The sequence below is a fragment of the Escherichia sp. E2586 genome (genome assembly GCF_005781105.1).
Taxonomy (GTDB): Bacteria; Pseudomonadota; Gammaproteobacteria; order Enterobacterales; family Enterobacteriaceae; genus Escherichia.
Genome location: NZ_VATN01000015.1, coordinates 1 through 115,343, shown reverse-complemented (window position 1 = coordinate 115,343; position 115,343 = coordinate 1). Strand labels below are relative to the sequence as shown.

Here is a 115,343-nt window from a genome sequence, read left to right as displayed (position 1 = left end):
CGTTTAAGCGCAAATGGCGTCAGTTTTACCGGTACACTCAACAGAGATGGCCCCAAATGCACAATGCGGGAACGCAGTTTATCCAACACGAGTTTTACTCCCTGCTTCAACAATCATCCTATTTTGCCATATTGGAAAAATAACATGGCGGTATAAATCAACAATTCCATATGAAATTGCTGCTACCACCAATACAACTTTAACTGCCTTAAATCAAAAATTGTCGCAGCAGGGTTAACTAAAATCCCAGTTCGTTAACATTTTTGCGCTTTGACTGCGCAACCTTCAGGAAAAATTATGGAGCTGCTCTGCCCTGCCGGAAATCTCCCGGCGCTTAAGGCGGCCATCGAAAACGGCGCAGATGCTGTTTATATCGGGCTAAAAGATGATACTAATGCCCGTCACTTCGCCGGCCTTAACTTTACCGAGAAAAAATTGCAGGAAGCGGTGAGTTTTGTTCATCAACATCACCGCAAACTTCACATCGCAATTAACACTTTTGCGCATCCGGACGGTTACGCCCGTTGGCAGCGCGCCGTGGATATGGCGGCGCAGCTGGGTGCCGACGCGCTGATCCTCGCCGACCTCGCCATGCTGGAGTACGCCGCCGAGCGATACCCGCATATTGAGCGTCATGTGTCAGTGCAGGCTTCGGCAACCAATGAAGAGGCGATTAACTTCTATCATCGCCATTTTGACGTTGCCCGCGTGGTGCTACCGCGCGTGTTGTCGATTCATCAGGTGAAACAACTGGCGCGGGTTACCCCTGTACCGCTGGAAGTGTTCGCTTTCGGCAGCCTGTGCATTATGTCGGAAGGGCGTTGCTACCTGTCGTCGTATCTGACGGGGGAATCGCCCAACACCGTGGGCGCGTGTTCTCCGGCCCGCTTCGTGCGCTGGCAACAAACGCCGCAGGGGCTGGAATCCCGCCTGAACGAAGTGCTGATCGACCGTTATCAGGACGGCGAAAACGCAGGTTATCCGACGCTGTGTAAAGGGCGTTATCTGGTGGACGGCGAGCGTTATCACGCGCTTGAAGAACCAACCAGTCTCAATACCCTGGAACTGCTGCCGGAGTTAATGGCGGCAAATATTGCTTCGGTGAAAATTGAAGGCCGCCAGCGTAGCCCGGCGTATGTCAGCCAGGTGGCGAAAGTCTGGCGTCAGGCTATCGACCGTTGTAAGGCCGATCCGCAAAACTTCATACCGCAAAGCGCGTGGATGGAGACGCTCGGGTCGATGTCCGAAGGCACGCAGACCACCCTTGGCGCGTATCACCGTAAATGGCAGTGAGAAAAGCAATGAAATATTCCTTAGGGCCGGTGCTGTGGTACTGGCCAAAAGAGACGCTGGAAGAATTTTATCAGCAGGCCGCAGCCAGCAGCGCCGACGTGATTTATCTTGGTGAAGCGGTATGCAGCAAGCGCCGGGCAACCAAAGTTGGCGACTGGCTGGAGATGGCAAAATCGCTCGCCGGAAGTGGCAAGCAGATTGTGCTCTCCACGCTGGCGCTGGTGCAGGCATCCTCCGAACTGGGCGAACTGAAACGCTATGTTGAGAACGGTGAGTTTCTGATTGAAGCCAGCGATCTCGGCGTGGTGAATATGTGCGCTGAGCGCAAACTGCCGTTCGTCGCCGGGCATGCGCTGAACTGCTACAACGCGGTGACGCTGAAAATATTGCTTAAACAGGGCATGGTGCGCTGGTGTATGCCGGTGGAACTTTCCCGCGACTGGCTGGTGAATCTGCTTAATCAGTGCGATGAACTGGGCATTCGCAACCAGTTTGAAGTGGAAGTCTTGAGCTACGGTCATCTGCCACTGGCCTACTCCGCCCGCTGCTTTACCGCGCGTTCGGAAGACCGCCCGAAAGATGAGTGTGAAACCTGCTGCATTAAGTATCCGAACGGGCGCAACGTGCTGTCGCAGGAAAACCAACAAGTGTTTGTACTCAACGGCATTCAGACCATGAGCGGCTACGTTTACAACCTCGGTAACGAGCTGGCATCCATGCAGGGATTGGTTGATGTGGTCCGCCTGTCACCGCAGGGTACTGACACTTTCGCGATGCTCGACGCCTTCCGCGCCAATGAAAATGGCGCTGCGCCACTGCCGTTGACGGCAAACAGCGACTGTAACGGCTACTGGAGACGGCTGGCCGGGCTGGAGCTGCAAGCGTAAGTAAATAGCTCACTTTGTTAACAAGTTTAACTACTCTTTAATGCAGTATTAAAGATTAATCGGTAACAAAGTGAGCTGTTATGACTGATAAAACCATTCCGTTTTCGCTACTCGATCTGGCCCCCATCCCCAAAGGTTCTTCAGCACGAGAAGCGTTCTCCCACTCTCTCGACCTCGCTCGTCTGGCTGAAAAGCGCGGCTATCATCGCTACTGGCTGGCGGAACACCACAATATGACCGGCATTGCCAGTGCTGCAACGTCGGTATTGATTGGCTATCTGGCGGCGAATACCACCACGCTGCATCTGGGTTCCGGCGGCGTGATGTTGCCTAACCACTCACCGTTGGTCATTGCCGAACAGTTCGGCACGCTTAATACACTCTATCCGGGGCGAATCGATTTAGGGCTGGGACGTGCTCCAGGTAGCGATCAGCGGACAATGATGGCGCTACGTCGTCATATGAGCGGCGATATTGATAATTTCCCCCGCGATGTCGCAGAACTGGTGGACTGGTTTGACGCCCGCGATCCCAATCCGCATGTGCGCCCGGTACCGGGCTATGGTGAGAAAATCCCGGTGTGGTTGCTAGGCTCCAGCCTTTACAGTGCGCAACTGGCAGCGCAGCTTGGTCTGCCGTTCGCGTTTGCCTCACACTTCGCGCCGGATATGCTGTTCCAGGCGCTGCATCTTTATCGCAGCAACTTCAAACCATCGGCACGGCTGGAAAAACCGTACGCGATGGTGTGCATCAATATTATCGCCGCCGACAGCAACCGCGATGCCGAATTCCTGTTTACCTCGATGCAGCAAGCCTTTGTGAAGCTGCGCCGCGGCGAAACCGGGCAACTGCCGCCGCCGATTCAAAATATGGATCAGTTCTGGTCGCCGTCCGAGCAGTATGGCGTGCAGCAGGCACTGAGTATGTCGCTGGTGGGCGATAAAGCGAAAGTGCGTCATGGTTTGCAGTCGATCCTGCGCGAAACCGACGCCGATGAGATTATGGTTAACGGGCAGATTTTCGACCACCAGGCGCGCCTGCATTCGTTTGAGCTGGCGATGGACGTTAAGGAAGAGTTGTTGGGATAGTGTGTTTTAACGCGGGAAGCCTTATCCGAGCTGGCAACGCTGTCCTACGTAGGCCTGATAAGCGAAGCACATCAGGCATTGTGTAGGCAGCAGACATGTCGGATAAGGCACCGCTGATTACTGATACACCGGCAGCAAATTAAAGCTCGATAAAATATGGAGCAATGCGTTACCAACGCCAAACACCAGAATCAGCACAATCATCGGTTTGCCGCCCCAGACGCGGAATTTCGGGCTGCCAAAGCGTTTACGCGATGCGCGGGCCAACAGCGCCGGAACAATTGCCGCCCAGATGGTAGCCGCTAAACCGGCATAACCAATGGCGTACAGGAATCCGTTCGGGAACAGCAGACCACCCACGACAGGCGGGGCAAAGGTCAGCAATGCTGTTTTCAAACGGCCCATAGCCGAGTCGTCGAAACCAAACAGATCTGCCAGATAGTCAAACAAACCCAGCGTTACGCCAAGGAACGAACTCGCTACCGCAAAGTTTGAGAACACGACCAGCAGAAGGTCCAGGCTACGGCTGTTCAGCACGCCGCTTAATGCCTGTACCAGCACATCAATATTGCCGCCCTTCTCGGCGATGCCGATAAACTCCGGACGAGGGATGTTACCCATCGTCGCCAACAACCAGATGGTATACAGCGCCAGCGCCATCAGCGTACCGTACACCAGGCATTTCACGATGGTTTTCGGATCTTTGCCGTAATACTTCATCAGGCTTGGCACGTTTCCGTGATAACCAAATGACGCCAGGCAGAACGGCAGGGTCATCAGCAAATACGGCGCATAAGACGCATTGCTTTCGGCGACGTTGAACAATGTCGCAGGCTGCACATGCCCCAGCAGGCTACCGAAGGTGAGGAAGAAGGTAATGACTTTCGCCCCCAGCACAATCGCCGTCATCCGGCTGACCGCTTTGGTGCTCAACCACACCACAAACGCCACCAACAGTGCAAAACCAAAACCCGCCGCGCGTGCCGGGACGTTCAGCGACATCTCCGCGAAGGTGTGATGCAGAATCGAACCACTGGCAGAAATATAGGCATAAGTCAGGATATAGAGCACAAAGGCAATGGAAATGCCGTTGACCACGTTCCAGCCTTTGCCCAGCAAATCTTTGGTGATGGTGTCAAAACTCGAACCGATTCGGTAATTCAGGTTAGCTTCCAGAATCATCAAGCCGGAATGCAGCATACAGAACCAGGTGAAGATCAGCGCCGCCATTGACCAGAAGAACCACGCACCGGACATGACCACTGGCAGAGAAAACATCCCTGCGCCAATAATGGTGCCGCCGATAATCACCACGCCGCCAAGCAGCGACGGTGACGTTTGGGTGGTGGTTAGTGTTGCCATGTGGTCTTCTCTCCAGTGAAAAATAGTGCGACTGCGTTGTTATGCATTGCACTGTACCAGTACACGAGTACAAAAGACAGAAAAAAAGCCCCGATTGTTAAAATCGGGGCTGTATATATTATTTTACAGATTATGTTCGCTGTTCAGCGATGATTACGCATCACCACCGAAACGACGGCGACCGGTAGAGTCATCACGACGCGGTGCGCGGCCTTCACGACGTTCGCCGCTAAAACGACGACCATCACCACGACCACCTTCACGGCGTTCACCGCTGAAGTTACGACCGCCTTCACGACCACCTTCACGACGCTCACCACTGAAACCACGACCACCGCCACGACGCTCACCGCCAGTATGCGGCTGTGCATCGCCCAGTAACTGCATGTTCATCGGCTTGTTGAGAATGCGAGTGCGCGTAAAGTGTTGCAGCACTTCACCCGGCATACCTTTCGGCAGTTCGATGGTGGAGTGAGAAGCAAACAGCTTGATGTTACCGATGTAACGGCTGCTGATGTCGCCTTCGTTAGCAATCGCGCCAACGATATGACGAACTTCAACACCATCATCACGGCCCACTTCAATGCGGTACAGCTGCATATCGCCAACGTCACGACGTTCACGACGCGGACGATCTTCACGGTCGCCGCGCGGGCCACGGTCGTTACGATCGCGCGGACCACGATCATCACGGTCACGGAATTCACGTTTCGGACGCATCGGCGCATCTGGCGGAACAATCAGAGTACGTTCACCCTGTGCCATTTTCAGCAGTGCGGCTGCCAGAGTTTCGAGATCCAGCTCTTCACCTTCTGCAGTCGGCTGAATTTTGCTCAGCAGTGCGCGGTATTGATCCAGATCGCTGCTTTCCAGCTGCTGCTGTACTTTAGCGGCGAATTTTTCCAGACGGCGTTTGCCCAGCAGTTCTGCGTTCGGCAGTTCTACTTCCGGAATAGTCAGCTTCATAGTACGTTCAATGTTGCGCAGCAGGCGACGCTCGCGGTTCTCAACGAACAGCAGCGCGCGGCCAGCACGCCCCGCACGACCGGTACGACCGATACGGTGAACGTAAGACTCAGAATCCATCGGGATATCGTAGTTAACCACCAGGCTGATACGCTCAACGTCCAGGCCACGGGCCGCAACGTCGGTCGCAATCAGGATGTCCAGACGACCATCTTTCAGGCGTTCCAGTGTCTGCTCACGCAGCGCCTGGTTCATGTCACCGTTCAGCGCGGCGCTGTTGTAGCCGTTACGCTCAAGAGCTTCAGCCACTTCCAGAGTCGCGTTTTTGGTACGAACGAAGATAATCGCCGCATCAAAATCTTCCGCTTCCAGGAAACGTACCAGTGCTTCGTTTTTACGCATGCCCCAGACAGTCCAGTAGCTCTGGCTGATGTCAGGACGGGTCGTTACGCTGGACTGAATGCGCACTTCCTGCGGCTCTTTCATAAAGCGGCGGGTAATGCGACGAATCGCTTCCGGCATGGTTGCAGAGAACAGAGCGGTCTGATGACCTTCCGGGATCTGCGCCATAATGGTTTCAACGTCTTCGATGAAGCCCATGCGCAGCATTTCGTCAGCTTCATCCAGAACCAGACCGCTCAGTTTAGAGAGGTCCAGAGTGCCACGTTTCAGGTGGTCCAGCAGACGGCCCGGAGTACCGACAACGATCTGCGGCCCCTGACGCAGGGCGCGTAATTGCACGTCATAACGCTGGCCGCCGTACAGGGCAACCACGTTTACGCCGCGCATGTGTTTAGAGAAATCCGTCATTGCTTCAGCAACCTGTACCGCCAGTTCGCGGGTCGGTGCCAGCACCAGAATCTGTGGTGCTTTCAGCTCAGGATCAAGATTCTGCAGCAGAGGTAAAGAGAATGCTGCAGTTTTTCCGCTCCCCGTCTGGGCCATACCCAGAACGTCGCGGCCATTCAGCAGATGTGGAATACACTCTGCCTGAATTGGAGATGGTTTTTCGTAACCCAGATCGTTAAGGGCTTCAAGGATAGGAGCCTTCAGGCCCAGATCTGCAAAAGTGGTTTCGAATTCAGCCATGTAGTACGTGTGCCTCAAAATTAATGGCGGCCAGTCTACATAACTCATCATGAAATTGATCAGCAATTTTCATTGAAAAGTGTGAACCGGCTCAAAGTAGGTGTATTAACGAACAACAACGCCCTCACCCGTTAAGGTGATGGCAATCAAATAAGATTACGGGCTGATGTGTACGTCAGCTATTGCTGGTCCGATTCTGCCAGGTCATCTTGGTCCTGGCCCAGGAGCGATAATTCCAACAATGCGTATCGGTGCTCAACAAAGTTATGAACGTTGTTGGCAACCGCCAGTTTGAACAGTGCCGTGGCGCTGTCCAAATCCCCCAGACTTAGGTAGTACTTACCTAAATAGAAGTTGGTTTCACTGAGATGCTCAGCGAGCGAGGTGTTATCCGTTGCGTCCGCCTTGAGCCTTTCCATTAACGTTTGTTCGCTAATGTTGCCCAGGTAGAACTCGACAATGTTCCATCCCCACTGTTCCTTGTCCGATTTTTCGAAGTGCTGTTTCAACACTTCTTTAGCCTGCTTCTCATCGAGCTTCTGCTCGGCGAGATAAAGCCACAGACTACGGAAAGGATCATTGGGATCGTCTTGATAAAACGCCAGCAGATCATCTTGCGCTAACTTGTCACGACCGCCGTAATATAATGCGATCCCGCGATTCAAGTGCGCGTAGTTGTAAGTTGGATCAAGCTCAAGTACAGAATCAAACGCTTCATAGGCAGCATCAAAATTGCCTGCCTGCGTTAAATATATGCCTAAGTAATTGAATACTTCAGGCATATCCGGTCGGATTGCCAGCGCTTGCGAAAAATCGTTACGCGCTAATGCCCTCAGACCGAGACTATCATACAACACTCCGCGCTCATATAAAAGCTGTGCGCGTTCGTCATCGGTTAAAGCCCGACTGGCAAGGATTTGTTCCATACGTGCCAGAATCACTTCCTGCTGTAAAGTCGGTTGCAATGGTACCGCGAGGACTTCACTTTTACGCCAGGAAGTATTACTGCATCCTGCAAGCGTAAGTGCTGTCGCAACGAAACACCAGCGCAAAAAAGGCTTCATTTCCCACTCCCGAAGACCACGGTTGAATGAACGTCCTGTTCCCGGTTGCTAACAAGGCGTCCTGCCCGGTTAAAAGCCCCCCGCCGCAGCGGAGGGCAAATGGCAACCTTACTCGCCCTGTTCAGCAGCCGGAGCTTCCGGTGCTGCAGCAGGTTGAGACTGCTCAGTCGCTTCTTTAATGCTCAGACGGATACGGCCCTGGCGATCAACTTCCAGAACTTTCACCGGTACTTCCTGACCCATCTGCAGGTAATCGGTCACTTTCTCAACGCGTTTGTCAGCGATTTGAGAGATGTGTACCAGACCTTCTTTACCGCCGCCGATGGCAACAAATGCGCCAAAGTCAACGATACGGGTCACTTTACCATTGTAGACGCGGCCCACTTCGATTTCTGCAGTGATCTCTTCGATACGACGAATAGCGTGTTTCGCTTTCTCGCCGTCGGTCGCTGCGATCTTCACAGTACCGTCATCTTCAATTTCGATGGTGGTGCCGGTTTCTTCGGTCAGAGCACGGATTACAGAACCGCCTTTACCGATAACATCTTTGATCTTGTCCGGGTTGATCTTGATGGTATGGATACGCGGTGCGAACTCAGAGATATCGCCACGCGGCGCGTTGATCGCCTGTTCCATTACACCCAGGATGTGCAGACGCGCACCTTTAGCCTGGTTCAGCGCAACCTGCATGATCTCTTTGGTGATACCTTCAATTTTGATATCCATCTGCAATGCAGAGATACCGTCGCGGGAACCCGCAACTTTGAAGTCCATATCGCCCAGGTGATCTTCGTCACCCAAAATGTCAGACAGTACAACGTAGTTGTCGCCTTCTTTCACCAGACCCATCGCGATACCCGCAACGGCAGCTTTGATCGGCACACCTGCGTCCATCAGCGCCAGAGACGCGCCGCACACGGAAGCCATAGAAGAGGAACCGTTGGATTCGGTGATTTCAGACACAACACGTACGGTGTACGGGAATTTGTCCATATCCGGCATTACTGCCAGCACGCCGCGCTTCGCCAGACGACCGTGACCAATTTCACGACGCTTCGGAGAACCGACCATGCCGGTTTCACCTACGGAGTACGGAGGGAAGTTGTAGTGGAACAGGAAGGTGTCAGTACGTTCGCCCATCAGTTCATCAAGAACTTGCGCGTCACGTGCAGTACCCAGCGTTGCGGTAACCAGCGCCTGCGTTTCACCACGGGTGAACAGCGCAGAACCGTGAGTACGCGGCAGCACGCCAGTACGCACATCCAGACCACGGATCATATCTTTTTCACGACCGTCGATACGCGGTTCGCCTGCCAGTACGCGGCTACGAACAACATTTTTCTCGATAGCGTGCAGAATTTCACCTAGTTCGTTTTCGTCCAGAGTTTCATCTTCAGCAAGCAGCGTCGCGATGGTTTCAGATTTGATGACGTCAACCTGCGCATAACGCTCTTGTTTGTCGGTGATGCGGTAAGCATCGCTCAGACGAGCTTCAGCCAGTGCAGCAACGCGCGCGTTCAGCGCTTCGTTTACCGGCTCCGGCTGCCAGTCCCAACGCGGTTTACCGGCTTCTTTCACCAGTTCATTGATGTTCTGAATAACAACCTGCTGTTGTTCATGACCGAACACTACTGCGCCCAGCATCTGGTCTTCGCTCAGCAGTTCAGCTTCAGATTCAACCATCAGCACAGCAGCTTCCGTACCGGCAACAACCAGGTCCAGTTTGCTCTCTTTCAGCTCGTCCTGAGTCGGGTTCAGTACGTACTGGTCATTGATGTAACCTACGCGGGCAGCACCAATCGGACCATTGAACGGAATACCAGACAGAGACAGTGCTGCGGAAGCACCAATCATCGCGACGATATCCGGGTTAACCTGCGGGTTAACAGAAACCACGGTGGCGATAACCTGAACTTCGTTGACGAAGCCTTCCGGGAACAGCGGGCGAATCGGGCGGTCAATCAGACGCGCGATCAGGGTTTCGCCTTCGCTTGGGCGGCCTTCACGACGGAAGAAGCTACCCGGGATACGACCAGCAGCGTAGGTACGCTCCTGATAGTTAACGGTCAGTGGGAAGAAGTCCTGACCTGGTTTGGCTTTTTTCTGGCCGACAACGGTAACAAATACCGCGGTGTCATCCATGCTAACCATAACAGCGGCAGTGGCTTGACGCGCCATCATGCCGGTTTCCAGAGTCACGGTGTGTTGGCCGTACTGGAATTTACGAACGATCGGATTAAGCAATGTAATACCCTTTTCTTTCTTAGACAGCACCTTACGGTACTGGTGTTAATACCCGATCTTCTGCGCATCCTCGCGACTAATGACAACCCTAACCCAGCCAAATGTGGGTAAAGCCTCTCATTAGCCGCGCGAACCTCTGCAACGGAAGATCATTCATAGCAACAATACATTAGTTTCCAGTGAATTGCTGCCGTCAGTTTGAAAAAAGGGGCCACTCAGGCCCCTTTTCTGAAACTCGCAAGAATTAGCGACGCAGACCCAGGCGCTCGATGAGCTGGGTGTAACGTGCTACGTCTTTACGTTTCAGGTAGTCGAGCAGTTTACGACGCTGAGAAACCATGCGCAGCAGACCACGACGGCTGTGGTGATCTTTTTTGTGCTCTGCAAAGTGGCCCTGCAGGTGGTTGATCTGTGCAGTCAGCAGTGCTACCTGAACTTCAGTAGAACCGGTGTCGTTTTCACCACGACCAAACTCAGAAACGATTTTAGCTGTTGCTTCAGTACTTAGAGACATTTTAAAACTCCAAAGTATATAGAATGAAAGGACGCCGATCTCTAATTCAGCGATCCCAGTGTACGTTACGCAAAGTGTTAAACATTTTACGCGACGTTAAGCGGCAGTATTCTACTCGTAGCGACCTGTTATCGCAAGACGGTTAACATTACGCCGGATATTCAACCACCAGGCGACGAGGCGCTACGCGGCCTTCATCGTCAATTTCACCCATACCGATAAACTTGCCATTCTCACCTTCTGTAACACGAACCGGTCCTTCCAGCGGCGCACCAGATGTACGAACCGGGTTACCATTTTTGAAGTAAACAGAAGACGTTAACGGAAGATTCACCACCGGATAGTCCGAAGCTGGACTGTCCATTGGCATCAGTAATGGATCAAGTAACTCCGCAGCCGGAATATTCTGCTGTTCAGCTTGCTCAACAAGTTCACGCAGGTGCTCCAGGGTCACCATCCGTTCAACCGGATATTTACTTACCGCCAGACGGCGCAGGTAAATAACATGCGCGCCACAGCCGAGTTTTTCCCCCAGGTCGTCAATGATAGTGCGGATATAAGTGCCTTTTGAGCAGTGAATTTCCAGCTCCAGCTCATTGCCTTCATGGCGAATAAACAGCAATTCATAAACGGTAATCGGGCGCGCTTCACGTGGAACTTCAATGCCCTGACGCGCGTATTCGTACAGTTTTTTGCCCTGATATTTCAGTGCGGAATACATCGAAGGGATCTGTTCGATATCGCCGCGGAAAGTATCCAGCGCCGCCGCCAGCTGCTCTGCACTAAAGGTTACCGGACGTTCTTCAACGATTTGTCCATCGGCGTCGGAAGTATCGGTACGCTGTCCAAGACGCGCAATCACCCGATAGCGTTTGTCGGAGTCCAGCAGATACTGGGAAAACTTCGTCGCTTCCCCGAGGCAAATCGGCAACATGCCAGTTGCCAGCGGGTCCAGCGCACCGGTGTGTCCGGCACGGTTGGCGTTATATATACGTTTCACTTTTTGCAGCGCATCGTTGCTGGACATCCCCTGCGGTTTATCCAGCAACAAAACGCCGTTAATGTCGCGACCGCGACGACGAGGACGACTCATTAGTCCTCCTTGCTGTCGTCCGGGTTAACACGACGTTCTTCGTCATGTTTGACCACGCTGGTCACCAGATTTGACATACGCATCCCTTCAACCAGTGAGTTGTCGTAGAAGAAGGTCAGTTCCGGCACGATACGCAGACGCATCGCTTTACCCAGCAGGCTGCGGATGAAACCAGAAGCTTCCTGCAACGCTTTGATGCCCGCTTTAACCGCGTCTTCATCTTTGTCGTTGAGGAACGTCACATATACTTTGGCATACGCCAGGTCACGAGACATTTCGACACCGGAAACGGTGGTCATCATGCCCAGACGAGGATCTTTAATTTCACGCTGCAGGATGAGAGCGATCTCTTTTTGCATTTCCTGCGCTACGCGCTGCGGGCGACCAAATTCTTTCGCCATAATAAATTCTCCTGACAAAAAAGGGGCTGTTAGCCCCTTTTTAAAATTAATTTCAGGTGGAAGGGCTGTTCACATAGGCCTGATAAGACGCGCCAGCGTCGCATCAGGCAATCCATGCCGGATGCGGCGTAAACGCCTTATCCCGCATGGAACCCTAAAAACCTTAAGCGATGGTACGTTGGATCTCGATGATTTCGAATACTTCGATCACATCGCCAGTGCGGACGTCGTTGTAGTTCTTAACGCCGATACCACATTCCATACCGTTACGGACTTCGTTAACGTCATCTTTGAAGCGGCGCAGGGACTCCAGCTCGCCTTCGTAGATAACAACGTTGTCGCGCAGAACGCGGATCGGGTTGTGACGTTTAACCACACCTTCGGTAACCATACAGCCTGCGATGGCACCAAATTTCGGCGATTTGAACACGTCACGAACTTCCGCCAGACCGATAATCTGCTGTTTCAGTTCAGGAGACAGCATACCGCTCATCGCCGCTTTCACTTCGTCGATCAGGTTATAGATGACGGAGTAGTAACGCAGATCCAGGCTTTCCGCTTCAATCACTTTACGTGCAGAGGCATCAGCACGAACGTTAAAGCCAACCAGGATGGCGTTGGACGCCGCAGCCAGGGTGGCGTCGGTTTCGGTGATACCACCTACACCAGAACCGATGATCTTCACTTTAACTTCGTCAGTAGACAGTTTCAGCAAGGAGTCGGAGATCGCTTCCACAGAACCCTGTACGTCTGCCTTCAGGACGATATTCACTTCGTGAACTTCGCCTTCGGTCATGTTGGCGAACATGTTCTCGAGTTTAGATTTCTGCTGACGAGCCAGTTTAACTTCGCGGAATTTGCCCTGACGGTACAGTGCAACTTCACGTGCTTTCTTCTCGTCACGTACAACGGTAACTTCATCACCCGCAGCCGGAACACCGGACAAGCCGAGGATTTCCACCGGAATGGACGGACCCGCTTCCAGCACTTCCTGACCCAGTTCGTTACGCATCGCACGAACACGCCCGTATTCGAAGCCACACAGAACGATATCGCCCTTATGCAGAGTACCTTCGCGTACCAGTACAGTAGCAACCGGACCACGACCTTTATCGAGGAAGGATTCGATAACCGCACCGCTCGCCATCCCGTTACGTACGGCTTTCAGTTCCAGGACTTCAGCCTGCAGCAGGATAGCATCCAGCAGTTCATCAATACCGGTACCCGCTTTTGCAGATACGTGTACGAACTGGCTTTCGCCGCCCCACTCTTCTGGCAGGATGCCGTACTGAGAGAGTTCGTTCTTAACGCGATCCGGATCGGCTTCTGGTTTATCGATTTTGTTCACAGCAACCACTACCGGAACACCCGCCGCTTTCGCGTGCTGGATAGCTTCGATGGTCTGCGGCATTACGCCGTCGTCTGCAGCAACAACCAGGACTACGATGTCCGTTGCCTGCGCACCACGTGCACGCATTGAAGTAAACGCGGCGTGCCCCGGGGTGTCCAGGAAGGTGATCATGCCGTTTTCAGTTTCAACGTGGTATGCACCAATGTGCTGGGTAATGCCGCCCGCTTCGCCAGAGGCCACTTTCGTTGAACGAATGTAGTCCAGCAGAGAGGTTTTACCGTGGTCAACGTGACCCATGATGGTCACAACCGGCGCGCGCGGTTCAGCCGCAGCACCCGTGTCACGGTCGCTCATTACCGCCTCTTCCAGCTCGTTTTCACGACGCAGGATAACTTTGTGGCCCATCTCTTCAGCAACCAGCTGTGCGGTTTCCTGATCGATAACCTGGTTGATGGTTGCCATTGCGCCCAGTTTCATCATCGCTTTGATGACCTGAGAGCCTTTAACCGCCATCTTGTTAGCCAGTTCGCCAACGGTGATGGTTTCGCCGATCACAACGTCACGGTTAACGGCCTGAGCAGGCTTCTGGAAGCCCTGCTGCAGCGAAGAACCTTTACGTTTTCCGCCTTTACCGCCACGTACCGCTGCACGCGCTTCTTCGCGATCAGCTTTTGATTCAGCGTGTTTGTTGCCTTTCTTCGGACGCGCTGCTTTCGCGTTACGACCACGGCCACGGCCGCCTTCGACTTCACGATCGCTTTCGTCTTCTGCCTGACGGGCATGTTGAGAGGTAGTAACGTGATAATCGCTGGAATCTTCAGTTGGTTCCGCGTTATCAGTCCATTTATTTTCTTCCGCCATACGACGTGCTTCTTCAGCAACGCGACGTGCTTCTTCTTCGAGTTTACGACGCGCTTCTTCTTCAGCTTTACGCTTGAGCTCTGCAGCTTCCTGCTCACGGCGGGCTTTTTCAGCCTGGGCGGTTTTAGTCATATCGTCTTGTTGATTGCTCACTTTGTCTTTTTCCGCAGCTTCACGTTTCGCTTGTTCAGCGGCTTCACGTTTAGCTTGTTCTGCGGCCTCACGTTCAGCTTTTTGTTGCGCCTCGCGTTTGGCCGATTCTTCTGCCTCACGACGGGCTTGCTCTTCCGCTTCACGCTGCGCTTGCTCTTCCGCCGCAAGGCGCTCGGCCTCTTGCGGGTCACGTTTCACAAAGGTGCGTTTCTTGCGGACTTCGATTTGTACCGATTTGCTTTTTCCACCGGTACCAGGAATGTTAAGGGTGCTGCGTGTTTTACGCTGCAGCGTTAATTTGTCCGGACCTGAATTTTTCTGGTTCAGGTGGTCAATTAAAGCCTGTTTCTCTTGTGCGGACACAGAGTCGTCAGCAGACTTCCGGATACCTGCATCAGCAAATTGCTGTACCAGGCGTTCCACGGAGGTCTGTCGCTCTGCGGCCAGCGTTTTAATCGTTACATCTGTCATGCTGTTCCTTCCTGCTACAGTTTATTACGCTTCGTCACCGAACCAGCAAATATTACGGGCAGCCATAATCAGTGCTCCGGCTTTTTCGTCGGTCAACCCTTCGATATCAGCCAGATCATCAATGCCCTGTTCGGCGAGATCTTCCAGCGTACAAACGCCACGGGCGGCCAGTTTGAATGCCAAATCACGATCTATCCCTTCAAGGTTCAGCAGATCGTCAGCCGGCTTGTTATCACCGAGGCTTTCTTCCTGGGCCTGTGCAATGGTGGCCAGTGCATTTTTAGCACGCTCACGCAGTGCTTCAACGGTCGGCTCATCAAGGCCTTCGATTTCCAACAGCTCTTTCATCGGCACATAGGCCAGTTCTTCCAGCGTTGAGAAACCTTCTTCTACCAGGACAGTCGCGAAGTCTTCGTCAATGTCGAGATAACGGGTGAAGGTGTCAATCGCTGCATGCGCTTCCGCCTGATGCTTAGCCTGCAGGTCGTCAACGGTCATCACGTTGAGTTCCCAACCGCTGAGCTGCGAAGCCAGACGCACGTTCTGACCGTTACGGCCAATCGCCTGCGCCAGGTTACCGGCTTCAACGGCGATATCCATGGTGTGTTTATCTTCATCCACCACGATAGAAGCAACGTCTGCCGGTGCCATCGCATTAATCACGAACTGCGCCGGGTTATCATCCCACAGGACGATATCGATACGCTCGCCGCCCAGTTCAGTAGAAACCGCCTGAACACGCGCGCCACGCATACCTACGCAAGCACCTACCGGATCGATACGTTTATCGTTGGTTTTCACCGCGATTTTCGCACGAGAACCCGGGTCGCGAGCCGCTGCTTTAATTTCAATCACTTCTTCGCCGATTTCTGGCACTTCAATGCGGAACAGTTCGATCAGCATTTCCGGCTTGGAACGGGTAACGAACAGTTGCGCGCCACGCGCTTCCGGGCGAACGGAATAAAGCACGCCACGAACGCGGTCGCCAGGGCGGAAGTTTTCACGCGGAAGCATATCTTCGCGCAGGATCACGGCTTCAGCGTTGTTGCCCAGATCCAGAGAGATGTTGTCGCGGTTTACTTTTTTCACCACGCCGGTGATGATTTCACCTTCGTGTTCACGGAACTGATCAACCACCATCGCACGTTCGGCTTCACGCACTTTCTGCACGATAACCTGTTTTGCCGTCTGGGTGGTGATACGGTCAAAGGTAACAGACTCAATCTGATCTTCAACGTAATCGCCCAGGTTCAGGCTTTCATCTTCATAACGTGCGGCTTCAAGGGTGATTTCCTTGGTCGGCTGGGTGACTTCATCAACAACTAACCAGCGACGGAAGGTGTCAAAATCACCGCTTTTGCGATCGATCTGTACGCGGACGTCGATCTCTTGTTCATATTTTTTCTTTGTTGCTGTCGCCAGCGCGCTTTCCAATGCTTCGAAAATCTTCTCGCGAGGTAGCGCCTTTTCATTGGATACGGCTTCAACTACAGCCAAAATTTCTTTGTTCATCGCGGGCTTTTCACCTCATCCAGACTATTAAAAGTGGGGAACCAGGTTCGCCTTCTGGATATTACTCAGCGCGAACACTTCATCTTTACCTTCGACGGTAACTGTGATCATTTCACCGTCTACCGCTTTGATAACGCCCTGCCATTTACGACGGTTTTGTACCGCCATACGGAGAACCAGAGTCACCTCTTCTCCGACAAAACGGGCGTAGTGTTCAGCCGTGAACAGTGGGCGATCGAGACCCGGTGAGGAGACTTCCAGGTTATAAGCAACGGTGATGGGATCTTCAACATCCAGCACAGCACTTACCTGGTGGCTCACATCAGCACAATCATCAACATTGATGCCATCTTCACTATCAATATAGATGCGCAGTGTGGATGTGCGACTGCGAATAAACTCGATGCCAACCAGCTCAAAACCCAGGGCCTCAACTGGCGCAGTAATCATCTCTGTTAATTTTTGCTCTAATGTGGACAAGCCCACCCCCAAGACATAAAAAAAGGGCCTAAAGCCCAGTTATTCTGTAGTCAGATAACAAAAAACCCCGATAAATCGGGGCTTTATATAACTGAACCCTATAACCGCAACTGCGGTCTGGAGCACTTTCCAGAAGGATTTTTTCAAATCCCACTACGAAGGCCAAAGTCTTCACAGTATATTTGAAAAAGAACTCTAAGGGAAAGTGGTTGCGGGGGCCGGATTTGAACCGACGACCTTCGGGTTATGAGCCCGACGAGCTACCAGGCTGCTCCACCCCGCGCCTGAAACGTGGCAAATTCTACTCGTTTTGGGTAAAAAATGCAAATACTGCTGGGATTTGGTGTACCGAGACGGGACGTAAAATCTGCAGGCATTATAGTGATCCATGCCACATTTTGTCAACATTTATTGCTAATCACATGAATGAATATCCAGTTCACTTTCATTTGTTGAATACTTTTGTCTTCTCCTGCTCTCCCTTAAGCGCATTATTTTACAAAAAACACACTAAACTCTTCCTGTCTCGGATAAAAGATGATTAAATGAAAACTCATTTATTTTGCATAAAAATTCAGTTAGAGCGAAAATCCAGGCTCATCATCAGTTAATTAAGCAGGGTGTTATTTTATGACGACGATTCTCAAGCATCTCCCGGTAGGTCAACGTATTGGCATCGCTTTTTCTGGCGGTCTGGACACCAGTGCCGCACTGCTGTGGATGCGAAAAAAGGGAGCGGTTCCTTATGCATATACTGCAAACCTGGGCCAGCCAGACGAAGAGGATTACGATGCGATCCCTCGTCGTGCCATGGAATACGGCGCGGAGAACGCACGTCTGATCGACTGCCGCAAACAGTTGGTCGCCGAAGGTATTGCCGCTATTCAGTGTGGCGCTTTCCATAACACTACTGGCGGCCTGACCTATTTCAACACGACGCCGCTGGGCCGCGCCGTGACCGGCACCATGCTGGTTGCTGCCATGAAAGAAGATGGCGTGAATATCTGGGGTGACGGCAGCACCTATAAAGGAAACGATATCGAACGTTTCTATCGTTACGGTCTGCTGACCAATGCTGAACTGCAGATTTACAAACCGTGGCTTGATACTGACTTTATTGATGAACTGGGCGGCCGTCATGAAATGTCTGAATTTATGATTGCCTGCGGTTTCGACTACAAAATGTCTGTCGAAAAAGCCTACTCCACGGACTCCAACATGCTTGGTGCAACGCATGAAGCGAAGGATCTGGAATACCTCAACTCCAGCGTCAAAATCGTCAACCCGATTATGGGCGTGAAGTTCTGGGATGAGAGCGTGAAGATCCCGGCAGAAGAAGTCACAGTACGCTTTGAGCAAGGTCATCCAGTGGCGCTGAACGGTAAAACCTTTAGCGACGACGTAGAAATGATGCTGGAAGCTAACCGCATCGGCGGTCGTCACGGGCTGGGCATGAGCGACCAGATTGAAAACCGTATCATCGAAGCGAAAAGCCGGGGTATTTACGAAGCTCCGGGGATGGCACTGCTGCACATTGCGTATGAACGTCTGCTGACCGGTATTCACAACGAAGACACCATTGAGCAGTATCATGCACATGGTCGTCAATTGGGCCGTCTGCTGTACCAGGGGCGTTGGTTTGACTCCCAGGCGCTGATGCTGCGTGACTCTCTGCAACGCTGGGTTGCCAGCCAGATAACAGGTGAAGTGACGCTGGAACTGCGTCGCGGGAACGACTACTCGATCCTCAATACCGTCTCTGACAACCTGACCTATAAAGCAGAGCGTTTGACCATGGAGAAAGGCGACTCTATGTTTACGGCTGAAGATCGTATTGGTCAACTGACCATGCGTAACCTGGATATTACCGATACCCGCGAGAAGCTGTTCGGTTATGCCAAAACTGGACTGCTCTCCTCCTCCGCCTCTTCGGGCGTGCCGCAGGTGGAGAATCTGGAAAATAAAGTTAAGTAATCTCAGAGCTTTCATGCTAAAGGCCGCCAATGCGGCCTTTTTTACGACCAATATAATGTGATCGCGCATAACGATTTAGATGTCTGTTCCAGCAAAGCTGGCCAATGTCATGAGTTGATTAATATCGCTTGTCGCATGCAAAACTGAAGCTGAACGAACTATTGCGCCGATTTGTTTGACGTTCGAAAGACTACGGAAATTGGTCAAGTTGATGACATTCAGGACGGGTCATTAAAACGAAAAAAGACGCTTTTCAGCGTCTCTTTTCTGGAATTTGGTACCGAGGACGGGACTTGAACCCGTAAGCCCTATTGGGCACTACCACCTCAAGGTAGCGTGTCTACCAATTCCACCACCTCGGCACGGATACTACTTTTTAGTTCGGGATATCGCTGGTCGGCTTAGCCGGAGCAGCTGGCTGAGTTTGTTCGGTTTTCGCCGGCGCACTCAGGTTTTCCCATTCGCTACCTTTATTGGTTTTGTTGCTGTTGATGTTACCCAGCACCAGACTGATGATGAAGAATAACGTTGCCAGCAGCGCCGTCATGCGGGTCATGAAGTTACCAGAACCACTTGAACCAAACAGCGTAGCGGAAGCGCCTGCTCCGAAGGAGGCTCCCATATCAGCGCCTTTACCTTGCTGCAGCATGATCAGACCTACAAGGCCAATTGCTACAATAAGGAAAACTACTAAAAGAGCTTCGTACATAATCAACCTGTTCCTTGCGGAGTTGCCGCGTACCAATGCTTCAACCAATAAAGCGGGAGTTTTTAATCTTTCCCACTGAAGCGGGTGTGAATACTAACCAAAGCGAATGACCTTCGCAAGGGCAATTTTATTGCATTGTATCAACTGCGGAAAAAAACAGCAAAACCGATGTACTTAAGAAGAACAAAGGCGACAATCGCCGTCTTTTTAGCCAGTTAGCTATCGAATTAAACGGCTTTTACCGCGTCAGCGATGCGATGCGCAAATTCGGTTACCTGCGCTTCGTCTTCACCTTCTACCATCACGCGAATTAACGGTTCGGTGCCGGATTTACGCAACAGCACACGTCCACGGCTACCCAGCGCCGCTTCAACTTCTGCGGTCACAGCTTTGACTGATTCATGCTCCAGCGGATCGCCGCTACCTGCGGTGTAACGCACGTTAACCAGAATCTGCGGGAACATTTTCATACCACTGCAAAGGTCGTGCAGACTCATATGGTTACGCGCCATCGCCGCCAGCACCTGCAAACCTGCAACAATGCCATCACCGGTGGTGGTTTTATCCAGCAGGATCACATGACCGGAGTTCTCGGCACCGATGCGCCAGCCTTTCTCCTGCATTTTTTCCAGTACGTAGCGGTCGCCCACTTTCGCACGAGCAAATGGAATACCTAACTGTTTCAGCGCCAGTTCCAGCCCCATGTTGCTCATCAATGTACCCACCGCGCCACCACGCAGCTGGCCCTGACGAAGACCTTCACGCGCGATGATATACATGATCTGATCGCCATCGACTTTATTGCCTTCATGGTCAACCATAATCACGCGGTCGCCGTCACCGTCAAAGGCGATACCGAGATCTGCTTTTTCAGCCAGTACGCGCGCCTGTAACGCACGAACATCAGTTGCGCCCACTTCGGCATTGATGTTTACGCCGTTCGGCTCACAACCGATAGCGATAACATTCGCTCCCAGCTCGCGCAGCACGTTCGGCGCAATGTGATAAGTCGCGCCGTTGGCGCAATCCACCACAATTTTCAGTTCGCTCAAACTAAGTTCATTCGGGAACGTGGCTTTACAAAATTCGATATAGCGCCCCGCTGCGTCAACGATACGGCTGGCTTTACCCAGTTCTGCCGAATCAACGCAGCTAATCTCTTTTTCCATTTCAGCTTCAATGGCTTCTTCAACTGCATCCGGCAGCTTGGTGCCGTCAATAGAAAAGAATTTGATCCCGTTATCATAGAATGGGTTATGTGATGCAGAAATTACAATCCCAGCTTCGGCGCGGAAGGTACGCGTCAGATAAGCCACGGCCGGTGTTGGCATCGGGCCAGTGAAGAGTGCGGAAAGACCGGCAGCCGCCAGACCCGCCTCCAGCGCCGACTCCAGCATATAGCCAGAAATACGGGTGTCTTTACCGATAATAATCTTGCGGGAACCATGACGTGCCAGCACTTTACCCGCAGCCCACCCCAGCTTAAGCACAAAATCAGGCGTGATCGGCGCATCCCCAACACGACCACGAATCCCATCGGTACCGAAATATTTACGATTACTCATAGCGTTTGTTTTCCTTTGCAGACAGAGTGGCTTCCACCACTCGCATCGCTTCTACGGTTTCTTTGACGTCATGAACACGAATAATGTGCGCGCCTTGCATTGCGGCAATGACCGCACAGGCCAGACTACCGCTCAGGCGCTCGGACGGCCCCACGTTCAACAGCTGTCCAATCATCGATTTTCGTGACATACCCACCAACAGCGGCAGGTTGAAATGATGAAATTCAGCCAGACGCGCCAGTAATGCATAGTTGTGATGGAGATTTTTACCGAAACCGAATCCGGGGTCGAGCAACAATTTCTCTTTTGCGATACCAGCCTGTTCGCAGCGTGCTATTTGCTCAACAAAGTAGCGATTTACCTCGGCAAAGACATCGTCATACTTTGGTGCTTCCTGCATGGTCTTTGGGTTTCCCTGCATATGCATCAGGCAAACTGGCAAACCAGTTTCAGCGGCAGCTTCCAGGGCGCCGGGTTCGGAAAGGGAGCGGATATCATTAATGATGTGAGCGCCTGCTTTCGCTGACTCACGGATCACTTCCGGTTTGGATGTATCTACCGAGATCCAAACTTCAAATCGTTGCGCAATTGCCTCAACGACTGGAATAACACGCTGCAACTCTTCTTCAACGCTCACTTCCGCAGCCCCTGGACGTGTGGACTCGCCGCCAACGTCAATGATCGTTGCGCCAGCATTGATCATCAGATTCGCATGTTTCACCGCATCAATCAGCGAATTATGCGTGCCGCCATCGGAGAAAGAATCAGGCGTGACGTTGAGGATCCCCATTACGTGAGGATGGCTAAGGTCCAGTGAAGAGCCCTGGGCAAAGAGTTTCATGGTGTTATCCCTGGTATGAATTGATAAGAAAAAACCCCGGAGCACGCCCCGGGGTTTTCGGTACAAATACAGTCATCTGATGCGGGAACTTACTTGTCGCCTAACTGCTCTGACATGGTGTTACCCGGGTTCGGCGTACGCGGTTCATCAACCGGACGAGGAGCCTTTGGACTACCATTGTCGCCAGAATTGTTAGAAGCGCCTGGTTCTTCCCAGCCCGCTGGCGGGCGTACATCGCGACGTGCCATCAGGTCATCAATCTGCGGTGCATCGATGGTTTCATATTTCATGAGCGCATCTTTCATTGCATGCAGAATATCCAGGTTGTCGTTCAACAACTGACGCGCACGATTGTAGTTACGCTCAATCAGTAACTTCACTTCCTGGTCGATGATACGCGCAGTTTCATCGGACATATGTTTCGCTTTCGCCACGCTACGACCGAGGAACACTTCACCCTCTTCTTCCGCGTACAGTAGCGGACCAAGTTTTTCGGAGAAGCCCCACTGAGTCACCATGTTACGTGCCAGGTTGGTCGCAACTTTAATATCGTTGGACGCACCGGTAGAAACATGTTCCGGCCCGTAGATGATCTCTTCTGCCAGACGGCCACCGTACAGCGTAGAAATCTGGCTTTCCAATTTCTGACGGCTGGCGCTGATTGCGTCGCCCTCAGGCAAGAAGAAAGTCACACCCAACGCACGTCCGCGCGGGATAATCGTCACTTTGTGCACCGGATCGTGTTCCGGCACAAGGCGACCGATAATCGCATGGCCTGCTTCGTGGTATGCAGTCGATTCTTTCTGCGCTTCCGTCATCACCATGGAGCGACGTTCCGCACCCATCATGATTTTGTCTTTCGCTTTTTCGAACTCAACCATCGACACAACGCGTTTGTTGCCACGAGCAGCGAACAGTGCCGCTTCATTCACCAGGTTCGCCAGGTCTGCACCGGAGAAACCAGGAGTACCACGGGCAATGATTGCCGCGTCAATATCTGGTGCCAATGGTACGCGACGCATGTGAACTTTCAGGATCTGTTCACGACCGCGAACATCTGGCAAGCCAACCACAACCTGACGGTCGAAACGGCCAGGACGCAGCAGCGCCGGGTCCAGAACGTCCGGACGGTTAGTCGCGGCGATAACGATGATACCTTCGTTACCTTCGAAGCCATCCATCTCAACCAGCATCTGGTTCAGAGTCTGTTCACGTTCATCGTGACCACCGCCCAGACCTGCGCCACGTTGGCGGCCGACGGCGTCGATTTCATCGATAAAGATGATACACGGTGCCGCTTTCTTCGCCTGTTCGAACATGTCACGAACACGGGATGCACCCACACCGACGAACATTTCTACGAAGTCAGAACCGGAGATAGTAAAGAACGGAACTTTCGCTTCGCCTGCAATCGCTTTTGCCAGCAGCGTTTTACCGGTACCCGGAGGACCGACCATCAGGACGCCTTTCGGGATCTTACCGCCGAGTTTCTGGAAGCGGCTTGGCTCGCGCAGATACTCAACCAGTTCAGCAACTTCTTCTTTTGCTTCGTCGCAGCCCGCAACGTCAGCAAAGGTCGTTTTGATCTGATCTTCCGTCAGCATGCGCGCTTTGCTCTTACCGAACGACATGGCACCTTTACCACCGCCGCCCTGCATTTGACGCATGAAGAAGATCCAGACACCAATCAGCAACAGCATCGGGAACCAGGAGATGAAGATAGAAGCCAGCAGGCTTGGCTCTTCAGGCGGTTCACCGACAACCTTGACGTTCTTGGTCAGCAGGTTATCCAGTAACTTCGGATCCTGAACCGGAATGTAAGTGGTATAACGGTTACTATCTTTCTTGGTAACGTTGATTTCACGTCCGTTGATACGCGCTTCACGAACCTGGTCGTTATTGACCTCTTGTAGGAAGGTAGAGTAATCCACCTTACGTCCATTAGACTCGCTGGGCCCAAAGCTCTGGAATACTGACATCAGCACAACGGCAATGACCAGCCAGAGTATTAGGTTTTTCGCCATGTCACTCAAGGGATTAACCTCTTATTACAACTGTGTTAAAAACAGCGTCAGGATACTCTATATCCAGCATCTTTCAAACTTTCGTCTGAAATCTCCCGGTTAGGGTTTACGCCCGGTCGCTACAATATACACTTCCCGCGAACGTGCACGAGAAGAGTCCGGCTTACGAACTTTGACCTTCGTAAACAGGGAGCGAATTTCCCTTAGATACTCATCGAAACCTTCGCCCTGGAACACCTTCACTACAAAACTGCCACCTGGCGCTAATACATCACGACACATTTCTAGCGCCAGTTCCACCAGATACATGGCACGGGGGATATCCACCGCCGGTGTTCCGCTCATGTTTGGTGCCATATCGGACATGACAACCTGGACTTTGCTGTCGCCTACGCGCTCCAGCAGTGCTTTCATCACCAGTTCATCACGAAAATCGCCCTGAAGAAAGTCCACACCAACGATAGGATCCATAGGTAAAAGATCGCAAGCGATGATACGGCCTTTGCCGCCAATTTGGGTGACCACATATTGTGACCAACCACCTGGCGCAGCACCAAGGTCGACAACCGTCATTCCCGGTTTAAAGAGTTTGTCACTTTGCTGTATTTCATCAAGTTTAAACCAGGCACGGGAACGTAACCCCTTTTTCTGTGCCTGTTGAACATATTTATCGCTAAAGTGTTCCTGAAGCCAGCGACTGGAGCTGGCAGAACGCTTCTTACCTGTCATTTAACTTTCCCATTGGGATAACTCATCGTAACCAATTGCGTAAATTTTTACGCGCCTATTTGGCGATATATGGGAGATGGCGGTAGAATGACCCGTTTTCAATCCCAACGTAAGCAAAAAAATACGATGAATCTGAGTACTAAACAAAAACAGCACCTGAAAGGTCTGGCACATCCGCTCAAGCCAGTTGTTCTGCTTGGCAGTAATGGTTTGACCGAAGGGGTGCTGGCCGAGATTGAACAAGCGTTAGAGCACCATGAACTCATCAAGGTGAAAATCGCCACTGAAGATCGCGAAACTAAAACCTTGATCGTGGAAGCTATCGTGCGCGAAACCGGCGCCTGTAATGTACAGGTCATCGGTAAAACGCTGGTGCTTTATCGTCCAACTAAAGAACGTAAAATCTCGCTGCCACGCTAAGATTATCCTAAAGTTACACACATTTGCTGTGTAAAACGAGGGATTTTCCGCAAGCAGGAGAGCAAAATGCCACGCTCTGTTCGTTGATAAAAGGCCGCATAGCGGCCTTTTTCCTTTCTTTACAATACATCAACATTTTGAGTATTGGGTAATTCTTACAGGTATTCCACCTTAATTACTTCAAATTCTACATCGCCGCCCGGCGTTTTGATGACCACTACATCATCTTCTTCTTTGCCAATCAGTCCACGAGCGATAGGCGAGTTTACAGAAATCAGGTTCTGTTTAAAGTCAGCTTCGTCATCGCCTACGATGCGATAGGTCTGTTCTTCATCAGAATCCAGATTCAAAACCGTCACGGTAGCGCCAAAAATCACGCGACCATTGTTTGGCATTTTGGTGACATCAATTACCTGCGCGTTCGACAGCTTGGCTTCGATATCTTTGATACGGCCTTCGCAAAAACCCTGCTGCTCACGCGCAGCGTGGTATTCGGCGTTTTCTTTCAGGTCGCCATGCTCACGCGCTTCCGCGATAGCAGCAATGATTTCAGGACGGCGCACAGATTTCAGAAAATCCAGCTCTTCGCGTAATTTTTCAGCGCCGCGTAAGGTCATCGGAATAGCTTGCATTTGTTATACCTCTTGAATATTCCTGATGGGGAGAGTCTCCACTCGCCCCGGCTGTTCGGCATGCCCGGCACAACTCCTCGTCGGGGCCAGAAGCAAAAAAATACCGACCCGGGAACAGGTCCCAGGCCAGCAATAATTCACATTTTGATAGTCATTTTACCCTGAAGTTCCCGAAGGGTCATCGTTTACTTTATAGGGCGTTGCGCCGTAGTATGACGACTCGATTCCAGGTTGTTAGCGCGAGATTATGCGATTTTCCAGATTTATCATCGGATTGACCAGCTGTATAGCGTTCAGTGTTCAGGCCGCGAATGTTGATGAGTACATTACTCAACTCCCCGCTGGCGCCAACCTTGCCCTGATGGTGCAAAAAGTCGGCGCGTCTGCCCCCGCTATTGATTACCATAGTCAGCAAATGGCGCTGCCCGCCAGTACGCAGAAGGTGATCACTGCGCTGGCGGCGTTGATTCAACTTGGCCCCGATTTTCGTTTCACCACTACACTTGAAACCAAAGGCAATGTGGAGAACGGCGTACTCAAGGGTGACTTAGTGGCGCGATTTGGTGCCGATCCGACGCTAAAACGTCAGGATATTCGTAATATGGTGGCGACCCTGAAAAAATCAGGCGTCTCCCAAATCGATGGCAATGTGTTCATAGACACGTCCATTTTTGCCAGTCACGATAAAGCCCCCGGCTGGCCCTGGAACGATATGACACAATGCTTTAGCGCCCCGCCTGCCGCCGCCATTGTTGACCGCAATTGCTTTTCCGTCTCGCTCTACAGTGCCCAAAAACCCGGTGATATGGCCTTTGTTCGCGTGGCCTCTTATTACCCTGTGACTATGTTCAGCCAGGTACGCACTCTCCCCCGAGGTTCAGCCGAAGCGCAATATTGCGAGCTGGATGTGGTGCCAGGCGACCTTAACCGCTTTACGTTAACCGGATGCCTACCACAACGTTCAGAGTCGCTACCGTTGGCTTTTGCCGTACAGGATGGCGCCAGCTACGCCGGAGCGATTCTGAAAGATGAGTTAAAACAGGCAGGCATTACCTATTCCGGCACGCTACTGCGACAAACGCAGGTTAACGACCCAGGAACGGTGGTTGCCAGTAAACAGTCGGCCCCTTTGCACGATCTGCTTAAGATTATGCTGAAAAAGTCCGACAACATGATCGCCGATACCGTCTTTCGCATGATTGGTCATGCGCGCTTTAATGTCCCGGGGACATGGCGTGCCGGGTCGGACGCCGTGCGTCAGATCCTGCGTAAGCAGGCGGGTGTGGATATTGGCAACACGATTATTGCAGATGGTTCGGGGCTTTCACGGCATAACCTGATTGCACCAGCCACCATGATGCAGGTGCTGCAATACATTGCCCAACACGACAATGAGCTTAACTTTATCTCAATGCTACCTTTAGCAGGCTACGATGGTTCGTTGCAGTACCGTGCAGGTCTGCATCAAGCGGGCGTAGATGGTAAAGTTTCAGCGAAAACAGGTTCGTTGCAGGGCGTGTATAACCTGGCAGGATTCATCACCACAGCAAGTGGGCAACGAATGGCGTTCGTACAATATCTTTCTGGTTATGCAGTAGAACCCGCAGATCAGCGTAATCGCCGTATTCCGTTGGTACGTTTTGAAAGCCGTTTGTATAAAGATATTTACCAGAACAATTAGTCAAAAAGAAACCCCGGCACATGGCCGGGGTTTCAGATTATTGACAAAGTGCGCTTTGTTTATGCCGGATGCGCCGTGAACGCCTTATCCGCCCTACAAAATCTTTCAAATTCAATATATTGCAATCATCTTGTAGGCCTGATAAGTGTAGCGCATCAGGCTTATTTGGCATTGGTCATCAGTGATTAACGCTTGTAAATGAACTCAACGCCTTCTTCGTCGTCTTCGTCCCAGTCGTCATCCCAGTCTTCATCATCCTCTTCAGCAATCTCTTCAAGCTGCTGACGATGATAATCATCCCACATGAATTCGACTTTCTCAGGCTGTTTCGCTTCTTCTGCCTGCACGACCGGGTTTTCAATGATAAAGGTCATCACATCCCAGCAGAGATCTTTCACGCCCAGTCCGCTCGCCGCAGAGATCAGATAATATTTATCTTCCCAGCCCAGCGCCTCAGCGATCGCTTTCGCTTTCTCTTCAGCTTCTGCTTTATCCAGCAGGTCGATCTTGTTGAAGACTAACCAGCGTGGTTTCGCCGCCAGATCCTGGCTGTATTTTTCCAGCTCGCTGATAATAATACGCGCGTTTTCAACTGGATCGGTGCCGTCAATCGGATCGATATCGATGAGGTGCAACAGGACGCGGCAACGTTCCAGGTGCTTCAGGAAGCGAATACCCAGACCTGCGCCTTCCGCAGCGCCTTCAATCAACCCCGGGATATCAGCAACAACGAAGCTCTTCTCGTTGTCCATACGTACCACGCCCAGGCTTGGTACGAGCGTAGTAAACGGATAGTCCGCTACTTTCGGTTTAGCCGCCGAGACAGCGCGGATAAATGTCGATTTACCGGCATTTGGCATCCCCAGCATACCGACATCAGCCAGCAGCATCAGCTCCAGCAGCAGCTCGCGCTTATCGCCCGGCGTACCGTTGGTTTTCTGCCGTGGTGTACGGTTAACGGACGATTTGAAACGGGTATTGCCCAGACCGTGCCAGCCGCCCTTGGCAACCAGCAGACGCTGACCGTGTTTGGTCATATCGCCCATGGTTTCACCGGTACCCTGGTCGATTACACGCGTACCTACCGGCACTTTAATCGTCACGTCTTTACCGCGCTTACCGGTACAATCGCGGCTTGCGCCGTTCTGACCGCGCTCTGCACGGAAAGATTTTTCAAAACGATAATCGATAAGCGTGTTCAGGTTCTCGTCGGCTTCCATCCATACGTCACCACCGTCACCGCCGTCGCCGCCATCCGGGCCGCCTTTCGGAATATATTTTTCGCGGCGGAAGCTCACGCAACCATTACCGCCATCACCTGCAACGACCAGAATCGATGCTTCATCAACAAACTTCATTTTATTCTCCGTAAATCATTCGCCTGCGCGGGGTTGCGATACCACCGTTGTATGCTTACGTAATCCGCCCCAAATACGATGACCAATGGCGGAATACATCGCGCCCGCAACCACGACAAACGCACCGAGATAACCTAAAAGGTTTAACATCGGTCTGGCGAAGAAATCGGGCCAGGCCAGTTATAAAAGATCTGAAAAAAACAGCGTAAACAGTGGGGTGAGCGTGATGATCGCACTCACCTGCGCTGCCTGCCAGCGAGCCATCGCTTCCGCCAGGGCGCCATATCCTACCAAGGTATTCAGTCCGCAAAAAATTAAACATGCGAGCTGCCAGTGGCTAAGCTGCGCTATCACCCCTGGCTTTGCCAGAGGGAAGAGCGCAATTGTACATAAAGTGTACAGTAAAAACAGAATCTGCGGTGAGGCCAGCCGACGCAATAAAACCTTTTGCGCCACGCCATAACTCACCCAGACCGTCGCCGCACCGACCCCAAAGATAACTCCCCAGGTATAATCGGTGAGCTTTGTAAATATCTCGACCAGACTGGTATTAAAAAACATGACCAGGCCGCTCAGGAGCATCAATGCCCCTACAACCTGAGTGCTGCGCATTTTCTCTTTCAGGATAAATACGCTGGCAACCATCATGCCAACCGGCGAGAGTTGCCCAATCACCTGCGAAGCGGTCGGGCTCAGGTATTGCAAGGATGAACTGAACAGGATGAAGTTCCCAAACAGCCCAGCGGTCGCCACTGCCAACAAAATCAACCAGCGTGGCTTACGAAACACGCGTAATGGCGGCAACCTCTTCTTCAGTGCAAGAATGGCACCAAGACCAATACTCGCCATCAAGAAACGGTAAAACACGATTGTCGGAGGCTCCATCACCTCCAGCACCTGCTTCATTGCGATTGGCAACGCACCCCAGCAAATTGCGGTAGTGAGCGCCAAAAGAATACCAATGCCTGCCTGCTGCTTCATACCGTATTCCCTGCAAAGCGCATTTGCGGATTAACGCCGCACCATGCGCATTTTACCGGTTATCGAATGTAAAAAGCCCCGCAACGTGTTGCGGGGCTTTCATCCGTTACCGGGACGCGAAAAACTTATTCAGCTTCGATGCTGATAAATTTACGGTTTTTCGGGCCTTTAACTTCGAATTTCACTTTACCGTCTGCTTTAGCAAACAGAGTGTGGTCACGACCGCAACCTACGTTAGCGCCAGCGTGGAATTTGGTACCACGTTGACGAACGATGATGCTACCCGCCAGAACGGATTCGCCACCGAAACGCTTAACGCCCAGGCGTTTAGCTTCTGAATCGCGACCGTTACGTGTGGAGCCGCCAGCCTTTTTATGTGCCATTTGAAATCTCTCCTCAGGTCTTAGGCGCTGATGCCAGTAATTTTCACATCAGTGAACCACTGACGATGGCCCTGCTGCTTACGATAGTGTTTACGACGGCGAAACTTAACGATTTTAACTTTCTCGCCACGACCGTGAGCAACAACTTCAGCTTTGATTACGCCGCCATCAACGAAAGGAACGCCGATTTTGACTTCTTCACCGTTTGCGATCATCAGCACTTCAGCGAACTCAACAGTTTCGCCAGTTGCGATGTCCAGCTTTTCCAGGCGAACGGTCTGACCTTCGCTTACTCGGTGTTGTTTACCACCACTTTGGAAAACCGCGTACATATAAAACTCCGCTTCCGCGCACACCTTTTCAATGATTCAGAGTGCGCTATAAATATTCACAATAGGGCGCGAATATTACGCAAAACGCACGCCTTTGACAAGTGCTACAGTCAATACACGAAGAAAAAAAACACAACTTGTACGGTAACGTTTATCTGTGCCATTTTTTCAGTACAATCACTCTATATTCCTAACCATAAACCCTAAGTTGCCTCTGTTCACAGTAAGGTAATCGGGGCGAAAAGCCCGGCTTTTGCGATGAATTTAGAAAAAATCAATGAGTTAACCGCGCAAGATATGGCGGGTGTTAATGCAGCAATTCTCGAGCAGCTTAATTCCGACGTCCAACTGATCAATCAGTTAGGCTATTACATCGTCAGCGGCGGCGGTAAACGTATTCGTCCGATGATTGCTGTACTGGCTGCACGAGCTGTTGGCTATGAGGGGAATGCACATGTCACCATTGCTGCCCTAATTGAGTTTATCCACACGGCGACCCTGCTACACGACGACGTTGTGGATGAATCAGATATGCGCCGAGGTAAAGCTACCGCCAACGCCGCTTTTGGTAACGCTGCCAGCGTGCTGGTAGGCGATTTTATTTATACCCGTGCGTTCCAGATGATGACCAGCCTCGGCTCGCTCAAAGTTCTGAAAGTGATGTCAGAGGCTGTAAACGTCATCGCGGAAGGTGAAGTTTTGCAACTGATGAACGTTAATGATCCAGACATCACCGAAGAGAACTACATGCGTGTTATTTACAGCAAAACCGCACGTCTGTTCGAGGCTGCAGCTCAGTGTTCCGGTATTCTGGCAGGCTGTACGCCGGAAGAGGAAAAAGGCCTGCAAGATTATGGTCGTTACCTCGGCACGGCTTTCCAGCTGATCGACGATTTGCTCGATTACAATGCCGATGGCGAACAGTTGGGCAAAAATGTCGGTGATGATCTGAACGAAGGTAAACCGACGCTGCCGCTGCTGCATGCGATGCATCATGGCACACCAGAACAGGCACAGATGATCCGTTCCGCCATCGAACAAGGGAACGGTCGACATCTTCTGGAACCGGTTCTGGAAGCAATGAACGCTTGCGGCTCTCTGGAATGGACACGTCAGCGTGCGGAAGAAGAAGCAGACAAAGCCATTGCTGCATTGCAAGTGTTGCCGGATACCCCATGGCGAGAGGCGTTAATCGGCCTCGCACACATCGCTGTTCAACGCGATCGTTAATCCCTTCCTGTTATCCCGCGTACTGCGCGGGATAGTTCTAATAAACTCCAAAAAACCCTCAATCAATCGCAAAATTGTCTAAAATACAGATAACTTATCTTAATATATTCTGAATATTCACACTCCTTACAGGAACTTTTTAGAACAATGCGCCATCAGGAGTATAGTGGCGTTACCCGGAGTGCATGTTCTGAAAGTAAGCGACTAACTTAAGGAGTGAGGAAAGATGGAAAATAATTTTATTGACTGGCATCCCGCCGATATCATTGCGGGTTTGCGGAAAAGAGGAACGTCAATGGCGGCGGAATCTCGCAGAAATGGTTTGAGTTCCTCGACACTGGCGAATGCATTATCGCGTCCCTGGCCGAAAGGAGAGATGATTATTGCAAAAGCATTAGGAACTGATCCCTGGGTTATCTGGCCATCACGCTATCATGACCCGCTGACCCATGAGTTTATCGACAGATCGCAGTTGATGCGCAGCTACACCAAACCGCAAAAATGAGTAGCCTGGCGGTAGCCCCGCGAACGGGGCTGCCAGCTATCAGACGATTACTCGCCTTTCACACGCTCAATGTTAGCACCAAGCGCGCGAAGTTTGTCTTCAATGCGTTCGTAGCCACGATCGATGTGATAAATACGATCAACAACCGTAGTACCTTCTGCAATGCAGCCAGCCAGCACCAGACTTGCTGAAGCACGCAGATCGGTTGCCATTACCTGTGCGCCGGAAAGTTTTTCAACACCGTGACAAATAACGGTATTGCTTTCAATTTCGGCATGCGCGCCCATACGGCTCAGCTCAGGTACGTGCATAAAGCGGTTTTCAAAGACCGTTTCGGTGATGAATCCCGTTCCTTCTGCCACCAGGTTCAGCAGCGTGAACTGGGCCTGCATATCGGTCGGGAACGCCGGATGCGGCGCAGTACGTACGTTAACGGCCTTCGGACGTTTGCCGTGCATATCCAGGCTAATCCAGTCTTCGCCTACTTCGATGTCCGCCCCAGCGTCACGCAGTTTCGCCAGCACAGCGTCAAGGGTATCTGGCTGGGCGTTACGGCAGATGATTTTGCCGCGAGAGATCGCCGCCGCCACCAGGAAGGTGCCGGTTTCGATGCGGTCAGGAAGCACACGATAGACACCGCCCCCCAAGCGCTCCACACCTTCGATGACAATACGATCGGTACCCTGGCCGCTAATTTTCGCGCCCAGCGTAACCAGGAAGTTCGCGGTATCGACGATTTCCGGTTCACGTGCCGCGTTTTCAATAATCGTGGTGCCTTCCGCCAAGGTTGCAGCACACATAATGGTCACGGTTGCACCAACACTGACTTTATCCATCACGATGTGCGCGCCTTTCAGACGGCCATCGACGGAAGCTTTAACGTAACCTTCTTCCAGTTTGATGGTCGCGCCTAATTGCTCAAGGCCGGAAATATGTAAATCAACCGGACGAGCGCCAATCGTACAACCACCAGGCAAAGAAACCTGCCCCTGACCAAAACGAGCCACCAGCGGCCCAAGCGCCCAGATAGAGGCACGCATGGTTTTAACCAGATCGTAAGGCGCGCAGAAGACATTAACGTCACGGGCATCGATACGCACAGAACCATTACGTTCTACTTTGGCGCCAAGCTGGCTAAGCAGCTTCATTGATGTATCGACGTCTTTCAGTTTCGGGACGTTCTGGATCTCCACCGGTTCTTCCGCCAGCAGTGCAGCGAAAAGGATAGGCAGAGCAGCATTTTTAGCGCCGGAAATTGTGACTTCGCCCTGGAGCTTCGTTGGCCCCTGAACACGAAATTTATCCATTTAGTATGTTCTCAGTTAACAATTCATATCCGCTACCGGCGTATCGCCCATAGCTCAAAAGCCGTTCAGTTTGCGATCACGCGCCCACTCCGCAGGGGTATACGCTTTGATCGACACAGCATGAATGCGGTTATCCGCAATATATTCCATCAGCGGACCGTAAACCGTCTGCTGTTTTTTAACCCGGCTCATGCCATCAAACATCTCACCCACGGCAATAACCTGAAAGTGGCTGCCATCGCCGGAAACGTGGACTTCCTGGAGGGAAAGAGCGTTCATCAGCACGCTCTGAATTTCATTATTTTCCATGGGATCTTCATTCATCAGTTAATAAACCAGCGAAACATCTTAGAGCAAAGTTGCGCTGTCATAAATAAGCAAAAAGCCTTGCTGATTAATCAGACAAGGCTCGACTTACTGGTAGGTTTGCCGGACTGGCGGGTAACGCCTTATCCAGCCTGAAAAAAATTAACGAGGCAGAACATCAGACGGCAAATTATACAATTTTGCCAGGGTATACACCTTGTCGTTTACCCCCTGAAGCGTCACGCTGTTGCCTTGCTTTTTCGCCAGATCGATCAGATGGAGCAGCAACGCCAGTCCACCCGTATCAACGCGGGACACTCGACTAAGATCGATGCGGGTAATCCCCCTCACCGCTTCGTCACGCATTTCCCAAAGCGGCAGCAGAACGTCCTGATCCAGCTCTCCGGTCAATACCAGGGTGTCACCCGTCTGCATCCAGCTCAGTGACTCGCTCATTATTTTTTCTCTTCCAGGGTGATTTTCTGTTGAGAAATAGACTTCAGTTGTGCGGTCAGACCATCGATGCCTTTCGTGCGCAGTAAAGTCCCCCACTCATTTTGTTTCGTGGTGATCATGCTGACGCCTTCGGCAATCATGTCATAAGCCTGCCACTTGCCAGTCTGAGAGTTTTTACGCCACTGGAAATCGAGACGTACCGGTGGACGGCCATTCGGGTCAATAATGGTGACGCGGATAGGCACAATGGTTTTATCACCCAACGGCTGTTCTGGCGCAATCTGATAGGTCTGACCGTGATACATCGCCAGCGCCTGACCGTAAGCCTGCTTCAGATACTCATGGAAAGCGGCAAAGTAGGCTTCACGCTGGGCTGGGGTCGCGCTTTTGTAGTACTGACCCAGTACCAGCGCACCGGCGTATTTTATCTGTACGTACGGAAGCAGTTCCTGATCGACGATGGTACGCAGGTAATCAGGATTAGCCCGAATTTGCGATTGTTCATTCTTCAGGCGATCGAACGTTTTCTGTGCCGCCTCGTCCATCAGCTTATACGGATTGGTCTGATCTGCCGCGGTTGCCGCACTCAGCGGTGCAATCATTAGCAAAGCGACCATCATTAAACGTTTAAACATGCGTCGGTTCTCCTGAAATTATTTCGTTGTACCCACAGGTTCAGTGGTTTCATTATTACCTGGCGCAGCGGCTGGCGCATCGCCACTATTCTTATTGTCATCGCCTTTACTGCCGTAAAGGAACTGACCAATGAGATCTTCCAGAACCATCGCAGATTTGGTGTCCTGAATCGTATCCCCCTCTTTCAGAATAGCAGTCCCCAGTTCCGGGTCTTCAAAACCGACGTTTAATGCCAGATATTGTTCCCCAAGCAAACCGGAAGTACGAATGCTCAACGAACTGGTATCAGGAATGTGGTTATAACGTTGTTCAATTTCCAGCGTCACGCGCGGTAGATAGGTTTTCGGGTCCAGCGTAATATCTGCAACCCGGCCGACGACAACACCACCAATACTGACCGGAGAGCGCGCTTTCAGCCCGCCGATATTATCGAACGTCGCATAAAGCGTGTAGGTCGGTTCAGTTCGCATTGACGTCACGTTTGCCGCTTTCAGGCAAACAAACAGCGCCGCCAGCAGTGCTGCTAATAAAAAGATACCCACCCAAATTTCATTTTTTTTCGTTTGCATGAACTCAATTCCCAAACATCAATGCGGTCAGCACAAAATCCAGCCCCAGTACGGCCAGAGACGAGTGGACAACGGTACGAGTGGTTGCCCGGCTAATCCCGGCAGAGGTCGGGATGGCGTCATAACCGTTAAACAGCGAAATCCACGTCACCGTAATAGCGAACACCACGCTCTTAATCAGACAGTTGACCAGATCCATACGCCAGTCGACGGCGTTTTGCATTGCCGACCAGAAGAACCCACTATCAATGCCTTTCCAACTGACGCCAACCAGCGATCCGCCCCAGATCCCCACGGCGACGAAAATTATCGTCAGCAGCGGTAGTGAAATTACCCCAGCCCAGAAACGTGGGGAAATGACGCGGCGCAGTGGATCCACGGCCATCATCTCCATGCTGGAGAGCTGCTCTGTGGCGCGCATCAAACCGATTTCCGCAGTTAACGCCGAACCGGCACGTCCGGCAAACAGCAGTGCTGCGACCACCGGCCCCAGTTCGCGCAGCAGCGACAAGGCCACCAGCATCCCCAGACTGGTTTCCGCACTATAAGTGGTCAGCACCAGATAACCTTGCAGACCCAGCACCATTCCGATGAACACGCCAGAAACCACAATAATCAGCATCGACAGGACGCCGACATTATAGAGCTGACGCACCAACAGCGGCGCATGTTTGCGAAATTCCGGTTTGCCGACCAGCGCATTGAATAACATTAACCCGGCCCGCCCGAACGTTCTCAGGGTTTTAATCCCTTTATGTCCGAGCGACGCCAGCGCATTTAACAGCATGAGTGGCTTAACTCCCTGGTAAAAGATCAGCGTGATAATCGCCGGCAGGATAGCGGAACGGAACTGGTCCGTCAGCAATCCCGTCCAGAAACTGACGTACGCGAGGATCAGGATTCGCCTGCAACGCCTGGGCGCTACCGTGAGCGACAATCTTTTTGTCTGCCAGGATCCAGGCGTGATCAGCAATACTTAAGACTTCCGGCACATCGTGAGAAACCACCACACAGGTTACGCCCAGCGCGCTGTTCAGCTCGGAAATCAGCTTCACCAGGACGCCCATAGTGATGGGATCTTGCCCAACAAACGGCTCATCAAACATGATGAGATCCGGCTCCAGCGCAATTGCACGCGCCAGCGCCGCACGACGCGCCATCCCGCCTGAAAGCTCCGATGGCATAAGTTTGGCCGCTCCGCGCAGCCCCACGGCTTCCAGCTTCATCATCACCGTGCTATGCAGCAACGGCACGGGAAGGTGGGTATGCTCGCGCAGTGGGTAGGCGACGTTGTCAAAAACGTTCATATCGGTGAACAACGCGCCGGACTGAAACAACATGCTCATCCGTTTACGCACGGTATACAGGCGCGAACGAGACATCGCCGGAATATTCTCACCATCAAAAAGGATCTCACCGTGATCTGGCGCGATTTGCCCACCAATCAGACGGAGTAGCGTCGTTTTACCGATGCCTGATGGCCCCATAATCGCCGTGATCTTCCCTCGCGGCACGGTCAGGGAAATATTATCGAAGATGCAGCGATTGCCACGCGTAAAACTGACATCGCGCATATCGACTAAATTCGCCACAGACTGCTCCATAATTCACCCTTTGTCTTGCGTTGATTTTCTAAGCATGGCGCTCAATTTAACCTTGAACCCAACATATTTACAGAATATTACCCGCCGCGGTTAGCGAAAGCTGGCATTTGTTTTACTTTTTAGCCGCATAAAGTCAAAATTAAGAATTCATTACGGCTTTCTGAAAATCTTCAGCGGACCGGCGAGTATACCTGAAGAAAGGACGTTAGATGCTTTTAGCTACGGCACTGTTAATTGTTGGTTTACTTTTGGTCGTTTACAGTGCCGACCGTCTGGTATTTGCCGCCTCAATTCTTTGCCGCACTTTTGGCATCCCACCGCTGATCATCGGCATGACCGTAGTCAGTATTGGTACGTCACTTCCAGAAATAATCGTTTCGCTTGCCGCGTCGCTGCATGAACAACGAGATTTAGCCGTCGGCACAGCACTCGGCTCAAACATAATCAATATTTTACTGATCCTCGGTCTGGCTGCGCTGGTGCGCCCTTTTACCGTACATTCCGATGTTCTGCGCCGTGAATTACCATTAATGTTATTAGTCAGTGTGGTGGCCGGTTCCGTACTCTATGACGGACAACTTGGTCGCAGCGATGGTATCTTTCTCCTCTTTCTGGCTGTGCTATGGCTGCTGTTCATTGTTAAACTTGCACGTCAGGCAGAACGTCAGGGGACTGACAGCCTGACCAGAGAACAGCTTGCAGAGCTACCGCGCGAAGGCGGTTTACCTGTCGCGTTTTTATGGCTCGGCATTGCATTGATTATCATGCCGGTAGCAACGCGGATGGTGATTGACAACGCCACCGTACTGGCGAATTACTTTGCCATCAGCGAGTTGACTATTGGTCTGACGGCAATCGCTATCGGCACTAGTCTGCCGGAACTGGCAACCGCGATAGCAGGTTTTCGCAAAGGTGAAAACGACATTGCTGTCGGTAATATCATTGGCGCAAACATTTTTAATATTGTCATCGTGCTGGGTTTACCCGCGCTGATAACGCCCGGGGAGGTTAACCCACTGGCGTACAGCCGTGACTGCAGCGTGATGCTGTTGGTCAGTATTATTTTTGCGTTGCTATGCTGGCGACGCTCCCGGCAATCTGGCCGTGGCATTGGGGTATTATTAACAGGCGGATTTGTCGTATGGCTGGCGATGTTGTACTGGTTATCGCCAATACTCGTTGAATAACTGGAAACGCATTATGTCGCACGTAGAGTTGCAACCGGGTTTTGACTTTCAGCAAGCAGGTAAAGAAGTCCTGGCGATTGAACGTGAATGCCTGGCAGAGCTTGATCAATACATCAATCAGAATTTCACGCTCGCCTGTGAAAAGATGTTCTGGTGTAAAGGTAAAGTCGTGGTCATGGGAATGGGTAAATCGGGACACATTGGGCGCAAAATGGCAGCAACCTTTGCAAGCACCGGTACTCCGTCATTTTTCGTCCATCCCGGTGAGGCCGCACATGGCGATTTAGGCATGGTCACCCCGCAGGACGTGGTCATTGCGATTTCTAACTCAGGTGAATCCAGCGAAATCACGGCCTTAATCCCGGTACTCAAACGCCTGCATGTACCGTTAATTTGCATCACCGGTCGTCCGGAGAGCAGCATGGCACGCGCAGCAGACGTGCATCTGTGTGTTAAAGTAGCGAAAGAAGCCTGTCCGTTAGGGCTGGCACCAACCAGCAGTACTACCGCGACGCTGGTCATGGGAGATGCGCTCGCCGTCGCCTTGTTGAAAGCGCGCGGCTTTACCGCCGAAGATTTTGCACTTTCGCATCCAGGCGGCGCACTTGGTCGTAAACTTCTGCTTCGCGTCAGCGATATTATGCATACGGGCGACGAGATCCCGCATGTCAAGAAAACAGCCAGCCTGCGCGATGCGCTGCTGGAAGTCACCCGCAAAAATCTTGGTATGACCGTCATTTGCGATGACAATATGATGATTGAAGGCATCTTTACCGACGGTGATTTACGCCGTGTCTTCGATATGGGCGTGGATGTCCGTCAGTTAGGTATTGCCGATGTGATGACGCCAGGGGGAATTCGTGTACGTCCTGGCATTCTGGCCGTTGAGGCGCTGAACTTAATGCAGTCCCGCCATATCACTTCCGTAATGGTTGCCGATGGCGACCACTTACTCGGTGTGTTACATATGCACGATTTATTGCGTGCTGGCGTAGTGTAAAGATTCAAGGATAAACAACAATGAGTAAAGCAGGTGCGTCGCTTGCGACCTGTTACGGCCCTGTTAGCGCCAATGTGATGGCAAAAGCAGAGAACATTCGTCTGCTGATCCTCGACGTTGATGGCGTATTGTCAGATGGTCTGATTTATATGGGTAACAATGGCGAAGAGCTGAAAGCGTTCAATGTTCGTGACGGTTACGGTATCCGCTGTGCGCTCACCTCTGATATTGAAGTCGCCATCATTACTGGACGAAAGGCTAAACTGGTAGAAGATCGGTGTGCAACGTTAGGGATCACCCATCTGTATCAGGGGCAATCAAACAAGCTTATCGCCTTTGGCGATCTGCTGGAAAAACTGGCGATTGCGCCAGAAAACGTGGCTTACGTTGGTGATGATCTTATCGACTGGCCAGTGATGGAAAAAGTGGGCTTAAGCGTGGCCGTAGCCGATGCGCATCCGCTATTGATTCCGCGCGCTGATTACGTGACGCGCATTGCTGGCGGTCGTGGCGCGGTTCGTGAAGTTTGCGACTTATTACTTCTGGCGCAGGGCAAACTGGATGAAGCCAAAGGGCAATCGATATGAGTAAAGCCAGACGTTGGGTTATCATTGTGCTATCACTGGCGGTTCTGGTGATGATCGGCGTTAACATGACCGAGAAAGACGATACCGCCCAGGTGGTCGTCAACAACAATGATCCCACCTATAAAAGCGAGCATACGGACACGCTCGTCTATAACCCAGAAGGAGCCCTAAGCTATCGATTGATTGCTCAACACGTTGAATATTATTCCGATCAGGCCGTTTCGTGGTTTACGCAACCCGTACTTACCACGTTTGATAAGGATAAAATCCCGACATGGTCGGTTAAAGCAGATAAAGCCAAGCTAACCAATGACCGGATGCTCTATTTATATGGACACGTTGAAGTCAACGCACTCGTGCCGGACTCTCAACTTCGCAGAATCACGACGGATAACGCGCAGATCAATCTGGTGACGCAGGATGTTACCTCTGAAGACCTCGTCACGTTATACGGAACAACATTTAACTCCAGCGGTCTGAAAATGCGCGGCAACTTACGCAGCAAGAATGCCGAGCTGATTGAAAAGGTTAGAACATCCTATGAAATTCAAAACAAACAAACTCAGCCTTAATCTTGTGCTTGCCAGCTCACTTCTGGCCGCCAGCATTCCGGCATTTGCCGTTACCGGAGATACTGACCAACCGATCCACATTGAGTCGGACCAGCAATCTCTTGATATGCAAGGCAACGTGGTTACCTTTACCGGTAATGTCGTTGTGACTCAAGGCACCATTAAAATTAATGCCGATAAAGTGGTCGTCACCCGTCCGGGTGGTGAACAAGGCAAGGAAGTGATCGACGGTTACGGTAACCCGGCCACCTTCTATCAAATGCAGGATAACGGTAAGCCAGTCGAAGGCCATGCTTCCCAGATGCATTACGAACTGGCAAAAGATTTTGTCGTTCTGACGGGTAATGCTTATCTGCAGCAGGTCGATAGCAATATTAAGGGCGATAAAATCACTTACCTGGTGAAAGAGCAGAAAATGCAGGCTTTCAGTGACAAAGGTAAGCGTGTGACCACCGTTCTGGTGCCGTCACAGTTGCAGGACAAAAACAACAAAGGCCAGACCCCGGCGCAGAAGAAGGGTAATTAATTCGTTATGGCAACTTTAACTGCAAAGAACCTTGCAAAAGCCTATAAAGGCCGCCGCGTGGTGGAAGACGTCAGCCTGACCGTCAACTCCGGGGAGATTGTCGGTCTGCTGGGGCCTAACGGTGCCGGTAAGACGACCACTTTCTACATGGTCGTTGGCATTGTGCCGCGCGATGCGGGCAACATTATTATTGATGACGACGATATCAGCCTTCTGCCGCTGCATGCGCGTGCGCGTCGCGGTATCGGCTATTTGCCGCAGGAAGCCTCTATTTTCCGTCGCCTCAGCGTTTACGATAACCTGATGGCGGTACTGCAAATTCGTGACGACTTATCCGCTGAACAGCGTGAAGATCGCGCGAACGAGCTGATGGAAGAGTTCCACATTGAGCATTTACGCGACAGCATGGGGCAATCGCTCTCCGGTGGTGAACGCCGTCGTGTAGAAATTGCGCGCGCACTGGCTGCGAATCCGAAATTTATCCTCCTCGATGAACCATTTGCCGGGGTTGACCCGATCTCGGTTATCGACATCAAACGTATCATTGAACACCTGCGCGACAGCGGCCTGGGCGTGCTTATCACCGACCATAACGTGCGTGAAACGCTGGCTGTTTGTGAACGCGCTTATATCGTCAGCCAGGGGCATTTAATCGCTCATGGCACGCCGACAGAAATCTTACAAGATGAACATGTTAAGCGTGTATACCTTGGGGAAGACTTCAGACTCTGATAGGGTAGAAGTTTGCGACGTTTTAGCAGGAGAGTACGATTCTGAACATGAAGCAAGGTTTGCAACTCAGGCTTAGCCAACAACTGGCGATGACGCCTCAGCTACAACAGGCGATTCGTCTGTTGCAGTTGTCCACGCTGGAGCTTCAGCAGGAGCTACAGCAGGCGCTGGAAAGTAATCCATTGCTTGAGCAAATCGACACTCATGATGAAATCGACACTCACGAAACTCCAGACAGCGAAACGCTGGATACCGCTGACGCACTCGAACAAAAAGAGATGCCGGAAGAGCTGCCGCTCGATGCCAGTTGGGATACCATCTACACCGCCGGTACGCCATCAGGCACCAGCGGTGACTACATCGACGATGAGCTGCCGGTCTATCAGGGCGAAACGACGCAGACCTTGCAGGATTATCTGATGTGGCAGGTCGAGCTGACACCGTTTTCCGACACTGACCGCGCTATCGCCACCTCCATAGTCGATGCCGTTGATGACACCGGTTATCTGACCGTCCCGCTGGAAGATATTCTCGAAAGTATGGGCGATGAAGAGATCGACATCGATGAAGTTGAAGCAGTCCTGAAACGCATCCAGCGTTTTGATCCGGTCGGTGTGGCGGCGAAAGATCTGCGTGACTGTCTGCTGATCCAACTTTCCCAATTCGATAAAACCACGCCGTGGCTGGAAGAAGCTCGACTGATCATTAGCGATCATCTCGATCTGCTGGCCAATCACGACTTTCGCTCATTAATGCGCGTCACGCGTCTGAAAGAAGATGTGCTGAAAGAAGCCGTCAATCTGATCCAGTCACTCGATCCACGCCCCGGCCAGTCGATCCAGACCGGTGAACCGGAATATGTCATCCCTGATGTGCTGGTGCGTAAGCATAACGGCCAGTGGACGGTTGAACTGAACAGCGACAGTATTCCACGTCTGCAAATCAACCAGCATTACGCCTCAATGTGCAATAACGCACGTAACGATGGCGACAGTCAGTTTATCCGCAGCAATCTGCAGGATGCTAAATGGTTGATTAAGAGCCTGGAAAGCCGTAACGATACGCTGCTGCGCGTCAGTCGCTGTATTGTTGAACAACAGCAAGCCTTCTTTGAGCAAGGCGAAGAATATATGAAACCGATGGTGCTGGCTGATATCGCCCAAGCCGTCGAGATGCATGAATCGACGATATCTCGCGTGACCACGCAAAAGTACCTGCATAGTCCACGAGGCATTTTTGAACTGAAGTATTTCTTTTCCAGTCACGTCAATACCGAAGGGGGTGGCGAGGCCTCTTCCACGGCGATTCGTGCACTGGTGAAGAAATTAATCGCGGCGGAAAACCCAGCGAAACCGTTGAGCGACAGCAAGTTAACCTCTTTGTTGTCAGAACAAGGTATCATGGTGGCACGCCGTACTGTTGCGAAGTACCGAGAGTCTTTATCCATTCCGCCGTCAAACCAGCGTAAACAGCTCGTTTGACCCAACCGATAAGGAAGACACTATGCAGCTCAACATTACCGGAAATAACGTCGAGATCACCGAGGCCCTGCGCGAATTTGTCACCTCAAAGTTTGCCAAACTTGAGCAATATTTTGACCGAATCAACCAGGTTTATGTTGTTCTGAAAGTGGAGAAAGTCACCCACACCTCAGATGCAACACTGCATGTTAACGGTGGCGAAATTCATGCCAGCGCGGAAGGTCAGGACATGTACGCCGCCATTGATGGCTTAATTGATAAGTTGGCACGTCAGCTAACCAAGCATAAAGATAAATTGAAACAACACTAATTGTCCGGGCAATTAGCAAGTGCATGGCGGCCTGTTGTATGGCACAACAGGCCATTTGTACGGTTAATGCTCCGAATCTGCCCCACTGTTTGAGTGGGCAGATTCTTAGGTGAAATTATGACAAATAATGATACAACTCTACAGCTTAGCAGTGTTCTTAACAGGGAATGTACGCGAAGCCGCGTCCACTGTCAGAGCAAAAAACGCGCCCTGGAAATCATCAGCGAACTGGCGGCAAAACAACTTAGCCTGCCACCGCAGGTGGTTTTTGAAGCTATTCTGACGCGGGAAAAAATGGGCAGTACCGGTATTGGTAATGGCATTGCCATTCCGCACGGCAAACTGGAAGAAGATACCCTACGCGCGGTTGGCGTTTTCGTTCAGCTAGAAACACCCATTGCTTTTGATGCCATCGATAACCAGCCGGTAGACTTACTTTTTGCCCTGTTGGTACCCGCAGACCAAACCAAAACGCACCTGCACACTCTTTCGCTGGTCGCGAAACGTCTGGCGGACAAAACTATCTGCCGCCGTTTACGTGCAGCCCAGAGCGATGAAGAGCTGTATCAAATCATTACGGATACCGAAGGTACTCCGGATGAAACGTAGTTATTCTGTAATGTCTCTTTTAGACGTTGTGAGGAGAAACAGTACATGGTACTGATGATCGTCAGCGGACGTTCAGGGTCAGGCAAATCTGTCGCCCTGCGGGCGCTGGAAGATATGGGTTTTTACTGCGTGGATAACCTTCCCGTAGTGCTGTTACCCGATCTGGCTCGGACTCTGGCCGATCGCGAGATTTCTGCCGCCGTCAGCATTGATGTCCGCAATATGCCAGAGTCGCCAGAAATATTCGAACAGGCGATGAGCAATCTGCCTGATGCTTTCTCACCGCAACTCCTGTTTCTCGATGCCGATCGTAACACGCTGATTCGTCGTTACAGCGATACGCGCCGCCTGCATCCGCTTTCCAGCAAAAATCTGTCGCTGGAAAGTGCTATCGACAAAGAAAGCGATCTGCTGGAACCGCTGCGTTCACGGGCGGATCTGATTGTCGATACGTCTGAAATGTCCGTTCATGAACTGGCAGAAATGCTGCGTACCCGCCTGCTGGGTAAACGCGAGCGTGAACTGACAATGGTCTTTGAATCCTTCGGCTTCAAACACGGTATTCCTATCGACGCGGATTACGTCTTTGACGTACGTTTCCTGCCGAACCCACACTGGGATCCGAAACTGCGTCCGATGACGGGCCTTGATAAACCTGTCGCCGCATTCCTCGATAGGCACACAGAAGTACACAATTTTATCTACCAGACGCGTAGCTATCTTGAGCTATGGTTACCTATGCTGGAAACCAACAACCGTAGCTACCTGACGGTCGCCATTGGTTGTACTGGCGGGAAACACCGTTCGGTGTATATTGCAGAACAGTTGGCTGACTACTTCCGCTCACGCGGTAAAAACGTCCAGTCACGCCATCGCACGCTGGAAAAACGTAAACCATGACCGTCAAACAAACTGTCGAAATCACTAACAAGCTGGGCATGCATGCCCGGCCTGCTATGAAACTGTTTGAATTAATGCAGGGTTTTGACGCCGAAGTGCTTTTACGTAATGACGAAGGCACCGAGGCTGAAGCCAACAGCGTTATTGCGCTGTTGATGCTGGATTCTGCCAAAGGACGACAGATTGAAGTCGAAGCGACCGGTCCGCAGGAAGTTGAGGCGCTGGCCGCCGTCATCGCCCTCTTTAACTCAGGTTTTGACGAAGATTAATCTTCGTCATTCTGACGCTTAATTCCCCCGGGCACGCCCCTTCCGCCCTAACGTACGAAAAAAGCACAAACCCCAAATATCCCCATTTCTCGCAAATTGTACATTTCGTGCGCTTTTCTGTAAGTATAAAACCTTAAGAAAACCTTAAAAAAGCTTGTTTAGGTTTTGTTTAAGTTAAGCCCTCATACTGGAGACGGTCAGAAAATACCTCCAGGAGATGGCATGATTCGCTTATCTGAACAAAGTCCCCTGGGCACCGGAAGACATCGAAAATGTTATGCGCATCCGGAAGATGCCCAACGCTGTATTAAAATTGTCTACCACCGTGGCGACGGTGGTGATAAAGAGATCCGCCGTGAGTTAAAGTACTATGCACATCTTGGTCGTCGTTTGAAAGACTGGAGCGGTATTCCGCGCTATCACGGTACGGTTGAGACTGATTGCGGAACCGGTTATGTCTACGATGTGATTGCCGATTTTGATGGCAAACCGTCTATTACACTGAGCGAATTTGCTAAACAATGCCATTACGAAGAAGATATCGCGCAACTGCGTCAGTTATTGAAACAGTTAAAGCGTTATTTGCAGAATAACCACATCGTGACGATGTCGCTGAAGCCGCAGAATATTCTCTGCCACCGCATCAGTGAGTCAGAAATTATCCCTGTCGTCTGTGACAACATTGGTGAAAGCACGTTGATTCCATTGGCGACCTGGTCGAAGTGGTGTTGTCTGCGTAAGCAAGAGCGGTTGTGGCGACGTTTTATCACTCAACCAGCGTTAGCTGTTGCTCTGCAAAAAGAGGCGCAACCGAGTGAAAGCAAAAAGCTCTCCCTCACCTCGCGCGAAGCCTAATACAGCTGGTGTTGTTGCAAAAACGACTCACCGCCTAACTGATGCATTTGCTGCAAAATCCACGCCTGACGGCTACGCACGTAGCCCGAAGGTGCAGTAACTTTGAAACGAAGTGGATTGGGTAATACAGCCGCCAGTAACGCTGCTTCCGAACGGGTAAGTTTGCTGGCGGATTTATGGAAATAACGCTGTGCCGCAGCCTCGACGCCAAACACACCGTCGCCAAATTCGGCGACATTCAGGTAAACCGCCAGGATGCGCTTTTTGCTCCAGACCGTTTCTATCCCCAGTGTTAATCCGGCTTCCAGCCCTTTTCTTACCCAGCTTCGCCCATCCCACAAAAAGAGATTTTTAGCTGTCTGCTGCGAAATTGTTGATGCGCCGCGAATGCGGTTTTCATTGCGCTCGTTGTGCGCCAGGGCTTTCTCAATGGAAGCGACATCAAAACCCCAGTGCTCGGGAAATTTCTGATCTTCTGCGGCAATCACCGCCAGCCCCATCCACGGCGAGATTTGATCCATACTGACCCAGTCAGAATGCGCCACGTAACGAAAGTTACCGTGCAGCCAGGCACTTAGCTGACGCTCGGCCATCACCGCAGAGAACGGGACTGGCGCTATACTAAACAGCGCTATACCCCCGCCCCAGAGCACAAAGAGGACAATCGATAACCGCAGAATGAAACGGCGAACGAAACCGAACGCCGTTACGCGGCGTTTGCTCATTCCGCCAGAACCAGTACGCAGGAAACCAGCTTATCAATGCCACTTGCTGCTTCCGCAATGTTCTGTGCCAACATATACGCAGGTGTGGTAACAATCTTATTGTCTTCATCAACGACAATATCATCTACCGGACATGGCACATGCTCCGCACCCATATCTTCCAGCACTTCTGCGGTATCGATATCAGTACCGATAGTCAAACGCAGCGGGAAATTGAAGATTTTCGGCAACATTACCGGGGCAATGCACATAAAGCCAAGCGGTTTTCCGGCCTGATGCATTGCCAGCGCCAGCGCCTTTAACTCACGGTCTACGCTGCATTCACTGCCAAGACTGGCAAAATCACTTAAATTCTTTGCCGCGCCAAATCCACCCGGCACAATTAACGCATCCAGTTCGGAGGCATCAGCCTGTGCCAGAGGGCGGATCTCACCACGCGTAATACGCGCCGCTTCAATCAACACATTGCGCGTTTCCGCCATTGCTTCACCGGTTAAATGGTTGATGACATCAACCTGCTGCTTATCTGGAGCAAAACAAACTGCCTGCGCGCCGCTGCGAGATATCGCTAATAACGTCAATACCGCTTCATGAATTTCAGAACCGTCATAGACGCCGCATCCGCTCAGAACTACGCCAATTTTCTTCATTGTGATCATCCTTTCCCAATTGACTGAAACACATTAATTTTTTTAATAAAAACGCTACGCATCACACATTTAACTGATTCATGTAACAAATCATTTAAGATTTGCTATCTTAACTGCATGCGGCCTGAAAAACAGTGCTGTGCCTTTGTTACTTATCATAAAAAATTACGGCGCAGCCAAGATTTCCCTGGTGTTGGCGCAGTATTCGCGCACCCCGGTTTAGCCGGGGTCATTTTTTAGCGGCTTTTGCCACCCACGCTTTCAGCACTTCTACGTCGTGACGCCACTCTTCTTTCATCTCTTCAATCCATTCACCAACATTATCTTCCCATGCAGGAAGATCGGGAGACTGAATTTGCTGACCCAGCTGTTGTAAATGGCGTAACCCCACAGAACCCGCTGCGCCTTTAATTTTATGTCCTTCCTCAACGATGCCTTTTTTGTCCTGTGCCGTCAGGTTCGACTCCAGTACGCTGACATAGCCCGGCATCATCTTCTCAAACACGGCCAACCCGTCGGTAATCAACTTCGGTCCTACAAGTTCGAGATACTGCTCCAGCATGGGAATATCGAGCAATGCTTCTGATTTACCACTCTCTTCTGTCGTCACCGTGCTCTCCTCATCATCCTGGGTATCCCAGAATTTCTTGATCATCGCGGTTAGCGCCGGAACAGAAAGCGGCTTACTCAGCACATCATCCATTCCAGCATTGAGGTACTCTTGTTTATCTTTCAGCACGTTGGCGGTTAAGGCCACCAGCGGTGGTAAATCTTCACGCGGATAACGCTTCGTCAGTTCGCGTGATATATCCAGCCCGGTCATATCTGGTAACTGAATATCCAGCAATACAAGGTCGTATTCGCCCGGCTTAAACATCTCCAGTGCTGCCTTACCAGACATCGCCACATCAACGCTGTTGCCCAGTTTTTCCAGCACCGAACGGGCAACGATGACGTTCAGCTCAATGTCCTCTACCAACAGCACATTCAGCGCCGGTAAAGGCATATCATCTTCGTCAAACGCATCATCCACTTCTTCCGCCACCGACGGCGCGTGGATCGTCAGGGTAAAGGTAGAGCCTTTACCTTGTTCGCTGGTGACAGTGATATCACCGCCCATATTTTTCGCCAGTCGACGAGAAACCGCCAGGCCAATACCCGTACCGGTTGCAGGTTTGCCACCGTGGCTGTCTTTCACCTGATAATACATGGCGAAAATTTTATCCAGTTCATTCTGTGGAATACCGATGCCGGAGTCTTCCACTTCAAAATGCAGCATGTCGCCTTCGTCATAACGTACGCGAACAGTCACCTGGCCCTTCTGGGTAAATTTCACAGCGTTACTGATTAAGTTCCACAGGATCTGGCGTAAGCGAGTCCCGTCGGTAATCACCTGATGCGGCAGCGGCAGTGTTGGTTCAAGAACAAAGCGCAAGCCTTTTTGTTGCGCCTGCAGTGCGGAGAGGTTTTCCAGATCGGCCAGGAAGCTGGTGAAATCAACCGGCTGGTTATCGAGCTGAACTTTACGTCGCTCCATCTTATCCATATCAATAATATCGTTGAAGATATTCCCCAGAGTGATGGCGGAAACATGGATAGTTTTGAGATATTTTTCCTGCTCGGCGGTGAGCTCTGTATCCAGCAGAATTCGGCTTAAGCCGACGATACCGTTCAGCGGCGTACGCAACTCATGACTGATGGTGGAGATAAAGGTTGTTTTGTCGCGGCTGGCGCGTTCGAGCGCATCCTGATAACGCTTACGCTCGGTAATGTCGCGGCCGAACCCCATCAAGCCGTGGCGTTTACCCACGCGGTCGTAGTACGGCACTTTACGGATTTCAAAGCAGGCTTTGCGTCCATCCGGATAATCCAGCCACTGTTCATAGGTCAGTGACACATTATGACGGAACACCTTCTCGTCGGTTTCAATGACTTTCGCTGCGGCTTCCGGCGAGTAAACGTCCGCAGGTTTCAAATGCACCAACTGTTTTTCGCTTTTCCCGGTCAGCAGTTCCATCGCACGGTTACAGCCGGAAAACTCTTTATCTTCGTTACGGTAAAAAACCAGATCGGGTGAAGCATCAAGGAAGGAACGTAAGAACGAAGATTGTTGTTCGAGTTGAATTTGCGTCTCTTCGCGCTCTTTGATTTCAATTTTCAGCTGACCGAAGGTTTCCTGCAGTTCTGCTTCTGCTTTTTCACGAACGGCGATTTCCTGATTTAGCTGGGCAATATTATCTTTTAACTGAACGTTGAGGCTTAGATCGCGCTCGCGCATCTCCTCCAGCTTTTGTACCAGACGTGACAGGCGTTGCCGTGACTCCTCGAGTTGCTCAACGACTACCGAAAGAAAGTAGACCGCCCATGGCGTAATCAACAAACCAAAGAAAATAGAGCGGATAACATCAATGCTTTCGACCTGACCATGCAGCACCATGGTTACCGCCATTTGTACCACAATGGCAAGAACGACGAGGGCCAGCGCCAGCAACATTGAGAAGCGCACCAGACCTAACTTCATCATCAGGTCAACATAGTACTGCGCCAGCAGACGAATTTGCTTCATTAGGGGATTCCTTCACGACAACCTGCCCCAATAATACCCAATTCTGACAGTTACGTTATAAATTGTGTGAGAAATGCGGAATTCCCCTCAATGGCCTACGCCGTTGGAGGTAGCCACGGACGTCCCAGCGCCGATCCCTGTACGCCATGTTCAGTAAGATAGCGATCCAACTCAACCATACCCGTCCAGCGATTTTCACACCATAGCGGTGCAAGTAGCGTCGGGCGACGGGCGCTGGCGGAAATGCGGTGGTAGATCACTTCCGGCGGCGTATGGCGAATCATTTCTCCGGCAGTGAGCGTGTAATCTTCCAGTTCGATACCGTTCAAACGCCCCGCTTCCCAGGCTTTCGCCATAATGCTGCCTTTTACAATATGCAGCGGATGCAGCTTTATACCGTCCACGCCGGTTTCAACCACTCGCTCCAGCGTTTGCAAACATTCAGCCTGCCCTTCGCCAGGCAGTCCGACAATTAAGTGAGAACACACCTTCAGACCGCGCTGACGTGCCTGCTGGGTTGTACGCTGATAACAGGCAAAATCATGGCCGCGATTGATGCGATGCAGCGTTTTGTCGTGTGCGGTTTGCAGCCCCAGTTCCAGCCACACTTCATAGCCCTGGTCTTTATATTCACAAAGCAGATCAAGCACCGCATCTGGCACGCAGTCCGGGCGCGTACCAACACACAAACCAACGATATTGGCCTGGCTTACCGCCTGTTGATACATAGAACGCAGCACCTGAACTTCCGCAAAGGTGCTGGTATACGCCTGAAAGTAAGCCAGATAGCGTTTCGCGCGGTTAACTAAATTCGCCTGGTGCGCCAGTTGCTCGGCAATGGAACGATGCTGCTGCGCTTCATCGGCAAACGAGGCAACATTACAGAATGTGCAGCCGCCACGCCCGATGGTACCGTCACGGTTAGGGCAGCTAAAACCGCCGTGCAGCGTCAGCTTATGCACCTTTTGCCCATAGCGACGGGTGAGATCACCACCAAACATATTGACTAATTTCTGTAACTGCATAATCTGATAGACCGCGCCTTGAAAAGAGGCCAAAGCCTGCCATTTTTAGCTCAATTCGGCGATGACCTGGATCAATCGCCCTGCCCTGCTTTTATTAACTGCATAACCAATCACAATTAATGAAATTCCATGCAGAACAACATGAATTACTTTTGCTTATCTGGTATCGGATTTTTTTATCTCCTTATAGATTTTAGGCAAAAACAGTAGCATGAAACGCCATTGCCGATTAAAGCAGTATAAAATACTGGATTCTCTGCCTGTTCAAGGCAGGATAAGGGCTATCACGCCTCTAAGGCAGTCAGGAACTGAATGTTTCTCTTATGAGCATTGCATTAAGCCCAAAGAACTAATACCATTTAATTTCAATGAGTTATCAAAGAAATTTGCGCCAAAGCACATTTCCAGACCAATAAGCTTGCCATTTGACCTGTATCAGCTTTCCCGATAAGTTGGAAATCCGCTGGAAGCTTTCTGGATGAGCAGCCTGCTCATCATATTTATGCAGTAGTTGAGATCCCCTCTTCACCGTATTAACCGATGCGAAAAGGACAACAAGGGGGCGAATGCGAGGCGCGCGTATGACACGCAAACCCCGTCGCCACGCTCTTTCTGTGCCCGTGCGTAGCGGTTCGGAAGTGGGGTTCCCGCAGAGCCTGGGGAGGTTCACTGATATGTTGTACGATAAATCCCTTGAGAAGGATAACTGTGGTTTCGGCCTGATCGCCCACATAGAAGGCGAACCTAGCCACAAGGTAGTGCGTACTGCAATACACGCACTGGCCCGAATGCAGCACCGTGGTGCGATTCTCGCCGATGGTAAAACCGGTGACGGTTGCGGCCTGCTATTACAAAAACCGGATCGCTTTTTTCGCATCGTTGCGCAGGAGCGCGGCTGGCGTTTAGCAAAAAACTACGCCGTCGGGATGCTCTTCCTGAATAAAGATCCTGAACTCGCCGCTGCCGCACGCCGCATCGTTGAAGAAGAGCTGCAACGCGAAACCTTGTCGATTGTGGGCTGGCGTGATGTCCCCACTAACGAAGGCGTGCTGGGTGAAATCGCCCTCTCTTCTCTGCCACGCATTGAGCAAATTTTCGTTAACGCTCCGGCTGGCTGGCGTCCGCGTGATATGGAGCGCCGTCTGTTTATCGCCCGCCGCCGCATTGAAAAGCGTCTCGAAGCCGACAAAGACTTCTACGTCTGTAGCCTGTCGAATCTGGTGAACATCTATAAAGGTCTGTGTATGCCGGCAGATCTGCCGCGCTTTTATCTGGATCTTGCGGACCTGCGTCTGGAATCGGCCATTTGCCTGTTCCACCAGCGCTTCTCCACTAACACCGTACCGCGCTGGCCGCTGGCGCAGCCGTTCCGCTATCTGGCGCATAACGGCGAGATCAACACCATTACCGGTAACCGCCAATGGGCGCGCGCCCGGACCTATAAATTCCAGACGCCACTGATCCCTGACCTGCACGACGCCGCGCCATTCGTCAACGAAACGGGTTCTGACTCCAGCTCGATGGATAACATGCTGGAACTGTTGCTGGCTGGCGGGATGGATATCATCCGCGCTATGCGTCTGTTAGTACCACCCGCCTGGCAGAACAACCCGGATATGGACCCGGAACTGCGTGCCTTCTTTGACTTTAACTCCATGCATATGGAGCCGTGGGATGGCCCGGCGGGCATCGTGATGTCTGACGGTCGTTTTGCCGCCTGTAACCTTGACCGTAACGGTCTGCGTCCGGCGCGCTATGTCATCACCAAAGATAAGCTCATCACCTGCGCCTCTGAAGTCGGTATCTGGGATTATCAGCCTGACGAAGTGGTCGAAAAAGGCCGCGTCGGGCCAGGCGAACTGATGGTAATCGACACTCGCAGTGGGCGCATTCTGCACTCGGCAGAAACCGATGACGATCTGAAAAGCCGCCATCCATATAAAGAGTGGATGGAGAAAAACGTCCGCCGTCTGGTACCGTTTGAAGATCTGCCCGATGAAGAAGTAGGTAGCCGCGAACTGGACGACGACACGCTTGCCAGCTACCAGAAACAGTTTAACTACAGCGCGGAAGAGCTGGACTCTGTAATCCGTGTGCTGGGCGAAAACGGCCAGGAGGCGGTCGGTTCGATGGGCGACGACACTCCATTCGCCGTGCTCTCCAGTCAGCCGCGCATTATTTACGACTATTTCCGTCAGCAGTTTGCGCAGGTAACCAACCCGCCAATCGACCCGCTGCGTGAAGCGCACGTTATGTCGCTCGCCACCAGCATCGGTCGTGAAATGAACGTCTTCTGTGAAGCAGAAGGCCAGGCGCACCGTTTAAGCTTTAAATCGCCGATTCTGCTCTACTCCGATTTCAAACAGCTCACGACGATGAAAGAGGAGCACTACCGCGCAGATACGCTGGATATCACCTTTGACGTTACTAAAACCACGCTCGAAGCGACGGTCAAAGAGCTGTGCGACAAAGCCGAAAAAATGGTACGTAGCGGCACTGTGCTGCTGGTGCTCTCCGACCGGAATATCGCTAAAGATCGCCTGCCGGTTCCGGCCCCGATGGCGGTTGGCGCGATCCAGACTCGTCTGGTCGATCAAAGCCTGCGTTGCGATGCCAACATCATCGTCGAAACCGCCAGCGCCCGCGATCCGCACCATTTCGCCGTGTTGCTGGGCTTCGGCGCGACGGCTATATATCCGTACCTTGCCTATGAAACGCTGGGCCGCCTGGTAGACACTCAGGCGATTGCCAAAAATTATCGTACCGTGATGCTGAACTACCGTAACGGCATCAACAAAGGCTTGTACAAAATCATGTCCAAAATGGGCATCTCCACCATCGCCTCTTACCGCTGCTCGAAACTGTTCGAAGCGGTCGGCCTGCACGATGATGTAGTGGGCCTGTGCTTCCAGGGTGCGGTTAGCCGCATTGGCGGGGCGAGTTTTGAAGACTTCCAGCAGGATCTGCTGAACCTCTCGAAACGAGCCTGGCTGGCGCGCAAGCCCATCAGCCAGGGCGGCCTACTGAAATATGTGCACGGCGGCGAATACCACGCCTACAACCCGGACGTGGTGCGCACGCTGCAACAGGCGGTCCAGAGTGGCGAGTACAGCGACTATCAGGAATACGCGAAGCTGGTTAATGAGCGTCCGGCAACAACGCTGCGCGATCTGCTGGCAATTACGCCGGGTGATGAAGCGGTCAACATTGCTGATGTTGAACCGGCAAGCGAACTGTTTAAACGCTTCGATACCGCTGCAATGTCTATTGGCGCATTAAGCCCGGAAGCCCACGAAGCGCTGGCAGAAGCGATGAACAGCATCGGCGGTAACTCGAACTCCGGTGAAGGTGGTGAAGACCCTGCCCGCTATGGCACCAACAAAGTGTCGCGCATCAAGCAGGTGGCTTCCGGTCGATTCGGTGTTACTCCGGCGTACCTGGTCAATGCCGACGTCATTCAGATTAAAGTCGCCCAGGGCGCGAAGCCGGGTGAAGGCGGTCAGTTGCCGGGCGATAAAGTCACGCCTTACATCGCCAAACTGCGCTATTCGGTGCCGGGCGTGACACTGATCTCCCCGCCGCCGCACCACGATATCTACTCTATCGAGGACCTGGCGCAGCTGATTTTCGACCTCAAGCAGGTCAACCCGAAAGCGATGATCTCCGTAAAACTGGTGTCCGAACCGGGCGTCGGTACCATCGCGACTGGCGTGGCGAAAGCTTATGCCGATTTAATCACCATCGCAGGCTATGACGGCGGTACGGGGGCAAGCCCGCTGTCGTCGGTGAAATATGCAGGCTGCCCGTGGGAACTCGGTCTGGTGGAAACCCAGCAGGCGCTGGTTGCTAACGGTCTACGTCATAAAATTCGGTTGCAGGTTGATGGCGGCCTGAAAACGGGTGTCGATATCATCAAAGCGGCAATTCTCGGCGCAGAAAGCTTCGGCTTCGGCACTGGCCCAATGGTCGCGCTCGGCTGTAAATATCTGCGAATCTGCCACCTGAACAACTGCGCCACGGGTGTAGCAACTCAGGATGACAAACTGCGTAAGAATCACTATCACGGCCTGCCGTTCAAGGTGACGAATTACTTTGAGTTTATCGCCCGTGAAACCCGCGAGCTGATGGCACTGTTGGGCGTAACGCGTCTGGTGGATCTGATTGGTCGCACCGACCTGCTGAAAGAGCTGGACGGTTTCACCGCCAAACAGCAGAAACTGGCGCTGTCGAAGCTGCTGGAGACCGCCGAACCGCATCCAGGTAAGGCGCTCTACTGCACCGAAAACAACCCGCCGTTTGATAACGGCCTGCTGAATGCGCAGTTGCTGCAACAGGCGAAACCGTTTGTCGATGAACGCCAGAGCAAAACCTTCTGGTTCGATATTCGCAACACCGACCGTTCTGTCGGCGCGTCGCTTTCAGGCTATATCGCCCAAACGCACGGCGATCAGGGGCTGGCAGCCGATCCTATCAAAGCGTACTTCAACGGCACCGCAGGCCAGAGCTTCGGTGTGTGGAACGCGGGCGGCGTGGAACTGTACCTGACCGGTGATGCCAACGACTATGTTGGTAAAGGCATGGCGGGCGGCTTAATCGCCATTCGTCCTCCGGTTGGCTCAGCCTTCCGCAGCCATGAAGCAAGCATTATCGGCAACACCTGCCTGTACGGCGCCACTGGTGGTCGTCTGTATGCCGCAGGCCGCGCGGGTGAACGTTTCGGTGTGCGTAACTCGGGTGCGATTACCGTGGTTGAAGGCATTGGCGACAACGGCTGTGAATATATGACGGGTGGTATTGTCTGTATTCTGGGTAAAACCGGCGTTAACTTCGGCGCAGGCATGACCGGCGGCTTCGCTTACGTTCTCGATGAAAGCGGCGATTTCCGCAAACGCGTTAACCCGGAACTGGTGGAAGTATTAAGCGTTGACGATTTAGCTATCCATGAAGAGCATCTGCGTGGTCTTATCACCGAGCATGTGCAGCATACCGGTTCTCAGCGTGGTGAAGAGATTCTGGCAAACTGGTCAACCTTCGCCACTAAATTTGCGCTGGTTAAACCGAAGTCCAGTGATGTAAAAGCACTGCTGGGTCACCGTAGTCGTAGCGCAGCAGAGTTGCGCGTGCAGGCGCAGTAAGGGGTAGCAACAATGAGTCAGAATGTTTATCAATTTATCGACCTGCAGCGTGTTGATCCGCCAAAGAAACCGCTGAAGATCCGCAAAATTGAGTTTGTTGAAATTTACGAGCCGTTTTCCGAAGGCCAGGCCAAAGCGCAGGCTGATCGCTGCCTGTCGTGCGGCAACCCATACTGCGAGTGGAAATGCCCGGTACACAACTACATCCCGAACTGGCTGAAGCTCGCCAACGAGGGGCGTATTTTTGAAGCGGCGGAACTGTCGCATCAGACCAACACGCTGCCGGAAGTATGCGGACGTGTCTGCCCGCAAGACCGTCTGTGCGAAGGTTCCTGCACCCTGAACGATGAGTTCGGTGCGGTGACCATCGGCAACATTGAGCGTTATATCAATGATAAAGCGTTCGAGATGGGCTGGCGTCCGGATATGTCCGGCGTGAAACAGACCGGTAAAAAAGTGGCGATTATCGGCGCAGGTCCGGCGGGTCTGGCGTGTGCGGATGTCCTGACGCGTAACGGCGTAAAAGCGGTCGTCTTCGACCGTCACCCGGAAATCGGCGGCCTGCTGACCTTCGGTATTCCGGCCTTCAAGCTGGAAAAAGAGGTAATGACGCGCCGCCGTGAAATCTTCACTGGCATGGGCATTGAGTTCAAACTCAATACCGAAGTGGGTCGTGACGTACAGCTGGACGATCTACTGAACGATTACGATGCTGTATTCCTTGGCGTCGGGACTTATCAGTCAATGCGCGGTGGGCTGGAAAACGAAGACGCCGATGGCGTGTACGCAGCGCTGCCGTTCCTCATCGCCAACACCAAACAGTTAATGGGCTTTGGTGAAACCAACGACGAACCGTTTGTCAGCATGGAAGGTAAACGCGTGGTGGTACTTGGCGGTGGCGACACTGCGATGGACTGCGTGCGCACGTCTGTACGCCAGGGGGCGAAGCACGTTACCTGTGCCTATCGTCGTGATGAAGAGAACATGCCAGGTTCCCGCCGCGAAGTGAAAAACGCGCGGGAAGAAGGTGTTGAGTTCAAATTCAACGTCCAGCCACTGGGGATTGAAGTGAACGGCAACGGTAAAGTCAGTGGCGTGAAAATGGTGCGTACCGAAATGGGCGAACCCGATGCCAAAGGCCGTCGCCGCGCGGAGATCGTGGCAGGGTCAGAACATATCGTTCCGGCAGATGCGGTGATCATGGCGTTTGGTTTCCGTCCACACAACATGGAATGGCTGGCAAAACACAGCGTCGAGCTGGATTCCCAAGGCCGCATCATCGCCCCGGAAGGCAACGACAACGCTTTCCAGACCAGCAACCCGAAAATCTTTGCTGGCGGTGATATCGTCCGTGGTTCCGATCTGGTGGTGACCGCTATTGCCGAAGGTCGTAAGGCGGCAGATGGGATCATGAACTGGCTGGAAGTTTAAACTCTGCCCCAGCGCCGCCTCCTCAGAAAAGAGTCGGCGCTGAAATTCTCCTTTCTTTCTGGAAAACGCCTCGCATAATCTGAAGAAAACCAATGTAATACGCATATCTGGATTGTTACCGGCAGATGCCCGGCGTATAGCTGATTCCATTATTCAACGCAGCGCCATATAAAGGGACAGATAATGGAATCGCTCTCAGAAGGAACCACAGCAGGCTACCAGCAAATCCACGACGGCATTATTCACCTGGTCGATAGTGCCCGGACGGAAACGGTACGTAGTGTTAACGCGTTAATGACCGCGACGTATTGGGAAATTGGCCGACGAATTGTCGAATTTGAACAAGGTGGTGAGGCTCGGGCCGCGTATGGTACGCAGCTAATCAAGCGGCTATCAAAGGATTTAAGTCTAAGGTATAAGCGTGGGTTCTCTGCAAAAAACTTACGCCAAATGAGGCTTTTTTACCTTTTTTATCAACATATTGAAATTCGGCAGACACTGTCTGCCAAATCTTTGCCTCTGCCCTGGTCCACTTATGTCCGCTTGCTTTCCGTTAAAAACGCTGACGCCCGCAGCTTTTATGAAAAAGAGACGCTCCGCTGTGGCTGGTCTGTTCGCCAGCTAGAGCGGCAAATTGCGACCCAGTTTTATGAGCGGACACTACTGTCACATGACAAATCAGCCATGCTGCAACAACACGCTCCTGCCGAGACGCATATTCTTCCGCAGCAGGCGATACGCGATCCCTTTGTGCTCGAATTTCTGGAATTAAAAGATGAATACTCAGAATCTGATTTTGAGGAGGCGCTGATCAACCACCTGATGGATTTCATGCTGGAACTTGGGGATGATTTTGCCTTTGTCGGTCGACAACGAAGGTTACGCATTGATGACAACTGGTTTCGGGTCGATCTGTTGTTTTTCCACCGCCGTTTACGCTGCCTGCTAATCGTCGATCTAAAAGTGGGCAAATTTAGCTATAGCGATGCCGGATAAATGAATATGTATCTCAACTATGCCAAAGAGCACTGGACGCTACCGGATGAAAATCCGCCCATCGGTCTGGTTCTCTGTGCAGAGAAAGGAGCCGGAGAAGCACATTATGCTCTGGCAGGTTTGCCTAACACCGTTCTGGCAAGTGAATATAAGATGCAGCTACCTGATGAGAAACAACTCGCGGATGAACTCGTTCGAACACAGGCGGTGCTAGAGGAAGGCTATAGACGCCGTTAATTTCAGCGGTTTCGAATTCTGCAGACGGTGTCTGCAGAATCTTTAAAACGAACTAAGTTTTAAGCCATTAAATCAGCCTTAACCTTCACCACAACCTTTTTAATCTCACCAGGTTCGCCAACAACGCATCCCGGTTTATGCGGTTCTCCTGGCATAAACACGGCGAACATTCCCGGTTTCAGGATGATGGCTTGCTCGTTCTCAATGGCGCTGCAAAGCTGGTAATCATCATCATGGTGGAACTCTTCACACTGGCGCGCAGTGCCTGCCATGCCAAACAGAATCCGTTCCTCACCGTTTAATAACAGCTGGATATCAATGTACTGTTGGTGCAATTCCGCTTTTTTCTCAACGGGCGATTGAGTGTTAAACGTCATGACATTCATAAAGATATTATCGCCCTGTAATTCGTAACGACCCGGTGTTTTTTCTTGCGGTCTGGCAGCTAATGCCAGCGTTAACGCGTCCTGTAATGCAGGATGTAATCCGGCAGACGGTAATGACTGTACTTCACCCATCATCATAATTTTTCTCCCTGGGCCAACAGCGCAGCCCCAAGTAAACCTGCATCATGGCGGTAGTGCGCCGCCAGTAAATCAACATGAAATGCCGCTGGCTCCTGCGCCAGATACGTTTCCACTAACGCCAGATACCCTTCTGCCAGACCAACGCTGCCACCGACCACTACACACTGGCAATCAGTTGTGGCTTTAATATCAGCGATCAGCCTTGCAAGCGTACGTGCGGAGCGGTGAATCAGTTGCTGCGCCTGTTCGTCGCCCAGCCCGGCGCGCGTGAAAATGGTTTTCGCATCCGCGCCCATGAGTTCACCCTGCGCTGCCGCTGCAATGCCGCGACCAGAAGCAATCGCTTCCACGCAACCTGTGCGTCCACAGCCGCAGACCGGGCCGTGTGGATCGGCAAGCGTATGCCCGATATGCCCCGCCAGACCACCAGGGCCGGTCAGCAACTTGCCGCCGCTCACTACACCGCCGCCGACGCCAGTGGAAACGGTGATAAACACCATCTCGGTTACATCGCCTTCCAGCGCCTGATACTCCGCCCATGCTGCGGCCTGCGCATCATTAATGGCAATGGTCGGCAAATCAGTAAGTTGCTCCAGCGTTTTGACTAACGGAAAGTGTAGCAATCCACCGAGATTATGCGGATTCAGCGCCAATAAGCTGCCGTCGCGAATAATTCCGGTTGAAGCGATAGCAACCCGCTGCGCATGAGCGTGTAACGGGGAGACTAATGCGGATAAGGCATCACGCAGCGCCTGCGGCGTCTGGCTGGCAGGCGTAGGAAGTTCTCGGCGATCGCGGATCTGCCCGTCAGCGCCAATCAGCGCGGCGGCAAGTTTAGTACCGCCGATATCAATCGCCATTGTGGTCATAGCACCGCCTTTTTCATCGCGTTGTTGTACCACTGACAAATATGTTCAAGACGTGTGATAGCAGAACCGACCGTCACCGCCCATGCACCGTGGCGCATTGCATCTGCCGCCTGGGATGGCGTGTTGTAACGCCCTTCGGCAATCACCCGACATCCGGCGTCACTCAATGTTTTCACCAGCGCCAGATCCGGCTCTTCTGGCGTTTCAGGCGTGGTATAGCCAGAAAGCGTAGTACCAATAATCTCGGCGCCCAGCTTTTGGCATGCCAGGCCGTCTTCCGGCGTTGAACAGTCGGTCATCGCCAGTAAACCGTGATGGTGAATACGTGCCAGCAGCGTTTCAACAGGCACCGGACGCGGTCGGTCGGTGCCGTCAATCGCGATAATGTCTGCGCCCGCCTGCGCCAGCGCATCAACATCTTCAATATAGGCCGTGATGCGTACCGGAGAATCCTCCAGATCGCGTTTCACAATCCCGATAATCGGCACACTCACCACCGCACGCGTGGCTTGCAGATTTGCCACACCTTCGATGCGAATGGCAACCGCACCCGCCTGCTCTGCCGCTAATGCCATGGCAGCGACGATTTCCGGTTTATCGAGTGGGCTGTCAGGCACCGGCTGGCAGGAGACAATCAGGCCACCGTTGGCAGCGATTTTTTGATCCAGTTGTGCAAGTAACGACATACTTCTTCCCTTAGCAAAAGGCCCGGCACATGGCCGGGCAACAGGATTAACTTTTGGTTTTGACTAAATCGTTTTTGGCACCGCCAAACGGCACGGCACCGCTGAATGGTTTGCCGTCGATAGCGTCATGAGTACGTAACGCTTCCGGGCGCAACCAACGCTGAACGCGAGAAGGCATATCCAGCCCAATCAGCAGGATCACCACGAACGTCAGACTGAACGAAAGCGATCCCAGTGCCGTCCCCAGATCCAGACGTTGAGCAATCAGCGCACCAATGATCGGCGCCAGTGCGCCGCCAAGTGCGCCAACGTTATAGGTAAAGCCCAGGCCCGCTGCACGCTGGTCGGTATCGAAATAACCGCCAATCAGTTTCGGTAAGATCCCGGAGATCCCCTGACCGAGCATTTGCTGGAAGAACAGTAACAGACCAAGTACCCAGACGTTTGCGCCGCCAATCGCAAATACCGGAATAATCAGCAATTGCGAAGCTAACAGGCTACAAACATAGGCTTTGCGCGTTCCCAGCCAGTCACCGAGGAAGCCGCCGACACAGCAACCCACCGCCGCCCCAAAACCGCTAAAGAACAGCACATTGGCGACAGTATGCGGGTCATAAGCAAGATCGGTTTTCAGATATGTTGGCAGCAGTGCCTGAATCGGCCACGAGTAGAGGAAAGCAAATAACACAACCACCATCAGCATTACGCCTGTTGGCCAGCGTTTGCCCGTACTCTGTACCATAAAGCTGATAAAGATTGCGGCGCATAACAGCCCGAGAACAGCGACGATTGCGGCATTTTGCAGGTTACCGGCGAAGCAGAACCACAGCGCAGTAGCCGCCGCCAGCGTCATCACGATATTGGCGATGCGATGTTCACCACGGTAGAGAATATCCACCATCGTGCGCACCGGTGCTTTGCCCCCGTGTTTCTCTTTCCAGTCTTCCGCTTCCGGGATGTTTTTCCGCAACCAGAGAGCAAAGATGATCGGTAAGATGCCGATAAAGAACAGTGCACGCCAGCCCCAGACCGGGACTACCAGACTATAGACCTGGGCGGCAACGACAGCCCCCACAGAGAAGCCGGAAATCAGAAAACCACTGGCTTTATTACGCAGGTGTTTTGGCCAGCTTTCAATCACATAGGTGGCGCTGGAACCGTACTCACCCGCCATTCCCATGCCTATCACCAGACGAGCGATAAACATAGTGATGTAACCAGGCGCGAAGCCGCAGGCCAGCGTCCCGACCGAGAAGAGAACGATACTGGTGACCATTGCCAGACGACGCCCGTAGCGGTCGCCCATAGCGCCAAGCATCAGGCCGCCGAACCAACGAGAGATGAAGGCTGCGGAAATCAGACTTGCCGCCTGTACCGTCGTCAGCCCGAATTCACCTTGTACTTCAGTGAGTACCAGGGCGATTAAAACGAAATCAAAACCATCAAGCAGATATCCCAACCAGGCAGCGGAAAATGCCCGCCATTGCGCACGATTGAGATGGCGATACCACGGGATATTCTGGGTTGTAGTACTCATTGTGAGTCTCCCGCGGTGGGCAATGCCCACACGCTTTGGTATGAAAATTGTAGGGTACAGATGCGCTTATTTCCCCTCACCCGGTAGGGGCGAGCGAGGGGAAAGAACTCACCCGCGCTCTTGCATCAACTGCTGGGCAAGCGCCTTCAGTTCTGGCAGATATTTTTCATCAACCGGACCAAACGGTTTACGGCACAGCGGAACAGACACCACATCCATATAGTGCAGGACGGTTTTCAGGCCACGGAATACGCCAGTTTTAATCAGCAAATCAATGACTTTGTTGCACTCAGTTTGCAGTTTCTGCGCGGTCTGGATATCACCTTCTTTCAGCGCCTTCACGATACCCTGATAGCGCCAGCCCATAATGTTGTAAGTGCTGCCGATACCGCCGTCTGCGCCCGCCAGCAGGCCGGAAGCGAAGATTTCGTCGTAACCGTTATAGAGCACCAGATCCGGATGCTCGCGACGGATCTGCTCCATCTGATAGAGATCGCCAGAGGTCTGTTTCAGTGCACCTACGCCAGGTAACGTAACCAGTGTATTGATCTGATCCAGAGTCAGTTTTACCCCGCTCAATGCCGGAATGTTGTACACCACCATCGGCAGACCATCCGCCGAGTCAATGATTGCCCGATAGTGATCGCAGTGTTCTTCAAAGCTGAAAGGATAGTAGAACGGCGTAACGGCGGAGACGGCATCGAAGCCATAACGTTTGGCTGAAGCCGCAAGCTGTTGGCTTTCAGCAGTACTGACGCAACCTACGTGAGCGATTAATTTAATCTTGCCTTTCGCCTCTTCGGCGACGATTTCCAGTACCTGTTCACGCTCGGAAATGCTCTGCACAAAGGCTTCGCCTGTCGAACCCCCCACGTACAAACCGTCGATGCCCTGCTGAATATTGAACTGAACCAGGCGGCGCAGACTCGCTTTATCCAGTGCTTGTTGTTGGTCAAAAGGAGTCAGGAGTGCGGCCATCACGCCACGTAAATTCGTTGCCATAAATACCTCTGAAGTGATGCTTGTCTGTTGAAACGATATACCTTTATACCTGTTATACCAGATCAAATAAGCAACACATCATACAGAACGCTTATAATGCGATCTGCTTCACTAAAGTGGCATTATTTCTTTTTGTGGATGGTTTGGCCGAAGGCGTGCCAGGTGGCAGAAACGCTGTTGAGATGCGATTGCAACGCGCGATCGGCTTCGTCGGGATCGTGGCGGCGGATCGCGTCAACGATCGCAATATGTTGTTGATAGCTGACGTTATTATGCTCATGCAATGCCTGATCGGCGACCGTTGGGCGCGCGGCGATCAACCAGTCGAGCAAGGCAACGTGGATTGCCTTAAAGATCGGATTACCCGGGATCTCCGCCAGTACGCGGTGGAAATCAACGTCTGAACGAATGAACGCGGCATTGTTATCCAGCGACTGACTGTTGATTTCCAGGGCTTTTGCCAGCAAATCAATTTGTTCATCGGTGGCATGTTCAGCCGCATAGCGCACCAGGCTGGACTCAAAGAACAGACGTAACTGTTCGAAATGGGCTATCCCTCCTGGATGAGAAAGGAAATCTTTCGCCATACCGGACAACTCGCCGATGATGGTGTCCGCAGAAGGACGCGAGACGCGAGCGCGCTCACCGTTATTTATTTGCACCAGACCTTTACGCTTTAACGCCGCCAGCGCTTCACGCACCGAAGGACGCCCGACGTTAAAGAACGCCATGAGTTCGCGCTCAGACGGCAACTGCTCCCCTTCGCCAAACTCGCGGCGGCGGATCATCTGCTCCAGCTCTTCTTCCACCATTTCGGAGAGTTTTTTACGCGCCAGCGGACGGCTACGCAAGTTGCGACCAATTGCAGGTGAAGAATCTTCGTTTTGCGAATCAAATGCGTTCATAAGGCCCATTCTTTAAGGTCAGTGTGATTAACATCATCAATGACATCCTATCACAGGAATGAAAGCAGGGTGAAACGAAGGGTTTTACTCTTCGTACACCATCATTATCGTAATTAATTTAATAATTAACTTTTGCGAAAAATAAATATAACGCAGATAAAAACATCCCAGCCAAATTATTTACAAGAATATTCATAGACATTATGAATATTATGAATGTGTTCTTGCGAAATAATCATAAATGTATATTTTATAATGAAAAATCCTCTTTATTACGATTAAAAAATTCGACACCAACACCATAAATAGCCTTGTAAAAAATATAACATCATTGTTTTCAATCTGCCGTTACTGGGATTGACCATATTCTTTTGACACGGAGTTGAACAATGTTCGGCATAATTATTTCTGTCATCGTGTTAATAACGATGGGCTATTTGATCCTTAAAAATTACAAACCACAGGTGGTGCTGGCCACAGCGGGTATCTTCCTGATGATGTGTGGTGCCTGGTTAGGGTTTGGGGGTGTACTCGACCCCGCCAAAAGCAGCGGCTATTTGATTGTTGATATTTATAATGAAATCCTGCGCATGTTGTCCAACCGCATTGCCGGGTTGGGGCTGTCGATTATGGCGGTGGGCGGTTATGCCCGTTACATGGAGCGCATAGGAGCCAGTCGGGCGATGGTGAGCTTGTTAAGCCGCCCGTTAAAGCTCATTCGCTCACCGTATCTCATACTGTCGGCAACTTACGTCATCGGTCAAATCATGGCGCAGTTTATTACCAGCGCCTCCGGTCTGGGTATGTTGCTGATGGTCACGTTATTTCCGACGCTGGTGAGTCTGGGAGTAAGTCGCCTCTCTGCGGTGGCGGTTATCGCGACCACCATGTCTATTGAATGGGGAATTCTGGAAACGAACTCCATTTTTGCCGCCCAGGTAGCGGGAATGAAAATCGCCACTTACTTCTTCCACTATCAGCTACCGGTCGCCTCTTGTGTCATTCTCTCAGTGGCAATCTCCCACTTTTTCGTGCAACGCGCTTTTGACAAAAAAGATAAAAATATCAATCACGAACAGGCGGAACAAAAGGATCTCGACAATGTCCCGCCGCTCTATTACGCCATTTTACCGGTGATGCCGTTAATCCTGATGCTCGGCTCGCTGTTCCTCGCCCACGTCGGGCTGATGCAGTCAGAACTGCATCTGGTGGTGGTGATGTTACTGAGTTTGACGGTGACGATGTTTGTTGAGTTCTTCCGCAAGCATAACTTGCGCGAAACAATGGACGATGTGCAGGCGTTTTTTGACGGCATGGGTACGCAGTTTGCCAACGTGGTAACGCTGGTGGTCGCGGGTGAAATATTTGCGAAAGGCTTAACGACGATTGGCACCGTTGATGCGGTTATCAAAGGCGCAGAGCATTCTGGCCTTGGTGGCATTGGCGTGATGATTATTATGGCGCTGGTAATTGCCATTTGTGCCATTGTGATGGGCTCCGGCAATGCGCCATTTATGTCATTTGCCAGCCTTATTCCGAATATCGCTGCTGGACTGCACGTACCTGCGGTAGTGATGATTATGCCGATGCACTTTGCCACAACGCTGGCGCGTGCGGTTTCGCCGATTACTGCGGTAGTGGTAGTAACTTCAGGAATAGCAGGCGTTTCGCCCTTTGAAGTGGTGAAGCGGACTGCGATCCCCATGGCAGTCGGATTCGTGGTGAATATGATTGCCACAATTACGCTATTTTATTAAGCCCTTAAAACGACAAAACAGGCCACCTGGGCCTGTTTTTGTTTTACTTCACAACGCGTAATGCCGGGCGACCACCACGTGGCGGTTGCGGCGGTTCATCATCAGGATGATTATCATCATCGCGATCTGGCTTATCGCCATCAATGACCGACATAACGGTTTCATTATCTGCCGATACATCTTCATCATTCATGATGCTGGCATCTTCGTCGTAGGCAGCTTCAGGCTCGAACATCGTGCCTGCGCCATTTTCACGGGCGTAGATAGCCAGCACAGCAGCCAGCGGTACTGAAACTTGCCGCGGGATACCGCCAAAGCGCGCGTTAAAGCGCACTTCATCATTCGCCAGTTCCAGGTTGCCGACCGCACGCGGAGCAATGTTGAGTACGATTTGCCCGTCACGTGCATATTCCATAGGAACCTGCACGCCAGGGAGCGTCACATCCACCACCAGGTGCGGCGTGAGCTGGTTATCCAGCAACCACTCATAGAATGCACGCAGCAGATAGGGACGACGTGGTGTTAGCTGTGACAAATCCATACAGATTAACTCCGGCCCAGACGCATTTCACGTTCAGCTTCGGTTAAGGAAGCAAGGAAAGAGTCACGCTCAAAGACGCGGGTCATATAGCCTTTCAGCTCTTTCGCACCCGGGCCGCTGAACTCGATGCCCAGTTGCGGCAGACGCCACAGCAGCGGAGCAAGGTAGCAATCGACCAGGCTGAACTCATCGCTCAGGAAGTACGGCTTCTGACCGAAGACCGGCGCAATAGCCAGCAGTTCTTCGCGCAGTTGCTTACGAGCGGCATCCGCTTCAGAGGCTGAACCGTTGATGATGGTGTTCATCAGCGTGTACCAGTCTTTTTCGATGCGGTGCATGTACAGGCGGCTTTCACCGCGAGCTACCGGGTAAACAGGCATCAGTGGCGGATGCGGGAAACGCTCATCCAGGTATTCCATAATGATGCGAGATTCCCACAGGGTCAGCTCACGATCCACCAGGGTCGGAACGCTCTGATTCGGGTTGAGGTCAATCAGATCCTGAGGCGGATTGTCCTTTTCCACGTGTTCGATCTCGAAACTTACACCTTTTTCAGCCAGCACGATGCGGACCTGATGGCTATAGATGTCAGTAGGACCGGAAAACAGCGTCATTACCGAACGTTTGTTGGCAGCGACAGCCATGAAAACCTCCAGGTATAGTCAGAATTTTTACTGCTACCAGCCACCAGGTGGCCAGTCAGAAGTTGTGTTACCCAGTAAGGAACGACTCTCTTTGTTCGAAAAACAAACAAAAAATGAGCAATACCCGACATTTGGGCAGAAAATTGGATGATAGTTTACCAGATTTTGCGACCTTTGTGGTGAGTCGATGCCGGAAATGGGGAAAAAGAGATGTTCCTTAGTCTGAAATGCTTGACTTAATCCCCACCAGAAATGTTGTCTATCTCTTTTACGCCGTTGCTATCGGTGCGCCCCAGCCATCAAAACTACCGCCATGCTTTTCAGCCAAATCGGTAAGCTGACATGTAATTTCGGTCATATGCCATTGTTCAGGAGCATCAGTGTTCGTAAATGACGCCATATACCCTGGTTGTTGGTCGTTCATCCGAATGCTCACCAGCGTAATGCCATATGGCAATTCCGTCACGTCCTCCGCAAAAGCGCGTGCAGCAGCTTCTGTCGGCAATGTCGCGTAGTAATCAATGGTGCGTGGAAGAGTCAAATCGTCACCATGTTCCAGCAGCCCACGGCATACGCGGGCATCGTGTATCCAGTTCCAGTCATATTTCGACGGGTACAGGAACTGGCGATAGTAATTTCCGTTATCGTTTTTACTCATACTATAGCTGCAAGAGACTTCCGGGCCACCTGCGAGCAATTTATCCAGCGTTCTTTCCCAGTCCAGTTCTTTTTCCGACTGGAAAACAAAATCGCGCCAGCCTTCTTGTGTTACCACCCCCACCAACCAAATCGGTAATGCCTTGCCCCTCTCCTCAAGCCAGTCCTCTATACGATTTAAACGTTGTGTTTCATCAGGCTGCGGTAAACCGTTTTCATAACAATGGGTATAACGCACACGAAAGAACCAGGTGTGGTTAAGTCGATCAAATCTTTCGTCCTGAATGGCGCCGATATCAACACGTATGCCCGTGACATGGTCATCCACTGTTGTAATAAAGAACTCCCATTTATTCGACAACGTTAAAGATTCTTTCTTGTTAAACAATGCATTAAATAATCCCATCGCGATATCCTTTTCTACAGTACGTGGAAAATACTATTAAAAAGAGAATAATGCTGAAGAGAGAGGGAAAAGAGGCTGGAATCGGACTTTAGCCATAAAAAAACCCGCCGAAGCGGGTTTTTTTCGCAAATTGTATTCTGCCGAAGCAGAAAGCAATTAACGTTTGGAGAACTGCGGACGACGACGTGCTTTACGCAGACCGACTTTCTTACGTTCAACCTGACGAGCGTCACGAGTAACGAAGCCAGCTTTACGCAGTTCAGAACGCAGGGATTCGTCGTACTCCATCAGAGCGCGGGTGATACCGTGACGGATCGCACCAGCCTGACCAGAGATACCACCACCTTTAACAGTGATGTACAGATCCAGTTTCTCAACCATGTCGACCAGTTCCAGCGGCTGACGAACTACCATGCGGGCAGTTTCACGACCGAAGTACTGTTCCAGAGAACGTTGGTTGATAACGATTTTACCGTTGCCCGGTTTGATGAAAACGCGAGCTGCGGAACTTTTGCGGCGACCAGTGCCGTAGTATTGATTTTCAGCCATTGCCTATAATCCCGATTAGATGTCAAGAACTTGCGGTTGCTGTGCCGCGTGGTTGTGCTCGTTACCCGCGTAAACTTTCAGTTTACGGAACATAGCACGACCCAGCGGGCCCTTTGGCAACATGCCTTTAACCGCGATTTCAATCACACGCTCAGGACGGCGAGCAATCATCTCTTCAAAGGTCGCTTGTTTGATACCACCGATGTGACCGGTGTGGTGATAGTACACTTTGTCAGTACGCTTGTTGCCGGTTACAGCAACTTTGTCAGCGTTCAGAACGATGATGTAATCACCGGTATCTACGTGCGGAGTGTATTCCGCTTTGTGCTTACCGCGCAGGCGACGAGCCAGTTCAGTAGCCAGACGGCCCAGAGTTTTACCGGTCGCGTCAACAACATACCAGTCGCGTTTTACGGTTTCTGGTTTAGCTGTAAAAGTTTTCATTAAAAGCTTACCCAATAAATAGTTACACGTTGGTGAACACCCAAACGTCTTCAATTGTTGAGGTTCACACGACAAAGTCCGGCAAACCTACCCCTTCGAATAGCCTATGCCAGCACACAAAAAGTTTCGGGAAAAAAAACTTTCTTGTAACGTGGGGTCGCAGGATTATAGAGAAGTCGGGGTCAAAGATCGACCCCTTTTTGTGATTTATGGCAGGTTTTACCCCGCCAAATGCTCGCGCTTCAAATACTCTTCGCTCTGCATCTCTTGTAGACGTGACAGGCAACGCTGGAACTCAAACTTCAGTCGCTCGCCCTGATAAATTTCATACAAAGGCACTTCTGCGCTCACCACTAATTTGACATGGCGCTCGTAAAACTCATCCACCAGCGCAATAAAACGTCGCGATTCGCTCTCCATCAACCGCGTCATGACTGGCACATCAAACAACATCACTGTGTGAAAGAGGCGTGAGAGCGCTATATAGTCATGCTGGCTGCGGGCATCGACACACAAGGTGGTAAAAGAGACGGCAAGCGTCTGATTCTCAACGCCCATTGTCGCCAGCGGGCGATGGTTGATTTCTAACGTCGGTGAATTTTCTCGTTTCGCCCCCGCCAGAACCAACCAAAGTTTATCCATTTGCGCACGGGTTTCATCATTGAGCGGCGACAGCCACAAATGCGCCTGGGCAAGCGTCCGTAGTCGATAATCGACGCCTGCATCGACATTCATTACATCGCAATACTGTTTAATGGCGTCGATAGCCGGTAGAAAACGCGCTCGTTGCAGGCCATTACGATAAAGCTCATCAGGCGGAATATTTGACGTTGCGACCAGCGTTATTCCGCGAGCGAACAGGGCTTTCATTAAACCGCCAAGCAACATGGCATCGGTAATATCCGAAACAAAAAATTCATCAAAACAGAGGACATCGGTTTCTGCTTTGAAGCGATCGGCAATAATTTCCAGCGGGTCAGTCTGCCCCTGTAATGCAGTCAATTCTTCATGCACGCGCAGCATAAAACGGTGAAAGTGCAGGCGCTGTTTCCGCTCACCCGGCAAACTTTGATAGAAAAGGTCCATCAGCCAGGTTTTCCCGCGTCCTACACCGCCCCACATATATAAGCCACGCACCGGCGCACTGCTTGCCTCTTCGCGCTTACCCCACAGTTTACCGACTCGCGCCATTAACCCACTCGCCCTCGCAGTGGGCGGCGTGCTGTTGATTAATTCCAGGTAGATAATCTCCAGCCGACTGACGGCCTCTTTTTGTACGTCGTCAGGTTGATGGCTGCCCTCATTGAGCGCCTTCAGGTATTGCGATGTCGGGGTAACGCTTTGCATGATGTTCTTGTTATTCCTTGAATAATCGGTGTGCCGTTGTTCACGGTTGACGAAAAAAAGGCCGTTCTACACTACGCGATATGCAGTCGGGATTCCACTTCTGTGGAATTAACGGTTATAGTGGCATAATCAGCCGCAGGCATGGAGCCTGAAGCCAACACCCTACGGAAACAAAAGACAACGGGAGATGTTCATGACCTGGGAATATGCGCTAATTGGGTTAGTCGTCGGCATCATTATTGGTGCTGTGGCCATGCGTTTTGGTAATCGTAAACTACGCCAGCAACAGGCGTTGCAGTACGAACTGGAAAAAAATAAAGCTGAACTGGACGAGTATCGCGAAGAGTTGGTTAACCACTTTGCCCGCAGCGCGGAATTACTGGATACCATGGCGCATGACTATCGCCAGTTGTATCAACACATGGCGAAAAGCTCCAGCAGCCTGCTGCCGGAACTGTCCGCAGAAGCAAACCCGTTCCGTAATCGTCTGGCTGAGTCTGAAGCCAGCAACGATCAGGCACCGGTGCAGATGCCACGCGACTATTCTGAAGGCGCATCAGGCCTGCTGCGCACTGGCGCAAAGCGCGACTAATTTATTTTGCGGGCGCAGCCATTGCGCCCTCCTCTTCTCTCCCTCCCCGACTATCATTTAATCTGGTGTCTCATTGTTAGCCGTCTGAAAATTCAATAACATCAAACTGTTTTGAATCTCTTTTTCTTATCATTCAGGTACGAGAGCAGGAATAATGAAAAAACAAACCCAGCTGTTGAGTGCATTAGCGTTAAGTGTCGGGTTAACTCTCTCGGCGCCGTTTCAGGCTGTCGCGTCGATTCCCGGCCAGGTTGCCGGTCAGGCGCCATTGCCCAGCCTGGCCCCGATGCTGGAAAAAGTGCTTCCCGCGGTGGTAAGCGTGCGAGTTGAAGGGACTGCCAGCCAGGAACAGAAAATCCCGGAAGAATTCAAAAAATTTTTTGGCGATGATTTACCGGATCAACCTGCGCAACCCTTTGAAGGTTTAGGCTCCGGTGTCATCATCAATGCCAATAAAGGTTATGTGCTGACCAACAATCACGTCATCAATCAGGCACAGAAAATCAGTATTCAGCTCAATGACGGACGCGAGTTTGATGCGAAGTTGATTGGCAGCGACGACCAGAGCGATATCGCCCTGCTACAAATTCAGAATCCGAGCAAATTAACGCAAATCGCCATTGCCGACTCCGACAAACTACGCGTCGGTGATTTTGCCGTCGCGGTCGGTAACCCGTTTGGCCTTGGGCAAACCGCGACTTCAGGCATTGTTTCCGCATTAGGTCGCAGCGGGTTAAATCTCGAAGGTCTGGAAAACTTTATCCAGACCGATGCTTCCATTAACCGGGGTAACTCCGGCGGTGCGCTGTTAAACCTTAACGGCGAGTTGATTGGTATTAACACCGCAATTCTTGCCCCTGGCGGCGGTAGCGTCGGGATTGGCTTTGCTATCCCCAGCAATATGGCGCGTACCCTGGCGCAGCAACTTATCGACTTTGGTGAAATTAAACGCGGTCTGTTAGGCATTAAAGGTACCGAAATGAGTGCCGATATCGCCAAAGCGTTTAATTTAGATGTGCAACGTGGCGCGTTTGTCAGTGAAGTACTGCCTGGTTCTGGCTCGGCGAAAGCGGGCGTAAAAGCAGGCGATATTATTACCAGCCTCAACGGTAAACCGCTCAATAGCTTCGCCGAATTGCGTTCCCGCATCGCCACCACTGAACCTGGTACTAAAGTGAAGCTTGGCCTGTTACGTAACGGCAAGCCGCTGGAAGTGGAAGTGACGCTTGATACCAGCACATCGTCTTCAGCCAGTGCAGAGATGATTACACCGGCGCTGGAAGGCGCAACGTTGAGTGACAGTCAGCTAAAAGATGGCGGAAAAGGCATTAAGATCGACGAAGTTGTCAAAGACAGCCCCGCCGCTCAGGCAGGTTTACAGAAAGATGATGTAATTATTGGCGTGAACCGCAATCGGGTGAACTCGATTGCTGAGATGCGCAAAGTACTGGCAACCAAACCGGCAATTATTGCCCTGCAAATCATGCGCGGTAATGAGAGCATTTACCTGCTAATGCGTTAATGTCATAAACCGGGCATCAGGCTGACGTGTGATGTCCGGTTAACTCGTGATATGCTGCTGCCGTTCCCTTTTTTAATGACGCCTCCATCATGTTTGTGAAGCTCTTACGATCCGTTGCGATTGGATTAATTGTCGGCGCTATTTTGCTGGTTGCCATGCCTTCGCTGCGCAGCATTAACCCGCTTTCCACACCGCAATTCGACAGTGCCGACGAGACGCCTGCCAGTTATAATCTGGCGGTCCGCCGCGCCGCGCCAGCGGTGGTAAATGTCTATAACCGTGGTTTGAACACATCCTCACACAACCAGCTTGAGATCCGTACGCTAGGGTCAGGTGTGATCATGGATCAACGTGGTTATATCATTACCAATAAACATGTAATCAACGACGCCGATCAGATCATCGTCGCCTTACAGGATGGTCGTGTATTTGAAGCGCTGCTGGTTGGCTCTGATTCACTGACCGATCTGGCGGTGCTCAAAATTAATGCCACTGGCGGTTTACCCACCATTCCAATCAATTCTCGTCGCATACCGCACATTGGCGATGTAGTGCTGGCGATCGGTAACCCGTACAACCTCGGGCAAACCATTACCCAGGGGATTATCAGCGCCACGGGTCGCATCGGCCTGAACCCGACCGGGCGGCAAAACTTTCTGCAAACCGATGCATCCATTAACCACGGCAACTCCGGCGGTGCACTGGTGAACTCGCTGGGCGAACTGATGGGCATCAACACACTGTCGTTTGATAAGAGTAACGATGGCGAAACTCCAGAAGGCATCGGTTTTGCCATTCCCTTCCAGTTGGCAACCAAAATTATGGATAAGCTAATCCGCGATGGACGTGTTATTCGTGGCTATATCGGTATTGGCGGCCGCGAAATCGCACCATTACACGCGCAAGGTGGTGGTATCGATCAACTGCAAGGGATTGTGGTTAATGAAGTGTCACCTGATGGCCCGGCGGCTAATGCCGGTATCCAGGTCAACGATCTGATTATCTCAGTGGACAACAAACCTGCAATCTCCGCTCTGGAGACAATGGATCAAGTGGCAGAAATTCGACCAGGTTCGGTGATTCCGGTGGTGGTGATGCGTGACGATAAAAAACTGACATTGCAGGTCACTATTCAGGAATATCCGGCGACCAATTAAGTCGTGCGTTCAAAACAAAAAACCGGAGACGTTGCTCCGGTTTTTTATTATTCGTTAATCAATTACTTATTAACGAACTCTTCGCCCAGGGCGATATCTTTCTTCAGCGTATCCAGCATTCCTTCCAGCGCGTTCTGTTCAAATGCGCTCAGAGTACCGATGGATTTACGCTCTTCTACGCCATTTTTACCCAGCAGAAGCGGTTGAGAGAAGAAACGAGCATACTGGCCGTCACCTTCAACGTAGGCACATTCAACGACACCTTTTTCGCCTTGCAACGCACGAACCAGAGACAGGCCGAAGCGTGCAGCTGCCTGGCCCATGGACAGGGTTGCAGACCCGCCACCGGCTTTCGCTTCAACCACTTCCGTACCCGCGTTCTGGATACGTTTGGTCAGATCAGCAACTTCCTGCTCGGTAAAGCTTACGCCAGGAACTTGAGACAGCAGCGGCAGAATGGTAACGCCAGAGTGACCGCCAATAACCGGAACTTCAACTTCACCCGGCTGTTTGCCTTTCAGTTCAGCGACAAACGTATTAGAACGGATGATATCCAGCGTGGTGACGCCAAACAGTTTGTTCTTGTCATACACACCCGCTTTCTTCAGCACTTCCGCAGCGATTGCTACCGTGGTGTTTACCGGGTTTGTAATGATACCGATGCACGCTTTCGGGCAGGTTGTCGCAATTTGCTGTACCAGATTCTTCACGATACCGGCGTTAACGTTAAACAGGTCGGAACGATCCATCCCTGGTTTACGCGCTACACCTGCGGAGATTAGAACCACATCAGCGCCTTCCAACGCAGGGGTCGCATCTTCACCAGAAAAACCTTTGATTTTCACAGCAGTAGGGATATGGCTCAGGTCGACGGCCACACCGGGAGTGACTGGAGCGATATCATACAGGGAGAGTTCTGAACCTGAAGGCAGTTGGGTTTTTAACAGTAATGCAAGCGCCTGGCCAATACCGCCAGCAGCGCCGAGGACTGCGACTTTCATCCTAAACTCCTTATTATATTGATAAACTAAGATATGTTGCTCCGCTGCCGCGACCTTAATCCACAAATTAACAGTTTACAATGACCACTTCTCAAGAATGTGTAGTCACGCAAATTTGGCGTTTATGCATTTAATTGACGTAATCAGGAACCTAACTTACGTAATTAACAGCCGCTTATGCATCAGAGCAACATTCCAACAGGTGGTGACAATATACCCTACCGTTCAGCCAAAACAACATCAATTTGATAACAATTAATTTACTTTTAAGCGGAATTTGCGCGCCGTGACGCAGGCATGTTTCTCAATCACGAAATTTGATAAAATCCCGCTCTTTCATAACATTATTTCAGCCTTCTCCAGGGCAGACTGTTTGCATAAAAATTCATCTGTATGCACAATAATGTTGTATCAACCACCATATCGGGTGACTTATGCGAAGCTCGTCTAAGCAAGAAGAATTAGTTAAAGCGTTTAAAGCGTTACTTAAAGAAGAGAAATTTAGCTCCCAGGGCGAAATCGTCGCCGCATTGCAGGAGCAAGGCTTTGACAATATTAATCAGTCTAAAGTCTCGCGGATGTTGACCAAATTTGGTGCTGTACGTACCCGCAATGCAAAGATGGAAATGGTTTACTGCCTGCCAGCTGAACTGGGCGTACCAACCACCTCCAGTCCGTTGAAGAATCTGGTGCTGGATATCGACTACAACGACGCTGTTGTTGTAATACATACCAGTCCTGGCGCGGCGCAGTTGATTGCGCGTCTGCTGGACTCTCTGGGCAAAGCAGAAGGTATTCTTGGCACCATCGCAGGTGATGACACCATCTTTACCACCCCTGCTAAAGGTTTCACCGTCAAAGACCTGTACGAAGCGATTTTAGAGCTGTTCGACCAGGAGCTTTAATCTCTGCCCCGTCGCTTCTGGCGGCGGGGAAAATATTGCATTCTCCATTCATCGCCCTGCTTTCCCCTGCCATTCATTTAACGAATAGTGCGTTTTATAGCGACAAAACATTCACACAACAAATACACAGAGCAAAAAACGCACATTTTGCAAAAACACATATCTTATTGAAATGAATGTTATTTCCACTAAACACCCGTATTTTTAATTCACTTTTGTTATAAAAATTAATCTTTTTAACAATTCTCCCTCAATAGAAACAGTTAGCGTGGTATTAATTAGCTCAATAATTAGTGTATACTTAATTTTGTGATATGGGTCACGAAACAAAGGCCCAGCTAAAAGATTATGTCGAGGTAAAAATCATGAAAATCAAAACCACTGTTGCTGCATTAAGTGTGCTCTCTGTTCTCTCCTTCGGTGCTTTCGCTGCCGATTCCATTGATGCTGCACAAGCACAAAATCGTGAAGCCATCGGCACCGTGTCCGTCAGCGGTGTAGCATCGTCTCCAATGGATATGCGTGAAATGCTGAACAAAAAAGCGGAAGAGAAAGGCGCGACTGCTTACCAGATTACCGAAGCGCGTAGCGGCGATACCTGGCACGCCACAGCTGAACTGTACAAATAAACCCTCATCGTCTTGTCCGACGACATTGCCCCCGGTTTGGGGGCTTTTTTTTGCGCTAGTGACGAACATTAAAACGCAAATGCCCTTCCAGCTCTTCCTCCGCCTCATCAAACAGCAATATTAACGCGCCAAAACGCCGACGCGTTTTTTCTCCCAGATGAACAAATTCGATCTCCAGCGGTAGCGGCAGAACATCGTTCATTAATACATCCCACAGTGAGTCGAGATCGCGCACCTTATCTTTCGCCAGACCAAAGGTTTGGCGAAAGTCGCGATAAAAGTCCTCCTGACTCTCAATCTCATCAAAATCAAAGCTATAGATATTCATCTGTTGCCACCGTCACGTTTCGCGGCGAGTTCTGCCGTTCATCGCTAAGTATAGACATGAAAAAACCGACGCTTTTGGCATCGGTTTCTGATTACTGACAAAGTGCACTTTGTTCATGCCGGATGCGGCGTGAACGCCTTATTCGGCCTACCAAGGGGTGCAAATTCAATATAGGCCTGATAAGCGTAGCGCATCAGACAATTTGGAGTATGTCAGCAATCTCAACCGACACCTTTTGGCGTCGGCTTTGACTTAATTATCGGTTAGCGCGTGCTGGTATTTATGCAGCATACCGGTAAGCCGATGCACCGGTTCCGTGACCTGCGGCGGCGCTTGCCAGATGCGTAGTTTTTCCTGGTAGATATCCAGTTCTTCCAGCAACTGACCGAAGTAACGACGGCGTTTGTCATCGCTGCGGGCAGAAATCACGTGGTCCGCTGTGCGGCGCATTTGTCGGTGAAATGCCGATAAATCATCATTCACGGGTATCGGCGCATCACGCAATCGCTGGTGAGCGATAATCATCGTTAACGCCAGGCGAAACTTCGGCAAATCGCCGGGAAATTTATTCATCAGCAAAAACAACTGCTGATAAAGCGCTGGCAGATGGTTCTCTTTACGCCGGGCGACATTGGTGGTCATCGCGGAAACAGCGGCAGAAACAAACTGATTAAGCAGCACGCGTCCTGTCCTGTCGCGCGATTTATCCCGCACCAGTAGAATGACGATGAACGCCAGCACACAGCCCACGATTTGCCCCAGCGCGCTATCGAGAAACTGACTGAACTGAAAGGTCATCGGGTTATCCAACACGATAATATTAATCGTACTGGCCAGCGCGCCCATCGATCCCAACCGCCGTTTCTGCACTTCAATACCAAGGAAAAATCCCAGCACCGCCAGGCTAAGGCACAGCAGCAACATACTCTGTTGGGTATTGGGGATAATCACCAAAAAATAGAGCAGTCCTAACGGTAGCGCAGCTACCGTGCCGTAGATAAAGTCGATCGCCACCATGCGTGGATTAGGTAAACGCATTGCCAGCGACGTTACGACGGCAATCATCACCATTGCGCCACTGCCGGAGGTCCATCCGGTCCACAGCCAGAACAAAGTCCCCAGCATGCAGGACAGCGTGGTACGCCAGAAGTTGACCATGGCATGATGGCGCTCGGCGGATTCTACTTTTACTTCCGGCTCACCTTGCAGGATCTCTTCTTCAGTGGCGTTAATTTTGGTGTTACTGATAACGCCTCGCTTGAGCAACTGATAACGCGTTGCCGCCGCAACCCAGCTATAAATAGTGATGGGTGTTTCACGTTCCCCGGTCCAGGCAATCACTCGCCGCAGGCGTTTTAGCTGCTTATGGACGTCCTGCGCAGTTTCTACCGGCGTGTCAAAAAATTCGCGGAAGGTATCAGTGATCAACTCCGGGCGCGAGTTCTGAATGAGATAAGTTTCGCAGGACTGGGTGATCAGCGTCAGCGACAACGTGTTGATCGCTTTTAAACGCCGATTGGCACGCGCCCAGCGGGAAGATTCCATGTTCAGATTGCTACGCATCCCTTGCAGCGCCGTGGTGCGGCGAACCAGGTCGCCCCAGGCCTTATCAACAATCTCGCCATCACCATGTTTGATGCATAATTGCATTAGTTGATATTGCGCCACCAGCAAACTTTCCAGCTCTCGATCCACTTCTTGTTTGATCGATCGTGGAGAAAAGAGCAGATCCGCCACAATAGCACACACAATACCAATGACGATTTCACTACAACGTTCAACGGCAAACTGCGGCGTCAGCAGCGGTTCTGGCTGAATGGTGATCACAATGATCAGCGCTGTATAACCGGCAAGCCCCCACGCATAGGAGTTCTCTACTCGTACCAGCGAGGAGAGCCAGGTACAAAAACCGGCCCAGATACAGCACACCAGAATCATCAACAATGGCGCACGGATCATCGCAATGATGATCACCAGCCCGGCAATACAACCGATAAATGTACCGATGATGCGCAAAAAGCCGCGATAGCGGATAGCGCCAGAGTACGGTTCGCCACCGGCGGCAAAGGCAGGACCGGCGGCAACAATCGCCGCAGTCAGAACAGCCCAGCGTGGTGTTTCAAGCTGAAAATGAAAGCCAACAAACAGCGCCAGCACAATGGCGGTCGCCAGTTTTACCGCGAAGCGAATATGTTGGTTAGCAATGGAGAAAATACCCATCGTGATTAACCAAACTCACGCAGGCGATGGGCCATTTTACGGAAGAACGAATCCTGGCTTTCATCGCGATCTTGTTTACCCGTAACCACCACAGTAGCGGTAGTCCCCGCAGGCCAGATGTTATCTTGCTGGTTGTCGAGACGAATACGTACCGGGACACGTTGCGCCAGACGCACCCATTCAAGGTTGGAATCGATGGTCGCCATCCCTTTGTCGTCACGCGTACTGCTGGCGTTAGTGACCCCAGCGGCAACACTATCGACAGTCCCTTTCAGCACTTTATTGCTACCAAGCGGCGTAATTTCTGCGCGATACCCAGAACGTACCCCTTCCAGCTTGGTTTCTTCCATATAGGCCAGCACATAGAAGGAGTTCTGTTTCACCAGCGCTACAGCCGTTGAACCACGCGTAATAAATTCACCGGTATAGACGTTGAGGTTGGTCACCCAGCCATCTGCTGGCGCGCGGATCACGGTACGTTCAAGATCCAGTTTTGCCAGATCGCGGGTTGCCTGAGCTTTCGCTAACTGATGCAGGACCGTTTGCAGCACGTTATTGGCCTGGTCTATCTCTTCGCGAGACATCGCCTGTATGCCGAGACGGTTGCGACGTCCAGCTTCCTGGCGTTTTTCCTGCGCCAGTACCTGATAATAGGCAACATCAGCTTCCGCTTCTTCGAGGGCCTTTTGGTAGCGTGGCTGGTCGATGGTGAACAGTACCTGTCCTTTTTTCACCAGTTGGTTATCATGAACATTCACTTGGGTGATGAGTCCGGAGACATCCGGCGCAATCGCGACCACATCGGCGCTAAAGCGCGCGTCACGCGTCCACGGAGATTCGGTGTAATAGACCCAGGCATTAAAAATTGCGATGAAGGCCAGAATGACTAATACGACCGTGATGGCCGTACGGGAGAATTTTCTTATTAGCGTTTTCACTTCAACCTCAAACGAACAGTCGCGATATCAAATAAAACAAACAGCAATAGAGCGCGGTGTTGAACAGCGCCGGATGCCAGACGAAGTCGTAGATACCTGTTGGCACAAGGACCCGGCGCACCAGCCAGAAAATCGCCAGTGATAAAAGCAATTCGAAAAATATCGGTGGGAAGGACAGCCCAAACACCACGATAACGGGAAACAGACTCATGTTGACCTTGGTTGTATAGAGAGAGCAGGTGTTATTATTTTCAGCATCTGTCGCCGCAGAGAAGGGCATAGAAAGCCGGGCGAGAGCAACATTGCTGTAGATTGATATTTAATATATTAGCGTAACTGTTATGCTGTTATCTATATTATGTGATCTAAATCACTTTTAAGTCAGAGTGAATAATGGAACGACTAAAACGCATGTCGGTTTTCGCCAAAGTGGTTGAATTTGGTTCGTTTACCGCCGCCGCCAGACAGCTTCAAATGAGCGTTTCATCCATCAGTCAGACGGTGTCTAAACTGGAAGATGAGTTGCAGGTAAAGTTGTTAAACCGCAGCACACGCAGCATTGGCCTGACCGAAGCAGGTAGAATTTACTACCAGGGCTGCCGTCGGATGCTCCATGAAGTGCAGGATGTCCATGAGCAACTGTACGCCTTCAATAACACGCCTATCGGGACGCTGCGCATTGGCTGTTCTTCAACTATGGCTCAAAATGTTCTCGCTGGGCTGACGGCAAAAATGTTGAAAGAGTACCCTGGTTTAAGCGTCAATCTGGTTACCGGAATTCCTGCACCCGACCTGATTGCCGACGGCCTGGATGTCGTGATCCGCGTCGGCGCGTTGCAGGATTCCAGCCTATTTTCCCGCCGTCTGGGGGCGATGCCGATGGTGGTGTGCGCCGCTAAAAGTTATCTCACACAGTATGGCGTACCGGAAAAACCCGCCGATTTAAGTAGCCATTCATGGCTTGAATACAGCGTGCGTCCGGACAATGAATTTGAACTGATCGCGCCAGAAGGGATTTCGACTCGCCTCATCCCACAAGGACGGTTTGTCACTAATGATCCAATGACGCTGGTGCGCTGGTTAACGGCAGGCGCTGGGATCGCGTATGTACCGCTGATGTGGGTGATCAATGAGATCAATCGTGGGGAGCTGGAGATCCTGCTGCCGCGTTATCAGTCGGATCCACGCCCGGTTTATGCACTGTATACCGAAAAAGATAAGCTGCCACTGAAGGTGCAGGTCGTGATCAACTCACTGACGGATTATTTTGTCGAGGTCGGTAAGTTGTTTCAGGAGATGCACGGGCGCGGGAAAGAGAAGTAATTCATCTGCGTGCCGGATAAGGCGTTTACGCCGCATCCGGCAACCAATGCCTGATGCGACGCTTACCGGCCAGGATAGATTACGCGGTACCGCCAACGGTCAGGTTGTCGACTTTGAGCGTCGGCTGGCCCACGCCAACTGGCAAACTCTGCCCTTCTTTACCACAGACACCCACGCCGTTATCCAGTTTCAGGTCGTTGCCCACCATCGAAATTTGCTGCATGGTTTCGATACCGGAACCAATCAGCGTTGCGCCTTTCACCGGTTTCGTCACTTTACCGTTTTCAATCAGATACGCTTCTGAGGTGGAGAAGACAAATTTGCCGGAGGTGATATCCACCTGACCGCCGCCGAAGTTTGGCGCATAGATGCCATACTCGACGGATTCAATGATTTCCTGCGGCGTCGATTTACCCGGCAGCATGTAGGTGTTGGTCATACGCGGCATGGGCAGGTGTGCATAGGATTCACGACGACCATTACCGGTCGGCGCCATACCCATTAAGCGAGCGTTGAGTTTATCCTGCATGTAACCTTTCAGGATCCCATTTTCAATCAGCACGTTGTACTGACCCGGCGTACCTTCGTCATCAATCGCCACCGAACCACGGCGATCAACCATCGTGCCATCATCCACTACCGTACACAGTTCAGATGCTACCAGTTCGCCGACCTGGCCACTAAAGACCGAAGTGCCACGGCGGTTAAAGTCGCCTTCCAGACCATGGCCCACCGCTTCATGTAACAACACGCCCGGCCAGCCTGCGCCGAGAACCACCGGCATGGTGCCCGCTGGCGCGGCAACGGCAGAAAGATTGACCAGCGCCATACGCACAGCTTCTTTCGCCCATGCATCCGCACGGACTTCACCGTCGAGATCGGCAAGGAAAAATTCATAACCAAAACGACCGCCGCCGCCGCTGGCACCGCGTTCGCGTTTACCGTCTTCTTCGACCAGAACGCTTACTGAGAGGCGCACCAGTGGACGGACATCTGCCGCCAGGGTGCCGTCGGTGGCCGCAACCAGAATTAATTCATAGACGCCACTGAGGCTGGCAGTCACTTCCTGTACGCGTTTGTCGGCTTCACGGGCAACTTTATCGACGCGACGTAAAATATCCAGTTTCTCCTCGCGGCTCATGCTTTGCAGCGGATCAAGCGAGGTATACAGCGGGCTATGCTCTACCGCGCCCAACGTCTGTACTTTGCCATCACCACTGTCACGGACAATGGTACGCGCCGCTTGTGCGCTCTGTTCCAGGGCCAGCAGGCTGATTTGGTCGGCGTAAGCAAAACCGGTTTTTTCACCGCTGACTGCACGCACGCCGACGCCCTGATCGATGTTGTAAGAACCATCTTTGATAATGCGGTCTTCTAAAACCCAGGATTCGTGATAGCTCGACTGAAAATAGAGATCGCCGTAATCGAGGCGACGTTCGGCCAGTTGACCGAGAATCGCGAACAAATCCTGATGTTTCAGGCCGTTCGCCGCTAGCAATTGTTCACTTACCAGGTTCAGACTCATCGTTTTTGTTACTCGTTAGTTACTTCGGTAGAGGATTTTTTACGGCTGCCGGATGCGGCGTGAACGCCTTATCCGACCTACGGTTATGTTCCGGTTTGTAGACCTGATAAGACGCACAGCGTCGCATCAGGCAACGGCTGCCGGATGCGGCGTAAACGCCTTATCCGGCCTACGGTTATGTTCCGGTTTGTAGGCCTGATAAGACGCACAGCGTCGCATCAGGCAACGGCTGCCGGATGCGGCGTAAACGCCTTATCCGACCTGCGGTTATGTTCCGGCTCGTTGGCCTTTGGCAACGATTATCTAATGAGATTGGGGCAATTACGCGCCATCGTCAAATCATTGCGCTTTTTCTTTACGCGGTTGGCGCAATACTTCGTTGATTTGCGGAGCGTCCAACGGACCAGAAATGTGGTAGCGCAAAATGGAGACTTTGCTCCACAGCGGCCCCAGCACTTTACTGGCAGCAAACACCGCCGCACCGACAATGGGGTTAACCGCAAAGGCCGCAGCCACACCCACCGTCGCGGAAATTTCTGGTGCGACAACCGCCTCCATATTCAGATCGCGGCGTACCAGATTTACCGACCCTTTCATGGCGATATCCGCTTCCAGTCCATCCACCAGCGTGTCATCAGTGTGCATAACACCGTCTTTAATCCACGCCGTGCTGCGAATGGAGTCAAAATAGAAACCTTCGCCAAAGGTATCCCTGAAATCGAAGCGCAGCTTTCGCATCAGAGCATCGACGCTCAATAAGCGCAGCAATTGCCCGGCATGTCCGGTGCTGATGTCGGTAATTTCACCTTTGCCCAGTTGAGTATGGATGATGCCATTCAACGTTGCCTCATCCGGCTGCCACGGCGTTTTCCGCCAGTGTAAATCGTAATCCACATTAAATGACGACTGGCGTATTGGCGTCGTGACACCAAAAAATTCAGCAGCGGCATCAATTTTCTGCCCGCGTAATTTTCCTTTCAGCGAGGTACGTTCATTCCCCGGATTGTTAACCCATTCACCCTCGGCAGTAAGCCGCGAGAAACCGGTATCAATCAGTCCATTAGCCAGCGTTAACGTATCGCCAGAAATGGTGATATCGCTGTCGATGCGCCCAAATTTTTGCCCCCAGAACCAGCACTCTGCGCAACGTATTTGCGCATTCGGCCAACCACGGAAGCTAATGCGCTCCGTAGTTGGGAAAGGTGACGACGGCGTGGAGTCACCACTGGTTTTCGCCACGCTGGGGTTGTAATAGAGATATTTAATCGTCGCCAGCCACGGCGCGTTATTGCGCATTGCCAGCGTAGCGTTGATTTCACGTCCTTGCGCCTCGACCTGAGTGCCATTTGCCATCGGTTGCGAAACAATACTCAGGTTATTCCATTGCTGATTTCCCAACGACAACGCTGGCGTACGCAACGTAATGTGCTGGGGAAAACTCACCGCACTACCGACTTTATCCGTAGCGCCTTTCTGGAAAAGCGCCAGCCACTCGGCACCATCCATCGGTGGCATATTTAACTCAACACCGCTTTGTTCCGGTAACGGTGGAAGCGTTTTACTGTCTGCCGCCCAGATAGCGCGATCGAGCGTCAGCTTTTGACCGAGCAACCAGCGGCTGTTGAAATGGTTATCCGCGCCAGCCTGTCCGGTTAATTCAAAACTATTGAGGTTGCCATCGACCTTAATGTTAACCGGCAGCGATTCGCCAGCGGGTTTGGCTAACGGCGAAGGTAAGTGACTACTCACATTCTTCAGATCACCGTTCAGTTCTACGTTATACGTTGCGCCAGCATGATAAGGCAGCTCAATGCCCACTTTACCATCCCAGGCCACGCTGCCGCTTAACGCTTCATTCACCGCTTCAGGCAGAACGTCAGTTTTCGCTGGCTGCCAGTTACCGTTGAGATTCACCGCGACCTGGTAGGCTTTCGCCCCTTCTTTGGTGGAAAAATCCACGTTCAGTGGCTGATTAAACCAACTTGCTGTCAGTGGTTCGCTTTGCAGATCGCCATTGATAAAGCTGAATTTACCGCTCAAATTTTTCAGTGTGCTATCAAGTGGTTTGATAAACAGACTGTTATTACGCAGCGTCACTTCGCCTTTCGCTGTAACCAGTTCGCCGTTCAATGGGATATCGAGATGTAAGCGAGCATTCACATCGCCGTCGAGCTGGAGTTCTTGCAGGGTTGCTCCCAGAGAGTCTTTCAGCGGCGTCTCATCAAAGTAAGGACCAACCGCTTTGCCCGGACCTTTAATGTCAGCATCAATCAGCAATTTTTCTTTCGAGTAGTCAGGGATCACTGCGGTGAGATTACTCGCGCGCACGCCGCCCAGATTGACGCCATCGGTTTTCATCCATAAACCGTCGTTTATGAAGTCCAGTTCAATATCGAGATTAGTTAACGCTGGCCAGTCCGGCTGGAAGGCAAACTTCGCGTTACGCAGCGGCACCAGCACCTCAAACTGACCTTCGTTGTGTTTATAGGGGAAGAGTTGCGGATTGCCGCCATAAACCAGCGTCGCGTTATCCGCTTCACCGCCCTGAATTGCGCCACTTAAGTAATCGACTAACTCTTTCCCCATCAGATTTTCTGGGAAATAGCGCCACGCTTGTGAACCATCATCGGTGCTGATACCCGCCAGAATGCCCAGCCAGGGTTCATCATTAGTCGGTTGCAGGTAGCGGAAACCGCCACGTGCATGGACGGCTTTGGCTTTAACATCAATGTTGCGGCCATCAAGCTGGAAACCTTTGTCGTTATTCAGCCAGCTTAGGGTCGCCTTACCGTCAGCAATTTCCAGCGGTGCGCGGAAAACTGTTTCGTAAGGCATTTTCGCCTGTTTCATGGACGCGGTCAGTAAACCATTTTCTACACTACCGGAAAGCGTCCCGGAGAAATGTTCCGCGCCCGGCAGTAATTTCCATTGCTTCCAGGCCAGATCGCTCCACGATGCCTGAAAGCGAGTCTTGTCTGCTGCCTGAAGCGGGATATCCAGCGCCAGGGTGTTGATCTTGCCGCTCGGTTGCGTAGACCGCCAGATGTCGCCCAGCGCAGGTGAAAGTTTTGCTGCCAGCGGACGAATACCTTCCAGCCCCGCCAGTTCCAGATTGCTGGCGCGAATCCGCAGTTCGTCACTGCGTTTATTATTCTTTCCACCAACATCCTGTTCCGGTATCCAGGCCAGCGTCAATGCCCCACTCGGCCAGCGTTTGCCATCCATCGTGATGCGGGTATCGGGAATAGAAAACTGCCAGCCGGGATGTTCACGCGTAATGTGTGCGGTGAGATTATCTACCGCCAGTGAATGCGTTTGCTTCTCGCCCAACCAGCTGGCACCGCCCTGTTTCAGCCAGACGTCACCGCCGGTTACATCGCCTTTGTCGATCGTCATCCAGCCTTCGAGGGAGAACTGCGCCGTTTCCAGCGCAATGTTGTCCTGCATCCATTTACCCAGCCACGGCTTCAGGTCAATATCATCAGCCTGTAGCCAGACGCGACCGTTGCTTAACAGCCCTTCGTCATCACGCAAATCCATGCGAACTTGCATCACGCCGTGCTGCCCGGTGAGGCTGGAGAGACTTACCTGGCCTTCCGCACGGTGTCGACGCGGATTGTTAAGCCAGGTGAGTTGCGGGATCGCCAGTTCGGCGCGCTGACCGGATGGCGTGAGGAAACTGACTTCGCTGTCGCGGAGATCGAAGTGATCAAACTGACGAAGAAACAGGTCGCTGATGTGGCTGGCTTCCAGACCATCATTACCACCACCGCTGGTGATGGGCGTATTGGTGCGGAAACGCAGTTGCCAGAAAGTCAGATCGCGAAACTGCCGGCGCATATGCAGCAGGCTCTGCCAGACATCCAGCGCCAGAGTGACGCGTTTGACAGAAAACTCACCGCCATCTTTCAGCTCCGCGCGAATGTCGCGCGCTTCAAGCGTGGGGCCAAAATTCTGCCAGCTGGCGGAAAGCTGGCTGGCTTCTACCGGCATGCCGGTAGCAGATTCAATTTTATTGAGGATTTCTGGACGCCAGGCATCAAGATGCGGCAAAGCAATACGCAGGCCGCTGACCAGCAGCGCAGCGATCACAACGAGCGCGGCTCCAGTAAGCAGTAAAATCCCCGGCAATCGCCTCACCCGTCACTCCTTGTCTGCTAAAAATGTGACTCAAAAAACTTTGCCGGATGGCGGCCCAGCATTTGTTTACATCATGACGACGTCAAACTGCTCCTGGTTGTAGAGCGGTTCGATTTGTACTTTAACCTGCTTACCCACAAAAATTTCCACTTCCGCCAGCGAGTGCGACTCTTCGCCTTTCAAGGCCTCGGCAACTGCCGGAGAAGCATAGACCAGAAAACGGTCAGAGTCGTAAGCATGGTGCACGCGAACAATCTCGCGCATGATTTCATAGCATACCGTTTCCACGGTTTTCACCGTTCCGCGACCGTGGCAAGTTGGGCATTCGTTACACAGTACGTGCTCAATGCTTTCGCGGGTGCGTTTACGCGTCATTTCCACCAGCCCCAGCGCCGAGAAGCCGTTAACGCTGGTTTTCACCCGGTCTTTGCTCAGCGCCTGTTCCAGCGAATGCAGTACGCGGCGACGGTGATCCTCATTATTCATGTCGATGAAATCAATGATGATAATTCCGCCCAGGTTACGCAACCGTAACTGGCGAGCAATGGCCTGCGTCGCTTCAATATTAGTATTGAAGATGGTGTCGTCCAGATTGCGATGACCGACAAACGCCCCGGTATTGATGTCCACGGTGGTCATCGCTTCGGTCTGGTCGATAATCAGATAACCGCCAGACTTCAACTCAACTTTGCGTTCCAGCGCCCGCTGAATCTCGTTTTCGACGTCAAAGAGATCGAAAATCGGCTGGCGCCCCGTGTAATGCTCCAGCTTGCTGGTCATTTCCGGAATGTACTCAGAAGTGAACTCAAGTAATGCTTCGTAAGTCAGCCGTGAATCAACGCGAATGCGGTCCAGCTCGGCATCGGCAAAATCACGCAGCACACGCTGCGCCAGCGCCAGTTCACCGTACAGTTGATAACGCGTCTGTGGGCGCTTTTTACGCTCCATGACTTTGGTCCAGACACGCTTCAGATAAGCGGCATCGGAAGCTAGTTCAGCTTCGCCTACACCTTCTGCCGCGGTACGGATGATAAATCCGCCCTGCTCGTCGCAATACTCGGCGACCACTTTTTTCAGGCGTTCACGTTCGGATTCACTTTCGATACGTTGGGAAACCCCAACATGAGACGCTCCTGGCATAAACACCAGATAGCGAGATGGCAGCGTGATATCCGTGGTCAGGCGCGCGCCTTTGGTACCAAGCGGATCTTTCACCACCTGTACCATCAGATCTTGCCCCTGACGGACCAGTTCCGAGATGTCACGCACCGTAAATTGTTTTTGTTCCTCACCTGCCACACATTCGGTGTGCGGCATGATGTCAGAAGCGTGTAGAAACGCAGCTTTATCCAGCCCAATATCTACAAAAGCCGCCTGCATACCCGGAAGTACGCGACTTACACGACCCTTGTAGATATTGCCTACTATTCCGCGTCGCGCCTCACGTTCAATATGAATTTCCTGCAGAATACCGCCATCAATATACGCCACTCGTGTTTCCGAAGGCGTTACGTTTACCAACAATTCAGCCGTCATGTTTATCCCTTTTCTCACGCAGTGCGTTAAAATTACTCAATAATTCACACGTTTCAACCAGCGGTAAGCCGACTACGGCGTGATAGCTGCCATTTATCTTCCTGACAAAACAACCACCAAGCCCCTGAATACCGTATGCACCTGCTTTATCTAACGGTTCACCGCTGGCGACATAGCCCGCGATATCTTCATCTGTTAACGTTCTGAAAGTCACATCGGTCACCACCAGGCAATCGAGAATGTACTGGCTGTCGGCCATCGCCACTGCCGTCATTACCTGATGGGTCTGCCCCGATAATTTGCGCAACATCTGCACCGCATGATCGGCATCGCGCGGTTTCTCCAGTACTTCGCCGTTCAGAATCACAATGGTATCCGCCCCCAACACTGGGAGATCCTGCGCCGTTTGCGCGACGCCCGCCTGAGCTTTCTCGCGCGCCAGACGCACAACGTATTGCTGCGCGCTCTCCTGCGGAAAGCGTTGCTCCTCAATGCCCGTAACGATACGTTCGAAGGAAACGCCAAGTTGCGCAAGTAACTCCTGCCGACGCGGAGAACCGGAAGCTAAATACAGAGAAGTCATAGAAACCTTTATTGCACTGCAAACTGCTGACGAATTTTGCGCATCAGCATGAAAATCCACGGCCAGAGCACACCATTGACTACACTACTCCAGAACACTTCCGGTCTGAAAGAGACGTTGATCACTAAAAACTCTGCCCAGAAAACAATAATATCCACAACCAACGAAAGCAACATGACGACCAGCGCCTGCTGCCACAATGCCAGATTACGGAAAAGCTGGAATTTCAGCGCGACCAGATAAGCAATGATACTCATCGATAACGCCCGTACACCGAGCGTGGAGCCACTGATCAGATCCAGTATGGCACCCATCACAAAACCTGTGCCCACATTTACGCGATGGGGCAAGGCGAGGCTCCAATACAATAAGATGAGCAAAACCCAGTTAGGCCGGAAAACGATAAGATTATCCGGCCAGGGCATAATTTGCAGTAATAACGCAATGAGGAAAGAGAGCCAGATAACCCAGCGCCCCTGGCTACGATAGCTCGCCACTATTGCCCTCCTGGCGTACGCGCAGGTGGTTGAGTACCACTCTGCGGCGGCGTAGCCCTTTGTGGAGAGCGGTCAGCGGCAGTACCTGTTGCAGGTTGCTGCGGGCTTGGCTGGGTAATTCCCGTTGCCGGTTCAGGCAGTTTTGGCCCCATTGCATCTGGCGAAGGCAATACCTGCGGCATCATTTGCATCAGGCGTTCATTAGCAACACGATGCACCTCTTCCGGCGTCATCGGGTTGGCCCCGTTACGATCCGCCCCCCACAACAGAAGCAGATAACGTAAACGTTGCAGTCCCGCAGTCGGACGCGCCTGAATCACGGTATATGCGCGCTGGGTATCGAGTTTCACGGAAGAGACAACCGCCACCGGATAACCTTCCGGGAAACGGCCGCCCAGACCTGAAGTCACCAATACATCACCAACACGAATATCAGTATTCGCTGGCAGGTGCTCAAGCTGTAAATCATCAGTACAGCCATTACCCGCCGCGATAACGCGGATATCATTACGCAGCACCTGAATCGGCAGCGCATGGGTCGCGTCGCAGATCAGCAGTACGCGGCTGGTCAGTTTTGCGACCGCCACCACCTGGCCGACCACACCTTTATCGCTAATGACTGGCTGGCCTTCGTAAACACCGTTGACACTGCCTTTGTCAATAACAACCTGATCGCTGTACGGATCGTTAACAGTAGAGATAACCTGGGTCACCATCTTCTGTTCGTCCTGACGCAGCGGAGAACCCAGAAGCTCACGCAAGCGCGCGTTCTCCTGTTTATATTGTCCCAACATCAGCAGATCGCTGTTTTTCAGCAGCAACTCCTGACGTAACGCCCGGTTTTCAAGTTCTAGTTGATCACGCGAGGCCAGCGTCTGCGATACGCCATCCAGCAATTCACGAGGAGCATTGGAAATAAAGTAGAAAGGACTGACAGCGGTATCCATATAGGTACGGATTTGACTGAAAGTCCCCAGGCGGCTGTCGGCAATAATAATGCCGAGCGCCACCAGCACCGCCAGAATAAGGCGAATCTGTAGCGACGGGCCACGGCTAAAAATTGGCTTCATAAGTTATGCGTATTCTCGTATCAGACCAGGCAGGATAAACAAACGCTTCCCCTGCCTGCATCCGATTACTCTTCGCTGAACAGGTCGCCGCCGTGCATGTCGATCATTTCCAGCGCCTTGCCGCCACCGCGCGCCACACAGGTCAGCGGATCTTCAGCAACAACGACTGGAATGCCGGTTTCTTCCATTAATAAACGGTCAAGGTTACGCAGCAATGCGCCACCGCCAGTGAGCACCATTCCGCGCTCAGAGATGTCGGAAGCCAGTTCCGGCGGACACTGTTCCAGCGCAACCATCACTGCGCTAACGATGCCGGTCAGCGGCTCTTGTAGCGCTTCGAGGATTTCGTTGGAGTTCAGCGTAAAGCCGCGTGGAACACCTTCAGCCAGGTTACGACCACGAACTTCAATTTCACGCACTTCATCGCCCGGATAAGCCGAACCGATTTCGTGTTTAATACGCTCTGCTGTCGCTTCACCGATCAAGGAACCGTAGTTACGACGAACATAGTTGATAATGGCTTCGTCGAAGCGGTCACCGCCGATGCGTACAGAAGAGGAGTAAACCACGCCATTCAGCGAGATTACGGCAACTTCAGTAGTACCACCGCCGATATCAACCACCATGGAACCGGTCGCTTCAGAAACCGGCAGACCGGCGCCAATTGCCGCGGCCATCGGCTCTTCAATCAGGAACACTTCACGGGCGCCAGCGCCCTGCGCGGATTCACGAATTGCGCGGCGTTCAACCTGGGTTGCGCCAACCGGCACACAGACCAGAACGCGCGGGCTTGGGCGCATAAAGCTGTTGCTGTGCACTTGCTTAATGAAGTGCTGGAGCATTTTTTCAGTCACGAAGAAGTCAGCGATTACGCCATCTTTCATTGGGCGAATAGCAGCAATATTGCCCGGCGTACGGCCCAGCATCTGCTTCGCGTCATGACCTACTGCAGCCACGCTTTTTGGTGAACCGGCACGATCCTGACGAATGGCCACCACGGAAGGCTCATTCAATACGATGCCTTGTCCTTTTACATAAATGAGGGTATTCGCAGTACCCAAGTCAATGGACAAGTCATTGGAAAACATGCCACGAAATTTTTTCAACATACTAAGGGATAATCCTGAAAGCTGGGGCGGAAAAGAAAATCCGCTTACTTTACCAACCACACGCAGCAGCGACAAGGCGCAAAAATCATCTGCTACGGTGAAAATTAGTGCAGTTCGTTTCCTTTGTTACAAATCTCTGCCTGAGTCCAGATTAGGCTAAATGCGTCAACAGCATTCCTCGCCTGTTTGCAACTGCGTAAGGTCATTCATCTGCATATGTGCTGCAACAATCTGGCGAGCAGATAAGCACACTCCCACGAAACGCAGCGCGCGTTATTCTACGTGAAAACGGATCAAACGGCAGGTTAAACCGAGTATCTTTGTGAATATTTTTTCACGTTAGTATCAAGTGGCTGTGAGGACGCGAAAAAATCCCCCTGGCCACCCAAAACCCCGCGCTGAATCAGGGTCTGCCACTCGCTTCGCGAACGTACGCCAGTCGCGTAAACCTGGGTATTGGTCCCGGAACAGGCTTCTACCATGCTCTGAACCAACAATTGGTTTTCCGTTCGCTTCTCAATATTTCTTACCAGCCCCGGATGAAGCTTGAGTAATTCGACATTCAGTTCTTTGATCCAACTGGTACTTACCAGCGTCAATCCAGCCTGGTTAACGGCAACTCGAACCCCTAAAGCATTCACCAAACGAATGACAGGTTGCAAGCGACCGATATGTTGACCAACATCAGCCTCTGCAAGTTCAATAATTATGCGTTTTCGTTGTGATTTTTCACACTGCATCAACGTATCGCGCAGCCAACGCTGGAAACGCGGGCGGATCAACGACTCAACGGTCACCTGAATCGCCAGATTTTCTTGCGGCCAATAGCGTAACAGCGGGATGAGACGACTGATTTGCAGGCGGTCATACTCTTCCGATAAACCAAACTGCAACACCATCGGCATATATTCCGCCGAGCTTACCTCTTCATTACCATCAAAGATGCGACACATAATTTCGCGATGATGAACCTGCCCTTCCCGGGTGACCGCAGGTTTTTGATAAAGCCTGGGACCGCCACGACTCAACATTTGTTCGATTAGTGTACGCCAGCGAACGTTGCCGCGCCCTTTTTCTGGTAATGAGTCATCGTAAATCGCCCAGCTATTACCCCCCTGTAATCCCGCATTACGCGTGGCGGATTCGGCATGGTCCATCACTTGTTCTGTTTCCTGGCCGCTACGCCAGGCACAGATGCCGATATGAATCATATCTTCACGATCGAGCATTTTATTGCTCGGTAAGGTATCAACCGCTTTGATCAACTGCCCGGCAATGCTCTCCGCCTCTTTTAAAGTCCGATGCGGCAACAGCGTGGCAAAATCGCTACGGTGATAGCGCGCCAGCAGTGCACCTGGATAGCGCATCATAAATGTCGACAGCAGATTCGTCAGAGTGAAGAACTGTTCTTCGGCCTGGCTGTGTCCCCACGTGTCGCTCAACATATTGAAATCAGGTAGACGGATCATCATCACGATCCCGTGAGTCCCTACCTTCTCTTGATCTTCCAGCAATGTAGCCAACTGGTTGTCGAAAAAGAGACGGTTATTGAGGCCGGTTTTGATGTCCTGCGCGGCGTAAGAGCGAATCAGCGTATCAAGACGGCTGTGCTGTTCACGCGCATTCTGAATTTCTGAAAGCAGCATATCCAGCGCACTGCTGGTTCCTGGCGGCCATTCATAGATGGAGCCAAGCACATTCGGCCCACGCTCCCCGTTTAAGATACGCGCCGAGCGAGTTTCCAGTAGTTCTTGCCCGGCAAGTTGCCGCTGCAACCAGCGTACTGCAAGGAAGAGCATAATAATAATAAAACCAATTGCCCCAGTGAGCGGCGCGGTGGTCATCAGCGAGTGAAAATAGTTTCCCATCGGGTCCTGATAAACCAGATGTAGCGACATTCCTGGATGTTTAACTAACGGAACGGTCAGTTCGCGAAACAGATCGCTGGTGCCAACAGGACGGTAACTCCCCTGGCGGGAAAGGGTATAAACCTGTTTGTTATTGTGTAACAGGTCCACGCGAACGATATCTGCTGACATCATCAGTTCACTGATTTGTGGCCTCAGCGAGCTGAAATCAGACGACACCAGATGCGTATCGATCGCCGTCGCCACCGCCTGAACGCGATGGCTAAACTTATACTGAATCGCGTTATAGAAACTTAACGAGCAGCCCATCAAAGTCACAAAGATCGTTAACCCGGTGAGCAGCGTGACAAAGGCCGAAAATTTCGTCGTTAATCTCATCCTTGTGTTAACTCCGATAGTGAGGAAGCGGGCATACTAGCAAATCAGATTTATCTCGCAATTTATTGCGCTTCATCGACTTTGCTTTTCAATTAGCGAGTATAGTCTTCAGAAATTATTTTCCAATCCATCATGCACATGAGGACTTCTTATGCAGGCGTTACTTTTAGAACAGCAGGACGGCAAAACCCTCGCATCTGTACAGACTCTGGACGCAAGTCGCCTGCCGGAAGGCGATGTGACGGTCGATGTCCACTGGTCGAGCCTGAATTATAAAGATGCGCTGGCAATAACCGGTAAAGGAAAAATAATCCGCAATTTTCCGATGATTCCTGGCATCGACTTCGCCGGAACCGTACGCGACAGTGAAGATCCTCGTTTTCATGCTGGTCAAGAAGTGTTACTCACGGGCTGGGGTGTTGGTGAAAATCATTGGGGCGGGCTGGCAGAACAAGCGCGCGTAAAAGGCGACTGGTTGGTTGCCATGCCGCAAGGTCTGGACGCGCGTAAAACAATGATTATTGGTACTGCTGGGTTTACCGCCATGCTGTGCGTGCTGGCACTGGAAGATGCCGGTATTCGTCCAGAAGATGGCGAGATTGTGGTGACGGGCGCCAGCGGCGGCGTTGGTAGTACTGCCGTGGCGCTGTTGCATAAGTTAGGTTATCAGGTGGTTGCTGTTTCCGGTCGCGAAAGTACCCATGAATATCTGAAAAGTTTAGGTGCCAGCCGAATTCTGCCGCGTGATGAATTTGCTGAATCCCGTCCACTGGAAAAACAGCTTTGGGCCGGGGCGATTGACACTGTGGGCGACAAAGTGCTGGCGAAAGTGCTGGCGCAAATGAACTACGGCGGCTGTGTGGTAGCCTGTGGTCTGGCGGGTGGTTTTACCCTGCCAACCACCGTCATGCCGTTTATTCTGCGTAACGTTCGCCTGCAGGGCGTGGATTCGGTGATGACGCCACCAGCACGCCGCGCACAAGCCTGGCAGCGTCTGGTTGCCGATTTACCGGAATCATTCTATACCCAGGCGGCAAAAGAGATTTCACTGGCTGACGCACCAAAATTTGCCGAGGCCATTATTAACAATCAGATCCAGGGCCGTACGCTGGTAAAAATTAACTAAGCGTTAGCATAAAATAATTTACATATCGTTAACGAATTTTAGCAGCACTTTGACATTCTCCCTGCCATAGTAATCATGAGCATACCGGGAGTCTGTTATGAAAAAAATTCGTCAACTTACAGAAGCCGATGTCACTGCCGAATCGGCTTTTTTTATGCAACGGCGCCAGATCCTGAAAGCATTAGGCATCAGCGCCGCCGCCCTCTCTATACCAAATGCCGCCCACGCGGATTTACTTGGCTGGTTCAAAGGGAACGATCGCCCGCCCGCGCCTGCCGGAAAACCCCTGGAGTTCAGCAAGCCTGCTGCCTGGCAAAATAACCTGCCACTGACACCGGAAGATAAAGTTTCCGGCTACAACAATTTCTATGAATTTGGGTTGGATAAAGCAGATCCCGCCGCGAATGCTGGCAGCCTGAAAACCGATCCGTGGACGTTGAAAATCAGTGGTGAAGTCAGTAAACCGTTAACCCTCGACCACGATGCGCTAACCCGTCGATTCCCGTTAGAAGAGCGGATTTACCGGATGCGCTGCGTGGAAGCGTGGTCGATGGTGGTGCCGTGGATTGGTTTTCCGCTGCATAAACTGCTGGCGCTGGCAGAGCCGACCAGCAACGCGAAGTACGTCGCTTTCGAAACAATTTATGCACCGGAACAAATGCCCGGCCAGCAGGACAGGTTTATCGGCGGCGGTCTGAAATATCCCTATGTAGAAGGATTACGTCTCGACGAAGCAATGCATCCGCTCACACTGATGACCGTCGGCGTCTACGGCAAGGCGCTACCGCCGCAAAATGGCGCGCCAATACGCCTGATTGTGCCATGGAAATATGGCTTTAAAGGCATCAAGTCGATAGTGAGCATTAAGCTGACCCGGGAACGCCCACCAACCACCTGGAATCTTTCGGCCCCCAACGAATACGGCTTTTACGCCAACGTTAATCCGCATGTTGATCACCCTCGCTGGTCGCAGGCCACTGAGCGATTTATCGGTTCAGGTGGCATCCTGGATGTGCAACGCCAGCCGACACTGCTATTTAACGGCTACGCCGATGAAGTCGCGTCACTTTATCGCGGACTGGATCTACGGGAGAACTTCTAAGTGCGTTTGACTGCAAAACAGGTTACCTGGCTGAAATTTTGCCTGCATCTTGCCGGATTTTTGCCGTTTGTCTGGCTGGTTTGGGCAATCAATCATGGCGGGCTAAGTGCCGACCCGGTGAAAGATATTCAGCATTTTACCGGTCGGACTGCGCTGAAATTTTTATTGGCGACGTTGTTAATTACCCCGCTGGCGCGCTACGCTAAGCAGCCATTATTGATACGCACCCGCCGCCTGTTAGGTTTATGGTGTTTCACCTGGGCGACGCTGCACTTAACCAGTTATGCATTACTGGAACTTGGCGTGAACAACCTGGCGCTATTCGGTCAGGAATTAATCACCCGACCTTATTTAACCCTGGGTATTATCAGTTGGTTGATTTTGCTTGCTTTAGCATTCACGTCTACACAAGCGATGCAGCGAAAACTAGGCAAACACTGGCAACAGTTGCATAACTTCGTCTATCTTGTCGCGATCCTGGCCCCCATACATTATCTGTGGTCAGTGAAGGTTATCTCACCGCAGCCGCTCATCTACGCCGGGCTGGCATTATTGCTTTTAGCCTTACGTTATAAGAAGTTCCGTCAATGGTGGCGTTAATTTCGTGAACTGTGCGGCTTATTGCAAATTACGCGACGTTGAAAGTTATTTACATGTTAGCTGTTGATTATCTTCCCTGATAAGACCAGTATTTAGCTGCCATTTGCTACGAAATCGTTATAATGTGCGACCTCGTTCTCCCTGAGGCAGCTTTTAAACTGCTGAAAAGGTGACAATGGCGCAACGAAGGTATATTTTGTTTTTTGCCGGAGGATAGCAGCAAATCGCTGCACAATGTCCGTCAAGTCTCACATTGACACTCTGGGGCAAAATAGACCGGCGTCCCGGCCTGCTGGAATTTACCGCTATGCATACAGCTGTCGGGGCATACGCTTTACAGACGGCGGTGAAACGCCTGTCACAATCACACTAAACAAAGAGTACGGAACCCACTCATGGATATTCGTAAGATTAAAAAACTGATCGAGCTGGTTGAAGAATCAGGCATCTCTGAACTGGAAATTTCTGAAGGCGAAGAGTCAGTACGCATCAGCCGTGCAGCACCTGCCGCAAGTTTCCCGATGATGCAACAAGCTTACGCTGCACCAATGATGCAGCAGCCAGCTCAATCTAACGCAGCCGCTCCGGCGACCGTTCCTTCCATGGAAGCGCCAGCAGCAGCGGAAATCAGTGGTCACATCGTACGTTCCCCAATGGTTGGTACTTTCTACCGCACCCCAAGCCCGGACGCGAAAGCGTTCATCGAAGTGGGTCAGAAAGTGAACGTGGGCGATACCCTGTGCATCGTTGAAGCCATGAAAATGATGAACCAGATCGAAGCAGACAAATCCGGTACTGTGAAAGCAATTCTGGTCGAAAGTGGACAACCGGTAGAATTTGACGAGCCGCTGGTCGTCATCGAGTAACGAGGCGAACATGCTGGATAAAATTGTTATTGCCAACCGCGGCGAGATTGCATTGCGTATTCTTCGTGCCTGTAAAGAACTGGGCATCAAGACTGTCGCTGTGCACTCCAGCGCGGATCGCGATCTAAAACACGTATTACTGGCAGATGAAACGGTCTGTATCGGTCCTGCTCCGTCAGTAAAAAGCTATCTGAATATCCCGGCAATCATCAGCGCCGCTGAAATCACCGGCGCAGTAGCAATCCATCCGGGTTACGGCTTCCTTTCCGAGAACGCCAACTTTGCCGAGCAGGTTGAACGCTCCGGCTTTATCTTCATCGGCCCGAAAGCAGAAACCATTCGCCTGATGGGCGACAAAGTATCCGCAATCGCCGCGATGAAAAAAGCAGGCGTCCCTTGCGTACCAGGTTCTGACGGCCCGCTGGGCGACGATATGGATAAAAACCGCGCCATTGCTAAACGCATTGGTTATCCGGTAATTATCAAAGCCTCCGGCGGCGGCGGCGGTCGTGGTATGCGCGTAGTGCGCGGCGATGCTGAACTAGCGCAATCTATCTCCATGACTCGTGCGGAAGCGAAAGCTGCTTTCAGCAACGATATGGTTTACATGGAGAAATACCTGGAAAATCCTCGCCACGTCGAGATTCAGGTGCTGGCTGACGGTCAGGGCAACGCTATCTATCTGGCGGAACGTGACTGCTCCATGCAGCGCCGCCACCAGAAAGTGGTCGAAGAAGCGCCAGCACCGGGCATTACCCCGGAACTGCGTCGCTACATCGGCGAACGTTGTGCTAAAGCGTGTGTTGATATCGGCTATCGCGGTGCAGGTACATTCGAGTTCCTGTTCGAAAACGGCGAGTTCTATTTCATCGAAATGAACACCCGTATTCAGGTAGAACACCCGGTTACTGAAATGATCACTGGCGTTGACCTGATCAAAGAACAGCTGCGTATCGCTGCCGGTCAGCCGCTGTCTATCAAGCAAGAAGAAGTTCACGTTCGCGGCCATGCGGTAGAGTGCCGTATCAACGCCGAAGATCCGAACACCTTCCTGCCAAGCCCGGGCAAAATCACCCGTTTCCACGCACCAGGCGGTTTTGGCGTACGTTGGGAGTCTCATATCTACGCGGGCTACACCGTGCCGCCGTACTATGACTCAATGATCGGTAAGCTGATTTGCTACGGTGAGAACCGTGACGTGGCAATTGCACGCATGAAGAATGCGCTGCAGGAGCTGATCATCGACGGTATCAAAACCAACGTTGATCTGCAGATCCGCATCATGAACGACGAGAACTTCCAGCATGGTGGCACTAACATCCACTATCTGGAGAAAAAACTCGGTCTTCAGGAAAAATAAGACTGCAAAAGCGTCAAAAGGCCGGATTTTCCGGCCTTTTTTATTACTGGGGATCGACAACCCCCATAAGGTACAATCCCCGCTTTCTTCACCCATCAGGGACAAAAAATGGACACTCGTTTTGTTCAGGCCCATAAAGAGGCGCGCTGGGCGCTGGGGCTGACCCTTTTGTATCTGGCGGTATGGTTAGTAGCCGCTTACTTACCTGGCGTTGCCCCCGGTTTTACCGGCTTTCCGCGCTGGTTTGAGATGGCCTGCATCCTGACGCCGCTGCTGTTTATTGGACTGTGCTGGGCGATGGTGAAATTTATCTATCGCGATATCCCGTTGGAGGATGACGATGCAGCTTGAAGTGATTCTACCGCTGGTCGCCTATCTGGTGGTGGTGTTCGGTATCTCTGTTTATGCGATGCGTAAACGGAGCACCGGCACCTTCCTCAATGAGTATTTCCTCGGCAGCCGTTCCATGGGCGGTATTGTGCTGGCGATGACGCTCACCGCGACCTATATCAGTGCCAGTTCGTTTATCGGCGGGCCAGGCGCTGCTTATAAATACGGCCTGGGTTGGGTATTGCTGGCGATGATTCAGCTGCCTGCAGTCTGGCTTTCGCTCGGTATACTCGGCAAGAAGTTCGCGATTCTTGCGCGCCGCTACAATGCGGTGACGCTGAACGATATGCTGTTTGCCCGCTACCAGAGTCGTCTTCTGGTGTGGCTGGCGAGTTTGAGTTTGCTGGTTGCGTTCGTTGGTGCGATGACCGTGCAGTTTATCGGCGGTGCGCGTCTGCTGGAAACCGCGGCGGGTATTCCTTATGAAACCGGGCTGCTGATTTTCGGTATCAGTATTGCGTTATATACCGCCTTTGGCGGCTTTCGCGCCAGTGTGCTGAACGACACCATGCAAGGTCTGGTGATGCTGGTTGGCACCATTGTGCTGCTGGTCGGCGTGGTACATGCCGCTGGCGGCTTAAGCAACGCGGTAGAGACGCTGCAAACCATCGATCCACAGCTGGTTACGCCACAAGGTGCTGACGATATTCTGTCACCTGCCTTTATGACATCGTTCTGGGTACTGGTGTGCTTTGGCGTTATTGGCCTGCCGCATACTGCGGTGCGCTGTATCTCTTATAAAGACAGCAAAGCAGTGCATCGGGGGATCATCATCGGAACGATTGTAGTCGCAATCCTGATGTTCGGTATGCACCTGGCCGGAGCGTTAGGTCGGGCGGTGATCCCCGATCTCACCGTACCGGATCTGGTGATCCCGACGTTAATGGTAAAAGTGCTGCCACCGTTTGCTGCCGGGATCTTCCTGGCTGCACCGATGGCCGCGATCATGTCGACGATCAACGCCCAGTTGCTGCAAAGTTCCGCTACGATCATTAAAGATCTCTATCTGAATATCCGTCCGGATCAAATGCAAAACGAGACGCGTCTGAAGCGGATGTCGGCGGTGATTACGTTGATTCTCGGCGCGTTGCTGCTGCTTGCCGCCTGGAAGCCGCCAGAAATGATCATCTGGCTGAATTTGCTGGCCTTCGGTGGGCTGGAAGCCGTTTTCCTATGGCCGCTGGTGCTGGGTCTTTACTGGGAACGCGCCAACGCCAAAGGTGCGCTAAGTGCGATGATCGTTGGCGGCGTGCTGTATGCCGTGCTCGCGACCCTGAATATTCAGTACCTGGGCTTCCACCCTATCGTGCCCTCGTTACTGCTAAGTTTGCTGGCTTTCCTGGTCGGAAACCGTTTCGGTACTTCCGTCTCGCAAGCTACCGTTTTGACTACTGATAAATAAAGAGTTTTGCCATGCCTTGGATCCAACTGAAACTGAACACCACCGGCGCGAACGCTGAAGATCTTAGCGATGCGCTGATGGAAGCGGGTGCCGTGTCCATTACTTTTCAGGATACCCACGATACGCCGGTGTTTGAGCCGCTGCCGGGCGAAACGCGCCTGTGGGGCGACACCGATGTGATTGGTCTGTTCGATGCTGAAACCGACATGAATGAAGTCGTGGCGATTCTGGAGGATCATCCGCTGCTCGGCGCAGGCTTCGCGCACAAAATCGAACAACTGGAAGATAAAGACTGGGAGCGCGAATGGATGGATAATTTCCACCCAATGCGCTTTGGCGAACGTCTGTGGATCTGCCCAAGCTGGCGTGATGTGCCAGACGAAAACGCCGTCAACGTGATGTTAGACCCGGGCCTGGCGTTTGGTACGGGGACTCATCCAACCACCTCTCTGTGCCTGCAATGGCTCGACAGCCTCGATTTAACCGGTAAAACGGTCATCGATTTTGGCTGTGGATCCGGCATTCTGGCAATCGCAGCGCTGAAACTGGGCGCAGCAAAAGCCATTGGTATTGATATCGATCCGCAGGCCATTCAGGCCAGCCGTGACAACGCCGAACGTAATGGCGTTTCTGACCGTCTGGAACTCTACTTACCCAAAGATCAGCCTGAAGCGATGAAAGCCGACGTGGTGGTCGCTAACATCCTCGCAGGCCCGTTACGTGAACTGGCACCGTTAATCAGCGTCCTGCCGGTTTCAGGCGGCTTGCTGGGCCTTTCCGGTATTCTGGCAAGCCAGGCGGAGAGCGTTTGTGAAGCTTATGCCGACAGCTTCGTTCTGGACCCGGTCGTGGAAAAAGAAGAGTGGTGTCGCATTACTGGTCGTAAGAATTAACCGCCAGAATGCGGCATAGTGATGTAGAGAGAAGTGCGAGCAACGTCACAAAAGGCACGTAATTTTGCTGATTATTTAGGCAAATTTGCGTGCCAAAATTTTCATTCATAAAGAAAAATTGAGAACTTACTCAAATTTCTTTGAGTGCGAATTTTAATCACTTATTTCTAATGTGATGATTTTTATGATTAATTATTCCGCCGAGTTCATTTTAAATGCAATTCTTTGATCCATCTCAGAGGATTGGTCAAAGTTTGGCCTTTCATCTCGTGCAAAAAATGCGTAATATACGCCGCCTTGCAGTCACAGTATGGTCATTTCTTAACTCATGCGCATCGGACAATATCAGCTCAGAAATCGCCTGATCGCAGCGCCCATGGCTGGCATTACAGACAGACCTTTTCGGACGTTGTGCTACGAGATGGGAGCCGGATTGACAGTATCCGAGATGATGTCTTCTAACCCTCAGGTTTGGGAAAGCGACAAATCTCGTTTACGGATGGTGCACATTGATGAACCCGGTATTCGCACCGTGCAAATTGCCGGTAGCGATCCGAAAGAAATGGCAGATGCAGCACGTATTAACGTGGAAAGCGGTGCCCAGATTATTGATATCAATATGGGTTGCCCGGCTAAAAAAGTGAATCGCAAGCTTGCAGGTTCAGCCCTCTTGCAGTACCCGGATGTCGTTAAATCGATCCTTACCGAGGTCGTTAATGCAGTGGACGTTCCTGTTACCCTGAAGATTCGCACAGGCTGGGCGCCGGAACACCGTAACTGCGAAGAGATTGCCCAACTGGCTGAAGACTGTGGCATTCAGGCTCTGACCATTCATGGCCGTACACGCGCCTGTTTGTTCAATGGAGAAGCTGAATACGACAGTATTCGGGCAGTTAAGCAGAAAGTTTCCATTCCGGTTATCGCGAATGGCGACATTACTGACCCGCTTAAAGCCAGAGCTGTGCTCGACTATACAGGGGCGGATGCTCTGATGATAGGCCGCGCAGCTCAGGGAAGACCCTGGATCTTTCGGGAAATCCAGCATTATCTGGACACTGGGGAGTTGCTGCCCCCGCTGCCTTTGGCAGAGGTTAAGCGCTTGCTTTGCGCGCACGTTCGGGAACTGCATGACTTTTATGGTCCGGCAAAAGGGTACCGAATTGCACGTAAACACGTTTCCTGGTATCTCCAGGAACACGCTCCAAATGACCAGTTTCGGCGCACATTCAACGCCATTGAGGATGCCAGCGAACAGCTGGAGGCGTTGGAGGCATACTTCGAAAATTTTGCGTAAACAGAAATAAAGAGCTGACAGAACTATGTTCGAACAACGCGTAAATTCTGACGTACTGACCGTTTCTACCGTTAACTCTCAGGATCAGGTAACCCAAAAACCCCTGCGTGACTCGGTTAAACAGGCACTGAAGAACTATTTTGCTCAACTGAACGGTCAGGATGTTAATGACCTCTATGAGCTGGTACTGGCTGAAGTAGAACAGCCCCTGTTGGACATGGTGATGCAATACACCCGTGGTAACCAGACCCGTGCTGCGCTGATGATGGGCATCAACCGTGGTACGCTGCGTAAAAAATTGAAAAAGTACGGCATGAACTAATTCAGGTTAGCTAATTGCTTGATTAAAAGGCGCTACTCGGCATGGGGAAGCGCCTTTTTTATAGGTGTCGCAAAGGGAGTGACCATGAGAACAGGATGTGAACCCACCAGGTTTGGCGACAATACAAAGACCATTATCCACGGTGATGCATTAGCTGAACTTAAAAAGATACCCGCAGAAAGTGTCGATCTAATCTTTGCTGACCCGCCTTATAACATCGGTAAAAATTTCGATGGCCTGATCGAAGCGTGGAAAGAAGATCTGTTTATTAACTGGCTATTTGAAGTGATTACAGAGTGCCACCGCGTTCTGAAAAAACAGGGCAGCATGTACATCATGAACAGCACGGAAAACATGCCCTTTATTGACCTCCAGTGCCGCCAACTTTTTACTATCAAAAGTCGCATCGTCTGGTCGTATGACAGCTCCGGCGTTCAGGCAAAAAAATATTACGGCTCCATGTATGAACCCATCCTGATGATGGTGAAAGACGCAAAGAACTACACATTTAACAGCGATGCTATTCTGGTAGAAGCCAAAACCGGAGCACAGCGTGCATTAATCGACTATCGCAAAAATCCCCCACAACCTTACAATCATCAAAAAGTGCCAGGTAACGTCTGGGATTTTCCACGCGTACGTTATTTGATGGATGAATATGAAAACCATCCGACGCAAAAGCCTGAAGCTTTACTGAAGCGCATTATTCTCGCCTCTTCTAACCCTGGCGATGTCGTTCTCGATCCGTTTGCTGGTAGCTTCACCACCGGTGCCGTCGCCATCGCGACTGGGCGAAAATTCATTGGTATTGAGATTAACAGCGAGTACATCAAGATGGGGCTACGCCGACTGGAAGTCGCGTCACATTACTCCATGGAAGAGCTGGCGAAAGTGAAAAAAAGAAAGACCGGCAACCTGTCAAAACGAAGCCGGATCAGCGAAGTTGACCCCGATCTCATTGCAAAGTAAAGGAAGTGTAAGCCTGGTTTTCAGATTATTCATTTCGTGTATATTTCCTGCCAGACTTGGTTAAACATGCACAGGCTCAGGTAATGATTCGCAAGTATTGGTGGCTCGTCGTTTTCGCTGTCTCCGTTTTTCTGTTTGATACCTTACTGATGCAGTGGATTGAACTACTGGCAACAGACACAGACAAATGTCGCAATATGAACTCGGTTAATCCGCTAAAACTGGTTAACTGTGACGAACTGGATTTTCACAATAGAATGTAACTTTATACGATACCTAATTCATTTGTTTTATGAATTAATTTCGTTATGTTTTCATCTGGTATAAACATTCTTAATACATTATCGACTAATGCGGGTGCTTGTTTATAAAGATCGTAACCCGCTATATTCATTAACCAGTTTTTAACAATACCGCTGAAGGCGCCATCAATAATAATCATTACGACGTCTAAGTCGAGGCTTTTAGCTATATCCCCCTGTTGCTGACATGCTTGTAATACTTCACGCAGAATCTGTGGATTAAAGCCCATCTTTTCACGTATTACTGCCTCGGCCAGCATTTCATCACTAAATTCACACTTGTGATATAAGATTTGTAGTAATGCCTGCTGGCGGGGAATTTCGGCAATATATTGCAATCCAACAATCAGTTTTTCACGCAATTGCAGGAAAGGATCATGTTCTAACCCTTCCGTTAAACGTTCCTGGATTAACTCACGCAATGAAGGCTGTTGCAGCCACATCTCGTTAAACAGTTGAGCCTTGTTTTCGAAGTGCCAGTAGATTGCGCCACGCGTGACGTTGGCGGCGTCGGCGATGTCATTGAACGTCGTCTTGCTTACGCCATACTGCGCAAACTGGGCGATGGCGGTTTCAATCAGTTCTTGCCTGGTCTTCAGGGCTTCAGCTTTGGTTCTTTTTGCCATGATTAATCATTCAGGGAATAAATATATTCGACATAAGGGGAAACAACGAGAAGTAATGTATCACCTAATTTTTATTTATACGAGAAACCAATTCCCGTCTGCTATCAATCGTCAAATAATCAAAGTCTATTGTTTGACGATAATATATTTACTTAATAAATGTATATTTCACTTTGCGTTAAAATGCTTCCATTCTTTTCAACTCACATCAAATGAGAACATTAGAATATTAATCTATTTTTGTGTTTACGTGCCTTGAATAGCGACTATTCATAACTATTCCTTACATCGCCGGACGATAATTTGTAGGATAGCGAACTGTATTTTTATTTCTGCGAGTTAACGCGTTGCCTTTTTCTGGCTAATAACGCGCTTTTGGTTTTTTGAGGAATAGTAATGACGAAACATGCCAGGTTTTTCCTCCTGCCCTCCTTTATCATGATCTCCGCAGCGTTAATTGCGGGTTGTAACGATAAGGGAGAAGAGAAAGCTCACGTCGGTGAACCGCAGGTTACCGTTCATATTGTGAATACTGCCCCGTTAGAAGTTAAAACTGAATTACCAGGCCGTACTAATGCTTTCCGTATTGCCGAGGTTCGCCCACAGGTTAGCGGGATAGTGCTGAATCGTAATTTCACTGAAGGCAGCGATGTGCAAGCTGGCCAGTCCCTGTACCAGATCGATCCAGCCACTTATCAGGCAAGTTATGACAGCGCGAAAGGCGACCTGGCGAAAAGCGAAGCTGCCGCATCCATCGCGCATTTGACGGTAAAACGTTATGTTCCGCTTGTGGGTACGAAATACATCAGCCAGCAGGAGTACGATCAGGCGATTGCTGATGCTCGTCAGGCCGATGCTACCGTCATAGCCGCAAAAGCCACGGTCGAAAGCGCCCGCATCAATCTCGCTTATACCAAAGTGACTGCGCCAATTAGCGGGCGTATCGGCAAATCTTCGGTGACCGAAGGTGCTCTCGTCACTAACGGGCAAACGACCGAACTGGCGACTGTCCAGCAACTCGATCCTATCTATGTCGATGTGACCCAATCCAGCAACGACTTCATGAGACTCAAGCAGTCCGTAGAGCAAGGTAGTTTGCATAAGGAAAACGCCGCCAGCAACGTAGAGCTGGTCATGGAAAACGGTCAAACCTATCCCCTGAAAGGCACGCTGCAATTCTCTGATGTAACCGTTGATGAAAGCACCGGCTCCATTACCCTGCGCGCGGTTTTCCCTAACCCGCAACACACGCTTCTGCCAGGTATGTTTGTGCGCGCACGGATTGATGAAGGTGTACAACCTGACGCCATTCTTATCCCGCAACAGGGAGTTAGCCGCACGCCGCGTGGTGACGCTACCGTCATGATTGTTAATGATAAAAGCCAGGTTGAGGCACGTCCTGTTGTCGCCAGCCAGGCCATTGGCGATAAATGGCTGATTAGCGAAGGACTAAAAGCGGGTGATCAGGTCATTGTCAGCGGCCTGCAAAAAGCACGCCCGGGAGAGCAGGTTAAAGCCACTACCGATACCCCCGCAGATACTGCGTCGAAGTAAGGCAATCTGATATGGCAAACTTTTTTATTCGACGACCAATATTTGCATGGGTGCTGGCCATTATTCTGATGATGGCGGGCGTACTGGCGATCCTACAATTGCCCGTCGCCCAGTATCCAACCATTGCCCCGCCTGCTGTTTCTGTGTCGGCAAACTATCCAGGCGCTGATGCGCAAACCGTGCAGGATACGGTGACACAGGTTATCGAACAGAATATGAACGGCATCGATAATCTGATGTATATGTCCTCCACCAGCGATTCAGCCGGTAGCGTGACAATTACTCTCACCTTCCAGTCCGGGACCGATCCAGACATCGCGCAAGTGCAGGTACAAAACAAACTTCAACTCGCCACACCGCTACTGCCGCAGGAAGTCCAGCAACAGGGGATAAGTGTCGAGAAATCAAGTAGCAGCTTTTTGATGGTGGCTGGTTTTGTTTCTGATAACCCAAGTACCACGCAAGACGATATTTCCGACTACATCGCCTCTAACGTCAAAGATACCATTAGCCGTCTGAACGGCGTTGGCGACGTACAACTGTTCGGTGCTCAGTACGCTATGCGTATCTGGCTCGATGCCGATCTGCTGAACAAATATAAACTCACATCGGTTGATGTTATTAACCAGTTGAAAGTACAGAACGACCAGATTGCGGCCGGTCAGTTAGGCGGCACGCCGGCATTACCAGGACAGCAGCTAAACGCGTCGATTATTGCCCAGACACGGTTAAAAGATCCGGAAGAGTTCGGCAAAGTCACCCTGCGCGTGAACAGCGACGGTTCGGTAGTGCGGCTGAAAGATGTCGCACGGATTGAACTCGGTGGTGAAAACTATAACGTTATCGCCCGTATCAACGGCAAACCCGCGGCTGGCCTCGGTATTAAACTGGCAACGGGAGCTAACGCACTTGATACCGCAAAAGCCATCAAGGCCAAACTGGCAGAATTGCAGCCGTTCTTCCCACAGGGAATGAAGGTTCTTTACCCTTATGACACCACGCCTTTCGTCCAGCTTTCTATCCAGGAAGTGGTGAAAACGCTGTTCGAAGCCATTATCCTGGTATTCCTGGTGATGTATCTGTTCTTGCAGAACATGCGGGCGACATTGATACCCACCATTGCTGTACCTGTCGTGTTGTTAGGGACGTTTGCCATACTCGCCGCTTTTGGTTACTCCATCAATACGCTAACGATGTTCGGGATGGTACTTGCCATCGGGCTTCTTGTTGATGATGCGATAGTCGTTGTAGAGAACGTCGAGCGCGTAATGATGGAGGATAAACTCCCCCCCAGAGAAGCGACGGAAAAATCGATGTCGCAAATCCAGGGTGCGCTGGTAGGTATCGCGATGGTACTGTCGGCGGTGTTTATTCCGATGGCATTCTTCGGTGGCTCAACAGGGGCAATTTATCGACAGTTCTCTATCACTATTGTTTCAGCAATGGCGCTTTCAGTACTGGTTGCGCTGATTCTCACCCCCGCGTTATGTGCAACATTGCTGAAACCAGTCTCTGCCGAGCATCACGAAAATAAGGGTGGTTTCTTCGGCTGGTTTAACACCACTTTCGATCATAGCGTTAATCACTACACCAATAGCGTTGGCAAAATCCTCGGTTCCACAGGGCGATATTTACTGATCTATGCGCTGATTGTCGCCGGAATGGTAGTGCTGTTTTTACGCCTCCCTTCTTCTTTCTTGCCGGAAGAAGATCAGGGTGTCTTCCTGACCATGATCCAACTGCCCGCTGGTGCGACGCAAGAGCGGACACAAAAAGTACTGGATGAAGTGACGGATTACTATCTGAAGAACGAGAAGGCGAACGTTGAAAGTGTCTTTACAGTCAATGGATTTAGCTTCAGCGGTCAGGCGCAAAACGCCGGGATGGCCTTTGTCAGCCTTAAACCGTGGGAAGAGCGCAGTGGCGAAGAAAATAGCGCGGAAGCGGTAATCCAACGTGCCAAAATGGAACTGAGTAAAATCCGCGACGGTTTTGTCATTCCATTCAATATGCCAGCCATTGTTGAACTGGGTACGGCAACAGGTTTCGACTTTGAGTTAATCGATCAGGCGGGTCTTGGTCACGATGCCTTAACCCATGCCCGCAACCAATTGCTTGGCATGGCGGCGCAACATCCTGAAAGTTTAGTCAGTGTGCGCCCCAATGGCCTGGAAGATACTGCGCAGTTCAAACTTGAAGTTGACCAGGAAAAAGCACAGGCATTAGGCGTTTCGCTTTCTGACATTAATCAGACCATTTCTACGGCGTTAGGCGGGACGTATGTCAACGACTTCATCGACCGTGGCCGCGTGAAAAAAGTATATGTTCAGGCGGATGCCAAATTCCGTATGCTGCCAGAAGATGTCGATAAACTTTATGTCCGCAGTGCCAACGGCGAAATGGTGCCATTCTCCACCTTTACCACTTCACATTGGGTATATGGTTCTCCGCGTCTGGAACGCTACAACGGTCTACCTTCTATGGAGATTCAGGGGGAGGCCGCGCCAGGCACCAGTTCCGGCGATGCGATGTCGCTAATGGAAAGCCTCGCCTCACAACTACCTAACGGAATCGGTTATGACTGGACGGGTATGTCGTATCAGGAACGCTTGTCAGGCAACCAGGCCCCTGCTCTGGTAGCCATTTCATTCGTGGTCGTTTTCCTGTGCCTTGCAGCGCTCTATGAAAGCTGGTCAATTCCTGTCTCGGTTATGTTGGTCGTGCCGTTAGGGATTGTCGGCGTGCTGCTGGCGGCGACACTCTTTAATCAAAAAAATGACGTTTATTTTATGGTGGGCTTGTTAACGACAATTGGCTTATCAGCTAAAAACGCTATTTTGATTGTTGAGTTCGCCAAAGACCTGATGGAGAAAGAGGGGAAAGGTGTTATTGAAGCAACGCTGATGGCCGTACGTATGCGTCTTCGTCCTATTCTGATGACATCACTCGCCTTTATTCTCGGCGTATTGCCGCTGGCTATCAGTAATGGTGCGGGAAGCGGCGCGCAGAACGCGGTAGGGATTGGAGTCATGGGCGGCATGATTTCCGCAACATTACTGGCAATCTTCTTCGTCCCTGTGTTCTTTGTGGTGATCCGCCGTTGCTTTAAAGGGTAAATTTAAAACACAAAGGCGTCTTCGGACGCCTTTTTAATTTGCAGTTAAAACTATAAAAATTAATGAGTTAATGATTCACTAACTTTTGAATTGAGTGCATTCATTCTTTCTCCCTTCATTATTTTTACAATTAACATAATTTGTCATTATTCATCTCGCAAGAATTATAACTCCCGGTGATAAAATGGAATTCAGCACGTTAATAAGAAAGTTAGCTTATTAAGCGGTAGCGTTATTACTGAGGTAACACCATGAAAAGATTAATTCCTGTCGCATTGCTCACCGCATTGCTGGCGGGCTGCGCTCACGATTCACCCTGCGTTCCGGTTTACGACGATCAGGGCCGTCTGGTTCACACCAATACCTGTATGAAAGGTACGACTCAGGATAACTGGGAAACTGCCGGGGCTATTGCTGGCGGGGCAGCGGCTGTTGCTGGCCTGACGATGGGGATCATCGCTCTGTCGAAATAACTGAACAGGGCGCGGAGTTCCGCGCTCTGTTTAACGGTACAGAATCTCACCGTAAGATAAAATACAACTATATTCGGCTATCTTATTCCCTTTTAATTTAGCATTTTATTTCGAACCGTCGAAATAACACATCCATTAGTTTTTACCCTCATTTAAAACACATGCTCACGCTAACAATCATTATCCTGCTTAGTAAAATGCGAATAAATATTTTGCGCTAAAATGTGGCGTATGTTTCATTTTCGCACCATTGCGGGGCGATGTTTTTATTATTTCCTGTCTACACTCAGCTTATTGCGACACGGAATCGTGCGCAAAAACTGGCACTACTTTTGCTTATAAAAGGATGGCCACAGACAGGTAAAAGACGTTTCCCAAACGTCCTATAACGATAATTTTCGCCTCACAGGAAGCATTATGAAAAAGATGATGATAGCCACACTGGCTGCCGCCAGCGTGCTGCTTGCCGTTGCAAATCAGGCGCATGCTGGCGCGACACTTGATGCCGTAAAGAATAAAGGGTTTGTGCAATGCGGGATCAGTGACGGATTACCTGGGTTCTCTTATGCCGATGCAGACGGTAAGTTTTCAGGTATTGATGTAGATGTTTGTCGTGGTGTTGCCGCTGCTGTATTTGGCGACGACACGAAAGTGAAATATACCCCACTCACAGCAAAAGAACGCTTCACCGCTTTACAGTCAGGAGAAGTGGATTTGCTCTCCCGTAATACGACCTGGACTTCATCCCGCGACGCAGGAATGGGAATGGTATTTACTGGCGTCACTTATTACGACGGCATTGGCTTCCTGACGCACGATAAAGCGGGATTAAAAAGCGCGAAAGAACTGGATGGCGCAACCGTCTGTATTCAGGCGGGGACTGATACCGAACTCAACGTTGCCGATTACTTCAAGGCAAACAATATGAAGTACACGCCAGTAACCTTCGATCGCTCAGACGAATCAGCGAAGGCTCTGGAATCTGGCCGCTGCGATACGCTGGCCTCGGATCAGTCGCAACTGTATGCCCTGCGGATCAAATTAAGTAATCCTGCCGAATGGATTGTCCTGCCAGAAGTTATCTCTAAAGAACCGCTTGGCCCGGTAGTCCGTCGTGGCGATGATGAATGGTTCTCTATTGTGCGCTGGACGCTTTTCGCCATGCTGAATGCTGAAGAGATGGGCGTTAACTCGCAAAACGTTGATGAAAAAGCGGCTAATCCAGCTACGCCTGATATGGCGCATCTGCTGGGTAAAGAGGGCGATTACGGCAAGGATCTGAAGCTGGATAATAAATGGGCTTACAACATCATCAAACAGGTGGGTAACTACTCGGAAATTTTTGAGCGTAATGTAGGTTCAGAAAGCCCGCTGAAAATTAAACGTGGGCAAAATAATCTCTGGAATAACGGCGGTATTCAGTACGCACCGCCCGTGCGTTAAGTCGGTGTGAGGTAACGGGCGTCGCTACGGCGGCGCTCTCTTCAGCGTTATGGTTTCCGAGGTTTATATGCCCCATCGCCGCTCAACCGTTAAAGGCTCACTCTCCTTTACCAACCCTACGGTTCGCGCCTGGTTATTCCAGATCCTCGCCGTTGTTGCCGTCGTCGGCATTGTTGGTTGGTTATTTCACAACACCATGACGAATCTAAACAATCGCGGCATTACATCAGGATTTGCCTTTCTGGATCGCGGCGCAGGCTTCGGGATCGTCCAGCATTTGATCGATTACCAGCAGGGCGATACCTACGGACGCGTTTTTATTGTCGGCTTACTCAATACGCTACTGGTTTCAGCATTGTGTATCGTATTCGCATCTGTCCTGGGCTTCTTTATCGGTCTGGCGCGACTTTCGGATAACTGGCTGCTACGAAAGCTTTCCACAATTTATATTGAGATCTTCCGTAATATTCCCCCGCTACTGCAAATCTTCTTCTGGTACTTTGCCGTGTTGCGCAATTTGCCCGGACCGCGGCAGGCAGTGAGTGCGTTTGATCTCGCCTTTTTGAGCAATCGTGGGCTCTATATTCCGTCGCCGCAGCTGGGAGATGGATTTATTGCGTTTATCCTGACTGTTGTTATTGCTATAGCCATTTCTGTTGGACTATTCCGTTTTAATAAAACGCACCAGATAAAGACCGGACAACTGCGACGAACCTGGCCTTGCGCCGTTGTGTTGCTCACTGGTTTACCTTTACTGGCGCAATGGCTTTTTGGTGCGGCACTGCACTGGGATGTTCCGGCACTACGAGGGTTTAACTTCCGCGGCGGGATGGTGCTTATCCCTGAGCTGGCAGCCTTAACATTGGCGCTTTCAGTTTATACATCTGCATTTATCGCCGAGATTATTCGCGCCGGGATCCAGGCAGTGCCTTATGGTCAACATGAAGCTGCCCGCTCGCTGGGATTGCCCAACCCAGTTACGCTACGCCAGGTCATTATTCCCCAGGCGCTGCGAGTGATTATTCCGCCGTTAACCAGCCAGTATCTCAACATCGTCAAAAACTCCTCTCTTGCCGCCGCTATCGGCTATCCCGATATGGTTTCGCTGTTTGCTGGCACCGTGCTGAACCAGACGGGGCAAGCCATCGAGACGATTGCCATGACGATGTCGGTCTATCTGATTATCAGCCTGACTATCTCGCTGCTGATGAATATCTATAACCGCCGCATCGAGATCGTTGAACGCTAAGGAGTCATGATGACAAAAGTATTGCTGTCTCATCCCCCGCGCCCGGCGAGCCATAACTCAAGCCGCGCTATGGTGTGGGTGCGCAAAAACCTGTTCTCCAGCTGGAGCAATAGCCTGCTGACTATTGGCTGCTTATGGTTGATGTGGGAACTGATTCCACCGCTGCTGAACTGGGCTTTTTTACAGGCAAACTGGGTTGGTTCAACGCGTACCGACTGCACAAAAGCCGGTGCCTGTTGGGTCTTCATCCACGAACGATTCGGCCAGTTTATGTATGGGCTTTACCCGCACGACCAGCGCTGGCGAATTAACCTGGCATTACTGATTGGCCTTGTTTCTATCGCACCAATGTTCTGGAAAATACTCCCGCATCGCGGTCGCTATATTGCGGTATGGGCGGTTATCTACCCACTGATTGTCTGGTGGCTGATGTATGGCGGTTTTCTTGGTCTAGAGCGGGTTGAAACCCGGCAATGGGGCGGGCTGACACTGACGTTGATTATCGCATCTGTTGGGATTGCTGGGGCGCTGCCGTGGGGGATATTACTGGCATTAGGCCGCCGCTCCCATATGCCGATTGTGCGTATCTTATCGGTCATTTTTATCGAGTTCTGGCGTGGCGTACCGCTGATTACCGTACTGTTTATGTCTTCGGTCATGCTGCCGCTCTTTATGGCGGAAGGCACCAGTATCGACAAACTGATTCGTGCGTTGGTCGGCGTGATCCTGTTTCAGTCAGCATACGTTGCGGAAGTCGTGCGAGGCGGATTACAGGCGCTGCCCAAAGGGCAATACGAAGCGGCAGAGTCGCTGGCGTTGGGTTACTGGAAAACTCAAGGGCTGGTTATTCTGCCCCAGGCACTGAAGCTGGTGATTCCAGGGCTGGTAAATACCATCATCGCGCTATTCAAAGACACAAGTCTGGTGATCATCATCGGGTTGTTCGATCTTTTCAGTAGCGTTCAGCAGGCAACCGTTGACCCCGCCTGGCTGGGTATGTCGACGGAAGGGTATGTTTTCGCCGCACTGATCTACTGGATCTTCTGCTTCAGCATGTCACGTTATAGCCAACATCTGGAAAAACGTTTTAACACCGGGCGTACACCGCATTGAGGACACTATGAGCCAAATTTTACTGCAACCTGCTAACGCGATGATTACACTGGAAAACGTCAATAAATGGTATGGGCAATTCCATGTCTTAAAAGATATAAATCTGACTGTGCAAACCGGTGAACGCATTGTTTTGTGTGGTCCTTCCGGTTCCGGGAAATCGACAACCATTCGCTGTATTAATCATCTGGAAGAACACCAACAGGGACGGATCGTGGTGGATGGCATCGAGCTTAACGAAGATATTCGCAATATTGAGCGCGTCAGGCAGGAAGTGGGAATGGTCTTTCAGCATTTCAATCTATTCCCACATTTGACCGTTTTACAGAACTGTACCCTGGCGCCGATTTGGGTGCGTAAGATGCCGAAGAAAGAAGCTGAAGCTCTGGCGATGCATTACCTTGAGCGGGTGAGAATTGCCGAACATGCACAGAAGTTTCCCGGGCAGATTTCTGGTGGTCAGCAGCAACGCGTTGCCATAGCACGTTCACTTTGTATGAAACCAAAGATCATGCTGTTTGATGAACCTACGTCGGCGCTCGATCCGGAGATGGTAAAAGAAGTGCTGGATACGATGATTGGGCTAGCGCAGTCAGGCATGACGATGCTGTGCGTAACACATGAAATGGGATTTGCGCGAACTGTCGCTGATCGAGTGATTTTTATGGATCGCGGAGAAATCGTGGAGCAAGCTGCACCGGATGAATTTTTTGCGCATCCTAAATCGGAGCGTACGAGGGCATTTTTATCGCAGGTTATCCATTAAGTTGTACATGGATTCGAAACGCAAAAAGGCCATCCTTTCGGATGGCCTTTCGTTTTATTTGATGCCTGGCAGTTCCCTACTCTCGCATGGGGAGACCCCACACTACCATCGGCGCTACGGCGTTTCACTTCTGAGTTCGGCATGGGGTCAGGTGGGACCACCGCGCTACGGCCGCCAGGCAAATTCTTTTCTAATCTGCCGAACTTTAACCTAAAAAGTGGTGCTGATACCCAGAGTCGAACTGGGGACCTCACCCTTACCAAGGGTGCGCTCTACCAACTGAGCCATATCAGCACGCTAAATTTGATGCCTGGCAGTTCC

106 protein-coding genes, 3 tRNA genes, 1 rRNA gene and 2 pseudogenes (1 of these 112 running past the window's edge) are annotated in these 115,343 nt (G+C 51.4%); 49 read left to right on the top strand and 63 right to left on the bottom strand.

What is annotated here, in order from left to right:
• A protein-coding gene (locus FEK50_RS15940; protein WP_046081285.1) for an SCP2 domain-containing protein crosses the window boundary here: on the bottom strand, window positions 1-89 show its 5' end (the start). The gene continues 436 nt to the left of window position 1, outside the view; 89 of the gene's 525 nt are visible here — the first part of the coding sequence; its start codon is at window positions 87-89; the stop codon falls past the left edge of the window.
• A 208-nt stretch (window positions 90-297) separates the two neighbouring features.
• Here FEK50_RS15940 and FEK50_RS15935 point away from each other — a divergent pair, with 208 nt between their 5' ends.
• The 3 genes from FEK50_RS15935 to FEK50_RS15925 all read left to right on the top strand — a co-directional run bounded on the left by FEK50_RS15935 (window position 298) and on the right by FEK50_RS15925 (window position 3,268).
• The gene (locus tag FEK50_RS15935; protein ID WP_130204614.1) at window positions 298-1,293 is read left to right on the top strand and encodes a peptidase U32 family protein; all 996 of its coding nucleotides are present in this window, start codon (window positions 298-300) and stop codon (window positions 1,291-1,293) included.
• Window positions 1,294-1,301: 8 nt separating this feature from the next.
• Window positions 1,302-2,180 (top strand): U32 family peptidase, encoded by an 879-nt coding sequence (locus FEK50_RS15930; RefSeq protein WP_131160913.1) that lies wholly within the window; start codon window positions 1,302-1,304, stop codon window positions 2,178-2,180.
• An 80-nt stretch (window positions 2,181-2,260) separates the two neighbouring features.
• The gene (locus FEK50_RS15925; protein ID WP_130260166.1) at window positions 2,261-3,268 is read left to right on the top strand and encodes a luciferase-like monooxygenase; all 1,008 of its coding nucleotides are present in this window, start codon (window positions 2,261-2,263) and stop codon (window positions 3,266-3,268) included.
• A 117-nt stretch (window positions 3,269-3,385) separates the two neighbouring features.
• Here the strand turns inward: FEK50_RS15925 and mtr are convergent, their stop codons facing one another.
• The 12 genes from mtr to FEK50_RS15865 all read right to left on the bottom strand — a co-directional run bounded on the left by mtr (window position 3,386) and on the right by FEK50_RS15865 (window position 17,112).
• The gene (gene mtr, locus FEK50_RS15920; RefSeq protein WP_131160912.1) at window positions 3,386-4,630 is read right to left on the bottom strand and encodes a tryptophan permease; all 1,245 of its coding nucleotides are present in this window, start codon (window positions 4,628-4,630) and stop codon (window positions 3,386-3,388) included.
• Window positions 4,631-4,783: 153 nt separating this feature from the next.
• Entirely contained in the window at window positions 4,784-6,685 is a 1,902-nt protein-coding gene (gene deaD / locus FEK50_RS15915; protein WP_130204606.1) for an ATP-dependent RNA helicase DeaD, read from the bottom strand.
• A complete protein-coding gene (gene yrbN, locus FEK50_RS15910) occupies window positions 6,678-6,758 on the bottom strand; it encodes a protein YrbN (protein WP_010723222.1) in 81 nt (26 codons plus the stop codon). Before yrbN ends, deaD begins: the two co-directional genes overlap by 8 nt.
• A 106-nt stretch (window positions 6,759-6,864) precedes the next feature.
• Complete coding sequence (nlpI, locus tag FEK50_RS15905; RefSeq protein ID WP_000802080.1) at window positions 6,865-7,749, bottom strand: lipoprotein NlpI; 885 nt, start codon at window positions 7,747-7,749, stop codon at window positions 6,865-6,867.
• Between the two features lie 108 nt (window positions 7,750-7,857).
• On the bottom strand, window positions 7,858-9,993 hold the full coding sequence (pnp, locus tag FEK50_RS15900) for a polyribonucleotide nucleotidyltransferase (RefSeq protein ID WP_001298330.1): 2,136 nt from the start codon (window positions 9,991-9,993) through the stop codon (window positions 7,858-7,860).
• A 244-nt stretch (window positions 9,994-10,237) separates the two neighbouring features.
• The gene (gene rpsO / locus FEK50_RS15895) at window positions 10,238-10,507 is read right to left on the bottom strand and encodes a 30S ribosomal protein S15 (protein ID WP_000059470.1); all 270 of its coding nucleotides are present in this window, start codon (window positions 10,505-10,507) and stop codon (window positions 10,238-10,240) included.
• 148 nt (window positions 10,508-10,655) lie between these two features.
• Complete coding sequence (gene truB / locus FEK50_RS15890; protein ID WP_131160911.1) at window positions 10,656-11,600, bottom strand: tRNA pseudouridine(55) synthase TruB; 945 nt, start codon at window positions 11,598-11,600, stop codon at window positions 10,656-10,658.
• Window positions 11,600-12,001, bottom strand: a complete 402-nt coding sequence (rbfA, locus tag FEK50_RS15885) for a 30S ribosome-binding factor RbfA (protein WP_001040205.1) — start codon at window positions 11,999-12,001, stop codon at window positions 11,600-11,602. Before rbfA ends, truB begins: the two co-directional genes overlap by 1 nt.
• 163 nt (window positions 12,002-12,164) lie before the next feature.
• The gene (infB, locus tag FEK50_RS15880) at window positions 12,165-14,837 is read right to left on the bottom strand and encodes a translation initiation factor IF-2 (RefSeq protein ID WP_130204600.1); all 2,673 of its coding nucleotides are present in this window, start codon (window positions 14,835-14,837) and stop codon (window positions 12,165-12,167) included.
• 24 nt (window positions 14,838-14,861) lie between these two features.
• On the bottom strand, window positions 14,862-16,349 hold the full coding sequence (nusA, locus tag FEK50_RS15875) for a transcription termination factor NusA (protein WP_130204598.1): 1,488 nt from the start codon (window positions 16,347-16,349) through the stop codon (window positions 14,862-14,864).
• Between the two features lie 27 nt (window positions 16,350-16,376).
• Window positions 16,377-16,829 (bottom strand): ribosome maturation factor RimP, encoded by a 453-nt coding sequence (gene rimP, locus FEK50_RS15870; protein ID WP_094316768.1) that lies wholly within the window; start codon window positions 16,827-16,829, stop codon window positions 16,377-16,379.
• Between the two features lie 206 nt (window positions 16,830-17,035).
• Window positions 17,036-17,112 (bottom strand) — tRNA-Met (locus FEK50_RS15865).
• 347 nt (window positions 17,113-17,459) lie between these two features.
• Here FEK50_RS15865 and argG point away from each other — a divergent pair.
• Complete coding sequence (argG, locus tag FEK50_RS15860; protein ID WP_130204596.1) at window positions 17,460-18,803, top strand: argininosuccinate synthase; 1,344 nt, start codon at window positions 17,460-17,462, stop codon at window positions 18,801-18,803.
• A 275-nt stretch (window positions 18,804-19,078) separates the two neighbouring features.
• Here the strand turns inward: argG and FEK50_RS15855 are convergent.
• The 6 genes from FEK50_RS15855 to rlmE form a co-directional block, all read right to left on the bottom strand.
• Window positions 19,079-19,165 (bottom strand) — tRNA-Leu (locus tag FEK50_RS15855).
• Between the two features lie 14 nt (window positions 19,166-19,179).
• Window positions 19,180-19,512: a preprotein translocase subunit SecG gene (gene secG, locus FEK50_RS15850; protein ID WP_001295556.1), complete on the bottom strand. Its 333-nt coding sequence runs from the start codon at window positions 19,510-19,512 to the stop codon at window positions 19,180-19,182.
• A 227-nt stretch (window positions 19,513-19,739) separates the two neighbouring features.
• The gene (gene glmM / locus FEK50_RS15845) at window positions 19,740-21,077 is read right to left on the bottom strand and encodes a phosphoglucosamine mutase (RefSeq protein WP_000071137.1); all 1,338 of its coding nucleotides are present in this window, start codon (window positions 21,075-21,077) and stop codon (window positions 19,740-19,742) included.
• Window positions 21,070-21,918 (bottom strand): dihydropteroate synthase, encoded by an 849-nt coding sequence (gene folP, locus FEK50_RS15840; protein WP_131160910.1) that lies wholly within the window; start codon window positions 21,916-21,918, stop codon window positions 21,070-21,072. The genes glmM and folP overlap by 8 nt, the downstream gene beginning before the upstream one ends.
• An 89-nt stretch (window positions 21,919-22,007) precedes the next feature.
• Window positions 22,008-23,942: an ATP-dependent zinc metalloprotease FtsH gene (ftsH, locus tag FEK50_RS15835; protein WP_064529531.1), complete on the bottom strand. Its 1,935-nt coding sequence runs from the start codon at window positions 23,940-23,942 to the stop codon at window positions 22,008-22,010.
• Window positions 23,943-24,041: 99 nt separating this feature from the next.
• Window positions 24,042-24,671 (bottom strand): 23S rRNA (uridine(2552)-2'-O)-methyltransferase RlmE, encoded by a 630-nt coding sequence (rlmE, locus tag FEK50_RS15830; RefSeq protein WP_000145975.1) that lies wholly within the window; start codon window positions 24,669-24,671, stop codon window positions 24,042-24,044.
• A gap of 126 nt (window positions 24,672-24,797) precedes the next feature.
• On the opposite strand from rlmE, the gene yhbY reads away from it, so the two are divergent.
• A complete protein-coding gene (gene yhbY, locus FEK50_RS15825) occupies window positions 24,798-25,091 on the top strand; it encodes a ribosome assembly RNA-binding protein YhbY (protein ID WP_001054420.1) in 294 nt (97 codons plus the stop codon).
• A gap of 155 nt (window positions 25,092-25,246) precedes the next feature.
• On the opposite strand, the gene greA is transcribed toward yhbY, so the two are convergent.
• Window positions 25,247-25,723, bottom strand: coding sequence for a transcription elongation factor GreA (gene greA, locus FEK50_RS15820; protein ID WP_064529530.1), 477 nt, complete (start codon window positions 25,721-25,723; stop codon window positions 25,247-25,249).
• A 247-nt stretch (window positions 25,724-25,970) separates the two neighbouring features.
• Here greA and dacB point away from each other — a divergent pair, with 247 nt between their 5' ends.
• Window positions 25,971-27,404, top strand: a complete 1,434-nt coding sequence (gene dacB / locus FEK50_RS15815; protein ID WP_131160909.1) for a serine-type D-Ala-D-Ala carboxypeptidase — start codon at window positions 25,971-25,973, stop codon at window positions 27,402-27,404.
• Between the two features lie 185 nt (window positions 27,405-27,589).
• Here dacB and cgtA read toward each other — a convergent pair whose 3' ends face one another.
• The 4 genes and pseudogenes from cgtA to rplU all read right to left on the bottom strand — a co-directional run bounded on the left by cgtA (window position 27,590) and on the right by rplU (window position 30,458).
• Complete coding sequence (cgtA, locus tag FEK50_RS15810) at window positions 27,590-28,762, bottom strand: Obg family GTPase CgtA (protein ID WP_000673561.1); 1,173 nt, start codon at window positions 28,760-28,762, stop codon at window positions 27,590-27,592.
• 15 nt (window positions 28,763-28,777) lie between these two features.
• Window positions 28,778-29,743, bottom strand: a pseudogene (locus FEK50_RS15805) (DMT family transporter).
• A gap of 125 nt (window positions 29,744-29,868) precedes the next feature.
• Window positions 29,869-30,126 carry a 50S ribosomal protein L27 gene (gene rpmA / locus FEK50_RS15800; protein ID WP_000940595.1) on the bottom strand — a complete coding sequence of 86 codons (258 nt, stop codon included), beginning with the start codon at window positions 30,124-30,126 and terminating at the stop codon, window positions 29,869-29,871.
• A 20-nt stretch (window positions 30,127-30,146) separates the two neighbouring features.
• Window positions 30,147-30,458, bottom strand: a complete 312-nt coding sequence (rplU, locus tag FEK50_RS15795) for a 50S ribosomal protein L21 (RefSeq protein ID WP_000271401.1) — start codon at window positions 30,456-30,458, stop codon at window positions 30,147-30,149.
• A 258-nt stretch (window positions 30,459-30,716) separates the two neighbouring features.
• Between rplU and ispB the strand changes: the two genes are divergently transcribed.
• Together ispB and sfsB are read left to right on the top strand one after the other, a co-directional pair.
• A complete protein-coding gene (gene ispB, locus FEK50_RS15790; RefSeq protein ID WP_131160908.1) occupies window positions 30,717-31,688 on the top strand; it encodes an octaprenyl diphosphate synthase in 972 nt (323 codons plus the stop codon).
• Window positions 31,689-31,914: 226 nt separating this feature from the next.
• The gene (gene sfsB / locus FEK50_RS15785) at window positions 31,915-32,193 is read left to right on the top strand and encodes a DNA-binding transcriptional regulator SfsB (protein ID WP_064529526.1); all 279 of its coding nucleotides are present in this window, start codon (window positions 31,915-31,917) and stop codon (window positions 32,191-32,193) included.
• Between the two features lie 47 nt (window positions 32,194-32,240).
• On the opposite strand, the gene murA is transcribed toward sfsB, so the two are convergent.
• The 7 genes from murA to mlaF all read right to left on the bottom strand — a co-directional run bounded on the left by murA (window position 32,241) and on the right by mlaF (window position 37,071).
• The gene (gene murA, locus FEK50_RS15780; protein ID WP_130204584.1) at window positions 32,241-33,500 is read right to left on the bottom strand and encodes a UDP-N-acetylglucosamine 1-carboxyvinyltransferase; all 1,260 of its coding nucleotides are present in this window, start codon (window positions 33,498-33,500) and stop codon (window positions 32,241-32,243) included.
• 54 nt (window positions 33,501-33,554) lie between these two features.
• Window positions 33,555-33,809, bottom strand: coding sequence for a BolA family iron metabolism protein IbaG (ibaG, locus tag FEK50_RS15775; protein ID WP_010379217.1), 255 nt, complete (start codon window positions 33,807-33,809; stop codon window positions 33,555-33,557).
• A gap of 159 nt (window positions 33,810-33,968) precedes the next feature.
• The gene (gene mlaB / locus FEK50_RS15770) at window positions 33,969-34,262 is read right to left on the bottom strand and encodes a lipid asymmetry maintenance protein MlaB (RefSeq protein ID WP_130204582.1); all 294 of its coding nucleotides are present in this window, start codon (window positions 34,260-34,262) and stop codon (window positions 33,969-33,971) included.
• Window positions 34,262-34,897: a phospholipid-binding protein MlaC gene (gene mlaC, locus FEK50_RS15765; protein WP_130204580.1), complete on the bottom strand. Its 636-nt coding sequence runs from the start codon at window positions 34,895-34,897 to the stop codon at window positions 34,262-34,264. Before mlaC ends, mlaB begins: the two co-directional genes overlap by 1 nt.
• 18 nt (window positions 34,898-34,915) lie before the next feature.
• Complete coding sequence (gene mlaD / locus FEK50_RS15760; RefSeq protein WP_130223776.1) at window positions 34,916-35,467, bottom strand: outer membrane lipid asymmetry maintenance protein MlaD; 552 nt, start codon at window positions 35,465-35,467, stop codon at window positions 34,916-34,918.
• A gap of 4 nt (window positions 35,468-35,471) precedes the next feature.
• Window positions 35,472-36,254: a lipid asymmetry maintenance ABC transporter permease subunit MlaE gene (gene mlaE, locus FEK50_RS15755; protein ID WP_000925792.1), complete on the bottom strand. Its 783-nt coding sequence runs from the start codon at window positions 36,252-36,254 to the stop codon at window positions 35,472-35,474.
• Window positions 36,255-36,261: 7 nt separating this feature from the next.
• Window positions 36,262-37,071: a phospholipid ABC transporter ATP-binding protein MlaF gene (gene mlaF / locus FEK50_RS15750; protein WP_130204576.1), complete on the bottom strand. Its 810-nt coding sequence runs from the start codon at window positions 37,069-37,071 to the stop codon at window positions 36,262-36,264.
• A gap of 209 nt (window positions 37,072-37,280) precedes the next feature.
• On the opposite strand from mlaF, the gene FEK50_RS15745 reads away from it, so the two are divergent.
• The 12 genes from FEK50_RS15745 (at window position 37,281) to yrbL (ending at window position 46,099) form a co-directional block, all read left to right on the top strand.
• A complete protein-coding gene (locus tag FEK50_RS15745; RefSeq protein WP_130219199.1) occupies window positions 37,281-38,258 on the top strand; it encodes a calcium/sodium antiporter in 978 nt (325 codons plus the stop codon).
• 13 nt (window positions 38,259-38,271) lie between these two features.
• Window positions 38,272-39,258, top strand: a complete 987-nt coding sequence (gene kdsD, locus FEK50_RS15740; RefSeq protein ID WP_130204572.1) for an arabinose-5-phosphate isomerase KdsD — start codon at window positions 38,272-38,274, stop codon at window positions 39,256-39,258.
• Window positions 39,259-39,278: 20 nt separating this feature from the next.
• Window positions 39,279-39,845, top strand: coding sequence for a 3-deoxy-manno-octulosonate-8-phosphatase KdsC (kdsC, locus tag FEK50_RS15735; protein ID WP_130204570.1), 567 nt, complete (start codon window positions 39,279-39,281; stop codon window positions 39,843-39,845).
• Entirely contained in the window at window positions 39,842-40,417 is a 576-nt protein-coding gene (gene lptC / locus FEK50_RS15730) for an LPS export ABC transporter periplasmic protein LptC (RefSeq protein WP_064529518.1), read from the top strand. Before kdsC ends, lptC begins: the two co-directional genes overlap by 4 nt.
• Window positions 40,386-40,943, top strand: coding sequence for a lipopolysaccharide ABC transporter substrate-binding protein LptA (gene lptA / locus FEK50_RS15725; protein WP_064529517.1), 558 nt, complete (start codon window positions 40,386-40,388; stop codon window positions 40,941-40,943). The genes lptC and lptA overlap by 32 nt, the downstream gene beginning before the upstream one ends.
• A gap of 6 nt (window positions 40,944-40,949) precedes the next feature.
• Entirely contained in the window at window positions 40,950-41,675 is a 726-nt protein-coding gene (gene lptB / locus FEK50_RS15720) for an LPS export ABC transporter ATP-binding protein (protein WP_000224099.1), read from the top strand.
• A 47-nt stretch (window positions 41,676-41,722) separates the two neighbouring features.
• Window positions 41,723-43,156, top strand: a complete 1,434-nt coding sequence (rpoN, locus tag FEK50_RS15715) for an RNA polymerase factor sigma-54 (RefSeq protein WP_105281056.1) — start codon at window positions 41,723-41,725, stop codon at window positions 43,154-43,156.
• A 22-nt stretch (window positions 43,157-43,178) separates the two neighbouring features.
• Window positions 43,179-43,466 carry a ribosome hibernation promoting factor gene (gene hpf, locus FEK50_RS15710; protein WP_001176602.1) on the top strand — a complete coding sequence of 96 codons (288 nt, stop codon included), beginning with the start codon at window positions 43,179-43,181 and terminating at the stop codon, window positions 43,464-43,466.
• Between the two features lie 117 nt (window positions 43,467-43,583).
• Window positions 43,584-44,075, top strand: a complete 492-nt coding sequence (ptsN, locus tag FEK50_RS15705; protein WP_000183677.1) for a PTS IIA-like nitrogen regulatory protein PtsN — start codon at window positions 43,584-43,586, stop codon at window positions 44,073-44,075.
• A gap of 45 nt (window positions 44,076-44,120) precedes the next feature.
• Window positions 44,121-44,975 (top strand): RNase adapter RapZ, encoded by an 855-nt coding sequence (gene rapZ / locus FEK50_RS15700; RefSeq protein ID WP_000243741.1) that lies wholly within the window; start codon window positions 44,121-44,123, stop codon window positions 44,973-44,975.
• Window positions 44,972-45,244: a PTS phosphocarrier protein NPr gene (gene npr, locus FEK50_RS15695; RefSeq protein ID WP_000216792.1), complete on the top strand. Its 273-nt coding sequence runs from the start codon at window positions 44,972-44,974 to the stop codon at window positions 45,242-45,244. Before rapZ ends, npr begins: the two co-directional genes overlap by 4 nt.
• Before the next feature lie 222 nt (window positions 45,245-45,466).
• A complete protein-coding gene (gene yrbL / locus FEK50_RS15690; RefSeq protein WP_131160907.1) occupies window positions 45,467-46,099 on the top strand; it encodes a PhoP regulatory network protein YrbL in 633 nt (210 codons plus the stop codon).
• Here the strand turns inward: yrbL and mtgA are convergent.
• The 4 genes from mtgA to FEK50_RS15670 all read right to left on the bottom strand — a co-directional run bounded on the left by mtgA (window position 46,096) and on the right by FEK50_RS15670 (window position 51,065).
• Window positions 46,096-46,824: a monofunctional biosynthetic peptidoglycan transglycosylase gene (mtgA, locus tag FEK50_RS15685; protein ID WP_131160906.1), complete on the bottom strand. Its 729-nt coding sequence runs from the start codon at window positions 46,822-46,824 to the stop codon at window positions 46,096-46,098. The genes yrbL and mtgA overlap by 4 nt on opposite strands.
• Complete coding sequence (gene elbB, locus FEK50_RS15680; protein WP_131160905.1) at window positions 46,821-47,474, bottom strand: isoprenoid biosynthesis glyoxalase ElbB; 654 nt, start codon at window positions 47,472-47,474, stop codon at window positions 46,821-46,823. Before elbB ends, mtgA begins: the two co-directional genes overlap by 4 nt.
• 229 nt (window positions 47,475-47,703) lie before the next feature.
• Window positions 47,704-50,040 (bottom strand): aerobic respiration two-component sensor histidine kinase ArcB, encoded by a 2,337-nt coding sequence (gene arcB / locus FEK50_RS15675; protein ID WP_130219189.1) that lies wholly within the window; start codon window positions 50,038-50,040, stop codon window positions 47,704-47,706.
• A 95-nt stretch (window positions 50,041-50,135) separates the two neighbouring features.
• Window positions 50,136-51,065: a TIGR01212 family radical SAM protein gene (locus FEK50_RS15670; RefSeq protein WP_131160904.1), complete on the bottom strand. Its 930-nt coding sequence runs from the start codon at window positions 51,063-51,065 to the stop codon at window positions 50,136-50,138.
• A 674-nt stretch (window positions 51,066-51,739) separates the two neighbouring features.
• On the opposite strand from FEK50_RS15670, the gene gltB reads away from it, so the two are divergent.
• From gltB to FEK50_RS15655, 3 genes and pseudogenes are all read left to right on the top strand, one after another.
• Window positions 51,740-56,200: a glutamate synthase large subunit gene (gltB, locus tag FEK50_RS15665; RefSeq protein ID WP_131160903.1), complete on the top strand. Its 4,461-nt coding sequence runs from the start codon at window positions 51,740-51,742 to the stop codon at window positions 56,198-56,200.
• 12 nt (window positions 56,201-56,212) lie between these two features.
• Entirely contained in the window at window positions 56,213-57,631 is a 1,419-nt protein-coding gene (gltD, locus tag FEK50_RS15660; protein WP_130204554.1) for a glutamate synthase subunit GltD, read from the top strand.
• 183 nt (window positions 57,632-57,814) lie between these two features.
• Window positions 57,815-58,864 (top strand): annotated as a pseudogene (locus tag FEK50_RS15655) (PDDEXK nuclease domain-containing protein).
• Window positions 58,865-58,923: 59 nt separating this feature from the next.
• Here FEK50_RS15655 and nanQ read toward each other — a convergent pair.
• From nanQ to nanR, 6 genes are all read right to left on the bottom strand, one after another.
• Window positions 58,924-59,388 carry an N-acetylneuraminate anomerase gene (nanQ, locus tag FEK50_RS15650; RefSeq protein ID WP_130204550.1) on the bottom strand — a complete coding sequence of 155 codons (465 nt, stop codon included), beginning with the start codon at window positions 59,386-59,388 and terminating at the stop codon, window positions 58,924-58,926.
• On the bottom strand, window positions 59,385-60,260 hold the full coding sequence (nanK, locus tag FEK50_RS15645) for an N-acetylmannosamine kinase (protein ID WP_131160902.1): 876 nt from the start codon (window positions 60,258-60,260) through the stop codon (window positions 59,385-59,387). The genes nanQ and nanK overlap by 4 nt, the downstream gene beginning before the upstream one ends.
• Complete coding sequence (locus FEK50_RS15640) at window positions 60,257-60,946, bottom strand: N-acetylmannosamine-6-phosphate 2-epimerase (RefSeq protein WP_130204546.1); 690 nt, start codon at window positions 60,944-60,946, stop codon at window positions 60,257-60,259. Before FEK50_RS15640 ends, nanK begins: the two co-directional genes overlap by 4 nt.
• A gap of 46 nt (window positions 60,947-60,992) precedes the next feature.
• Window positions 60,993-62,483 (bottom strand): sialic acid transporter NanT, encoded by a 1,491-nt coding sequence (gene nanT, locus FEK50_RS15635; protein WP_130204544.1) that lies wholly within the window; start codon window positions 62,481-62,483, stop codon window positions 60,993-60,995.
• A 108-nt stretch (window positions 62,484-62,591) separates the two neighbouring features.
• Window positions 62,592-63,485 (bottom strand): N-acetylneuraminate lyase, encoded by an 894-nt coding sequence (gene nanA / locus FEK50_RS15630; protein ID WP_130260181.1) that lies wholly within the window; start codon window positions 63,483-63,485, stop codon window positions 62,592-62,594.
• Between the two features lie 122 nt (window positions 63,486-63,607).
• Complete coding sequence (gene nanR / locus FEK50_RS15625) at window positions 63,608-64,399, bottom strand: transcriptional regulator NanR (protein WP_131160901.1); 792 nt, start codon at window positions 64,397-64,399, stop codon at window positions 63,608-63,610.
• Between the two features lie 380 nt (window positions 64,400-64,779).
• Here nanR and dcuC point away from each other — a divergent pair, with 380 nt between their 5' ends.
• Window positions 64,780-66,147 (top strand): anaerobic C4-dicarboxylate transporter DcuC, encoded by a 1,368-nt coding sequence (gene dcuC, locus FEK50_RS15620; RefSeq protein ID WP_131160900.1) that lies wholly within the window; start codon window positions 64,780-64,782, stop codon window positions 66,145-66,147.
• A gap of 43 nt (window positions 66,148-66,190) precedes the next feature.
• Here the strand turns inward: dcuC and sspB are convergent, their stop codons facing one another.
• From sspB to zapE, 6 genes are all read right to left on the bottom strand, one after another.
• Entirely contained in the window at window positions 66,191-66,688 is a 498-nt protein-coding gene (sspB, locus tag FEK50_RS15615; RefSeq protein ID WP_064529500.1) for a ClpXP protease specificity-enhancing factor, read from the bottom strand.
• Between the two features lie 5 nt (window positions 66,689-66,693).
• Window positions 66,694-67,332: a stringent starvation protein SspA gene (sspA, locus tag FEK50_RS15610; protein ID WP_000257293.1), complete on the bottom strand. Its 639-nt coding sequence runs from the start codon at window positions 67,330-67,332 to the stop codon at window positions 66,694-66,696.
• A 268-nt stretch (window positions 67,333-67,600) separates the two neighbouring features.
• Window positions 67,601-68,395, bottom strand: coding sequence for a DUF695 domain-containing protein (locus FEK50_RS15605; RefSeq protein ID WP_130260182.1), 795 nt, complete (start codon window positions 68,393-68,395; stop codon window positions 67,601-67,603).
• A 156-nt stretch (window positions 68,396-68,551) separates the two neighbouring features.
• Window positions 68,552-68,944, bottom strand: coding sequence for a 30S ribosomal protein S9 (gene rpsI, locus FEK50_RS15600; RefSeq protein ID WP_000829818.1), 393 nt, complete (start codon window positions 68,942-68,944; stop codon window positions 68,552-68,554).
• A 15-nt stretch (window positions 68,945-68,959) separates the two neighbouring features.
• A complete protein-coding gene (gene rplM / locus FEK50_RS15595; RefSeq protein WP_000847559.1) occupies window positions 68,960-69,388 on the bottom strand; it encodes a 50S ribosomal protein L13 in 429 nt (142 codons plus the stop codon).
• A 219-nt stretch (window positions 69,389-69,607) separates the two neighbouring features.
• On the bottom strand, window positions 69,608-70,735 hold the full coding sequence (gene zapE, locus FEK50_RS15590; RefSeq protein ID WP_131160899.1) for a cell division protein ZapE: 1,128 nt from the start codon (window positions 70,733-70,735) through the stop codon (window positions 69,608-69,610).
• Between the two features lie 193 nt (window positions 70,736-70,928).
• Here zapE and zapG point away from each other — a divergent pair, with 193 nt between their 5' ends.
• The 3 genes from zapG to degS all read left to right on the top strand — a co-directional run bounded on the left by zapG (window position 70,929) and on the right by degS (window position 74,006).
• The gene (gene zapG, locus FEK50_RS15585) at window positions 70,929-71,327 is read left to right on the top strand and encodes a Z-ring associated protein ZapG (protein WP_010345273.1); all 399 of its coding nucleotides are present in this window, start codon (window positions 70,929-70,931) and stop codon (window positions 71,325-71,327) included.
• 154 nt (window positions 71,328-71,481) lie between these two features.
• Entirely contained in the window at window positions 71,482-72,849 is a 1,368-nt protein-coding gene (gene degQ / locus FEK50_RS15580; RefSeq protein ID WP_130204532.1) for a serine endoprotease DegQ, read from the top strand.
• A gap of 89 nt (window positions 72,850-72,938) precedes the next feature.
• Entirely contained in the window at window positions 72,939-74,006 is a 1,068-nt protein-coding gene (gene degS, locus FEK50_RS15575; RefSeq protein ID WP_064529496.1) for an outer membrane-stress sensor serine endopeptidase DegS, read from the top strand.
• A gap of 62 nt (window positions 74,007-74,068) precedes the next feature.
• Here the strand turns inward: degS and mdh are convergent, their stop codons facing one another.
• Window positions 74,069-75,007 carry a malate dehydrogenase gene (mdh, locus tag FEK50_RS15570; RefSeq protein WP_064529495.1) on the bottom strand — a complete coding sequence of 313 codons (939 nt, stop codon included), beginning with the start codon at window positions 75,005-75,007 and terminating at the stop codon, window positions 74,069-74,071.
• 434 nt (window positions 75,008-75,441) lie between these two features.
• Here mdh and argR point away from each other — a divergent pair, with 434 nt between their 5' ends.
• On the top strand, window positions 75,442-75,912 hold the full coding sequence (argR, locus tag FEK50_RS15565; protein WP_064529494.1) for a transcriptional regulator ArgR: 471 nt from the start codon (window positions 75,442-75,444) through the stop codon (window positions 75,910-75,912).
• A 365-nt stretch (window positions 75,913-76,277) separates the two neighbouring features.
• Window positions 76,278-76,541 (top strand): peroxide/acid stress response protein YhcN, encoded by a 264-nt coding sequence (gene yhcN, locus FEK50_RS15560; RefSeq protein ID WP_000695690.1) that lies wholly within the window; start codon window positions 76,278-76,280, stop codon window positions 76,539-76,541.
• A gap of 55 nt (window positions 76,542-76,596) precedes the next feature.
• Here yhcN and FEK50_RS15555 read toward each other — a convergent pair whose 3' ends face one another.
• The 4 genes from FEK50_RS15555 to aaeX all read right to left on the bottom strand — a co-directional run bounded on the left by FEK50_RS15555 (window position 76,597) and on the right by aaeX (window position 80,238).
• Entirely contained in the window at window positions 76,597-76,869 is a 273-nt protein-coding gene (locus tag FEK50_RS15555; protein WP_001028998.1) for a barstar family protein, read from the bottom strand.
• Between the two features lie 252 nt (window positions 76,870-77,121).
• Window positions 77,122-79,089: a p-hydroxybenzoic acid efflux pump subunit AaeB gene (gene aaeB, locus FEK50_RS15550; protein ID WP_130204530.1), complete on the bottom strand. Its 1,968-nt coding sequence runs from the start codon at window positions 79,087-79,089 to the stop codon at window positions 77,122-77,124.
• 5 nt (window positions 79,090-79,094) lie between these two features.
• The gene (gene aaeA / locus FEK50_RS15545; RefSeq protein WP_130223742.1) at window positions 79,095-80,027 is read right to left on the bottom strand and encodes a p-hydroxybenzoic acid efflux pump subunit AaeA; all 933 of its coding nucleotides are present in this window, start codon (window positions 80,025-80,027) and stop codon (window positions 79,095-79,097) included.
• A 7-nt stretch (window positions 80,028-80,034) separates the two neighbouring features.
• Window positions 80,035-80,238, bottom strand: coding sequence for a p-hydroxybenzoic acid efflux pump operon protein AaeX (gene aaeX, locus FEK50_RS15540; protein WP_000051841.1), 204 nt, complete (start codon window positions 80,236-80,238; stop codon window positions 80,035-80,037).
• 182 nt (window positions 80,239-80,420) lie between these two features.
• On the opposite strand from aaeX, the gene aaeR reads away from it, so the two are divergent.
• Window positions 80,421-81,350, top strand: coding sequence for an HTH-type transcriptional activator AaeR (aaeR, locus tag FEK50_RS15535; protein WP_130204526.1), 930 nt, complete (start codon window positions 80,421-80,423; stop codon window positions 81,348-81,350).
• Window positions 81,351-81,429: 79 nt separating this feature from the next.
• On the opposite strand, the gene tldD is transcribed toward aaeR, so the two are convergent.
• The 8 genes from tldD to csrD form a co-directional block, all read right to left on the bottom strand.
• On the bottom strand, window positions 81,430-82,875 hold the full coding sequence (tldD, locus tag FEK50_RS15530; RefSeq protein WP_130204524.1) for a metalloprotease TldD: 1,446 nt from the start codon (window positions 82,873-82,875) through the stop codon (window positions 81,430-81,432).
• A 339-nt stretch (window positions 82,876-83,214) separates the two neighbouring features.
• On the bottom strand, window positions 83,215-87,015 hold the full coding sequence (gene yhdP, locus FEK50_RS15525; protein ID WP_131160898.1) for an AsmA2 domain-containing protein YhdP: 3,801 nt from the start codon (window positions 87,013-87,015) through the stop codon (window positions 83,215-83,217).
• A 66-nt stretch (window positions 87,016-87,081) separates the two neighbouring features.
• Window positions 87,082-88,551, bottom strand: coding sequence for a ribonuclease G (gene rng, locus FEK50_RS15520; RefSeq protein ID WP_000123197.1), 1,470 nt, complete (start codon window positions 88,549-88,551; stop codon window positions 87,082-87,084).
• The gene (yhdE, locus tag FEK50_RS15515; RefSeq protein ID WP_130260185.1) at window positions 88,541-89,134 is read right to left on the bottom strand and encodes a nucleoside triphosphate pyrophosphatase YhdE; all 594 of its coding nucleotides are present in this window, start codon (window positions 89,132-89,134) and stop codon (window positions 88,541-88,543) included. Before yhdE ends, rng begins: the two co-directional genes overlap by 11 nt.
• Window positions 89,135-89,142: 8 nt before the next feature.
• On the bottom strand, window positions 89,143-89,631 hold the full coding sequence (gene mreD / locus FEK50_RS15510) for a rod shape-determining protein MreD (protein ID WP_130204518.1): 489 nt from the start codon (window positions 89,629-89,631) through the stop codon (window positions 89,143-89,145).
• Complete coding sequence (gene mreC, locus FEK50_RS15505) at window positions 89,631-90,701, bottom strand: rod shape-determining protein MreC (protein WP_130204516.1); 1,071 nt, start codon at window positions 90,699-90,701, stop codon at window positions 89,631-89,633. Before mreC ends, mreD begins: the two co-directional genes overlap by 1 nt.
• A 65-nt stretch (window positions 90,702-90,766) precedes the next feature.
• The gene (gene mreB / locus FEK50_RS15500; protein ID WP_000913396.1) at window positions 90,767-91,810 is read right to left on the bottom strand and encodes a rod shape-determining protein MreB; all 1,044 of its coding nucleotides are present in this window, start codon (window positions 91,808-91,810) and stop codon (window positions 90,767-90,769) included.
• Between the two features lie 305 nt (window positions 91,811-92,115).
• A complete protein-coding gene (gene csrD / locus FEK50_RS15495; protein ID WP_131160897.1) occupies window positions 92,116-94,056 on the bottom strand; it encodes an RNase E specificity factor CsrD in 1,941 nt (646 codons plus the stop codon).
• 151 nt (window positions 94,057-94,207) lie between these two features.
• Between csrD and FEK50_RS15490 the strand changes: the two genes are divergently transcribed.
• The 12 genes from FEK50_RS15490 (at window position 94,208) to FEK50_RS15435 (ending at window position 104,643) form a co-directional block, all read left to right on the top strand.
• Window positions 94,208-95,182: an MDR family oxidoreductase gene (locus FEK50_RS15490; RefSeq protein WP_131160896.1), complete on the top strand. Its 975-nt coding sequence runs from the start codon at window positions 94,208-94,210 to the stop codon at window positions 95,180-95,182.
• A 97-nt stretch (window positions 95,183-95,279) separates the two neighbouring features.
• On the top strand, window positions 95,280-96,284 hold the full coding sequence (msrP, locus tag FEK50_RS15485) for a protein-methionine-sulfoxide reductase catalytic subunit MsrP (RefSeq protein WP_131160895.1): 1,005 nt from the start codon (window positions 95,280-95,282) through the stop codon (window positions 96,282-96,284).
• On the top strand, window positions 96,285-96,884 hold the full coding sequence (gene msrQ, locus FEK50_RS15480; protein ID WP_130260189.1) for a protein-methionine-sulfoxide reductase heme-binding subunit MsrQ: 600 nt from the start codon (window positions 96,285-96,287) through the stop codon (window positions 96,882-96,884).
• Between the two features lie 395 nt (window positions 96,885-97,279).
• Window positions 97,280-97,750, top strand: coding sequence for an acetyl-CoA carboxylase biotin carboxyl carrier protein (accB, locus tag FEK50_RS15475; protein WP_000354618.1), 471 nt, complete (start codon window positions 97,280-97,282; stop codon window positions 97,748-97,750).
• A 10-nt stretch (window positions 97,751-97,760) separates the two neighbouring features.
• Entirely contained in the window at window positions 97,761-99,110 is a 1,350-nt protein-coding gene (accC, locus tag FEK50_RS15470) for an acetyl-CoA carboxylase biotin carboxylase subunit (protein ID WP_000884639.1), read from the top strand.
• Between the two features lie 108 nt (window positions 99,111-99,218).
• Window positions 99,219-99,461: a YhdT family protein gene (locus FEK50_RS15465; RefSeq protein ID WP_000381170.1), complete on the top strand. Its 243-nt coding sequence runs from the start codon at window positions 99,219-99,221 to the stop codon at window positions 99,459-99,461.
• Window positions 99,451-100,902 carry a sodium/pantothenate symporter gene (gene panF / locus FEK50_RS15460; protein ID WP_130204506.1) on the top strand — a complete coding sequence of 484 codons (1,452 nt, stop codon included), beginning with the start codon at window positions 99,451-99,453 and terminating at the stop codon, window positions 100,900-100,902. The genes FEK50_RS15465 and panF overlap by 11 nt, the downstream gene beginning before the upstream one ends.
• An 11-nt stretch (window positions 100,903-100,913) precedes the next feature.
• On the top strand, window positions 100,914-101,795 hold the full coding sequence (gene prmA / locus FEK50_RS15455; protein ID WP_130260191.1) for a 50S ribosomal protein L11 methyltransferase: 882 nt from the start codon (window positions 100,914-100,916) through the stop codon (window positions 101,793-101,795).
• A gap of 328 nt (window positions 101,796-102,123) precedes the next feature.
• Window positions 102,124-103,089 carry a tRNA dihydrouridine synthase DusB gene (gene dusB / locus FEK50_RS15450; RefSeq protein WP_001219652.1) on the top strand — a complete coding sequence of 322 codons (966 nt, stop codon included), beginning with the start codon at window positions 102,124-102,126 and terminating at the stop codon, window positions 103,087-103,089.
• 25 nt (window positions 103,090-103,114) lie between these two features.
• A complete protein-coding gene (fis, locus tag FEK50_RS15445) occupies window positions 103,115-103,411 on the top strand; it encodes a DNA-binding transcriptional regulator Fis (protein WP_000462905.1) in 297 nt (98 codons plus the stop codon).
• 84 nt (window positions 103,412-103,495) lie between these two features.
• Window positions 103,496-104,380: an adenine-specific DNA-methyltransferase gene (gene yhdJ, locus FEK50_RS15440; protein WP_131160894.1), complete on the top strand. Its 885-nt coding sequence runs from the start codon at window positions 103,496-103,498 to the stop codon at window positions 104,378-104,380.
• 83 nt (window positions 104,381-104,463) lie between these two features.
• Entirely contained in the window at window positions 104,464-104,643 is a 180-nt protein-coding gene (locus FEK50_RS15435; protein WP_131160893.1) for a DUF2556 family protein, read from the top strand.
• A gap of 2 nt (window positions 104,644-104,645) precedes the next feature.
• Here FEK50_RS15435 and envR read toward each other — a convergent pair whose 3' ends face one another.
• Window positions 104,646-105,308 (bottom strand): acrEF/envCD operon transcriptional regulator, encoded by a 663-nt coding sequence (envR, locus tag FEK50_RS15430; RefSeq protein ID WP_131160892.1) that lies wholly within the window; start codon window positions 105,306-105,308, stop codon window positions 104,646-104,648.
• A 396-nt stretch (window positions 105,309-105,704) separates the two neighbouring features.
• Between envR and acrE the strand changes: the two genes are divergently transcribed.
• The 7 genes from acrE (at window position 105,705) to FEK50_RS15395 (ending at window position 115,022) form a co-directional block, all read left to right on the top strand.
• Window positions 105,705-106,862 (top strand): multidrug efflux RND transporter periplasmic adaptor subunit AcrE, encoded by a 1,158-nt coding sequence (gene acrE, locus FEK50_RS15425; RefSeq protein WP_131160891.1) that lies wholly within the window; start codon window positions 105,705-105,707, stop codon window positions 106,860-106,862.
• Window positions 106,863-106,873: 11 nt separating this feature from the next.
• Entirely contained in the window at window positions 106,874-109,978 is a 3,105-nt protein-coding gene (gene acrF, locus FEK50_RS15420) for a multidrug efflux RND transporter permease subunit AcrF (RefSeq protein WP_130204496.1), read from the top strand.
• Window positions 109,979-110,229: 251 nt separating this feature from the next.
• Window positions 110,230-110,451, top strand: a complete 222-nt coding sequence (locus tag FEK50_RS15415; RefSeq protein WP_000825639.1) for a membrane protein — start codon at window positions 110,230-110,232, stop codon at window positions 110,449-110,451.
• Window positions 110,452-110,868: 417 nt separating this feature from the next.
• A complete protein-coding gene (locus tag FEK50_RS15410) occupies window positions 110,869-111,894 on the top strand; it encodes an amino acid ABC transporter substrate-binding protein (RefSeq protein ID WP_130204494.1) in 1,026 nt (341 codons plus the stop codon).
• Window positions 111,895-111,961: 67 nt separating this feature from the next.
• Window positions 111,962-113,143: an amino acid ABC transporter permease gene (locus FEK50_RS15405; protein WP_131160890.1), complete on the top strand. Its 1,182-nt coding sequence runs from the start codon at window positions 111,962-111,964 to the stop codon at window positions 113,141-113,143.
• A gap of 9 nt (window positions 113,144-113,152) precedes the next feature.
• Window positions 113,153-114,256: an amino acid ABC transporter permease gene (locus FEK50_RS15400; RefSeq protein WP_131160937.1), complete on the top strand. Its 1,104-nt coding sequence runs from the start codon at window positions 113,153-113,155 to the stop codon at window positions 114,254-114,256.
• A 7-nt stretch (window positions 114,257-114,263) separates the two neighbouring features.
• Window positions 114,264-115,022 carry an amino acid ABC transporter ATP-binding protein gene (locus tag FEK50_RS15395; RefSeq protein ID WP_130219134.1) on the top strand — a complete coding sequence of 253 codons (759 nt, stop codon included), beginning with the start codon at window positions 114,264-114,266 and terminating at the stop codon, window positions 115,020-115,022.
• Between the two features lie 63 nt (window positions 115,023-115,085).
• Here FEK50_RS15395 and rrf read toward each other — a convergent pair.
• Together rrf and FEK50_RS15385 are read right to left on the bottom strand one after the other, a co-directional pair.
• Window positions 115,086-115,201 (bottom strand): 5S ribosomal RNA (rrf, locus tag FEK50_RS15390).
• A 39-nt stretch (window positions 115,202-115,240) separates the two neighbouring features.
• Window positions 115,241-115,316: transfer RNA gene (locus tag FEK50_RS15385), tRNA-Thr, on the bottom strand.
• Between the last annotated feature and the right edge of the window lie 27 nt (window positions 115,317-115,343).

Excerpts from the sequence above, each read along its gene's own strand:
- hpf (WP_001176602.1), top strand. The coding sequence starts at position 43,179 with ATGCAGCTCAACATTACCGGAAATAACGTCGAGATCACCGAGGCCCTG.
- kdsC (WP_130204570.1), top strand. The coding sequence starts at position 39,279 with ATGAGTAAAGCAGGTGCGTCGCTTGCGACCTGTTACGGCCCTGTTAGC.
- infB (WP_130204600.1), bottom strand. The coding sequence starts at position 14,837 with ATGACAGATGTAACGATTAAAACGCTGGCCGCAGAGCGACAGACCTCC.
- FEK50_RS15935 (WP_130204614.1), top strand. The coding sequence starts at position 298 with ATGGAGCTGCTCTGCCCTGCCGGAAATCTCCCGGCGCTTAAGGCGGCC.
- FEK50_RS15400 (WP_131160937.1), top strand. The coding sequence starts at position 113,153 with ATGACAAAAGTATTGCTGTCTCATCCCCCGCGCCCGGCGAGCCATAAC.
- dusB (WP_001219652.1), top strand. The coding sequence starts at position 102,124 with ATGCGCATCGGACAATATCAGCTCAGAAATCGCCTGATCGCAGCGCCC.
- panF (WP_130204506.1), top strand. The coding sequence starts at position 99,451 with ATGCAGCTTGAAGTGATTCTACCGCTGGTCGCCTATCTGGTGGTGGTG.
- greA (WP_064529530.1), bottom strand. The coding sequence starts at position 25,723 with ATGCAAGCTATTCCGATGACCTTACGCGGCGCTGAAAAATTACGCGAA.
- FEK50_RS15410 (WP_130204494.1), top strand. The coding sequence starts at position 110,869 with ATGAAAAAGATGATGATAGCCACACTGGCTGCCGCCAGCGTGCTGCTT.
- FEK50_RS15435 (WP_131160893.1), top strand. The coding sequence starts at position 104,464 with ATGATTCGCAAGTATTGGTGGCTCGTCGTTTTCGCTGTCTCCGTTTTT.
- mlaF (WP_130204576.1), bottom strand. The coding sequence starts at position 37,071 with ATGGAGCAGTCTGTGGCGAATTTAGTCGATATGCGCGATGTCAGTTTT.
- ftsH (WP_064529531.1), bottom strand. The coding sequence starts at position 23,942 with ATGGCGAAAAACCTAATACTCTGGCTGGTCATTGCCGTTGTGCTGATG.
- mlaE (WP_000925792.1), bottom strand. The coding sequence starts at position 36,254 with ATGCTGTTAAATGCGCTGGCGTCGCTCGGACATAAAGGGATTAAAACC.
- FEK50_RS15930 (WP_131160913.1), top strand. The coding sequence starts at position 1,302 with ATGAAATATTCCTTAGGGCCGGTGCTGTGGTACTGGCCAAAAGAGACG.
- aaeX (WP_000051841.1), bottom strand. The coding sequence starts at position 80,238 with ATGAGTCTGTTTCCCGTTATCGTGGTGTTTGGGCTGTCCTTCCCACCG.
- dcuC (WP_131160900.1), top strand. The coding sequence starts at position 64,780 with ATGTTCGGCATAATTATTTCTGTCATCGTGTTAATAACGATGGGCTAT.
- rplU (WP_000271401.1), bottom strand. The coding sequence starts at position 30,458 with ATGTACGCGGTTTTCCAAAGTGGTGGTAAACAACACCGAGTAAGCGAA.
- FEK50_RS15405 (WP_131160890.1), top strand. The coding sequence starts at position 111,962 with ATGCCCCATCGCCGCTCAACCGTTAAAGGCTCACTCTCCTTTACCAAC.
- cgtA (WP_000673561.1), bottom strand. The coding sequence starts at position 28,762 with ATGAAGTTTGTTGATGAAGCATCGATTCTGGTCGTTGCAGGTGATGGC.
- glmM (WP_000071137.1), bottom strand. The coding sequence starts at position 21,077 with ATGAGTAATCGTAAATATTTCGGTACCGATGGGATTCGTGGTCGTGTT.
- FEK50_RS15465 (WP_000381170.1), top strand. The coding sequence starts at position 99,219 with ATGGACACTCGTTTTGTTCAGGCCCATAAAGAGGCGCGCTGGGCGCTG.
- kdsD (WP_130204572.1), top strand. The coding sequence starts at position 38,272 with ATGTCGCACGTAGAGTTGCAACCGGGTTTTGACTTTCAGCAAGCAGGT.
- rplM (WP_000847559.1), bottom strand. The coding sequence starts at position 69,388 with ATGAAAACTTTTACAGCTAAACCAGAAACCGTAAAACGCGACTGGTAT.
- FEK50_RS15415 (WP_000825639.1), top strand. The coding sequence starts at position 110,230 with ATGAAAAGATTAATTCCTGTCGCATTGCTCACCGCATTGCTGGCGGGC.
- FEK50_RS15490 (WP_131160896.1), top strand. The coding sequence starts at position 94,208 with ATGCAGGCGTTACTTTTAGAACAGCAGGACGGCAAAACCCTCGCATCT.
- prmA (WP_130260191.1), top strand. The coding sequence starts at position 100,914 with ATGCCTTGGATCCAACTGAAACTGAACACCACCGGCGCGAACGCTGAA.
- nanR (WP_131160901.1), bottom strand. The coding sequence starts at position 64,399 with ATGGGCCTTATGAACGCATTTGATTCGCAAAACGAAGATTCTTCACCT.
- yrbL (WP_131160907.1), top strand. The coding sequence starts at position 45,467 with ATGATTCGCTTATCTGAACAAAGTCCCCTGGGCACCGGAAGACATCGA.
- FEK50_RS15605 (WP_130260182.1), bottom strand. The coding sequence starts at position 68,395 with ATGGGATTATTTAATGCATTGTTTAACAAGAAAGAATCTTTAACGTTG.
- acrF (WP_130204496.1), top strand. The coding sequence starts at position 106,874 with ATGGCAAACTTTTTTATTCGACGACCAATATTTGCATGGGTGCTGGCC.
- fis (WP_000462905.1), top strand. The coding sequence starts at position 103,115 with ATGTTCGAACAACGCGTAAATTCTGACGTACTGACCGTTTCTACCGTT.
- csrD (WP_131160897.1), bottom strand. The coding sequence starts at position 94,056 with ATGAGATTAACGACGAAATTTTCGGCCTTTGTCACGCTGCTCACCGGG.
- mtgA (WP_131160906.1), bottom strand. The coding sequence starts at position 46,824 with ATGAGCAAACGCCGCGTAACGGCGTTCGGTTTCGTTCGCCGTTTCATT.
- FEK50_RS15640 (WP_130204546.1), bottom strand. The coding sequence starts at position 60,946 with ATGTCGTTACTTGCACAACTGGATCAAAAAATCGCTGCCAACGGTGGC.
- aaeB (WP_130204530.1), bottom strand. The coding sequence starts at position 79,089 with ATGGGTATTTTCTCCATTGCTAACCAACATATTCGCTTCGCGGTAAAA.
- rpmA (WP_000940595.1), bottom strand. The coding sequence starts at position 30,126 with ATGGCACATAAAAAGGCTGGCGGCTCCACACGTAACGGTCGCGATTCA.
- nanQ (WP_130204550.1), bottom strand. The coding sequence starts at position 59,388 with ATGATGATGGGTGAAGTACAGTCATTACCGTCTGCCGGATTACATCCT.
- FEK50_RS15925 (WP_130260166.1), top strand. The coding sequence starts at position 2,261 with ATGACTGATAAAACCATTCCGTTTTCGCTACTCGATCTGGCCCCCATC.
- msrP (WP_131160895.1), top strand. The coding sequence starts at position 95,280 with ATGAAAAAAATTCGTCAACTTACAGAAGCCGATGTCACTGCCGAATCG.
- nanA (WP_130260181.1), bottom strand. The coding sequence starts at position 63,485 with ATGGCAACGAATTTACGTGGCGTGATGGCCGCACTCCTGACTCCTTTT.
- zapE (WP_131160899.1), bottom strand. The coding sequence starts at position 70,735 with ATGCAAAGCGTTACCCCGACATCGCAATACCTGAAGGCGCTCAATGAG.
- tldD (WP_130204524.1), bottom strand. The coding sequence starts at position 82,875 with ATGAGTCTGAACCTGGTAAGTGAACAATTGCTAGCGGCGAACGGCCTG.
- yhbY (WP_001054420.1), top strand. The coding sequence starts at position 24,798 with ATGAATCTGAGTACTAAACAAAAACAGCACCTGAAAGGTCTGGCACAT.
- yhdE (WP_130260185.1), bottom strand. The coding sequence starts at position 89,134 with ATGACTTCTCTGTATTTAGCTTCCGGTTCTCCGCGTCGGCAGGAGTTA.
- mlaB (WP_130204582.1), bottom strand. The coding sequence starts at position 34,262 with ATGAGCGAGTCACTGAGCTGGATGCAGACGGGTGACACCCTGGTATTG.
- elbB (WP_131160905.1), bottom strand. The coding sequence starts at position 47,474 with ATGAAGAAAATTGGCGTAGTTCTGAGCGGATGCGGCGTCTATGACGGT.
- yhdJ (WP_131160894.1), top strand. The coding sequence starts at position 103,496 with ATGAGAACAGGATGTGAACCCACCAGGTTTGGCGACAATACAAAGACC.
- rpsI (WP_000829818.1), bottom strand. The coding sequence starts at position 68,944 with ATGGCTGAAAATCAATACTACGGCACTGGTCGCCGCAAAAGTTCCGCA.
- lptC (WP_064529518.1), top strand. The coding sequence starts at position 39,842 with ATGAGTAAAGCCAGACGTTGGGTTATCATTGTGCTATCACTGGCGGTT.
- sspA (WP_000257293.1), bottom strand. The coding sequence starts at position 67,332 with ATGGCTGTCGCTGCCAACAAACGTTCGGTAATGACGCTGTTTTCCGGT.
- mdh (WP_064529495.1), bottom strand. The coding sequence starts at position 75,007 with ATGAAAGTCGCAGTCCTCGGCGCTGCTGGCGGTATTGGCCAGGCGCTT.
- mtr (WP_131160912.1), bottom strand. The coding sequence starts at position 4,630 with ATGGCAACACTAACCACCACCCAAACGTCACCGTCGCTGCTTGGCGGC.
- aaeR (WP_130204526.1), top strand. The coding sequence starts at position 80,421 with ATGGAACGACTAAAACGCATGTCGGTTTTCGCCAAAGTGGTTGAATTT.
- sspB (WP_064529500.1), bottom strand. The coding sequence starts at position 66,688 with ATGGATTTGTCACAGCTAACACCACGTCGTCCCTATCTGCTGCGTGCA.
- murA (WP_130204584.1), bottom strand. The coding sequence starts at position 33,500 with ATGGATAAATTTCGTGTTCAGGGGCCAACGAAGCTCCAGGGCGAAGTC.
- argG (WP_130204596.1), top strand. The coding sequence starts at position 17,460 with ATGACGACGATTCTCAAGCATCTCCCGGTAGGTCAACGTATTGGCATC.
- mreB (WP_000913396.1), bottom strand. The coding sequence starts at position 91,810 with ATGTTGAAAAAATTTCGTGGCATGTTTTCCAATGACTTGTCCATTGAC.
- accB (WP_000354618.1), top strand. The coding sequence starts at position 97,280 with ATGGATATTCGTAAGATTAAAAAACTGATCGAGCTGGTTGAAGAATCA.
- rng (WP_000123197.1), bottom strand. The coding sequence starts at position 88,551 with ATGACGGCTGAATTGTTGGTAAACGTAACGCCTTCGGAAACACGAGTG.
- FEK50_RS15395 (WP_130219134.1), top strand. The coding sequence starts at position 114,264 with ATGAGCCAAATTTTACTGCAACCTGCTAACGCGATGATTACACTGGAA.
- mlaC (WP_130204580.1), bottom strand. The coding sequence starts at position 34,897 with ATGTTTAAACGTTTAATGATGGTCGCTTTGCTAATGATTGCACCGCTG.
- ptsN (WP_000183677.1), top strand. The coding sequence starts at position 43,584 with ATGACAAATAATGATACAACTCTACAGCTTAGCAGTGTTCTTAACAGG.
- yrbN (WP_010723222.1), bottom strand. The coding sequence starts at position 6,758 with ATGAAAATTGCTGATCAATTTCATGATGAGTTATGTAGACTGGCCGCC.
- sfsB (WP_064529526.1), top strand. The coding sequence starts at position 31,915 with ATGGAAAATAATTTTATTGACTGGCATCCCGCCGATATCATTGCGGGT.
- gltB (WP_131160903.1), top strand. The coding sequence starts at position 51,740 with ATGTTGTACGATAAATCCCTTGAGAAGGATAACTGTGGTTTCGGCCTG.
- folP (WP_131160910.1), bottom strand. The coding sequence starts at position 21,918 with ATGAAACTCTTTGCCCAGGGCTCTTCACTGGACCTTAGCCATCCTCAC.
- mreC (WP_130204516.1), bottom strand. The coding sequence starts at position 90,701 with ATGAAGCCAATTTTTAGCCGTGGCCCGTCGCTACAGATTCGCCTTATT.
- FEK50_RS15745 (WP_130219199.1), top strand. The coding sequence starts at position 37,281 with ATGCTTTTAGCTACGGCACTGTTAATTGTTGGTTTACTTTTGGTCGTT.
- arcB (WP_130219189.1), bottom strand. The coding sequence starts at position 50,040 with ATGAAGCAAATTCGTCTGCTGGCGCAGTACTATGTTGACCTGATGATG.
- nusA (WP_130204598.1), bottom strand. The coding sequence starts at position 16,349 with ATGAACAAAGAAATTTTGGCTGTAGTTGAAGCCGTATCCAATGAAAAG.
- rapZ (WP_000243741.1), top strand. The coding sequence starts at position 44,121 with ATGGTACTGATGATCGTCAGCGGACGTTCAGGGTCAGGCAAATCTGTC.
- acrE (WP_131160891.1), top strand. The coding sequence starts at position 105,705 with ATGACGAAACATGCCAGGTTTTTCCTCCTGCCCTCCTTTATCATGATC.
- envR (WP_131160892.1), bottom strand. The coding sequence starts at position 105,308 with ATGGCAAAAAGAACCAAAGCTGAAGCCCTGAAGACCAGGCAAGAACTG.
- nanK (WP_131160902.1), bottom strand. The coding sequence starts at position 60,260 with ATGACCACAATGGCGATTGATATCGGCGGTACTAAACTTGCCGCCGCG.
- truB (WP_131160911.1), bottom strand. The coding sequence starts at position 11,600 with ATGAGTCGTCCTCGTCGTCGCGGTCGCGACATTAACGGCGTTTTGTTG.
- nlpI (WP_000802080.1), bottom strand. The coding sequence starts at position 7,749 with ATGAAGCCTTTTTTGCGCTGGTGTTTCGTTGCGACAGCACTTACGCTT.
- lptA (WP_064529517.1), top strand. The coding sequence starts at position 40,386 with ATGAAATTCAAAACAAACAAACTCAGCCTTAATCTTGTGCTTGCCAGC.
- ibaG (WP_010379217.1), bottom strand. The coding sequence starts at position 33,809 with ATGGAAAATAATGAAATTCAGAGCGTGCTGATGAACGCTCTTTCCCTC.
- mlaD (WP_130223776.1), bottom strand. The coding sequence starts at position 35,467 with ATGCAAACGAAAAAAAATGAAATTTGGGTGGGTATCTTTTTATTAGCA.
- rpsO (WP_000059470.1), bottom strand. The coding sequence starts at position 10,507 with ATGTCTCTAAGTACTGAAGCAACAGCTAAAATCGTTTCTGAGTTTGGT.
- zapG (WP_010345273.1), top strand. The coding sequence starts at position 70,929 with ATGACCTGGGAATATGCGCTAATTGGGTTAGTCGTCGGCATCATTATT.
- FEK50_RS15670 (WP_131160904.1), bottom strand. The coding sequence starts at position 51,065 with ATGCAGTTACAGAAATTAGTCAATATGTTTGGTGGTGATCTCACCCGT.
- degQ (WP_130204532.1), top strand. The coding sequence starts at position 71,482 with ATGAAAAAACAAACCCAGCTGTTGAGTGCATTAGCGTTAAGTGTCGGG.
- rbfA (WP_001040205.1), bottom strand. The coding sequence starts at position 12,001 with ATGGCGAAAGAATTTGGTCGCCCGCAGCGCGTAGCGCAGGAAATGCAA.
- gltD (WP_130204554.1), top strand. The coding sequence starts at position 56,213 with ATGAGTCAGAATGTTTATCAATTTATCGACCTGCAGCGTGTTGATCCG.
- rpoN (WP_105281056.1), top strand. The coding sequence starts at position 41,723 with ATGAAGCAAGGTTTGCAACTCAGGCTTAGCCAACAACTGGCGATGACG.
- deaD (WP_130204606.1), bottom strand. The coding sequence starts at position 6,685 with ATGGCTGAATTCGAAACCACTTTTGCAGATCTGGGCCTGAAGGCTCCT.
- secG (WP_001295556.1), bottom strand. The coding sequence starts at position 19,512 with ATGTACGAAGCTCTTTTAGTAGTTTTCCTTATTGTAGCAATTGGCCTT.
- accC (WP_000884639.1), top strand. The coding sequence starts at position 97,761 with ATGCTGGATAAAATTGTTATTGCCAACCGCGGCGAGATTGCATTGCGT.
- FEK50_RS15555 (WP_001028998.1), bottom strand. The coding sequence starts at position 76,869 with ATGAATATCTATAGCTTTGATTTTGATGAGATTGAGAGTCAGGAGGAC.
- dacB (WP_131160909.1), top strand. The coding sequence starts at position 25,971 with ATGCGATTTTCCAGATTTATCATCGGATTGACCAGCTGTATAGCGTTC.
- nanT (WP_130204544.1), bottom strand. The coding sequence starts at position 62,483 with ATGAGTACTACAACCCAGAATATCCCGTGGTATCGCCATCTCAATCGT.
- argR (WP_064529494.1), top strand. The coding sequence starts at position 75,442 with ATGCGAAGCTCGTCTAAGCAAGAAGAATTAGTTAAAGCGTTTAAAGCG.
- npr (WP_000216792.1), top strand. The coding sequence starts at position 44,972 with ATGACCGTCAAACAAACTGTCGAAATCACTAACAAGCTGGGCATGCAT.
- yhcN (WP_000695690.1), top strand. The coding sequence starts at position 76,278 with ATGAAAATCAAAACCACTGTTGCTGCATTAAGTGTGCTCTCTGTTCTC.
- rlmE (WP_000145975.1), bottom strand. The coding sequence starts at position 24,671 with ATGACAGGTAAGAAGCGTTCTGCCAGCTCCAGTCGCTGGCTTCAGGAA.
- ispB (WP_131160908.1), top strand. The coding sequence starts at position 30,717 with ATGAATTTAGAAAAAATCAATGAGTTAACCGCGCAAGATATGGCGGGT.
- degS (WP_064529496.1), top strand. The coding sequence starts at position 72,939 with ATGTTTGTGAAGCTCTTACGATCCGTTGCGATTGGATTAATTGTCGGC.
- lptB (WP_000224099.1), top strand. The coding sequence starts at position 40,950 with ATGGCAACTTTAACTGCAAAGAACCTTGCAAAAGCCTATAAAGGCCGC.